Source organism: Cyanobacterium sp. HL-69 (assembly GCA_002813895.1).
Classification (GTDB): Bacteria; Cyanobacteriota; Cyanobacteriia; order Cyanobacteriales; family Cyanobacteriaceae; genus Cyanobacterium.
The window spans coordinates 922,743-1,038,085 of record CP024912.1; the positions used below are offsets into that span (position 1 = coordinate 922,743).

Annotated in this window: 112 protein-coding genes, 1 tRNA gene, 2 pseudogenes and 1 riboswitch (2 of these 116 cut by a window edge); of the genes and pseudogenes, 63 read left to right on the forward strand and 52 right to left on the reverse strand. The window is 38.1% G+C overall.

All coding sequences use genetic code 11. The features are described 5' to 3' along the window. The 5 genes from AA637_RS04130 to AA637_RS04150 form a co-directional block, all read right to left on the reverse strand. On the reverse strand, nt 1-8 hold the 5' portion of the coding sequence (locus AA637_RS04130) for a ribonuclease R family protein (RefSeq protein WP_446684016.1). It extends 2,239 nt beyond the left edge of the window; 8 of the gene's 2,247 nt are visible here — the first part of the coding sequence; the start codon lies at nt 6-8; its stop codon lies off the left edge, out of view. Nucleotides 9-693: 685 nt separating this feature from the next. After that, a complete protein-coding gene (locus AA637_RS04135; protein WP_446684017.1) occupies nt 694-1,806 on the reverse strand; it encodes a type IV pilus twitching motility protein PilT in 1,113 nt (370 codons plus the stop codon). A gap of 100 nt (nt 1,807-1,906) precedes the next feature. Next, nucleotides 1,907-2,095 (reverse strand): hypothetical protein, encoded by a 189-nt coding sequence (locus tag AA637_RS04140; protein ID WP_446684018.1) that lies wholly within the window; start codon nt 2,093-2,095, stop codon nt 1,907-1,909. A gap of 235 nt (nt 2,096-2,330) precedes the next feature. Further along, on the reverse strand, nt 2,331-3,161 hold the full coding sequence (locus AA637_RS04145) for a DNA-formamidopyrimidine glycosylase (protein WP_446684019.1): 831 nt from the start codon (nt 3,159-3,161) through the stop codon (nt 2,331-2,333). 83 nt (nt 3,162-3,244) lie between these two features. Further along, nucleotides 3,245-3,481 (reverse strand): photosystem I reaction center subunit IV, encoded by a 237-nt coding sequence (locus AA637_RS04150; protein WP_201150059.1) that lies wholly within the window; start codon nt 3,479-3,481, stop codon nt 3,245-3,247. A gap of 170 nt (nt 3,482-3,651) precedes the next feature. On the opposite strand from AA637_RS04150, the gene upp reads away from it, so the two are divergent. From upp to psaK, 13 genes are all read left to right on the forward strand, one after another. After that, on the forward strand, nt 3,652-4,305 hold the full coding sequence (gene upp, locus AA637_RS04155) for a uracil phosphoribosyltransferase (RefSeq protein WP_446684528.1): 654 nt from the start codon (nt 3,652-3,654) through the stop codon (nt 4,303-4,305). A 92-nt stretch (nt 4,306-4,397) separates the two neighbouring features. Then, nucleotides 4,398-4,685 carry a hypothetical protein gene (locus AA637_RS04160; protein WP_446684020.1) on the forward strand — a complete coding sequence of 96 codons (288 nt, stop codon included), beginning with the start codon at nt 4,398-4,400 and terminating at the stop codon, nt 4,683-4,685. Between the two features lie 371 nt (nt 4,686-5,056). Beyond that, nucleotides 5,057-7,414, forward strand: coding sequence for an EAL domain-containing protein (locus tag AA637_RS04165; RefSeq protein WP_446684021.1), 2,358 nt, complete (start codon nt 5,057-5,059; stop codon nt 7,412-7,414). Between the two features lie 59 nt (nt 7,415-7,473). Further along, nucleotides 7,474-8,943: a leucyl aminopeptidase gene (locus tag AA637_RS04170; protein ID WP_446684022.1), complete on the forward strand. Its 1,470-nt coding sequence runs from the start codon at nt 7,474-7,476 to the stop codon at nt 8,941-8,943. Nucleotides 8,944-9,080: 137 nt separating this feature from the next. Beyond that, entirely contained in the window at nt 9,081-9,293 is a 213-nt protein-coding gene (locus tag AA637_RS04175; RefSeq protein ID WP_446684023.1) for a DUF2839 domain-containing protein, read from the forward strand. 115 nt (nt 9,294-9,408) lie between these two features. Then, nucleotides 9,409-9,915, forward strand: a complete 507-nt coding sequence (locus tag AA637_RS04180; RefSeq protein WP_446684024.1) for a hypothetical protein — start codon at nt 9,409-9,411, stop codon at nt 9,913-9,915. A 154-nt stretch (nt 9,916-10,069) separates the two neighbouring features. Next, complete coding sequence (locus tag AA637_RS04185) at nt 10,070-10,849, forward strand: photosystem II S4 domain protein (RefSeq protein ID WP_446684025.1); 780 nt, start codon at nt 10,070-10,072, stop codon at nt 10,847-10,849. A gap of 169 nt (nt 10,850-11,018) precedes the next feature. Further along, complete coding sequence (gene dnaB, locus AA637_RS04190) at nt 11,019-12,362, forward strand: replicative DNA helicase (RefSeq protein WP_446684026.1); 1,344 nt, start codon at nt 11,019-11,021, stop codon at nt 12,360-12,362. Then, nucleotides 12,363-13,202: an MOSC domain-containing protein gene (locus AA637_RS04195; RefSeq protein ID WP_446684027.1), complete on the forward strand. Its 840-nt coding sequence runs from the start codon at nt 12,363-12,365 to the stop codon at nt 13,200-13,202. Between the two features lie 235 nt (nt 13,203-13,437). Next, a complete protein-coding gene (gene recF / locus AA637_RS04200) occupies nt 13,438-14,577 on the forward strand; it encodes a DNA replication/repair protein RecF (RefSeq protein WP_446684028.1) in 1,140 nt (379 codons plus the stop codon). A gap of 121 nt (nt 14,578-14,698) precedes the next feature. Continuing rightward, nucleotides 14,699-15,652, forward strand: a complete 954-nt coding sequence (locus tag AA637_RS04205; protein ID WP_069790805.1) for a diguanylate cyclase — start codon at nt 14,699-14,701, stop codon at nt 15,650-15,652. A 77-nt stretch (nt 15,653-15,729) separates the two neighbouring features. Continuing rightward, on the forward strand, nt 15,730-16,644 hold the full coding sequence (locus tag AA637_RS04210) for a S1 RNA-binding domain-containing protein (protein WP_446684029.1): 915 nt from the start codon (nt 15,730-15,732) through the stop codon (nt 16,642-16,644). A 111-nt stretch (nt 16,645-16,755) separates the two neighbouring features. Further along, on the forward strand, nt 16,756-17,022 hold the full coding sequence (gene psaK, locus AA637_RS04215) for a photosystem I reaction center subunit PsaK (RefSeq protein WP_446684030.1): 267 nt from the start codon (nt 16,756-16,758) through the stop codon (nt 17,020-17,022). 48 nt (nt 17,023-17,070) lie between these two features. Here psaK and AA637_RS04220 read toward each other — a convergent pair whose 3' ends face one another. The 3 genes from AA637_RS04220 to AA637_RS04230 all read right to left on the reverse strand — a co-directional run bounded on the left by AA637_RS04220 (nt 17,071) and on the right by AA637_RS04230 (nt 19,457). Continuing rightward, nucleotides 17,071-18,339: an ABC transporter substrate-binding protein gene (locus tag AA637_RS04220; protein ID WP_446684031.1), complete on the reverse strand. Its 1,269-nt coding sequence runs from the start codon at nt 18,337-18,339 to the stop codon at nt 17,071-17,073. Between the two features lie 317 nt (nt 18,340-18,656). Next, entirely contained in the window at nt 18,657-18,992 is a 336-nt protein-coding gene (locus AA637_RS04225; RefSeq protein ID WP_446684032.1) for a DUF760 domain-containing protein, read from the reverse strand. Between the two features lie 153 nt (nt 18,993-19,145). After that, nucleotides 19,146-19,457 (reverse strand): DUF1825 family protein, encoded by a 312-nt coding sequence (locus AA637_RS04230; RefSeq protein ID WP_069790800.1) that lies wholly within the window; start codon nt 19,455-19,457, stop codon nt 19,146-19,148. Nucleotides 19,458-19,583: 126 nt separating this feature from the next. On the opposite strand from AA637_RS04230, the gene AA637_RS04235 reads away from it, so the two are divergent. Continuing rightward, nucleotides 19,584-19,988, forward strand: a complete 405-nt coding sequence (locus tag AA637_RS04235) for an NINE protein (RefSeq protein WP_446684529.1) — start codon at nt 19,584-19,586, stop codon at nt 19,986-19,988. Between the two features lie 66 nt (nt 19,989-20,054). Here the strand turns inward: AA637_RS04235 and AA637_RS04240 are convergent, their stop codons facing one another. Beyond that, complete coding sequence (locus AA637_RS04240; protein WP_446684033.1) at nt 20,055-21,668, reverse strand: iron uptake porin; 1,614 nt, start codon at nt 21,666-21,668, stop codon at nt 20,055-20,057. Between the two features lie 318 nt (nt 21,669-21,986). On the opposite strand from AA637_RS04240, the gene AA637_RS04245 reads away from it, so the two are divergent. After that, the gene (locus tag AA637_RS04245) at nt 21,987-22,829 is read left to right on the forward strand and encodes a pentapeptide repeat-containing protein (protein ID WP_446684034.1); all 843 of its coding nucleotides are present in this window, start codon (nt 21,987-21,989) and stop codon (nt 22,827-22,829) included. A 21-nt stretch (nt 22,830-22,850) separates the two neighbouring features. After that, on the forward strand, nt 22,851-24,134 hold the full coding sequence (locus tag AA637_RS04250) for a glycosyltransferase (protein ID WP_446684035.1): 1,284 nt from the start codon (nt 22,851-22,853) through the stop codon (nt 24,132-24,134). Nucleotides 24,135-24,432: 298 nt separating this feature from the next. On the opposite strand, the gene AA637_RS04255 is transcribed toward AA637_RS04250, so the two are convergent. Then, the gene (locus AA637_RS04255; protein ID WP_446684036.1) at nt 24,433-25,629 is read right to left on the reverse strand and encodes a GNAT family N-acetyltransferase; all 1,197 of its coding nucleotides are present in this window, start codon (nt 25,627-25,629) and stop codon (nt 24,433-24,435) included. Between the two features lie 390 nt (nt 25,630-26,019). On the opposite strand from AA637_RS04255, the gene AA637_RS04260 reads away from it, so the two are divergent. Then, nucleotides 26,020-26,412, forward strand: a complete 393-nt coding sequence (locus AA637_RS04260) for a slr1601 family putative cell division protein (RefSeq protein WP_446684037.1) — start codon at nt 26,020-26,022, stop codon at nt 26,410-26,412. A gap of 40 nt (nt 26,413-26,452) precedes the next feature. Here the strand turns inward: AA637_RS04260 and AA637_RS04265 are convergent, their stop codons facing one another. After that, the gene (locus AA637_RS04265) at nt 26,453-26,593 is read right to left on the reverse strand and encodes a hypothetical protein (RefSeq protein ID WP_446684038.1); all 141 of its coding nucleotides are present in this window, start codon (nt 26,591-26,593) and stop codon (nt 26,453-26,455) included. A gap of 511 nt (nt 26,594-27,104) precedes the next feature. On the opposite strand from AA637_RS04265, the gene AA637_RS04270 reads away from it, so the two are divergent. The 9 genes from AA637_RS04270 (at nt 27,105) to rplT (ending at nt 34,530) form a co-directional block, all read left to right on the forward strand. Next, entirely contained in the window at nt 27,105-28,070 is a 966-nt protein-coding gene (locus AA637_RS04270) for an NAD(P)/FAD-dependent oxidoreductase (RefSeq protein ID WP_446684039.1), read from the forward strand. 99 nt (nt 28,071-28,169) lie between these two features. Then, on the forward strand, nt 28,170-28,838 hold the full coding sequence (gene phoU / locus AA637_RS04275) for a phosphate signaling complex protein PhoU (RefSeq protein ID WP_069790847.1): 669 nt from the start codon (nt 28,170-28,172) through the stop codon (nt 28,836-28,838). Between the two features lie 125 nt (nt 28,839-28,963). After that, nucleotides 28,964-29,338 carry a 30S ribosomal protein S12 gene (rpsL, locus tag AA637_RS04280; protein WP_015223305.1) on the forward strand — a complete coding sequence of 125 codons (375 nt, stop codon included), beginning with the start codon at nt 28,964-28,966 and terminating at the stop codon, nt 29,336-29,338. 30 nt (nt 29,339-29,368) lie between these two features. Beyond that, on the forward strand, nt 29,369-29,839 hold the full coding sequence (gene rpsG / locus AA637_RS04285; RefSeq protein WP_069790792.1) for a 30S ribosomal protein S7: 471 nt from the start codon (nt 29,369-29,371) through the stop codon (nt 29,837-29,839). A gap of 143 nt (nt 29,840-29,982) precedes the next feature. Then, nucleotides 29,983-32,058 carry an elongation factor G gene (gene fusA / locus AA637_RS04290; protein WP_446684040.1) on the forward strand — a complete coding sequence of 692 codons (2,076 nt, stop codon included), beginning with the start codon at nt 29,983-29,985 and terminating at the stop codon, nt 32,056-32,058. Between the two features lie 33 nt (nt 32,059-32,091). Further along, entirely contained in the window at nt 32,092-33,321 is a 1,230-nt protein-coding gene (gene tuf / locus AA637_RS04295; RefSeq protein ID WP_446684041.1) for an elongation factor Tu, read from the forward strand. A 179-nt stretch (nt 33,322-33,500) separates the two neighbouring features. Continuing rightward, nucleotides 33,501-33,818 carry a 30S ribosomal protein S10 gene (gene rpsJ / locus AA637_RS04300; protein WP_015223309.1) on the forward strand — a complete coding sequence of 106 codons (318 nt, stop codon included), beginning with the start codon at nt 33,501-33,503 and terminating at the stop codon, nt 33,816-33,818. Between the two features lie 100 nt (nt 33,819-33,918). Next, on the forward strand, nt 33,919-34,128 hold the full coding sequence (gene rpmI / locus AA637_RS04305) for a 50S ribosomal protein L35 (protein ID WP_069790846.1): 210 nt from the start codon (nt 33,919-33,921) through the stop codon (nt 34,126-34,128). Between the two features lie 51 nt (nt 34,129-34,179). After that, nucleotides 34,180-34,530, forward strand: a complete 351-nt coding sequence (gene rplT, locus AA637_RS04310; protein WP_069790789.1) for a 50S ribosomal protein L20 — start codon at nt 34,180-34,182, stop codon at nt 34,528-34,530. 73 nt (nt 34,531-34,603) lie between these two features. On the opposite strand, the gene AA637_RS04315 is transcribed toward rplT, so the two are convergent. From AA637_RS04315 to AA637_RS04325, 3 genes are all read right to left on the reverse strand, one after another. After that, on the reverse strand, nt 34,604-36,184 hold the full coding sequence (locus tag AA637_RS04315; protein WP_446684042.1) for a B12-binding domain-containing radical SAM protein: 1,581 nt from the start codon (nt 36,182-36,184) through the stop codon (nt 34,604-34,606). 77 nt (nt 36,185-36,261) lie between these two features. After that, on the reverse strand, nt 36,262-38,109 hold the full coding sequence (gene ftsH, locus AA637_RS04320) for an ATP-dependent zinc metalloprotease FtsH (RefSeq protein ID WP_446684043.1): 1,848 nt from the start codon (nt 38,107-38,109) through the stop codon (nt 36,262-36,264). Between the two features lie 241 nt (nt 38,110-38,350). Next, nucleotides 38,351-38,878, reverse strand: coding sequence for a YceD family protein (locus AA637_RS04325; RefSeq protein WP_446684044.1), 528 nt, complete (start codon nt 38,876-38,878; stop codon nt 38,351-38,353). 122 nt (nt 38,879-39,000) lie between these two features. Between AA637_RS04325 and AA637_RS04330 the strand changes: the two genes are divergently transcribed. Further along, nucleotides 39,001-39,192: a type II toxin-antitoxin system VapB family antitoxin gene (locus AA637_RS04330; protein WP_446684045.1), complete on the forward strand. Its 192-nt coding sequence runs from the start codon at nt 39,001-39,003 to the stop codon at nt 39,190-39,192. 2 nt (nt 39,193-39,194) lie between these two features. Then, nucleotides 39,195-39,593 (forward strand): type II toxin-antitoxin system VapC family toxin, encoded by a 399-nt coding sequence (gene vapC, locus AA637_RS04335; RefSeq protein WP_446684046.1) that lies wholly within the window; start codon nt 39,195-39,197, stop codon nt 39,591-39,593. 32 nt (nt 39,594-39,625) lie between these two features. Here vapC and AA637_RS04340 read toward each other — a convergent pair whose 3' ends face one another. The 5 genes from AA637_RS04340 to rpmH all read right to left on the reverse strand — a co-directional run bounded on the left by AA637_RS04340 (nt 39,626) and on the right by rpmH (nt 42,404). Further along, entirely contained in the window at nt 39,626-40,114 is a 489-nt protein-coding gene (locus AA637_RS04340; protein ID WP_446684047.1) for a Jag family protein, read from the reverse strand. 12 nt (nt 40,115-40,126) lie between these two features. Then, nucleotides 40,127-41,275 carry a membrane protein insertase YidC gene (yidC, locus tag AA637_RS04345; RefSeq protein WP_446684048.1) on the reverse strand — a complete coding sequence of 383 codons (1,149 nt, stop codon included), beginning with the start codon at nt 41,273-41,275 and terminating at the stop codon, nt 40,127-40,129. Between the two features lie 186 nt (nt 41,276-41,461). Continuing rightward, on the reverse strand, nt 41,462-41,854 hold the full coding sequence (locus AA637_RS04350) for a PH domain-containing protein (protein WP_446684049.1): 393 nt from the start codon (nt 41,852-41,854) through the stop codon (nt 41,462-41,464). Further along, on the reverse strand, nt 41,844-42,215 hold the full coding sequence (rnpA, locus tag AA637_RS04355; protein WP_446684050.1) for a ribonuclease P protein component: 372 nt from the start codon (nt 42,213-42,215) through the stop codon (nt 41,844-41,846). The genes AA637_RS04350 and rnpA overlap by 11 nt, the downstream gene beginning before the upstream one ends. A gap of 51 nt (nt 42,216-42,266) precedes the next feature. Next, nucleotides 42,267-42,404: a 50S ribosomal protein L34 gene (gene rpmH, locus AA637_RS04360; RefSeq protein WP_069790844.1), complete on the reverse strand. Its 138-nt coding sequence runs from the start codon at nt 42,402-42,404 to the stop codon at nt 42,267-42,269. A gap of 522 nt (nt 42,405-42,926) precedes the next feature. On the opposite strand from rpmH, the gene AA637_RS04365 reads away from it, so the two are divergent. Continuing rightward, a complete protein-coding gene (locus AA637_RS04365; protein WP_069790780.1) occupies nt 42,927-43,187 on the forward strand; it encodes a hypothetical protein in 261 nt (86 codons plus the stop codon). A gap of 45 nt (nt 43,188-43,232) precedes the next feature. Here AA637_RS04365 and rpmB read toward each other — a convergent pair whose 3' ends face one another. Next, nucleotides 43,233-43,478 (reverse strand): 50S ribosomal protein L28, encoded by a 246-nt coding sequence (gene rpmB, locus AA637_RS04370; protein ID WP_069790779.1) that lies wholly within the window; start codon nt 43,476-43,478, stop codon nt 43,233-43,235. A gap of 220 nt (nt 43,479-43,698) precedes the next feature. Here rpmB and gmk point away from each other — a divergent pair, with 220 nt between their 5' ends. The 3 genes from gmk (at nt 43,699) to lpxA (ending at nt 45,718) form a co-directional block, all read left to right on the forward strand. After that, nucleotides 43,699-44,271 carry a guanylate kinase gene (gene gmk / locus AA637_RS04375; RefSeq protein WP_446684051.1) on the forward strand — a complete coding sequence of 191 codons (573 nt, stop codon included), beginning with the start codon at nt 43,699-43,701 and terminating at the stop codon, nt 44,269-44,271. A gap of 146 nt (nt 44,272-44,417) precedes the next feature. Continuing rightward, nucleotides 44,418-44,897 carry a 3-hydroxyacyl-ACP dehydratase FabZ gene (gene fabZ, locus AA637_RS04380; protein ID WP_141712674.1) on the forward strand — a complete coding sequence of 160 codons (480 nt, stop codon included), beginning with the start codon at nt 44,418-44,420 and terminating at the stop codon, nt 44,895-44,897. A 23-nt stretch (nt 44,898-44,920) separates the two neighbouring features. Next, complete coding sequence (gene lpxA, locus AA637_RS04385) at nt 44,921-45,718, forward strand: acyl-ACP--UDP-N-acetylglucosamine O-acyltransferase (protein ID WP_446684530.1); 798 nt, start codon at nt 44,921-44,923, stop codon at nt 45,716-45,718. Between the two features lie 83 nt (nt 45,719-45,801). Here the strand turns inward: lpxA and AA637_RS04390 are convergent, their stop codons facing one another. After that, complete coding sequence (locus tag AA637_RS04390) at nt 45,802-46,113, reverse strand: hypothetical protein (RefSeq protein ID WP_446684052.1); 312 nt, start codon at nt 46,111-46,113, stop codon at nt 45,802-45,804. Nucleotides 46,114-46,330: 217 nt separating this feature from the next. Then, a complete protein-coding gene (locus AA637_RS04395) occupies nt 46,331-47,470 on the reverse strand; it encodes an AbrB family transcriptional regulator (RefSeq protein ID WP_446684053.1) in 1,140 nt (379 codons plus the stop codon). A 178-nt stretch (nt 47,471-47,648) separates the two neighbouring features. Between AA637_RS04395 and AA637_RS04400 the strand changes: the two genes are divergently transcribed. Next, complete coding sequence (locus AA637_RS04400; RefSeq protein ID WP_446684054.1) at nt 47,649-48,479, forward strand: peptidylprolyl isomerase; 831 nt, start codon at nt 47,649-47,651, stop codon at nt 48,477-48,479. Between the two features lie 72 nt (nt 48,480-48,551). Then, nucleotides 48,552-49,868: a PQQ-dependent sugar dehydrogenase gene (locus AA637_RS04405; RefSeq protein WP_446684055.1), complete on the forward strand. Its 1,317-nt coding sequence runs from the start codon at nt 48,552-48,554 to the stop codon at nt 49,866-49,868. Nucleotides 49,869-49,943: 75 nt separating this feature from the next. Here the strand turns inward: AA637_RS04405 and AA637_RS04410 are convergent, their stop codons facing one another. Beyond that, a complete protein-coding gene (locus AA637_RS04410) occupies nt 49,944-52,061 on the reverse strand; it encodes a tetratricopeptide repeat protein (RefSeq protein WP_446684056.1) in 2,118 nt (705 codons plus the stop codon). Between the two features lie 250 nt (nt 52,062-52,311). Beyond that, nucleotides 52,312-53,433 (reverse strand): histidinol-phosphate transaminase, encoded by a 1,122-nt coding sequence (locus AA637_RS04415; protein ID WP_446684057.1) that lies wholly within the window; start codon nt 53,431-53,433, stop codon nt 52,312-52,314. Nucleotides 53,434-53,667: 234 nt separating this feature from the next. On the opposite strand from AA637_RS04415, the gene AA637_RS04420 reads away from it, so the two are divergent. From AA637_RS04420 to cynS, 5 genes are all read left to right on the forward strand, one after another. Then, a complete protein-coding gene (locus AA637_RS04420; RefSeq protein WP_446684058.1) occupies nt 53,668-55,284 on the forward strand; it encodes a CmpA/NrtA family ABC transporter substrate-binding protein in 1,617 nt (538 codons plus the stop codon). A gap of 203 nt (nt 55,285-55,487) precedes the next feature. After that, on the forward strand, nt 55,488-56,303 hold the full coding sequence (gene ntrB / locus AA637_RS04425) for a nitrate ABC transporter permease (RefSeq protein ID WP_446684059.1): 816 nt from the start codon (nt 55,488-55,490) through the stop codon (nt 56,301-56,303). Between the two features lie 2 nt (nt 56,304-56,305). Next, the gene (locus AA637_RS04430) at nt 56,306-57,175 is read left to right on the forward strand and encodes an ABC transporter ATP-binding protein (protein WP_446684060.1); all 870 of its coding nucleotides are present in this window, start codon (nt 56,306-56,308) and stop codon (nt 57,173-57,175) included. A gap of 27 nt (nt 57,176-57,202) precedes the next feature. Next, nucleotides 57,203-57,634 carry a nuclear transport factor 2 family protein gene (locus tag AA637_RS04435; protein ID WP_446684061.1) on the forward strand — a complete coding sequence of 144 codons (432 nt, stop codon included), beginning with the start codon at nt 57,203-57,205 and terminating at the stop codon, nt 57,632-57,634. Between the two features lie 91 nt (nt 57,635-57,725). Continuing rightward, the gene (gene cynS, locus AA637_RS04440) at nt 57,726-58,166 is read left to right on the forward strand and encodes a cyanase (protein WP_446684062.1); all 441 of its coding nucleotides are present in this window, start codon (nt 57,726-57,728) and stop codon (nt 58,164-58,166) included. Between the two features lie 75 nt (nt 58,167-58,241). On the opposite strand, the gene AA637_RS04445 is transcribed toward cynS, so the two are convergent. Beyond that, on the reverse strand, nt 58,242-59,465 hold the full coding sequence (locus tag AA637_RS04445) for an RNA-guided endonuclease InsQ/TnpB family protein (protein WP_446684063.1): 1,224 nt from the start codon (nt 59,463-59,465) through the stop codon (nt 58,242-58,244). A 356-nt stretch (nt 59,466-59,821) separates the two neighbouring features. On the opposite strand from AA637_RS04445, the gene AA637_RS04450 reads away from it, so the two are divergent. The 3 genes from AA637_RS04450 to AA637_RS04460 all read left to right on the forward strand — a co-directional run bounded on the left by AA637_RS04450 (nt 59,822) and on the right by AA637_RS04460 (nt 62,660). Continuing rightward, a complete protein-coding gene (locus AA637_RS04450) occupies nt 59,822-60,067 on the forward strand; it encodes a FeoA family protein (RefSeq protein ID WP_446684064.1) in 246 nt (81 codons plus the stop codon). A gap of 53 nt (nt 60,068-60,120) precedes the next feature. After that, nucleotides 60,121-61,959: a ferrous iron transport protein B gene (gene feoB, locus AA637_RS04455; protein ID WP_446684065.1), complete on the forward strand. Its 1,839-nt coding sequence runs from the start codon at nt 60,121-60,123 to the stop codon at nt 61,957-61,959. 371 nt (nt 61,960-62,330) lie between these two features. Beyond that, nucleotides 62,331-62,660: a hypothetical protein gene (locus tag AA637_RS04460; RefSeq protein ID WP_446684066.1), complete on the forward strand. Its 330-nt coding sequence runs from the start codon at nt 62,331-62,333 to the stop codon at nt 62,658-62,660. Here the strand turns inward: AA637_RS04460 and AA637_RS04465 are convergent. Next, nucleotides 62,627-63,384 (reverse strand): IS5 family transposase gene (locus tag AA637_RS04465; RefSeq protein WP_446684519.1). Its coding sequence is split into 2 segments (ribosomal slippage): nt 62,627-63,045 and nt 63,045-63,384, totalling 759 coding nucleotides; the frame shifts between segments, so codons are not numbered across the junction. The genes AA637_RS04460 and AA637_RS04465 overlap by 34 nt on opposite strands. A gap of 69 nt (nt 63,385-63,453) precedes the next feature. Between AA637_RS04465 and AA637_RS04470 the strand changes: the two genes are divergently transcribed. The 3 genes from AA637_RS04470 to AA637_RS04480 all read left to right on the forward strand — a co-directional run bounded on the left by AA637_RS04470 (nt 63,454) and on the right by AA637_RS04480 (nt 64,997). Then, complete coding sequence (locus AA637_RS04470; RefSeq protein ID WP_446684067.1) at nt 63,454-63,765, forward strand: hypothetical protein; 312 nt, start codon at nt 63,454-63,456, stop codon at nt 63,763-63,765. Nucleotides 63,766-63,877: 112 nt separating this feature from the next. Continuing rightward, nucleotides 63,878-64,657, forward strand: coding sequence for a fimbrial biogenesis chaperone (locus AA637_RS04475; protein ID WP_446684068.1), 780 nt, complete (start codon nt 63,878-63,880; stop codon nt 64,655-64,657). A gap of 40 nt (nt 64,658-64,697) precedes the next feature. Beyond that, nucleotides 64,698-64,997 (forward strand): hypothetical protein, encoded by a 300-nt coding sequence (locus tag AA637_RS04480; protein ID WP_446684069.1) that lies wholly within the window; start codon nt 64,698-64,700, stop codon nt 64,995-64,997. On the opposite strand, the gene AA637_RS04485 is transcribed toward AA637_RS04480, so the two are convergent. Then, nucleotides 64,984-65,733: a tetratricopeptide repeat protein gene (locus tag AA637_RS04485; RefSeq protein WP_446684070.1), complete on the reverse strand. Its 750-nt coding sequence runs from the start codon at nt 65,731-65,733 to the stop codon at nt 64,984-64,986. The two genes, AA637_RS04480 and AA637_RS04485, sit on opposite strands and share 14 nt — an antisense overlap. A 61-nt stretch (nt 65,734-65,794) precedes the next feature. On the opposite strand from AA637_RS04485, the gene AA637_RS04490 reads away from it, so the two are divergent. The 5 genes from AA637_RS04490 (at nt 65,795) to AA637_RS04510 (ending at nt 71,397) form a co-directional block, all read left to right on the forward strand. Beyond that, nucleotides 65,795-68,194: a fimbria/pilus outer membrane usher protein gene (locus AA637_RS04490; protein WP_446684071.1), complete on the forward strand. Its 2,400-nt coding sequence runs from the start codon at nt 65,795-65,797 to the stop codon at nt 68,192-68,194. Between the two features lie 218 nt (nt 68,195-68,412). Next, nucleotides 68,413-68,538, forward strand: coding sequence for a hypothetical protein (locus AA637_RS04495; protein ID WP_446684072.1), 126 nt, complete (start codon nt 68,413-68,415; stop codon nt 68,536-68,538). 43 nt (nt 68,539-68,581) lie between these two features. Beyond that, nucleotides 68,582-70,090 (forward strand): Mu transposase C-terminal domain-containing protein, encoded by a 1,509-nt coding sequence (locus AA637_RS04500; protein ID WP_446684073.1) that lies wholly within the window; start codon nt 68,582-68,584, stop codon nt 70,088-70,090. A 9-nt stretch (nt 70,091-70,099) separates the two neighbouring features. Continuing rightward, complete coding sequence (locus AA637_RS04505; RefSeq protein ID WP_446684074.1) at nt 70,100-70,927, forward strand: TniB family NTP-binding protein; 828 nt, start codon at nt 70,100-70,102, stop codon at nt 70,925-70,927. Beyond that, a complete protein-coding gene (locus AA637_RS04510) occupies nt 70,927-71,397 on the forward strand; it encodes a TniQ family protein (RefSeq protein ID WP_446684075.1) in 471 nt (156 codons plus the stop codon). The genes AA637_RS04505 and AA637_RS04510 overlap by 1 nt, the downstream gene beginning before the upstream one ends. 6 nt (nt 71,398-71,403) lie before the next feature. On the opposite strand, the gene AA637_RS04515 is transcribed toward AA637_RS04510, so the two are convergent. From AA637_RS04515 to AA637_RS04530, 4 genes are read right to left on the reverse strand one after another with little or no spacing between them, the layout of a single operon-like run. Beyond that, a complete protein-coding gene (locus AA637_RS04515) occupies nt 71,404-72,756 on the reverse strand; it encodes a NurA domain-containing protein (RefSeq protein ID WP_446684076.1) in 1,353 nt (450 codons plus the stop codon). A gap of 22 nt (nt 72,757-72,778) precedes the next feature. After that, the gene (locus AA637_RS04520) at nt 72,779-74,815 is read right to left on the reverse strand and encodes an ATP-binding protein (RefSeq protein WP_446684077.1); all 2,037 of its coding nucleotides are present in this window, start codon (nt 74,813-74,815) and stop codon (nt 72,779-72,781) included. A 20-nt stretch (nt 74,816-74,835) separates the two neighbouring features. After that, nucleotides 74,836-75,807, reverse strand: coding sequence for a DNA-methyltransferase (locus tag AA637_RS04525; RefSeq protein WP_446684078.1), 972 nt, complete (start codon nt 75,805-75,807; stop codon nt 74,836-74,838). Between the two features lie 45 nt (nt 75,808-75,852). Next, nucleotides 75,853-76,278: a MerR family transcriptional regulator gene (locus AA637_RS04530; protein ID WP_446684079.1), complete on the reverse strand. Its 426-nt coding sequence runs from the start codon at nt 76,276-76,278 to the stop codon at nt 75,853-75,855. A gap of 65 nt (nt 76,279-76,343) precedes the next feature. Here AA637_RS04530 and cas12k point away from each other — a divergent pair, with 65 nt between their 5' ends. Next, entirely contained in the window at nt 76,344-78,227 is a 1,884-nt protein-coding gene (cas12k, locus tag AA637_RS04535; RefSeq protein WP_446684080.1) for a type V CRISPR-associated protein Cas12k, read from the forward strand. A 381-nt stretch (nt 78,228-78,608) separates the two neighbouring features. On the opposite strand, the gene AA637_RS04540 is transcribed toward cas12k, so the two are convergent. From AA637_RS04540 to AA637_RS04550, 3 genes are all read right to left on the reverse strand, one after another. Next, nucleotides 78,609-78,690: transfer RNA gene (locus AA637_RS04540), tRNA-Leu, on the reverse strand. Between the two features lie 363 nt (nt 78,691-79,053). After that, nucleotides 79,054-80,982, reverse strand: coding sequence for a heavy metal translocating P-type ATPase (locus tag AA637_RS04545; protein ID WP_446684081.1), 1,929 nt, complete (start codon nt 80,980-80,982; stop codon nt 79,054-79,056). Between the two features lie 159 nt (nt 80,983-81,141). Next, nucleotides 81,142-81,777: a peroxiredoxin gene (locus AA637_RS04550; RefSeq protein ID WP_446684082.1), complete on the reverse strand. Its 636-nt coding sequence runs from the start codon at nt 81,775-81,777 to the stop codon at nt 81,142-81,144. A 391-nt stretch (nt 81,778-82,168) separates the two neighbouring features. On the opposite strand from AA637_RS04550, the gene psbU reads away from it, so the two are divergent. After that, nucleotides 82,169-82,597, forward strand: coding sequence for a photosystem II complex extrinsic protein PsbU (psbU, locus tag AA637_RS04555; RefSeq protein WP_446684083.1), 429 nt, complete (start codon nt 82,169-82,171; stop codon nt 82,595-82,597). 80 nt (nt 82,598-82,677) lie between these two features. On the opposite strand, the gene ppk1 is transcribed toward psbU, so the two are convergent. Both ppk1 and AA637_RS04565 read right to left on the reverse strand, forming a co-directional pair. After that, the gene (gene ppk1 / locus AA637_RS04560) at nt 82,678-84,843 is read right to left on the reverse strand and encodes a polyphosphate kinase 1 (RefSeq protein WP_446684084.1); all 2,166 of its coding nucleotides are present in this window, start codon (nt 84,841-84,843) and stop codon (nt 82,678-82,680) included. 276 nt (nt 84,844-85,119) lie between these two features. Continuing rightward, nucleotides 85,120-86,064, reverse strand: coding sequence for a Sll0314/Alr1548 family TPR repeat-containing protein (locus tag AA637_RS04565; RefSeq protein WP_446684531.1), 945 nt, complete (start codon nt 86,062-86,064; stop codon nt 85,120-85,122). 93 nt (nt 86,065-86,157) lie between these two features. Between AA637_RS04565 and AA637_RS04570 the strand changes: the two genes are divergently transcribed. From AA637_RS04570 to AA637_RS04585, 4 genes are all read left to right on the forward strand, one after another. Next, nucleotides 86,158-86,835 carry an ABC transporter ATP-binding protein gene (locus AA637_RS04570; protein WP_446684085.1) on the forward strand — a complete coding sequence of 226 codons (678 nt, stop codon included), beginning with the start codon at nt 86,158-86,160 and terminating at the stop codon, nt 86,833-86,835. Nucleotides 86,836-87,194: 359 nt separating this feature from the next. Then, complete coding sequence (locus tag AA637_RS04575; protein ID WP_446684086.1) at nt 87,195-89,201, forward strand: NAD(P)H-quinone oxidoreductase subunit 5; 2,007 nt, start codon at nt 87,195-87,197, stop codon at nt 89,199-89,201. 170 nt (nt 89,202-89,371) lie between these two features. Continuing rightward, nucleotides 89,372-89,788 (forward strand): hypothetical protein, encoded by a 417-nt coding sequence (locus AA637_RS04580; protein ID WP_446684087.1) that lies wholly within the window; start codon nt 89,372-89,374, stop codon nt 89,786-89,788. A gap of 166 nt (nt 89,789-89,954) precedes the next feature. Then, complete coding sequence (locus tag AA637_RS04585; RefSeq protein ID WP_446684088.1) at nt 89,955-90,812, forward strand: carbonic anhydrase; 858 nt, start codon at nt 89,955-89,957, stop codon at nt 90,810-90,812. A 72-nt stretch (nt 90,813-90,884) separates the two neighbouring features. On the opposite strand, the gene AA637_RS04590 is transcribed toward AA637_RS04585, so the two are convergent. The 6 genes from AA637_RS04590 to AA637_RS04615 form a co-directional block, all read right to left on the reverse strand. Beyond that, nucleotides 90,885-91,637 carry a hypothetical protein gene (locus AA637_RS04590; protein WP_446684089.1) on the reverse strand — a complete coding sequence of 251 codons (753 nt, stop codon included), beginning with the start codon at nt 91,635-91,637 and terminating at the stop codon, nt 90,885-90,887. Nucleotides 91,638-91,862: 225 nt separating this feature from the next. After that, complete coding sequence (locus tag AA637_RS04595) at nt 91,863-93,878, reverse strand: ribulose bisphosphate carboxylase small subunit (protein WP_446684090.1); 2,016 nt, start codon at nt 93,876-93,878, stop codon at nt 91,863-91,865. Between the two features lie 126 nt (nt 93,879-94,004). Next, nucleotides 94,005-94,313, reverse strand: a complete 309-nt coding sequence (locus tag AA637_RS04600; RefSeq protein ID WP_446684091.1) for a EutN/CcmL family microcompartment protein — start codon at nt 94,311-94,313, stop codon at nt 94,005-94,007. Between the two features lie 15 nt (nt 94,314-94,328). Beyond that, nucleotides 94,329-94,676: a carbon dioxide-concentrating mechanism protein CcmK gene (locus AA637_RS04605; protein ID WP_069790047.1), complete on the reverse strand. Its 348-nt coding sequence runs from the start codon at nt 94,674-94,676 to the stop codon at nt 94,329-94,331. Between the two features lie 59 nt (nt 94,677-94,735). Then, on the reverse strand, nt 94,736-95,047 hold the full coding sequence (locus AA637_RS04610; protein ID WP_015221526.1) for a carbon dioxide-concentrating mechanism protein CcmK: 312 nt from the start codon (nt 95,045-95,047) through the stop codon (nt 94,736-94,738). Nucleotides 95,048-95,123: 76 nt separating this feature from the next. After that, nucleotides 95,124-95,435: a carbon dioxide-concentrating mechanism protein CcmK gene (locus AA637_RS04615; protein ID WP_069790048.1), complete on the reverse strand. Its 312-nt coding sequence runs from the start codon at nt 95,433-95,435 to the stop codon at nt 95,124-95,126. 553 nt (nt 95,436-95,988) lie between these two features. Between AA637_RS04615 and AA637_RS04620 the strand changes: the two genes are divergently transcribed. Further along, nucleotides 95,989-97,128, forward strand: a complete 1,140-nt coding sequence (locus tag AA637_RS04620) for a DegT/DnrJ/EryC1/StrS family aminotransferase (protein ID WP_446684092.1) — start codon at nt 95,989-95,991, stop codon at nt 97,126-97,128. A gap of 26 nt (nt 97,129-97,154) precedes the next feature. Here the strand turns inward: AA637_RS04620 and AA637_RS04625 are convergent, their stop codons facing one another. Both AA637_RS04625 and AA637_RS04630 read right to left on the reverse strand, forming a co-directional pair. Beyond that, nucleotides 97,155-98,738 carry an Hsp70 family protein gene (locus AA637_RS04625; RefSeq protein ID WP_446684093.1) on the reverse strand — a complete coding sequence of 528 codons (1,584 nt, stop codon included), beginning with the start codon at nt 98,736-98,738 and terminating at the stop codon, nt 97,155-97,157. A 190-nt stretch (nt 98,739-98,928) separates the two neighbouring features. Then, nucleotides 98,929-100,989, reverse strand: coding sequence for a thioredoxin domain-containing protein (locus tag AA637_RS04630; RefSeq protein WP_446684094.1), 2,061 nt, complete (start codon nt 100,987-100,989; stop codon nt 98,929-98,931). Between the two features lie 143 nt (nt 100,990-101,132). Here AA637_RS04630 and AA637_RS04635 point away from each other — a divergent pair. The 4 genes and pseudogenes from AA637_RS04635 to AA637_RS04650 form a co-directional block, all read left to right on the forward strand. Then, nucleotides 101,133-101,222 (forward strand): annotated as a pseudogene (locus AA637_RS04635) (IS982 family transposase); the annotation flags it as partial. A gap of 70 nt (nt 101,223-101,292) precedes the next feature. Beyond that, a complete protein-coding gene (locus AA637_RS04640; protein WP_446682652.1) occupies nt 101,293-101,589 on the forward strand; it encodes a transposase in 297 nt (98 codons plus the stop codon). Between the two features lie 5 nt (nt 101,590-101,594). Next, nucleotides 101,595-102,131 (forward strand): transposase, encoded by a 537-nt coding sequence (locus AA637_RS04645; RefSeq protein ID WP_446684532.1) that lies wholly within the window; start codon nt 101,595-101,597, stop codon nt 102,129-102,131. A 109-nt stretch (nt 102,132-102,240) separates the two neighbouring features. Further along, a pseudogene (locus tag AA637_RS04650) lies at nt 102,241-103,088 on the forward strand (IS630 family transposase). A 24-nt stretch (nt 103,089-103,112) separates the two neighbouring features. On the opposite strand, the gene AA637_RS04655 reads toward AA637_RS04650, so the two are convergent. The 8 genes from AA637_RS04655 to AA637_RS04690 all read right to left on the reverse strand — a co-directional run bounded on the left by AA637_RS04655 (nt 103,113) and on the right by AA637_RS04690 (nt 110,655). Beyond that, entirely contained in the window at nt 103,113-103,319 is a 207-nt protein-coding gene (locus AA637_RS04655; RefSeq protein WP_446684095.1) for a hypothetical protein, read from the reverse strand. Nucleotides 103,320-103,549: 230 nt separating this feature from the next. Further along, nucleotides 103,550-104,657 (reverse strand): peptide chain release factor 2 gene (prfB, locus tag AA637_RS04660; protein ID WP_446684096.1). Its coding sequence is split into 2 segments (ribosomal slippage): nt 103,550-104,584 and nt 104,586-104,657, totalling 1,107 coding nucleotides; the frame shifts between segments, so codons are not numbered across the junction. Between the two features lie 87 nt (nt 104,658-104,744). Beyond that, nucleotides 104,745-105,248 (reverse strand): NADPH-dependent FMN reductase, encoded by a 504-nt coding sequence (locus AA637_RS04665; protein ID WP_446684097.1) that lies wholly within the window; start codon nt 105,246-105,248, stop codon nt 104,745-104,747. 169 nt (nt 105,249-105,417) lie between these two features. Continuing rightward, complete coding sequence (gene tsaB, locus AA637_RS04670) at nt 105,418-106,044, reverse strand: tRNA (adenosine(37)-N6)-threonylcarbamoyltransferase complex dimerization subunit type 1 TsaB (RefSeq protein ID WP_446684098.1); 627 nt, start codon at nt 106,042-106,044, stop codon at nt 105,418-105,420. Continuing rightward, nucleotides 106,041-106,871 (reverse strand): hypothetical protein, encoded by an 831-nt coding sequence (locus tag AA637_RS04675; RefSeq protein ID WP_446684099.1) that lies wholly within the window; start codon nt 106,869-106,871, stop codon nt 106,041-106,043. Before AA637_RS04675 ends, tsaB begins: the two co-directional genes overlap by 4 nt. 10 nt (nt 106,872-106,881) lie before the next feature. Beyond that, nucleotides 106,882-108,051 (reverse strand): FtsW/RodA/SpoVE family cell cycle protein, encoded by a 1,170-nt coding sequence (locus tag AA637_RS04680; protein WP_446684100.1) that lies wholly within the window; start codon nt 108,049-108,051, stop codon nt 106,882-106,884. A gap of 52 nt (nt 108,052-108,103) precedes the next feature. After that, nucleotides 108,104-109,552 (reverse strand): DUF3084 domain-containing protein, encoded by a 1,449-nt coding sequence (locus tag AA637_RS04685; protein WP_446684101.1) that lies wholly within the window; start codon nt 109,550-109,552, stop codon nt 108,104-108,106. 143 nt (nt 109,553-109,695) lie between these two features. Next, entirely contained in the window at nt 109,696-110,655 is a 960-nt protein-coding gene (locus AA637_RS04690) for a pentapeptide repeat-containing protein (RefSeq protein WP_446684102.1), read from the reverse strand. Nucleotides 110,656-110,971: 316 nt separating this feature from the next. Here AA637_RS04690 and adhE point away from each other — a divergent pair, with 316 nt between their 5' ends. Then, nucleotides 110,972-113,563, forward strand: a complete 2,592-nt coding sequence (gene adhE / locus AA637_RS04695) for a bifunctional acetaldehyde-CoA/alcohol dehydrogenase (protein ID WP_446684103.1) — start codon at nt 110,972-110,974, stop codon at nt 113,561-113,563. A 181-nt stretch (nt 113,564-113,744) separates the two neighbouring features. After that, nucleotides 113,745-113,892: riboswitch (cobalamin riboswitch) on the forward strand. Nucleotides 113,893-114,476: 584 nt separating this feature from the next. Beyond that, nucleotides 114,477-115,343 carry the start of a 5-methyltetrahydropteroyltriglutamate--homocysteine S-methyltransferase gene (gene metE / locus AA637_RS04700; RefSeq protein ID WP_446684104.1) on the forward strand. 1,389 nt of this gene lie beyond the right edge of the window, so 867 of the gene's 2,256 nt are visible here — the first part of the coding sequence; its start codon is at nt 114,477-114,479; the stop codon falls past the right edge of the window.

A 115,343-nucleotide genomic window follows, 5' to 3' on the forward strand; every position in this document is an offset into this window, starting at 1 on the left:
AATTCCATTTATTATAATCCTGTCAATGTCTAAATAGTGTTCTTTTACAGTCAATTTAACTAGGTTAATAGTGTCTTTTGAAAACTATTTTTAACTCATAAGAATAGATAAAACAATTAAAAACAGTTTGACACATCCTAGAGGAATAAAAATTAGCTTAACCCTTGGAAATTAAAGGTTTTATTTAATCAAAGTAGTATATTTACTAAGATCTAAAAATCAAAGTTATATCTTTGGTGTAGCATATTCATTCAGAAAAATTTATCTTTGTTGATAATTTTATAGTTAAAAAAGTTTGAGCCATGAGGAATATTTCTTAACTAAAATACTGTTAATCAATTTAGATATAAAACATAGAAGTCGTTGGGCTTTTTTCTGAAATAAAACTCCTTCGATAAACTAACTTTGATTGACGAGACATTCACATTACATTAACCATAGTGCGAAAAGACTAAGTTATTTTTTTAAACAACGGTTTTATTAATGATTATGGTTGATGCTAATGATGTCTACAATGCTATTTTTATTCTTAAATTAATACTATAGCCTATTTTTGACCCTTAAGAAATGGTAGGTTGAAGGATTTTGTGGAATTATGAATTATTTGTTTTATGGTGGGCAAGATTTTTTATTTTGCCCCCCACATTTTCCCCCACGGGAGAACTTTACCTGTTAATTATTAACCTTGGAAACCTAGCGTTTTCTGGCGGTTTTCATGGCACCAGTGACATTAGAACCTGCTAACAAACGTTGTAATTCGTCGGGTCGGCTACTTTTCGCCAGGCCTTCTTCCATGCTGATTACCCCAGTTTTAACGAGGTTGGCAAGGGCTTGTTCCATGGTTTGCATACCTAGTTTTACCCCTGTTTGAATGGAGGAATAAATTTGAGGTGCTTTTGCTTCTCTGATTAAATTGGCGATCGCAGGGGTGACAATCATAATCTCCTGAGCCATAGCCCGTCCAAATTCCCCCGGTTTAGGATTATGTTTTTTGGCTAAACACTGGGCAAATACTGCTAACAAAGAGTTGGACAACATGGCACGAATTTGAGCTTGTTCGGCCGCAGGGAATACATCAATAATACGGTCAATGGTACCAGCCGCAGAACTGGTGTGCAATGTACCAAAGACGAGGTGTCCTGTTTCCGCTGCACTGATGGCAAGGGAGATGGTTTCTAAATCTCGCATCTCACCCACAAGGATAATATCAGGATCTTCCCGTAGGGCGGCTTTTAGGGCGTTGGCAAAACTCTTGGTATCTTCCCCTTTTTGTCTCTGGTGAAAAAGACTGTTAACGTTAGGGAAAACGTACTCGATGGGGTCTTCTACGGTTAAAATGTGTTCAGCCCTAGTACGATTAATCAAGTCTAGCATGGCCGCTAGGGTGGTGGTTTTTCCTGAACCTGTTTGCCCTGTTACTAATATTAAACCCCTGGGGCGATCGGTCATTTCCTTGACAATATCAGGAAGTCCTAATTGATCAAAGTTAGGAATTTTAGAAGATAATGCCCTTAAACAAGCAGCATAACATCCTCTTTCCTTATATACATTTACCCGAAAACGAGCTAACCCTTTTACCCCATAAGAACAATCCAATTCCCAGTTTTGTTCAAGGGTTTTACGCTGGGTATTGTTTAACATGGTAAAAATGAGCTTTTGACATTCTTGGGGGCTAAGAGGCTCATCTCCGATGGGGGTTAGTTTACCACTGATACGAAAGTAAACGGGAGCACCTGCTTGGATGTGCATATCTGAGCCACCCATTTCCACCAACTGCTCCATCAAGTCTTCTATCATCATTTCCATAGACTCTTTCTCCAACCTAGTAATCCGTTTTCTCTAATATAGCTATGGTTCCCTTAGTTTTGACTATGTGGATCATAAACATTAATATTTTTTGCCCATGTTACAAATCATAAAGGGAGATAATATTTATATTTTTACTACGATGAATGGACTTATTTGGTTTTTCGTTGGTAATAAATTCATCAACCTGAAGGAGTTTCGCCGAGGCAATGTGAAGAGAATCCATAGCCCCTGTGCCATATACACTGGCTTCTTTTAAGCCTTTTTTGATATTTGTTTCTAAGTCCATAGCCCAATAAAATACTGCTTCAAAATAAGTATTATAAAAATTTATTTCTGTCTGCTATTGATTAATTGTTTCTTTTATTTTTACTTCTTCCATTTTTATTTACCTCAAAAATATTCCATTATTGATATATTGTCTATGGTAACGTTTGCGAATAGGAGGAAAAAACTAATAATTTTTTAAAAACTGTCATTAAGGGGCAAATGATAAGATTTTTAATCATTCCCTATTTTTCATCTCAACTTTGACATTTTGGACAAAAATGGGTCGATCGCCCTCCTAACTTCATTTTATCTATAGATGTATTACAAATTCTACAGGGTTCTCCTTTTCTGCCATACACCCAAGCCTTGCCCCCATAATTACCATTAACCCCTGTGATGTGGAGAAAATCACTAAAACTTGTTCCCCCTACCTTGATAGAATCGTCTAATACCTCGATGATGGCGGTTCTTAATTTTTCAATTTGTGGTAATGTCAGGTTACAACTGATAGTATTAGGCATTATGCCACTTTTAAATAAAGCCTCATCAGCATATATGTTACCAACTCCAGCCACCACACCTTGATCTAAAAGTAGGGTTTTGATATTGCGACGGCTTTTTGATAGTTTTTCTTGAAAATATGCCACCGTAAATTGAGGAGAAAAGGGTTCAACCCCTAGCTTTTGTAAGCCCGTAATTGCTGTTTCTGGGGGTTTATTCTCTGCTAACCACCAAAGCTTACCAAAGGTGCGAGTATCCACAAAACGTAACTCTTTGCCTTCATCAAAAAATAATCTTACCCTTGTATGTTTTTGTAAGTTACTATCCTGATTTACCCATAATAACTGCCCTGTCATCCGTAGATGTACTCCTAACCATCCCTCCGACAGTTGCGCTAATAAATATTTACCTCGACGATGCCATTGAATAATCTTTTTTTTGGCAATACCCTGTTCAAAAGAAGCGACAGAATCAGGATAAGCCAAGGTGCGGGGTAATAGTACTTTAGCAGATTCAATAGTAAGTGCCGAAGTCGTTTTATTTAGACCCCGACACACTGTTTCTACTTCGGGTAATTCTGGCATGGTTTAGTTTAATAATTGATAAACAAGATAATAGCTCATTGATTATCCTTGATCAATTGTACTTTGCCGATATTCCTCAGTGTTTATTTTTTCTTGGCAGGGGCAGGGGTGACAACTTCTAATTCGCTTTCGGCGAAGTTATTGGTGTTGATACCACCAGGGCTACCACTAAAACCGCTATAGTTAACTTTGTCAAAACGGACAATTACGGGATAAATAATGCCGCTTTTATCTACCGTTGCCACAGTGCCTACGTCTCTATACCAGTAGGATTCTTTGCGTAAGATTCTTACTTTTGCTCCACGTTCAATTGCCATAATTAAATTATTTTTTCAAAAATATTATCTTTAAATAACAGATTACTACTTGTTAGCCCTAATGGCACCATTTTTCGTTTTAAGTTTTATTAAGACGGACAAACAATTGACAATGAACGATGGACGATGGACAATTAAATTTTGGTCAGTTTACAAAAGAAGGAAGTAATTTTATGGCGATGCAAATGAAAATATATGTACCTCCCCATCCTTTGGTTAAGCATTGGTTGGGAGTGGCACGGGATAAAAATACTCCTTCTACTTTGTTTAAAAGTGCCATGGTTGAGTTGGGGCGTTGGCTTACCTATGAGGCGATTCGGGATTGGTTGCCTACTATCGATACTCAGGTGGAAACCCCTGTGGGTGTGGCTGATGCTACTTTTATTAATCCCCAAAGTGCGATCGCCACTATCCCCATTCTTCGGGCTGGTTTAACCCTTGCCGAAGGCGCTCAAACTATTCTTCCCCTCGCTTCTACGTACCATTTGGGCTTAGTGAGAGATGAAAATACCCTCAAGCCTTCTTGTTATCTCAACAAATTACCCGAAAAGTTTGCCCCTGATACCCGTATCCTCATTTTAGATCCGATGTTGGCCACTGGTGGCTCCATGATGTATGCCCTCGAAGAAGTGGTTAAGCGGGGCGGAAACATTGATTTAACCCGCATTATCTGTGTGGTGGGGGCGCCCCCTGCCCTAAAGGAGTTAGGCACTGCATACCCTACTCTAACTATCTACAGCGCCATGATTGATGAGGAGGTTAATGACTCTGGTTTTATTGTACCTGGTTTGGGGGATGCGGGCGATCGCGCTTTTAATAATGCTTAATTTTTGTTAATGATGATAGTCAGCAGAGCTTGAAATATCGGATAATAGAATAAGAAAATGAGTAAGTATTACTATTAGCAGTTAATTTTATTATGGGTGAAAAAGATAATTTTGGAAGTGGTTTTCTTTTGGGTACAATTATTGGTGGTGTTGTAGGTGGTGTCATAGGTGCGATCGCATCTAAAAAAGTAAATGACATGGGAAAACATAATAATGATTCCACATTAAATTCTGAGGATAAAGGATTTTTAAATAATAGAGAAAATGTAGAAACTGCACGACTAAGTTTAGAGGAAAAAATTAATCAATTAAACCATGCTATTGATGATGTGCGGGTTACCCTTATTAAAAATTCAGAATTAGAAACTGAAAATAATTAGTTTATCTTTTTCTCAACATCTATAAAATTTTTCTTAAAATAATATTTTTAAGTAGCAAAACAGCAATTATTAATCATTTCTCAACTAGACATTCTTTATTCACTGTATTATCCAAAATATTTAGTTTTTGAAATATTTACAAAGTTATCAAAAAAAAACATAAATATTGTCTTTCATATAGGCATAATATTTATCTTAAGTTACTGAATATTATTTTGTAATAAGCTATTTAACATTATCTGTTAATAGATTATTTAGGAATCTCATCAACCTAAAAATATTATAAAAAATTTAACTATGCTAATGATAATGGTTTTATTTTAGTTGCTAAAAAGTCTATTAATCATTAGATAAATAACCATTGTAAAAATATGTCCCCTTCTGTGTCCTTAAATTATGAGGAAATAAAGAAATATCTGGCTATTATTGAATATAATAGCGATGCAATCATATTATTTGAGCCTATTGCTCAGAAAATAAATGTTAACTCCATAGGGAAAAAGTTATTCTTTTCAAATTATCAAGAAGACGATTGTTTTGAAGATAGCTATAATTTTAAATCATTAAAAATTGAATGGTTAAAGGAATCCTTAAATCAATTTATTGAGCAAGATAAAAAAGAATTTCAGTATAAAAAACAAGCCCATACTAATGTTGGGTTAATTTGGCTAAATATTAAATTAATAAAAATTGCTAATTTTCCTAAATCATCGTTCTTTATTTTAGTTATCTGTAGAGATATAACTAAGTTAATTTACACTGAAAAAAAGCTAAAGGCGATCGCCTATCATCATACTAACGGATTAATGGTGACAGATCAAGAAGGAAAAGTATTATTTATCAATGACATTTGCAAAGAAATGTTTGAAGGAAAAGCCAATAAAATATTTGGCGAATTATTCGGCATTCCCCTTACCTCCCAAAAATCCACAGAAATTATCATTCCCCGTAAACAAGGGCAAATGTTGATGGTAAATATGGACGTAAAACCTATTCAGTGGGAAGACAAAAAAGCCTATTTAATCACCTTTGTGGATGTTACCCACACAAAAAAAATAGAAGAACAATTAACCTTTTTACATCAAGCATCAGAACAAAGTCCAGCATCCATCATTATTACCGATAACACAGGCGAAATTCAATATGTCAACTCAAAATTTGAAAGAGTAACAGGCTATTCCCGAGAAGAAGTCATCGGCAAAAATCCTCGTATCCTTAAATCAGGGGAAACCAGTAAACAGGAATATCAAAAAATATGGCAAACCATCTCCAGCGGTAAAGAATGGCATGGAGAATTTCATAATCGAAAAAAAAATGGCGAACTTTTTTGGGAAATAGCTTCTATTTCACCCATCAAAGATGAATACGGTATCATCACACACTATGTAGCCGTCAAAGAAGACATCACCGAAAAAAAACACCAAGAAGAATTACTATCCCATCAAGCCAACTATGACTATCTCACCGAATTACCCAATCGTCTTTTGGGTATGGAAAGACTAAAGCAAGAAATAAGTAAAGCCTACCGTGATAAATTATCCGTTGCCCTTATCTTCCTAGATTTAGATAACTTTAAAAATATAAATGACACCCTAGGGCATCAATATGGAGATGAATTATTAGTAGTAGTAGCCCAAAGGCTTCGTGGCTGTCTGAGGGAAAGTGATACCGTTGCCAGACTTGGGGGGGATGAGTTTTTGATTATAGTTTCTTCCCTTTCTTCTCCTGCCCAAGGGGAAATTATCGCCTCGAAACTACTCTATGCCATGAGAAAACCTTTTACCATCGCAGGTGAAAAAAGATTTGTTTCCGCCAGTATTGGTGTTACTTTCTATCCTCAAGATGGTGATACTATCCAAAATTTAATCAAAAATGCTGACTTAGCCATGTATGCTGCCAAGAAAAAAGGTAGAAATAACTTTAAGTTTTTTGATGCCCACATGAATAATGTAGCCCAAAAGAAAATGCTACAGGAAACCTATTTACGTAAAGCACTAAAAAATAATGAGCTATCTTTAGTTTATCAACCTATTTTTGAGATAAAAACAAATAGAATTATTGGGGTTGAGTCTTTAACTCGTTGGCACAATAATATTTTAGGGGATGTTTCTCCTGTAGAATTTATCCATATTGCCGAGGAAACTGGGTTAATTATTGATTTAGGAAAATGGTTATTGGAAACAGTATGTAAACAGTTATCTATATGGCAAAAACAAGGCATTTATATCTATGCGTCTATTAATTTATCTCCTCGACAATTTAGGGATACTCACCTTTTAGAAGTCATTTTAGAAACCACTACAAAATATCAAATACAACCAAAATATCTAAAACTAGAAATAACAGAGCAAGTATTATTAGAGGATATTCCCACCATAAAAGAGTTATTGTTTCACTTCAATTCCCTTGGTTTTGAGCTTTATTTAGATGATTTTGGTACAGGTTATTCATCCCTTAGCTATTTACGGAAATATCCCTTTCAATTAATAAAAATTGACCGTAGTTTTGTTTCAGATATAGAAAAAAGTGAAAAAAATAAAGCCCTGATTAAAACTATAATTTCTATGGCTTATAATCTCAATCTTTCGGTAATCGCTGAGGGGATTGAAACTTTCAATCAACTTAGGTTTTTAGAGTCAGAAAATTGTATCGCTGGGCAAGGTTATTTATTCAGTCGCCCCCTAGAAGCAGAAAAACTATTAGATTTTATTTCTGGCGTTGAAAGGTGAGAAAGGGGATAATACAATGGAAAGTGTTATTTTGTGATTAATTCTTATATTGTTAAACAATGGATTTTAAAGTTAATTCTAGTTCGTTTTTAGATTGGAGTGGGGATATTCTCGCCCTCGGGTTTTTTGAGGAGAAAACTGAGTTAACGGGAGATTTAGCTAGTTTAAATGACAAGTTAGATGGAGTTATTACTGAGTTAATCGAGGAAAATGATTTTAAAGGTAAGGATAACTCCAATGTAACCGCAAGGGTTGGTGCTAAAAGCCCTATTCGTAAAGTGATGTTGGTGGGTTTAGGCAAACAGGAAGATTGTACTTCTAATGGTATCAGATTAGCAGCAGGGGCGATCGCCCGTAGCGCCGCAAAAGAAAACGGTAAAACCCTAGGCATTGCTTTAGGCATCGAAGATTATGAAGGGGATACCGTTGCCCAAATGACAACCGAAGGGGTAATTCTTGCTTTACACAAAGATAACCGTTTCAAGTCTGATGCTAAGGATGAATTAAAACTAACTAATATTGATTTACTGGGTTTACAGGCTTCTGATAACGCCATCACCAAAGCCAAACAGATTACCGATGGCGTAATTTTAGCTAGGGAATTGGTAAACTCTCCCCCCAACGACATCAACCCCATTACCTTAACCAAAGTAGCCCAAGATTTAGCCAAGGATTACAACCTAGAATTAAAAATTTTAGAAAAAGAAGAATGCGAAAGTCTAGGCATGGGAGCATTTTTAGGAGTTGCCCAAGCCTCCGATATTCCTCCCAAATTTGTCCATCTCACCTACAAACCTCAAGGCACAGCAAAACGTAAGCTAGCTATCATCGGTAAGGGTTTAACCTTCGATTCTGGTGGTTTAAACCTCAAGGTATCGGGTAGTGGCATCGAAACCATGAAAATGGATATGGGAGGCGCAGCGGCTACTTTTGGGGCAGCCAAGGCAATTGCCCAATTAAAGCCCGATGTGGAAGTGCATTTTATCAGTGCCATCACCGAAAACATGATTAGTGGCAAGGCAATGCACCCTGGAGACATCCTCACCGCTTCCAATGGCAAAACCATCGAGGTTAACAATACTGACGCAGAAGGGCGTTTAACCCTCGCTGATGCCCTTGTGTATGCCGATAAGTTGGGGGTAGATGCCATGGTGGATTTAGCTACCCTCACGGGTGCTTGTATTGTGGCTTTGGGTAATGATATTGCAGGATTATGGACTAGGGATGATAAACTAGCCCAAGATTTACGGGTGGCTTCTGAGGGCGCTGGGGAAAAATTCTGGCAGATGCCCATGGAAACCGATTATTTTGATATTATGAAAAGTGCGATCGCAGATATGAAAAACACGGGAAGCCGTGCTGGAGGCTCTATTACAGCCGCCCTTTTCCTTGAGCAGTTTGTGGAAAATACCCCCTGGGTGCATCTGGATGTAGCCGGGCCAGTTTGGGCAGAAAAACCTAATTCTATCAACAATGAAGGGGGTACAGGTTTTGCGGTGCGCACCCTTGTTAATTGGGTATTGGGTTAATGGTTTGTGGCACAATGCAAAGATAAGTAACTGTTTTGTTACAAGTTTTTAAAGCTATAGTAGGGGCGTACCATGCTACGCCCATAAGGGTGTTAGGTTTAATATAGTAAAGTTTTATTTTTTAGGAGAGTTTTATTATGGGAGAGGCTAAACGCAGACAAAAATCTTTAGGGGAAGAGTATGGCAAGGAAGAAAGGGTAGTTTCTTGGTTTCCTCTTACCAAAACTCAAGCCTCTGATGCTTACAAGTTAACGACGAGAGGGGCATGGGTAGGCATTATCTCCCTCGGCATTACTTGGGTTATTATTCGTTTTGTAGGGCCTGGTTTTGGATGGTGGGAAGTAAACTAGGCTTTGGTAAAAAGTGGGGTAATTAAGAAAGGCAATGGGCAACGGTAGGCAATGGGCTTAAGCCCATTGTTAGAAAGGGTTGATATTTTTTTCAGATAATTTTTAATATATACAAATGAATTATTTAATCGCAGTATTATCCGATAGAATCAAGGCGGAGGAGGCTTACACGGCTTTGGAAAAGGCTGATATTCCCCTCAAGCAAGTGTCGATTTTAGGAAAGGGTTACAAAACCGCCGATGAGTTTGGCTTTCTTGATCCTAATAAACAAGGGCGCGAGAATGCTATTAGGATGGCATATTGGTTGATTCCCTTCGGTTTTTTTGGCGGTTATACTTTTGATGCGATTACTGGCTTAGATACTTTTGCATGGGCTGGTACTCCTCTTAACCACATTATAGGTGGTTTTTTAGGGGCGATCGGTGGCGCCATGGGTAGTTTTTTTGTTGGTGGTAGTGGTACTTTATTACAAGGGGCAAGTGATGATTTACCCTATCGTAATCGCTTAAATGCTGGAAAATATTTAGTCGTGGTGCAGGGGAATGATTTTATCAAAAATAAAGCCACCCTTGTTTTACAACCCCTTAAACCTGAAAATTTACAGGGCTATGTAGAGAATTGACAATTATCTGATTTATTCTACATAAATATTATTCTGTTAAATTATTATTGGAATTAACAGAAATATTTAGAATTAAAAGCAATTAATTTTACTGTTATAAATTCAAGTTTTACCTAAGTTTAATCATTATCAATTATCCATTATTAATTATTAGATGTTACCGAGAGAAGATATTTTAAATAAAGTTGAAAATAGAGCCGAAATTGCTAAAGTTTTAGATAAGGCTGAACAAGCATTAAAAACATGGGAATTGGTAGTAACAGATTTTTTGTCTCCCCCTGTATTAGCAGAAGTTAATCAAATTTTTGGTCAATTAACAGAGGTGCAAATTATTCCTTGGGGTGGCTTCCCCCAAGCTGAGAGAAAAAGAGTGGGTATTCATCGGGAGGAAATTCCTTGTGATGTTTCCCAAATGCCTGTGGTGGCTTTAGACATTGCTGGTAATTTTTTGTTTGATACTGCCACCCACCGAGATTTTTTGGGGGCAATTTTAGGTGCGGGAGTAGTTAGGGAAAAGGTTGGTGATATTATCGTTTTGGGGGAAAGGGGGGCGCAGGTGGTTGTGACTCCTGAAATGGTTGATTTTTTTGAGTCTTCTTTGGTACAGGTGCGCTCTGTGCCTGTAAAAACCAAGAGAATTGAGCTTTCAGATTTGAGAGTAAGGGAACCCAAAAAGAAAGAAATGACTACCGTAGAGGCTTCTTTACGCCTAGATGCGATCGCCTCTTACGGCTTTGGTTTATCCCGCTCAAAAATGGCAGACGCTATCAATAACGGTGATGTGAGAGTAAATTGGAAGGAAGTTACCCAATCTAGTCACAATCTTAAAAGTGGTGATTTAGTCTCTTTTCGGGGTAAAGGAAGATTAGAAATAGGAGATATTAGTATTACAAAAAAAGAACGTTATCGCATCGCCTTAACTCGATTTGTGTAACTTATAGAGGTAATGGTTAATGGGGTGTTCCTTATTTTGGGGATGAAATATTGTTGAATTACACTCAGTATTTAATATTAAAACTATTATTACCATTGCCTATTGCCCATTGCCCATTGCCGACTTTGTTATCCAACCCCAATTAAACTTTTTCAAGAATATAGATATAATGGACGATTTTACCCCAGATTTAGCAGGATCATCATTACCCCCTCAAAATATAGAAGCAGAAGAAATAATTTTAGGAGGCATATTATTTGATCCCAATGCTATGGGTAAAGTAGTTGATATATTGCAACCAGAAGCCTTTTATGTAAAAGCCCATCGTCATATTTACGAAGCATCAAGACATCTCTATTTTCAAGGACAACCCGTTGATTTGATGACCGTTGCCACTTGGTTAAGTGATCAAGGTTTACTAGAAAAAGTGGGCGGAAATACAAAGATAATTAGCTTATTAGATCGTACAGTTTCCGCCGCAAATATTGCACGATATGTACCTTTAATTACTGAAAAATATATCAGACGTTTATTAATTTCTACTGCCAAAGAAATCGGCGAATTAGGGTTTGATACTACCAAAGATTTAGATAACGTTTTAGATGAATCTGAGCAAAAAATATTCAGTTTAACCCAAGCAAGAGTTCAAGAAGGTTTAGTACCTATTTCTAGCACTTTAATTAACACTTTTACTGAGATTCAAGCCTTCCAAGAAAAAACCGCCTTACCCGGTATTAGTTCAGAATTTTATGACTTAGATGGCATGACAGGGGGCTTTCAGCGCTCCGACTTAGTCATTATTGCTGCCAGGCCTTCGATGGGCAAGACCAGCTTTGCTCTCAATATAGCTTCTAATATCGCAAAACATTCTAATTTGGCGGTGGCGATTTTCAGTTTGGAGATGTCGAGGGAACAATTGGCGATGCGTTTACTGTCTTCGGAGGCACGGGTGGAAAGTAATCGCTTGAAGTCTGGACGGATTACGGAGCAAGAAATGGAGCCGTTGATGAGTGCCATGGGTACTTTGTCAGAGTTACCCCTTTATATTGATGATACTGCTAATTTAACGGTGATGCAAATGCGATCGCAAGTTAGACGTTTACAAGCAGAAAGTAAGGGTAAATTAGGACTGGTATTATTAGACTATCTTCAATTGATGCAGGGAGGCGGTGACAACCGTGTACAGGAATTGTCAAAAATGACAAGGGCGCTAAAAGGTTTAGCAAGGGAAATAAATGCCCCTGTAATTGCTCTATCTCAGTTGAGTCGGGCGGTGGAGCAACGAACGAACAAACGCCCCATGTTGTCGGATTTGAGAGAATCGGGATCCATAGAACAAGATGCGGATTTAGTGTTAATGTTATATCGTGATGAATATTATCACCCTGACAGTGTTGATCAAGGAGTGGCTGAGATAATTGTGGCAAAACATCGTAATGGGCCCACCGGCTTAATAAAACTGCTATTTCGTCCCGAATTAACCCAGTTTTTAAATATGAAAAGAGGAGGGTAAATGAAGATAAAAGAACTTATTTTTTATCCTATCAAATCTTGCCGAGGGATTCATCTTTCCCATGCAAAAGTGGGTGACAAGGGGTTATCAGATTATAACAATAATTTATACTACGATCGCACTTTCATGATCGTTGACGAATCAGGCAAATTTATCACCCAAAGACAATATCCCCAACTAGCCAGAGTTATCGTCACCATCGAAGGGAAAAAAATTACCCTCAGTTTTGATGACTCCTCCATGGATTCTATTACCTTTATTCCCCAAAATCAGGGTAATACAATTGAAGTACAAGTATGGGGTGATCGCACTTCAGCCATCAATCAAGGAAAAGAAGTAGCCCAATGGTTTCAAGAAATCCTCTCAGTCAAAAATTGTCGCCTAGTCAAACAAGACGACTACAACATTCGAGCCATTAACCCCCAATATAGTACCCAATCAAATCAACCCGTCAGCTTTGCCGATGGCTTCCCCTATCTCCTCACCAACACCGCCTCATTAGACTATCTCAATCAAAAATTAAAGGAAAAATATCCCCACCAACAGCAACAAATATCCATGGATAGATTTCGCCCTAATATTGTCATCGAAACCGATACCCCATTCATCGAAGACACATGGGAAAATATTACCCTTGATGAGATAAAATTTAAGATAGCCAAACCATGTAGTCGTTGTAATATAACTACCACAGATCAAATAACAGGAAAAATCAACCCTCAAAATGAACCTTTAAAAACTCTTAGTAGTTTCCGTAACGTACCTCAACAGGGAATTATGTTTGGACAAAATATGATTGCCCTTAACCGTGGACAATTGACAATAAATCATGGAAAATAGATAGTCTAATTTATTCCTAACAGATTTTGTCTTTATCTCCTCATCCCTTTGTTTCATATTATATTTTTTAAAATTAAGTTTTCACGATATATTACTGCTGTCTTGCTGATAGAGGCTAGAGGGATCACACTAAAAGATTTAGGAAACATTTTGTTCAAAGGTACAATGATTAATTATTGTCAGAATTATTTGTGGAAAATATTCGTAAAAATAATTTAATAAAAATATACTTTTCATGTTTTTAGAGCAGTTATATCTCCAACATTTTAGAAACTATATTCAAGAAGAAATAAAATTTACTAATAATAAAATAATACTCTTAGGAGATAATGCCCAAGGAAAATCTAATATTCTTGAATCAGTTGAACTACTGTCCACCCTCAAAAGTCATCGTAGTACCAAAGACCTAGAATTAGTTTATCATGATCGTCTTTATGGACAAATAAAAGCAACCCTCAAAAATAAATACGCAGACTATGATTTAAGCATTACTATCCCCGCTAAAGGCAAAAAAGAACTAAAAATAAATCAAGAAAAAGTTAGTCGTAATTTTGAATTTCTAGGCTTATTAAATACCGTTCTTTTTTCTAGCTTAGACATAGATTTAGTCAGAGGAAGCCCTGAATATAGACGTAATTGGGTAGATAGTTTATTAATTCAGTTAGAGCCAATTTATTATCAATTAATCAAAAGTTATTACCATGTTTTAAAACAAAGAAATGCTCTCCTAAAACAGATCAAAAAAATGGGCATTAATTCCCTAGAAACGTTAAAACAAGACGTAAAGGCGATCGAATTGAGTTTATGGGATGATAAATTAGCCGAAGCAGGTTCAAGAGTTAGTAGAAGAAGAGCAAGAGTCTTGCAAAAAATAGAACCTCTTGCCAAATTTTGGCATAACGAAATTAGTAATAAAACAGAAAAATTATTAATTAATTATACTCCTAATGTCTCTTGGGAAAAAGATACTCCAGAAAGTGTACAAAACGCCATAAAACTCGAAATAGAACAAAAAAAAATAGCAGAAATAAACTTAGGAAATACCCTCGTAGGACCTCATCGGGACGAAATAGAGTTTATAATAAATGATAGCGTAGCAAGAAATTATGGATCTCAAGGACAACAGAGGACTCTAGTTTTAGCCCTTAAGTTAGCTGAATTACAGCTAATAGAGCAAGTGGTAGGAGAGCCACCATTACTATTGTTAGACGATGTAATGGCAGAATTGGATTTAAAAAGACAGCAGCAGTTATTGGATTCTCTAGGCGATCGCTTTCAAACTATAATAACAACAACACACTTAAACTATTTTGAAACTAATTTATTAAATCAGGCTCAGATTATTAAAGTTCAAGGGGGAAAATTATATTTTTAGGTCAACATGAAGATAAAAATGTAACTTTTTTCTGAATCCTGTACTCACCAAAATAATCAGATAAGATAAAAGACGGTAATTAAAATAAAAAATAATAATAGTTTAGCTCTAATTATCTTTAATGGCTGAATATAATCCACAAAATTTTCTAATTCTGGCAGTGGATGATAACTCAATTAATCGTATCATGCTAGAAAAAATACTCACTAAGGCGGGGTATCAAATCAAGGTGCTTGGAGATAGTGAAGAATTTTTGAATTTGATTAATAACATTAAGCCAGATTTGATGTTGCTAGACTTAATGATGCCAAAAATTGATGGCTTAGAACTATGTCGGTTAATTAAAGCGAAAAATCATTATAAAGAGATTCCCATCATATTTTTAACCGCTAATGACGCAAAAGAGAATGTGATAGAGGCTTTTCGCTCAGGGGCGGTAGATTATGTAACTAAACCCTTTAATAATGAAGAACTATTAGCACGAATTCAAACCCATATAGAATTAAAGTTTACTAGAGATCAACTAAAAAAAGCCCTCGTTGATTTAGAAAAATTAGCTACTACCGATGAGTTAACCCAAATAGCTAACCGTCGTCATTTCCTTAATTTAGCCAATCGAGAATTTAATCGTGCCAAAAGGCAAAAAACGTTTTTTTCCATGATTATCCTTGATATAGATTATTTTAAACGCATTAATGATAACTATGGGCATCCTGTGGGAGATATAGCTATTAAATTGGTGGCTCAAAAATGTCAGCAATCCATTAGAGGAGAAGACTTGTGTGCAAGATGGGGGGGGGAAGAATTTATTGTGGTGGTTTATGATGCCCTGATTGATAAAGCTAAACACGTGGCAAATCGCATTCGGGAAAAAATAGCGGAAATTTCTTTACCTGTTGATAATGATAAGTTTCAAATTACCGTTAGTGTTGGTATTGCACAATATCAAGATACAGACCAAAATTTAGATCAAATTGTATCAAGGGCAGATAAGGCTTTGTATCGAGCAAAAAATAATGGCAGAAATAGAATTGTTTTAGAAGATGAGTTACTAGATGTATCTAAAGATACTTAAAAAAAAGGTACTTCACTCAGGGGCAGAAACCTTTATAATTAAAGGTATTTGTTTGATAACTGAATTAATTTTTGATTATGACCGCTAATTCTAATCCCTCTCAAGGGCAAAACACCACTGATTTCTCTATGGATGACTTCGCTAAAGCCTTAGAGCAAGAACAATACGACTATCATTTTAATAAGGGAGAAGTGGTAAAGGGAAAAGTATTTCAACATGATTCTAGTGGTGTTTATGTAGATATTGGCGGTAAATCTCCTGGTTTTGTGCCTCTTAGTGAAGCTGCATGGCAATCTTTTAGTGATGTAAGTGAAGTTTTACCCCTAGATCAAGAGTTTGAGTTTTTAATTATAAAGGAACAGGATTCGGAAGGACAAGTAAAGTTGTCTCGTCGTCAATTATATATTGATCAGGCTTGGGATAATTTAACGGAAATTCAAGAAAAAGGAAAATTAGTCCAAGTATTAGTTACTGGGGTAAATCGTGGGGGAGTAACGGGGCAAATTGACGGTTTACGGGCTTTTATCCCTAAATCTCATTTAATCGAGAAGGAAAATTTTGATGATTTGATGGATCAAACTCTTCCTGCTAATGTTTTACAGTTGGATAGGGCGCAAAATAAGATTGTTTTGAGTCAAAGAAATATCGCAAAATCTTCGGCCATGGCTCAGTTACAGGAAAATGAAGTGGTACAGGGTAAGGTTGTTAAACTTCAGCCCTATGGTGTATTTGTCGATTTTGGTGGTGTGGCAGGATTGTTACACGTCAAACAAATTAGTGGCGGACACATTGACTCGGTTAGTCATATTTTTAAGGTGGGAGATGAGGTTAAGGTAGTGGTAATGGAAATTGATACTGTGAAAAATCGTATTTCTCTTTCTACGAAGGTTTTGGAAACTTATCCAGGGGAATTTTTAGAAAAGCGTGAGTTGGTGATGGAAAATGCTGAGGAAAGATGGACAAATCATCAGGCTAAAAAAGAGGAATCATAAATAATTGTTAGTTAATTGCAAAGTATTGCAACAAAAAAGATCGTTTTTTTCTTCTGGCATTTAAAATAAAGACTTTGAAAACTGTTTTACATATTTTAGGGAAAGTATTAAATGTTTCAATTTACTTCTATCATTGCCACTGCAATTCCTAGCACCATTGAGTGGAATTCTAATGTTGCTCTTACCATGATTGTTTGCAATATTGTTGCGATCGCCATTGGTAAATTCACCATCAAATATCCTAGTGCAGGCCCTCAGTTACCTTCTCCTGCCCTTTTTGGTGGCATGGGTTTCCCCGCTCTACTAGCTACCACTAGCCTCGGTCATCTTATTGGTGTAGGGGTAATCTTAGGATTAGCAAACCTCGGTGCATTATAATTTTGCCATGAGAAAAGGGACTTTATATCAAAAGTCCCTCTCAACTTTTTAATTTCCTACCGATAAATTAATTCGTTTCTGAGACTCCCCGAGGGCATCCTCCGCAGACTTTTGCCCCAAAAGAGTAGATTCGATCGCCCTTCCCAAATTTTCTGAAATGGTAGGATAATCAGAGAGAATAGGACGAGTATAAGCATTGTCCATCTGCTCCAAAAACACCTCCAACACAGGATTTTCCGCCACAAACTGCTGATATTCGGCACTGTCCTTCACTAACCGATTAATAGGCAAATAACCCGTTTTTAAAGCCCATTGTTGCTGAAACTCCTTCCCCAAAATATACTCCAAAAATCGTAAAGAAGCCTCCTCCCTCTCAGGATTAGTCTTAAACACAAACAAACTTTCTCCCCCTAATACCGTCGCAGGTTTATCAACCACAGGCAAAGGAAAAACACCATAATCAATGCCACTTTGTTTCAACTGTGCCAGAGTCCAAGGCCCAGTAATTTGCATCGCTACCCTACCACTAATAAAATCATCTAACTCATAACCGCGATCGGGCGCTGATAATATTGCATAATTACTATTAACCAACTCCGCCCCCAAACTTAACGCCTTTTGTGTCCCCTCATTAATCAAATTAGGCTGATCATTTTCCACAATAAAGCCATCAGCCCCATAAATAAAAGGCAACCACACAAACACCGTAAACTCCCCCTTCCCCGAAGAGAGTAACACCCCATGTTGCTCATTACCCTTCGTCAATTGTCCTGCAACTGTCACAAACTCATCCCAAGTAGAAGGCAACTCAGTAATTCCAGCCTCCTCAAACAAACTAGGACGATAAAACATCGCCGTGTTATTAGTAGCAAAAGGTACGGACCAAATTTCATTCCCTAGCCTCATGGTAGAAAGCATCGCAGGTTCAATTTCCTCCTTTAAGGTAGAACCATCAAACCATTCTGTCAAAGGCTTAATAGCCCCTAAATCTACCAATTTTCCCGTCAACTGGGGAACATACCACAGCACATCAGGGGGCTGATTTCCCACCACTGAAGCAATAATTTTTGGCAACTGTTCATCAGGTTGCCCCACATACAATCCCTGCACTTCTATATTAGGATTATTTTCATTAAATTGGGCTAATAATTCATTAAAAATTTCTCTATTTTCAGGGGGGTTAATACCATGCCAAAAAGTAATTCTAGTAACACCATCAGCAGAAGTTCCCTCCATAGAATTTTGACAACCTGTCAACAAAGGAACTAGTAAAATTAAAACTGTTATAAAAGTAATAAAATTATTTTTAATTTTCACAAATATTATTTCAGTAAATACATTAAACCAATTGTAACTCTAAGAATACAATCAAAGTATAGTTTTAAACTAGATTCTAATTTATGTAGTTACTATAGTAAATTTTGAGACAATTTACCTAGCTAAAAACTCAATTCTATAAATCTTTTAGCACTTGGCAGCATCTCATTTATATTTTAAGTTACCATAATATTAAGTAAAAGTAATTTGTACTTTTATCAATAACAAAAAACCCTTTATTCACAACTTTAATATATTATTTTACAAAAAATAGTAGTTAGTAAAAAAGAAATATTTAAAGTTTTATCGAACAGATACTAATTATTCTGAGCATCATTTGAACCAGCCAAAGCCTTTTCAAAGTCCATTCTTTGCTCCGCATTACGCAACAAATAACCACTCATCATTGCTGATGCCAATAATTTACCAAGGTTTTCTCGACTCGTACTCACCATCACCCCAAAACCTTCTGCGGGTAGATTTCCTAATAAACCACCAATGTTTCTTTCCATCACTTGGAAAACTTCAGAAGTCTTGGGCTGAGATAAATTAGCAATGGTTTCTGGGCTTAAAGACTGAAGATATTTTAATAAATTATTATCCTCATCATTGTTATTGAAATAGTTTGATTGGCGATGGAATGATTGATTCATTTTTTCTCCTCAATTACTATAAAAAACCCTGCTTTTGATCAGAATTATGTTCCTTTCAGAAAAAGTGTTTACTATAATTAATTTATCTTTAAATAACTATTTTTAGATTGAGTAGAACCGAACTAAAAGAGTATAAATATTACCCTATCAAAATTAAATCTCTTTTTTCATCCTTTCGAGGGTTTGATTCATCTGCATGAACATTTGTTCAGGAGTGGTGCCAAATTGACTTAGTTGAGTTTTTAATTGCTCTATGGTCATTTTTGCCATAAAGTCTTCTGATAGTTCAAATCTTTTCATAAAAATACGATAACGATCCATCATATTTTCCATTCTTTCAATAAAGATTTTTTTTCCTTCTCGGTCAAATTTACCGAATTCGCTCCCCAATTGACTAAGGGATTGATAATCTTCAAATAGTTGCTTGGCTTCTTGTTGTACTACTTCTGAATCAAAAAAACTCATCTTTCTTCCTCTCAAGTGCAATACTGTATCAGTTATAGTGAATAAAGTTCTGCGGTCTGCTAAGTTTAATTATATGATTAGATACATAAGTTTTTGAATACGGATTTCCGTATTATCCTTGTCATTATGCAATTTTCCACCGATTCTAAGAATAGTTTTTCTAAGAAAAAGGTCATTAGTATTATTTTTGCTTTCCTTGGTACGATCGCCCCTTTTGGTGGTTTACACAAATTTTATTTAGGACAACCCATTTGGGGGGTACTATATCTTGCCTTGGGCTGGAATAACCCTTCTTTGATAAAAATCGCCTGTGCGGTGGATGTAGTGTTGTACTTGTTGCCGTCTCAGGATATACTCTCCTTCAATTCTAACAACGGTGACGTGCAGATGGCAAATTTACAGCAAAAATCTTTGGTGGCACAAAACACCGTCGATGTAGTATCAGCCATCAGAGAGTTGGAAACCTTGCGCCAAGAGGGGTTAATCTCGGAATACGAATTTGAGCAAAAACGCCGTGCTTTAATTGATTAATAAAAAAGCAAGGGATTTAAACCCCTTGCCAAAGATAAAAAATTGTGAGCCTAAAAACTTATTTACTTAGAAAGTAAAAGTAGTTCTCAAAGTGCCGATATAAACTGGATCATTTGCACCACTATCCTGATTAGGTGCTGTTAATACGATCAATCCAGGGGTGAGACTAATACGATTGTTAATAGGATACTTGTAAGATACTTCGATGTGCCAAGGAGTATCGTTAGAAAAAGTTTGATTAACTCCACCTAAAGTTAACCCCGTTAAATGGGGTTCCGCACCCACGATAATAGCGCCGAGACTACCTTCTTTTCCTAAGTCAGGGAACGCCAGAGCTACGGCATAATTCCAAATTTCTGCACTACCAGTGCTTTGAAGTTGAGCATCCGTATAACCGCCCCAAGCACGAAGGCTAAATTTAGGGCTAATATCTAATTGACCTTGAATACCATAGGAGTCGCTAGAAACAGGGATTCCATTTAGTCCCAATCCTTGTAAATTACCAAATCTGGTACCTGTGCCACCAAAGTTAAAAGCTGAACCTGCACCGTTTGGATCATAACCTTTAATGTAAGTAAAGCCAAGTTTAAATCGGTTACTAGGTTTAAAGACTAATTGCCCCATGGCAGAATAGTTACCATCGAATAAGCCTCTGCCGTCAGCAGGATTATTGCCACCCCTTGCCAAATAACCAGCAGAAAGCTCAAATTTATCCCCCAATTGCTGTCTTAATCCGATACCTTGTCCCCCCAAACCTAGACGGTATATAGGATTTCTTTCTCCAAATCGAGATAATGCACCTCCTGCACCTCCTCCTGCTTCTAGTCCAGAGTTGAATGTATCAGCATAGAAATGGTGTCCTCCTAAACTGGCCATGGTAAATACCCTTGTTTTGGGAGTCAGGGAGAAGTAGTAGTGAAGACGGTCTAAGGTTACATTATTGTCTGCTTGTCCATCATAGGCAAATCGCCCTTCATCGGTAAAGGTTTGAGAGCCAAAGGAGTTACCCAGATTACCTGCAGTTAGACGAGTGAATAAAACATCGTTACCAGTAAAACTGGTGGACATTTGTAGCCTTACTCTGGAGGTGAGGGTGGCTTGGGCGTTAAAGTCTTCCCTGACTCCTGTGAGGGGGTTCGTAACATCTCCTCCAAAGGCATCAGCGAGGGTGAAGGCAACTTCTCCAGCTAATTTTGTTGTGGTGGAAAATTGATTATCTTCTAAGAAGGCTACCCTACCCTCTAGGTTATCAACTCTGGCACCGAGGGTGGCGAGTTCGGTTTCAAATTCGGCAATTAGTCTTCTGAGGGCTGCAATATCTTCTTCTCCTACTCCTCCTGTGCCGATTAAGCGTTCGATGGATTGCATACAGGCATTTAAACCCGCCGCAAATTCATAACGGCTTAACGCTCTATTTCCCCTGAATGTGCGATCGGGATAACCGACAATACAACCGTAACGCTCTACGAGACTTCTTAGGGCTTCGTAAGCCCAGTCGGTGGGAGATACGTCGCTCAGTTGGTTTACTGAGGTAACTTGCCCCATGGATTCTTGATTGTCAATATCCATGACATTAATTTGTGCATGGGCAGGGTTAGTGCTTATTAGGGTGGTAAGGGCAATTATTACTTTATAATTTGCTACACTCTTTAATGAAAAACAACCCGATTTTTTGGACATTAAAACCTCACAACAGTTATTAAGAATTGGTTAAGAAAGACGATTAAAGTTTAGCTATTCTTTTGAGGAGGGTTTTGTATTGGTTAATACCAATAATGAATTTGTATGCAATATAAGCATGGTTAAAATGATAAAATAGACTTAAGATGTTTTATGAAAAAAAAATAAATTTTTGTGATGAACAGGTTAATTTATTTTTTATTATTCTTATTCAATATTTTGAGGGTGTTATCGGTTTTGTTTGGTTCGGTTTGTTTGTTATTATCTGAATAGCTAAAAATATTAATAAATTGCTCTTTTTATTTTTGATATTTATTCATGTCAAATTCTGATAAAAAATCTTCAGTTTTTCCCAAAATTTTTAAACGTTTTCAAAAAACTTTATCTTCATTTGTAAATGCGATCGCCGAGGCCATTACTACTTCTGTTCACATTCCTGAAATAGCTATTGGACCCATTATTGGTTCTTTAATTACTTCGGCAACTACTTTAGTTATCGGCTTTTTAACTATTTCTAATATATTCAGTGAACAATTTTTATATCGCCCTTTGCAAATTCAAGATAGTAATGCCAATTTAAATTTACAATTGGAAAGTTATCGTCAAAATATTCTTAATAATTACCTTACTCAGACCACGGAATTAACCCTCAACTATCCTTTGTGGAAATTACAACAAAACTATAATCTTCTTCGGGCAAATACTCAGGCGGCTCTCAAGGAACTTGATGGGGAAAGAAAACGTTATATCATAATGTTCTTAGAGGATAATCATTTGCTCACTTTCAATAACCATACAAGGGCAAGTAATATTTTAGAAAACTCTAACTTAGAGGAAGCACAATTAAGTAATTTAAATTTATCTTTTACTAATTTTAAAAATAGTAATTTAACCAAGGCAAATTTAAACTATGGCAATTTTCATAAAGTTAATTTTACCAAAGCTAACTTAACAGAAAGTAGTTTGATAAATGCTGATTTATCAGGAGCATTTTTAGAAAAAGCTAATCTAACAAATGCTGATTTCACAAATAGCTGTTATGATATTTTTACGACATTACCAGATAATTTTGATCCCGTTAAAGCAAAAATGAATTTAATTCAACCTTTTCATAACTGCCCAGTAATACTAATGGAAAAAGATCCAAAAAAAGCAAAATAATTTATGATTTATTGATTAATAATGATGAATAATCCTTTGCCCCATGAGCAAAACTTGTTAAGAGATAATAGTAAATTATTACCTGTGCCATCAGGTTTGTTAAAAGTTGATTCTTTAGAATCAGCGCCCCAGGATTATTTATGTTTGCGAGAAAAACTTTATAACATTGCTTCGACTTCTACTTATAGAGTTTGGTTTTCCCTTATATTACCCACCTACCAAGAAGGGGAAAACATTGAGGGAATTGTTAGTAAAATTTGTCATGTCCTTGATGGGGTTATTCCTTCCCATTATGAATTGATTATAGTGGATGATGACAGCCCCGATCGCACTTGGGAAAAAGCATTAAAATTAACCAAGGATTATCCTCCATTGCGGGTAATGCGTCGTCAAAATGAGCGCTCGTTATCTACGGCAGTAATCAGAGGATGGCAAGGGGCAAGGGGAGAAATTTTGGGAGTAATAGATGCAGATTTACAACACCCTCCCGATATTTTATTAGAACTTTTGGGGCGTATCTGTGATGGGGCTGATTTAGCCGTGGCAAGTCGTCACACTAAAAATGGTGGGGTGAGTGATTGGAGTTTTTTCCGTCGTTGTTTGTCTAGGGGCGCTCAAATTATGGGCTTATTGATTTTACCCAATACCATCGGCAGAATATCTGATCCCATGAGTGGTTATTTTGTACTACAAAGAAAGGCGATCGCCCATTGTACCTTAGCTCCTGTGGGCTATAAAATTTTAATAGAAGTAGTAGCCAGAGGTTATTTTCGTAATATTGCCGAAGTGGGCTATGTTTTCCAAGAAAGAGTCGAAGGGCAAAGCAAAGTTACTTGGAAACAATATCGAGACTATATCCATCACCTATTGCGATTGAGACTCGCTTTATGGCCATTTAGTCGTTTTATTCGCTTTGGTATGGTTGGCTTTACGGGGGTATTTGTAGATATGACCATATTATATCTTCTCAGTGGCCCCAGCACCATGCAATGGAATTTAACCCTCAGTAAAATTATTGCGGCTGAATTTGCCATCATTAATAATTTTATCTGGAATGACCGTTGGACATTCAAAGATTTTTCTCAATTTGGGCAAGGGAAACTTCACACCCTTAAAAGATTGCTTAAATTTAATCTTATCTGTTTAGCTGGGTTATTTATTAACGTTGTTATTCTTAATCTTATTGTTAACTTTATCTTTCCTAACCCCTACATTGCCAATTTAAGTGCGATCGCCCTTACCACCTTTTGGAATTTTTGGCTAAACTACAAACTAAACTGGGGAAATAGCACTAAAACTAATTAGAGGTTGCTGAAAAACTCGAATCATGGAGTTAATGGATAATGAAGAATTGATAATGGTGATTATTGACCATTTTTTTATGTTTTTAATATCCTTATACCAAATCCTATTTAGATAGTATATTTATTTACTTGAAATCATTGAGATTGATGATAGTTATTAGTCTACTTTTAATGTAGGATTTGGTATTAAACCCCTTATTAAGCTAAATCCGTAAATCAAAATAAAAATTCAATTTATCGATAAATTATTTAGTCATGTAACTTATTACACGGTAAGCGATGATAACCTATCGTTACCCTTACTTTTCCCGCTTTTTTTGTTCATCATTTTGATGATGTAAAGGAGAAGAAGGATAAATAGGATTTTCAATGGGGGAAGGTTGCCAATGGGTAGGAATAGCAGGGCGAGAAGGCTTCAATCCTTGTAAAACTTCCTGTAAATTTAACGATTCCAAAGGCTTTGCCTCCCTTAACTTGTGCCAAACCGAGCGAGACATGAGCAAATTTTGCTCCATTCTTTGCGCCCCAATTTTTTCCAAATACTCCTCCCTTTCTGGTTGATAATCCCCAGAAGAAAGCAACAAAGACTGAGGAGGAAACTTCTGGATAACCGCCGCCATCTGAGTTAAAAGTTTCGGATACAACCATGTATAAGCAGGATGCACCGTTAAATCTGCTTCATGGGGTTTAGCACCATTTTGAGACACAATGAGCTTAAAATAGCCAATGGCAGCCTTTCTCTGAGGCTCAAATACATAAGCCCTGATGGTTTCTTCCTGACTCCAAAAAGACTTAATCGTTTTCGATACATAGGTAAAAAAGCCCGTTTTAAAATCCTCTAAATGCAAATCAAAAACCTGCCGAATAGTAGGAGGCAAAGAAACACAATCTAACTGATATAGTAAACGAGAATCCGCATTACTCACAGGTAAAAGATTAGGTAAACTAGGCTCTTTTTCTGCTAATTTTGCTAAAATTTCGGCATTACATTCCCAATTAGTAATTTGGGCTAGGGGTTGAAAACCATTTTCTCGATACAATCCGAGGGTACTTTTTTCATTTATATTTACTTCTAGTATCCATGTTCTGGCTTCCCAAATTTTCTCAAAACAGTAACGCAATAATTGAGAGCCAATGCTACAATTACCGATTAGTAAATGGCTCAATGAAGTGTTGTAATTAATTATTACTAGCTCAACTTTCCATGTACTGCGATTTTGGTTAAAAGGGGCAACTTGAATTAACCCTTGAATCTGTCCATCTTTTTCCGCTACATACACATAAAAATCTCGATTCCAACTAGAGGGCAACATTTTTGCCATCTGCAATAAACCGTAACAGCTTTGGTACTTTTGTACCTGTTTCAAAAGAGAAGCAAAACGATAGTTATTTTCTAATGATAATCTTTCTTGGAGCAAAGAGGCGATCGCCCCTAAATCTCGATATTGTACCCCTCGAATCTTTAAACTAGATTTTGGTAATGTAGATGTATTCATAGTATTATCTTTTTAAATTAAATATATTGAGAACAAAAAAACTTCAAAGTAAGAGACAAAAAGCAACTCTCAAAAATTACAACATTCTCACCAACCTCGAATAAAGTAGTTAATTTAACAATAGTGATGGTCATTAGATATTAGCTTAACAGTTAACCATAAAAATCCTAAACCCTCAAAATCATCATAACTATTAAGACAAATACAACCTAAAACCTTTCTGCCATTTCTCTTTAAAAAAATTAGACCAACAAAATTACCAATCACCTCATCGATAATTACTTTTTGTCTAATCCCATCTTATCTCAAATTTTTTTCATTAATCAACGACCATTTTTAAAAATCAACACTAAAATTAAAAATTAAAACATCATTTAAAGTATTATCCCTATGAACAACATTAAACCATTTAAAAAAAGTAAATATCTTCACAACAACATCGATACCGTCTTCTTAGAAAGACAAAAAAAAGAAGAAAAAAAAAGACTCAAACAATATTGTCTTCACCGTAGCCTAGAAAATATATTAAAAATAGGTTTTAATTTAGGTATTGTCGCTTTCTCCGTTACTAGCGTCAAAAATCTTTTACCCTACAACGACATTCAGCAATCTCAAATTAACCAAATCCAAGAAGAAATTAATAAAGTATCCCCCAGAGTTCAAAGACTAGAAGAAAATTTTTCCACAACCTTTGACCCTAAATCTTCCAGAAGAGTTATGAAAGATAATACCTACAAAGTTGATCCTAATTTGCGCCCCATCTTTTTTGTCGAAAAAAAATAAAAAAATTAGGGGTTTTAACCCCTTTCAATTAAACCGATATTTACTTCTGCTGTGCATAAGGCATACATTCAAAAGGCTGGACTCCTATCTCTGGTAGTTCATCTTTTTCAGCACTAAAAATCATCGCAAAACCTTCTGTTAAGTAGTTGCTAATTGCTTCTAGTATTTGAAGAATATTCATAGGACGATTCCTCCTAAGTTCAAAATCAGGATTAAGAGTCAAGTTTTAATTTTTCTCTCATTCCTGTATCTTTATTATCATTTACAAAGCCCAAATTCTGAGATATTTGTAATATTTATTTGACTTTATTCACATTACTTCACATAGTACTTTCTTTCGCTCTTATCAGTACCACAATTACTAAGTAACTTATCTCTCTTCTTTTCTATTTTCTGCTAATTATCTTCTATTTTTTTTCTATTAACAATTGTTAAAACAACTGTCTTTTTCTTGACTTTTGGCTATTAACAGGGGATGATGACGAGTATCTTTAATATAATAGAAATCTGACTGTTTGTTAAAAAAAATCCAATGTCTCCCATTATTTAAATAATAACATAAATATCCATAAACAACCATAGAAAAAAGCAAAAATCAGAACAAAAATTAGGTACGCAAAAGGTTTATTAGAACCAATGGAGAATGTAGAATTAAGTAACAGACATAAATTGTTTACTCCTAACTTAAAACTATGACCAACAAAATAGCCATCATCGGTGCGGGAATATCAGGTTTAACCCTAGCCACAAAACTTCAAGAAAAAGGGGTAGATGTTCAAGTATTTGATAAAGGACGTGGTGTGGGTGGTAGAATGTCGAGCCGTCGTACCGACTGGGGTTATATTGACCATGGTACGCAATATTTTGGTCTTAGTAACAATGAATTTCAAGATTTTATAAGTATCTATGGGGAGGTAATGCAACCGTGGCAGGGGAAATTTGCTTCTTGGGAAAATGGCATATTCCATGAAGATAAGTCCTCAAAAATTAGATATGTGCCTAATGAAGCAATGAATCGACTTTGTAAATATTTGAGCGGCGATACCACCGTTAAGCTAGAAACTAAAATAGTTTCTCTCACAAAAAATAATGATTCTTGGACATTGTTAGATGACCATAATCACCGTTACGGAGATTATGATGCGGTGGTTATTACTGCCCCTCCTAGTCAAACGGCGAATTTGTTACCTGATGATTGTACTTTTAAGCCAGACATTGCCAAGATAAAGATGCTTCCTTGTTTTACTTTGATGGTTATTCCTGAAAAGAAAGTCAATTTACCTTTTGAGGGGGTAAAGTTTAGCCATCCGGTGTTGGGTTGGGTAAGTGCCAATGATACGAAGCCTAATCGAGGGGATGGTGGTGCGATAGTTATCCAGTCCAATTTTACCTATGCCATGGATCATGTGAATGATGACCGAGAAAAAATTAGTCAAGATTTGTTGACACAAACGGAGAAGGTTTTTGATTTCAAATTTTCTCCCTTCCATTATTTTTCTTTGCATCTGTGGCGTTATGCTTTACCTCAACAGCCTAATCAACAGGGTTATTATTACGATGCCAAAACGGGATTAGGGATTTGTGGTGATTGGTGTTTATCTGGTAAGGTCGAAGGTGCTTTTTTGAGTGCCAGTGCGATCGCCCTTAAAATAAAATAAACATACAACCTTAATATCACTTTAACTTTTTCCTGTTATTAATGGTAATAGGGCTTGAAATATTGGAGCATAGAGAAAGTGGTATCATTACAACAACAAATAGCATTATCAGAACAAATCAAAGTAGGAGACAACATCAGGCTACAAAAAAAAACCAGTCAAGTAGCCCAAGATGTCCTCAGAATGGGAGCATTGGTAGAAGAATCATTTCGCTATAGCCATCGAGCCTTATTTGAACAAGACTTAGAAGCCGTTCAAAAAATTATCATCCAAGACCAAGAAATAGATAAATATTATCGCCAAATCGAACTAGACTGCTCCAATATTCTAACCAGCCAAAGCCCCTCCCCCAAAAATTTGCGCATCCTTAGTGCCTTCATGCAATTAGTAAGAGACTTAGAGCGCATCGGTGACTATGCCCAAGACTTAGGAGAAATATCCCAAAAACTCATTCTCTATTCTCCCCACCCCTGCATGAAAGAAATCGCCACCATGTCTCAACACGCTCAACTAATGTTAGCCAAAAGCATAGTTGCTCTTACTGAATTAGACGCTGAAGCTGGAGAAAAGATTAAATTTCTCGATGATACCATTGACGACGCTTACGATAACCTTTACGCCAAATTAGCCTACCAAGAAAACGTCCCCGGCATAGTTGAACCAATAGTGCTTCTAATCCTTGTCATTCGCTACCTAGAGAGAATGGCGGATCATTCCACTAATATAGCCCAAAGAGTCTCATTTATCGTTAATGGCTACCGTAATTAATCAGAAATTGACCAGAATTGACAAAAGAAGAAAAAGTGGGGTATGATCAGAGATTGTCACTAGAAATTATCCTAGGGCGAACTATATTTATATATACATAAAATAGTGTATAAAAAGCATACCTCATGCCAACTATTCAACAATTAATCCGGAGTGAAAGATCCTCCATCCAGAAAAAGACAAAATCTCCAGCATTAAAAGAATGTCCTCAGCGTCGTGGTGTTTGTACAAGGGTATATACCACCACCCCCAAAAAACCTAACTCTGCCCTCAGAAAGGTAGCAAGGGTTCGTTTAACTTCTGGGTTTGAAGTTACCGCTTATATTCCAGGTATTGGTCATAACCTTCAAGAACACTCTGTAGTATTGATCAGAGGCGGAAGAGTAAAAGATTTACCTGGTGTAAGATACCACATCGTTAGAGGAACACTAGATGCTACTGGTGTAAAGGACAGAAAACAAGGACGCTCTAAATATGGAGCAAAACGTCCTAAAGCATAAATGAAGTAAATAAATTTTAGGATATAGAAAATGTCTCGTAGAAGTAAAGCTAAAGTGGTGGAAGTTCCACCAGATGCAGTATATAACAGTCGTTTAGTCAGCATGACTATTCGTCGCATCATGAAAGATGGCAAAAAATCCTTAGCTGCCAGCATCTTATATGATGCCATGGCAATCATCGGTGAAAGAACTGGTGCTGAACCCATGGAAACTTTTGAACAAGCCATCAAAAACCTAACTCCCCTCGTGGAAGTTAAGGCCAGAAGGGTTGGTGGTGCAACCTATCAAGTCCCCATGGAAGTAAGACCTTCCCGTGGTAGTAGTCTTGCCCTCCGTTGGTTGATTCAATTCTCCCGCAAAAGAAGCGGTAGAACTATGTCCATGAAACTTGCTAACGAGATCATGGATGCTGCCAACGAAACTGGGGGAGCTATCAAGAAAAGAGAAGAAACCCACAAAATGGCAGAAGCAAACAAAGCATTTGCTCACTACAGATACTAAGCACAATTTATTCACAATTTTTAACCTCATAACTAGCTTTATTGTCAAAAAATAAAAAGTTATGTTAAGAAAAGTGTAAGATTGTAAATAGTTTTTATTTAAGCTCAAAATTCTAGTACAGATTTCGACAGCAGGAGGTAACTGTGACCCGTTCCATTCCCCTAGAAAAAATTCGCAATATAGGCATTGCAGCCCATATTGATGCGGGAAAGACTACCACAACAGAGAGGATTTTATTCTACTCTGGTATCGTTCATAAAATAGGAGAAGTCCACGATGGCAATGCTGTCACCGACTGGATGGAACAAGAACGGGAAAGAGGAATCACCATCACCGCAGCGGCCATTAGTACCGATTGGCAAGGACATCATATTAATATCATTGATACTCCTGGTCACGTAGATTTCACCATCGAAGTAGAGCGCTCCATGCGAGTCTTAGATGGAGTAATTGCAGTATTTTGTTCTGTGGGTGGGGTTCAACCTCAGTCGGAAACCGTTTGGCGTCAAGCAAATCGTTATCATGTACCTCGTGTTGCTTTTGTGAACAAAATGGATCGCACCGGGGCTAACTTTTTCCGTGTTTGCGAACAGGTAAAAGATAGACTTCAAGCTCCTGCTATTCCTATTCAAATTCCCCTTGGCAGTGAAGATCAGTTTTCTGGCATTGTAGATTTGGTCAGAATGAAAGCCACAATTTATGAAGATGATTTGGGTAAACAAATCAAGGAAATTGATATTCCTCATGAGGTAAGAGAGTTAGCTGAGGAATATCGAGGTTATCTCATAGAGGCGATCGCCGAGTCAAACGAAGCCTTACTAGAAAAATATTTAGCAGAAGAAGAGATCAGCGAAGCCGAGATAAAACAAGCAATTCGCCAAGGTACTATCAAAGGTACTTTAATGCCTATGCTCTGCGGTTCTGCCTTCAAAAATAAAGGAGTCCAACTACTCCTAGACGCAGTGGTAGATTACCTTCCTGCCCCCAACGAAGTCCCTGCCATTAAAGGGATTTTGCCCAGTGGGGAAGAAGGAGAACGTCACGCAGGAGATGAGGAACCTTTCTCCGCCCTTGCTTTTAAAGTAGCCTCCGATCCTTTTGGTCGATTAACCTTCCTCAGAATATACTCTGGGGTTTTGACAAAAGGTAGCTATATTTACAACTCTACCAAAGATACCAAAGAGCGTATCTCTAGGTTAATTATTCTCAAATCCAACGACAGAATAGAGGTAGAAGAACTAAGGGCAGGAGATCTAGGCGCGGCGATCGGCTTGAAAAATACCACCACAGGTGATACACTATGTGATGATAGTGAGTCGATTATTCTCGAATCTCTCTATGTGCCTGAGCCTGTAATCTCAGTGGCGGTAGAACCAAAAACTCAGCAAGACATGGATAAATTGTCTAAGGCCTTGCAGTCTCTTTCTGACGAAGATCCTACCTTCAAAGTTAGTATCAATCCCGAAACTAACCAAACGGTAATCGCAGGAATGGGTGAGTTGCATTTAGAAATTCTGGTGGATCGGATGTTACGGGAATTTAAAGTGGGAGCTAACGTGGGACAACCTCAAGTAGCCTACCGAGAAACAATCCGTAAAGCCGTGCAAACAGAGGGTAAATTTATTCGTCAGAGTGGTGGTAAAGGGCAATATGGTCATGTGGTGATCGAAATTGAGCCAGGAGAGGAAGGAAGTGGTTTTGAATTTGTCTCCAAGATTACTGGGGGTGCGATTCCTAAAGAGTACATTCCTTCTGTGCAACAGGGTATCAAAGAAGCCTGTGAATCTGGTATCATAGCTGGTTATCCCCTCATCGATGTAAAAGTCGCTTTGATTGATGGTTCTTACCATGACGTGGATTCTTCCGAAATGGCGTTTAAAATTGCTGGGTCCATCGCAATTAGAGATGCAGTGAAGAAAGCACAACCAGTCTTACTAGAGCCCACGATGAAGGTTGAGGTGGAAGTACCCGACAATTATGTTGGTGACATTATCGGAGATCTCAATTCTCGTCGAGGCATTATCGAAGGAATGGAAACAGAAAGCTCCCTTGCTAAGGTGTCAGCAAAAGTTCCCCTAGAAACTATGTTCGGTTATGCCACAGATATTCGTTCTAAGACCCAAGGACGTGGTATATTTAGCATGGAATTCAGTAAATACTCTGAAGTTCCCGAAAATGTAGCTAAAGGTATTATTACCAAAAATACAGGATACGTATAAATTTATTAATTAAATTAGGAAAAGACAAAGAAAATGGCACGGGAAAAATTTGAAAGAACGAAACCTCACGTTAATATTGGTACCATCGGTCACGTTGACCATGGTAAAACTACCCTCACTGCAGCTATTACCTTAACTCTATCTGCTGCTGGTCAGGCAAAAGCTCGTAAATATGATGAAATCGATGCTGCTCCTGAAGAAAAAGCACGGGGTATCACCATCAACACCGCTCACGTTGAATATGAAACTCCTGGTCGTCACTACGCCCACGTTGACTGTCCTGGACACGCTGACTATGTTAAAAACATGATCACTGGTGCTGCTCAAATGGACGGAGCTATCTTGGTTGTATCTGCAGCTGATGGCCCTATGCCCCAAACTCGTGAGCATATCCTCTTGGCTAGACAGGTTGGTGTACCTAACCTTGCTGTGTTCTTAAACAAACAAGACCAAGTAGATGATGAAGAGTTATTGGAATTGGTTGAGTTAGAAGTTCGTGAACTTTTAAGCGAATACGGTTTTGATGGTGACAATATTCCCATCGTTTCTGGTTCTGCTCTAAAAGCTGTAGAACAAATGACCGCCAATGCTAAAACCCAGAAGGGTGAAAATGAGTGGACCGATAAAATCTGGACTCTCATGGATGAAGTAGATAACTACATCCCCACCCCTGAGCGTGACGTTGACAAGCCTTTCTTGATGGCTGTAGAAGACGTATTCTCCATCACTGGTCGTGGTACCGTTGCAACCGGTCGTATCGAACGTGGTAGAGTTAAAGTTGGCGAAACCGTAGAATTAGTAGGCATTCGTGACACTCGTAACACCACTGTAACTGGTGTGGAAATGTTCCAAAAAACTTTGGACGAAGGTATGGCTGGAGACAACGTAGGTTTATTACTTCGTGGTGTTCAAAAAGAAGATATTGAGCGTGGTATGGTATTGGCTAAACCCTCTTCTATCACTCCTCACACCACTTTTGAAGCTGAGGTTTATGTACTCAAGAAAGAAGAAGGTGGTCGTCATACTCCTTTCTTCCCTGGATACCGTCCTCAGTTCTACGTTCGTACTACCGACGTAACCGGAACCATCAGTGACTTCACCGCCGATGATGGTAGTGCTGCTGAAATGGTAATGCCTGGCGATCGCATCAAAATGACCGTTGATTTAATCAACCCCATTGCGATCGAACAAGGAATGCGTTTTGCTATTCGTGAAGGTGGTCGTACCATCGGTGCGGGTGCTGTAGCCAAAATTTTAAAGTAGGAAGAATTAAATAATGATTGGGGCGTTACTCAGATTAATTTCTCTGTACGCCCTAATTTTGTCCCTACTAACAAGATAATTCGGACTGATAAAAACTTTTGTACATTATCAACTCTTAATTATCAATCCTCAATTAATTAGTACCTTGAAAAATTAATCCCAGTAAAACAATAAAAATCATGGCAACCTTACAACAACAAAAAATTCGTATTCGCTTAAAAGCATTTGACCGTCGCTTACTTGATACTTCTTGTACAAAAATTGTTGAGACTGCTAATCGTACCAATGCTCAACCAGTAGGTCCTATTCCTCTCCCCACAAAACGTAAAATCTACTGTGTACTCAGATCTCCCCACGTTGACAAAGATTCCAGAGAACACTTTGAAACTCGTACTCACCGTCGTGTTATCGATATTTATCAACCCTCCTCAAAAACCATTGATGCTTTGATGAAATTAGACTTGCCTGCTGGGGTTGACATCGAAGTAAAACTATAATTTTGGAAAAAATAACTTTTTTCTGTTAATTAGGGTTCATCTTTTCAGGATGACCACAAAAAATCGTATAATAGTAAATTGTGCTAATTTAGAAAAAACTATGCCTAAAGTAAAAACTAAAAAATCCGCTGCTAAACGTTTTCGCATTACTGGAAGCGGAAAAAAAATCATGCGCCGTAAAGCAAACAAAAATCACTTACTAGAACATAAAAGTGCAGAGCAAAAACGTCGTCGTCTTAGCAACATGGCTTTAGTTCATGAAAGTGATGAGAAAGAAGTACGTTTAATGCTTCCTTACGGTACTAAGTAGGAACAAATTTCTCCCCATTAAACTTTGTAATATTAATTTAATTGTAAAAAAATGAGTAGAGTAAAAAGAGGTAACGTCGCCCGTAAAAGACGTAATAAAATTTTAAAACTAGCAAAAGGTTATAGAGGTTCTCACTCTAAGCTATTCCGTATTGCTAATCAACAGGTTATGAAAGCGTTACGTAATGCTTATCGTGACCGTCGTAAGAAAAAAAGAGATTTTCGTCGTCTATGGATTACCCGTGTAAATGCAGCGGCTAGAATGAACGGTATTAGCTACAGTCAATTAATTTATAAATTAGATAAAGCTAATATCTCTCTTAACCGTAAAATGTTAGCTCTTTTAGCGGTTCAAGATATGGACGCATTTAAAAAGGTAGTAGAATTAGCGCTTCAAGCCTAGATTTGTTTTATGGTAATGGAATAAAGTGTTCTTTAGCTCTAATAAGGCTTCGGAACACTTTTTTTATGTTTGATTAGGCTACCAATTGTTGTTCATCATTGACAACATCATCAGAGGAAGGATAATTACCTAAATATTCTTCTAACTGGACATTAATATCATTTTTCACGATTTCTCTATATTCCAAGAAATGCTCATTGTGGGCGCACAGAGTCAGATAATGCTCCCATACTCCCGGATTATTTTTGATAATACTAAAGAGGTGGTGCCAAAACTTCCAACGGGTATCTCTTTTTATTCCTTGGCGCCATATAACGATCGCCAAGGCCTTTAGATCGACGAGGGTAGGTAGTTTTGCAGGGGGATGAGCCTTGGGGGCGCCTAACTTCAGAAAACAACGATAAGTCCTATCTAGGTAAGCATGGGGATCATAAAGTCGCCAAAAAGCATCTACATATTCATTGGCAATGTCCTCCACGGGGCGAGTGGGTACAAAATTCATGAGGGTAGTCTGGTTAATGTTGCCATACTTTCCTGCCCCTAAGCGTCCTTCTTTCTCCAAACGATGCCATAAAGCGGTGTTGGGTAATGCTTGTAACATGGCGAAGGTGGTAGTGGGAATGCCTACTTGTTCGGCAAAGCGCACAATGCGATCGCCCGCACCCTTTTCTTCCCCATCAAAACCAATAATAAAACCAGCCATAGGACGTAATCCAGTGCGAATAATTTTATCTACCGCATCAGTCAACGAACTACGGGTATTTTGAAACTTCTTAGTCATGGCTAAACTATCCTCGTCTGGGGTTTCTATGCCCAAGAATACCGCATCAAAATAACAGTCCACCATCAACTCCATCAATTCAGGATCATCCGCCAAATCCACCGAAGCCTCCGTATTGAAGCGGAAAGGATATTGATGCTCCTGTTGCCATTCCTTGAGAGCTTTTAACAACAACTTCACATTACGCTTATTGCCGATGAAATTATCATCCACCATAAACACACTACGGCGCCAGCCCAACTCATAGAGATAGTCCAACTCTTTTAATAACTGCTCAGGGGTTTTTGTCCGTGGCTTACGACCATAAAGAACGATAATATCGCAAAATTCACACTGGAAAGGACAACCCCTCGAAAATTGCACCGACATGGAATCATAGGCATCCAATTCCAACAAATCGAAACGAGGAATCGGGGTATAAGACACATCAGGTTTTTCTGTGGTACGAAATACTCCAGAAGTTTCACCTTTCTCGATCGCCTCTACAAACATCGGTAAAGTGATTTCCCCTTCATCCAAAACAAAAAAGTCTGCTCCCGCTTCCTCTAACTCATGGGGCACGGAGGTAGGATAAGGTCCCCCTACCGCCACTAATTTACCCCGACTTTTTGCTTCCTTAATTTGGTCAATTAAATCCTCTTTTTGAACAATCATCGCTGACATGATGACCACATCAGCCCATGCCCATTCTTCTTCTCTAACCGCTCTAATATTGCGATCTACCAGCTTAAATTCCCATTCTTGAGGTAGTATGCCTGCCACGGTCACTAAGCCCAAAGGAGGCAATAAAACCTTGCGATTAACTAATTCTAAGATTTTCTCGTAAGACCAAAAAGTCGGCGGAAAAATTGGATAAACTAAAAGAGCTTTCATTTTATATGGGGTTAGATATTATTTATATTTATTATTGATCTCAAATCTAACTCATATTGTCAGGATTGGAAAGTTAATTATTTCCCGTGAACCCCTAAAGCCTTTTCAAAGGTTTGACGGTCAAGGGTTTCATTCTCAATTAAAAGATCTACTAAATAATCAATGGCGGGGCGATATTCATTAATAATATTTTTAGCATTTTCATGACACTGATTCACAATCGCTCTAATTTGTAAGTCAATTTTTTGGGCTATGTCCTGAGAATATTCCGTACGACTCATAGAGTCATTGCCGAGGAAAACGGGTTGTTCATCCCCCTCAAGGGCAATGGGTCCTAAATCAGACATCCCAAATTTAGTGACAATTTGACGAGCTAAACTGGTGACACGCTCAATATCATTACTCGCTCCTGTGGTTACTTCATCTTCCCCAAAGATCATTTCTTCGGCAGCTCTACCCCCCAATAAACCCGTAATACGAGCAAATAATTGACTACGGGATACCAAGCCCTGCTCTTCATCGGGGGTAAACCAAGTTAAGCCTCTGGCTTGTCCTCGGGGAATGAGGGTAATTTTTTCTACGGGATCATGGCCAGGGGTGAGGGTGGCGACTACGGCGTGTCCGACTTCATGGTAAGCGATTAATCGTTTACTTTTGCTATCCACAAGGGGGGTCCCTTCCATCCCTGCAATCACTCGGTCGATGGCTTGATCTATTTCTGCCATGGTAATGGAGTCTTTGCGTTTACGGGCGGTAAGGATGGCCGCTTCATTGAGTAGGTTGGCAAGATCTGCCCCAGAAAATCCAGGGGTGCGCTGGGCGATCGCCTTTAAATCTACTTCTTCATTAACTTTCTTATCAGCGGCGTGGACATCTAAAATACCTAAACGTCCTTCTAAATCAGGATAATCCACAATCACCTGACGATCAAAACGTCCTGGACGTAACAAAGCACTATCCAGAACATCAGGGCGATTAGTAGCAGCGATAACGATAATCCCTGAATTGCCCTCAAAACCATCCATTTCTGTCAACAATTGATTAAGGGTTTGCTCTCGCTCATCATTACCCCCACCAATGCCACTGCCACGCTGTCTGCCCACCGCATCAATTTCATCGATGAACACCAAACAAGGGGCGTTTTCCTTGGCTTTACGGAACAAATCTCTTACCCTTGAAGCTCCAACTCCCACAAACATCTCCACAAATTCTGAGCCAGAAATACTAAAAAACGGTACTTCAGCCTCCCCTGCGATCGCCTTTGCCAACAAAGTTTTACCTGTGCCAGGGGGCCCTACCAACAATAAACCCCTCGGAATCCTTGCCCCAATAGCTGTAAATTTATCGGGGGTTTTAAGGAAAGTTACCACCTCTTGTAATTCTTCCTTGGCTTCCTCAACCCCTGCTACATCCCTAAACTCAACCCCCGTCTGAGATTCCATCTGAAATTTGGCCTTGGACTTACCAAAACTCATGGCTCCCGCCGCCGAATTGGCTGATTTACGAATTAAGACGAATAGACCAATGATTAAAAATAACAATAATGCCAACTGTACACTACTTATAACCGCCGAAGCAGAAGCCCCTGAAGACTGCACCGCAAAATCAATGTCTTTGTCTCTGATGAGACTAATTAACTCACGATTATCATTAAATAAATAAACAATTTCAGGGTTATCTTCCTCTCCCCCTGCTAAAAAAACCCTTGCCACATTGGTTTCTGGATCTATTTGGATTCTCTCAACCTCCCCTGCATCAATTCTTGTGAGTAGTTCACTATAACTAAACTGTTGATTTTCCTCTCGATTTTGTGCCACAGCAACTCCTGCCCCTGTGACGAGGGTTTGCCCCCACAAAAGACTACTAATGATTAGGGTAAGGACTCGATTAGATTTTTTTCTTTTACGGGAATTATTATTTAACATTTCTATTTTTTATATATAAGGCTCAGTGCGCTGGTAAATTAAAATGACTACTTTCATTATAAGATGTTGCCAAAAAGTCTTATGACAAGAAGGAAAATAGGGAATAGGTAAGCCTATTTTGAAAATTAAATGCTGATGGTGGTTGAACAATGTTTCGTATCATCACTAAAACAACCTCTAACTACAATTTTGATTAATGGTGGATTTTAGATCTCAACCTAACCTACTCCCATAGACTATTTCATTGACCTAATGACTTGAGAGCGGTAAGGGCTGCCCAACGACTGTCGGTAATGGTGGCACTCTCATGAATGGTTGGGGGTTCACAATCTTCGTTGTTACAGACTTGTCTTAGGGGTAAAGCTAAGGATAGTTGCTCATAAACCCATTCTTGCACCTCAAAATACCCATCTGGAGGCAGACTTTCACATAAATCATCTCCTGATATTTCCCTTTCTAGGGGTAAGTTATCGGGATCTTCAAATCGATCACTGAGCCAGATAATTTCTGATGTATCTACTTCGAGGCGATGGTTAAAGGTTTTTAGGCAGCGATCGCACTTTAGGGTCAAAATAGTATCAGCGGTTAACTCTACCTCTAAAAAACCACCCCGATGATAAACGGCCAAACTACCTTTGATAGGGGTTAAGGTCTTAAAACCCTTAATATTTTCCTTAAAGGTAAACTTATCCATTTGCTGGGGCATCTTTAGCAATTGGGGAATATATATTCTTTCCATCCTTTTAACCGTCATTGATTCATCAATCATTAATTTAGCAGATTTGGGTTAATTCTTTACAGTTAAAGAGCTATTGTCACTTTATTTTATGGTTTTTTAGTGCAATAAACAGTGTATAACACACATATAATTACACATAATCTATTAAAACCATGAGAACAAACATTGATCTCGATGATAAATTGGTTGAAGAAGCGTTTAGTTTGACCAATGTTAGAACAAAAAAAGAGTTAGTGAATTTGGCTTTAAAAGAATTAATTCGGAATAAAAAAAAGTTAAATTTATTAGATCTTAGTGGAAAAATTGATTTTGTGGAGGACTATAACTATAAAGAATTTAGATAAAAATGTATTTAATTGATACTTCTACATTAGTAAATATTTTTAGAGATAAAAGTAATATATTAAAGACGAAATTAGAAAATCATATCCAAGATGAGGCGATTTTTTTAACCCATTTTACGCAAATGGAATTATTACAGGGGGCAAAAAACGAACAAGAATGGCAACTATTAAAACTTTATCTTTGTCAACAAGACTATATTTTGGAAAATCCTGATAACTTTGTTCATTCCGCTCGAATTTTTTATGAATTAAGACGTAAAGGACTCACCGTAAGAAGTATTGTTGACTGTTATATTGCTCAATTAGCTCTTCGTCATGACCTAATTTTAATCCACAATGATAAGGATTTTGAAACTATCAAAAAAATTTGCCCTCTAAAAACTTTTGTTTTTGATCAATAAAAAAACGGGCAAAAAGCCCGTCTTAAAACAATCTAACGTAATTTGACAATTAATCGCCGTTCAGGTTCATTACCCTGACTTTCGGTGGTTAAATCATCAGAAGATTCGAGAATACTGTGGATTTGTCGCCTTTCTACGGAGGATAAATATTTAATTTCCTCTGGGGTGCCGGTGTCTCTGACTCTAGCAGCAGCACTTTGGGCGATCGCCACTAATTCCGCTTGACGACGAATGCGATAGCCATTCAACTCCACAGTAAAAAAACAAGGAGCAGTATCACCCAAACCAATATTTAATAAAGAATTAGCCAAATATTGAACCGCATCGATAGTATCCCCTTTCTTACCCACCAAAGCGTTAATCTGACCTTGATCAAGATTAGCCTCATCAATGGTTAACCAACAGGAAACCCCCTGTTTGTCATTTTCCTCCACCCTACCCAGTTGCACATCCGCAGGAATATTCATCAACTTAAGTAGAATTTCCAACCACTGTTTGCCCCGTTGGACTTGTTCATCCATAATCTGTATTATTTAACCTGAAGTTTTCTCTTTCTTTTTACTCTTTTTCTCAAAAGGAATTGCTTCCCTGCCTTTGGTTGCCTTAATTTGATCATCGAGAATTTTTTGGATATTCTCTGGCAAAGGTTCACGCATCAAAATCAGAGTTTGGATAGTTTGAAAAACGTTAGCCAAAACAATATACATCAACACCCCCGCAGGAAGAGGGAAAAATAGAAACATCCCCGAAAAAATAACGGGAGTAATCTTGTTAATATTTTTTTGTTGATCATTTCCAGTGTTAGGCTGCGCTGCGCCAGACAATTCTTGGTTGAGATAAATACTCACCCCAAAAAAGATAATCATCCCCAAAATATCCCAGTGGATTTTACCGTTTTCTCCAGTAACTCCAATGCGTCCCAAGGCTTCAATGAACAAAAAGCCCTTGTCTGCAGCGATACCGGGTAAACTTGCCTGAATGGTGGCATCTCCTGTGGCTAGGGCTGTAATATTTCCATTTTCATCAATGGAAACTCTTTCTTGTCCTTTGGTAACTTCCCAACGGGGTGAAATGTCTTCACCATTAGGATATTGAGTTAATAATTCTTGGAGAGATTTACCTTCGGGGGTTTGAAATTCTACTTTCTCGGTTTCACCCACTACCAATTTATTACCCGCGGGAATGATAGCGGCAATTTTGTTATGTACTCCATCACTGACAAAGACATTCTGAGCTTTGGTGCTATAGGACTGGGGTACAATGCGCTCCACTTGCTCTTGGGGGAAAATCTGCACATCAACGTTGTAGTTGATATTGGCAAAAGGTGATCCTCTGAGGGTAGCAAAAAGGGCAAATAGGATGGGCATTTGTAACAAAAGGGGTAAACATCCAGCGAGGGGATTACCAAACTCTTGCATAATTTTCCCCATTTCTTCCTGTTGTTTTTGGGGATTATCTTTATATTTTTTCCTAACTTCGTCTTGTTTCTGCTTCATCAGGGGTTGGGTGATGCGCATTTTTCTCATGTTGCGAATTTGCCCTGCACTGAGGGGGTACACCCCTAGACGTACCACGAGGGTAAGAGCGATAATTCCAAAACCATAGCTTGGCACAATCCCGTAGAAAAAATCTAGGATTGGCAACATGATGTTTGTTGATATAAAACCTATACCAAAATCCATTTTTATTTTATTTCCTTACTATATGCTAATAATTTACAGTGTACGATGAACAATTGACAAATTAATGGATAATTGATAGTTAATAATTGATTATTGAAATTGATCTAAACTTTTTCGTCGCATCGGTAAGTCATCCCATAGATAAAGAATAATATTATCCATTCTCAATTATCCATTTTCAATTATCTAAGGTGCGATCGCCTCTAAGGATCTACCAGTTTTATCGGCCGCTTTTTGAGCGATATAATCAGAAACGTTTCTGAAATCAGGCATAGCGCGTAATTCTAAACGACTTCCATCTTTAATAGTTACGACAATATCACCCCAAAGACCTAAACCTCTAGGGATTTTTACTACTTTGATTACTTCAGAATAAATAATATCGGTGCGATCGCGCCCTTGCCATCCCCCAGTAACAGAAATACGACGGTCAGTAATACGATAACGTAACCATATAGCCCGGGCGATCGCTCCCACAGTCAAAGGTAAACAAATAACCGTAAAAGCCAATAACACATTAAAAATCAGATCTCCCACGTGGGGACCGCCTTCATAATAAACTTCTTCTTTAATTCCCATAGATAATTTCTGTTTTAATTAGTAACTCTTTCAATTCTCTCAAAAAATGCTCATAATTGCATTCCCTGGCATCAGATTTAACTGTAATTACGATTAGCCAGTTAGAAGAAATTTCAGGAAGTAAAGATCTGAAGGCAGATTTTATCTGTCTTTTGATGCGGTTGCGCACTACGGCTTTTTTACTAACTTTACGACTAATGGAAATCCCTAGCTTTGTAGAAATAGGACATACCAATGAGTCTGAAACCATGATGGGCAATGCCCGAATAATTAGATGACGACTATAGCGGCGAATACCATGCTGATAAACAGTTTGAAAATCCGACCGCTTTTTAAGTCGATGTCGTGACGATAATCCCACTTGAATTTAGAGGATAAATAAATTGGACGGGTAAAAAAAGAATCAATTGTCTTATACAGCTAATCTCTGTCTTCCTTTACTACGACGTGCTTGAATCACTTTACGTCCATCTTTGGTTCTCATACGGGCGCGAAAACCTGAAGTTCTTTTTTGTTTACGTCTAGTTCCGTTTAAAGTATGCTTACTCAATTTTTCCTCCTTGTAATCTTTTGTAAAAAAAACAGCATCTTTCATTATAAGACACAATGCTATTTCCCGTCCATAGACAATCTAATTATGGCTGGAAAAGGGAACGGGGAACAGTGATGATATTTTGATGTCTTAATTTCTATATTTCATATCATGATTAACCAATGTTTATTTCAACTTAACGAATTAAGTATCATATTTAACTGATGTTACGCAAAAATATAATTAGTTTAAGATGGTAAAAACGTAGGATGTTCATATTGTGTTTATACACGTGCTGGGTAAGGGGCTAGGAGTTGGGTAAGGAGCCTCGCGCCCCTTGTTAAAATTTACAGATAAAACTTAACTTATAAATGAGTACATAACGTCAGATATTTAAAATTCAGCCATGGTTATTACCTTTTACCCTAACAAGATAAAAACTAATTGACAATTACTGCCTAAGCCTTGAAAATGAGGGATGGAAAGAAAATATTATTATCAGGTGTCGTTCACCTCAAATTTATTCAGGAAGGCTAGATTATGGCAAGAAAACCCGACGAATATAGTGTTCATCTATTGCTCAGTAGCGGACACAGGGAAGAAGTAAAGTTTAACACCATACAAGATTTTCAGAAGTGGTACAGTGGAGAGTTAGTACCTAAATCAGCTTCACAGGATTTTATTAACGTACCCATCAAAAACATTCAGGGAGAATATATGGTGATTCGTCCTTCTGAAGTGGTAGGAATAAGAGTTGAACCAGTATTTTTTGGCAGTGTCGATCGCAATTTTGCCGAATAAAACAACACTTACCAACCATAGTTCAACTCTTAGGAACAAGAAGAACTAGGAACATTTATACTTATTAAGATCGATTCCTGCTTCCCTAGCCATTTGACCAACACTTTTGGTGTCTAAGGTTTTGATTGCCTTGGTAGAAAGACGTAGTTTTACAAAGCTCTCGCCTTCTGCCCACCAAATTCTTTTGTCTTGTAAGTTAACGTGTTGTAATCTTTTGGTACGACGGTGGGAGTGGGAAATTGAGAAGCCGTTGTTTGCTCTTCTTCCTGTCAATTGACATACACGAGCCATAAGTTTATCTCCTATATATAATTATTCTAAAATTTAGTCAGCAACCTTTAATTGTACTAGGATGTTGATTAAATCTGCAAGTTTATTTCCTCAGGGCAGGTTATTCATATAAAATGAATTTTTGTTTTAAATCGGGTGACAAAGAACAAAAAAATTCTCATAGTCAATCAAAAATCAGTAAAACAAATTCTAAATTCTACATTCTTAGCTATTTTTATTTATGTCAAAAAATCAGGGAAAATTATTTGTAATTACAGGGCCTAGCGGGGTAGGTAAGGGAACCTTGGTGCGATCGCTCCTAAGCGCCCATACACAGCTATTTGTGTCTATTTCAGCCACCACTCGCCAACCTCGTACGGGGGAAGTAGATGGCAAAGATTACTATTTTTTGACCACCGCTCAATTTGAATCCATGATTGAGGAGGAAAACTTACTCGAATGGGCGCAGTATGCAGGAAATTATTATGGTACTCCCAAACAAGCCGTAGTAGAGCAAATTAACCAAGGTAAAACCGTTATCCTTGAAATCGAGCTATTAGGGGCAAGACAGGTAAAAGAAAATTTTGAGCAGTCCCAATTGATCTTTATTTTACCCCCCTCAGAAGAAGAACTAGAAAGGAGATTGCGGGGTAGGGGTAACGATGCCGAGGAAGCCATTAAAAAGCGTTTGGCACGGGCAAAAGAAGAAATTGCTGCCCAAGATGAATTTGATTATAAAATTGTTAATGATCAGTTAGAAAGTGCGATCGCCCAGTTAGAAAATATTATCTTTGGTAAACAAGAAGTAAGTTAACCGAAAAACCATCCTAATCCAAAATCTTTCCCCATAGAACACAACACCTGTTAATTAAAGACAAAATCGTGATATTCTTATGTGGGTTTATTAGGATACATCCCTAATAAAAAAGTATTGTTGATGAAAATAGACAAAAAAAGTTGATGGAAAATACCGCTACCCCAGAAACCAATCCAGCACAAGAAATACAAACAACCTTCACCGTTGAAGAAATCCAAGAGCTATTACCCCACCGTTATCCCTTTGCGCTAGTCGATCGCATCATAGACTATGTACCGGGTGAAAAAGCCGTAGGTCTAAAAAATGTGACCATCAATGAACCCTACTTTCCCGGACATATACCCAGTAAACCCCTAATGCCAGGAGTATTACAAATAGAAGCCATGGCTCAGGTGGGGGGAGTCATTCTTACCCTGTTACCCGGGATGAAAGGCAAATTTTTCGCCTTTGGGGGCATTGATAAAGTGCGTTTTCGTCGCCCCGTAGTACCAGGAGATCAATTAATTATGACCGTGGAACTATTATCTTTCAAACGTAATCGTATTGCTAAAATGCAAGGGCAAGGTTTGGTTGATGGACAACTAGCCGTGAGGGCTGAAATGTTATTTTCTTTGCTCGACTAATTTAATCGTTAATACAATTTTAAATAACCGTGATACATCCTACAGCGATTATTGATAAAAAGGCAGAATTAGATTCTACCGTCACCGTTGAACCTAATGCCGTGATTGGGGCGGGGGTAAAAATTGGAGCAAATACCATTATCGGTGCCAATGTCGTTATCTATGGCGACACGGAAATTGGTGCTGATAATAAAATTTATCCAGGAGCCGCCATTGGTTTAGATCCCCAAGATTTGAAGTATAAAGGAGCTAAGACAGGGTTAAAAATAGGCGATCGCAACTTAATCCGTGAATTTGTTACCCTAAACCGAGCCACCGCCGAAGGAGAATACACCATCATCGGTAACGATAACTTATTGATGGCTTACGTTCATGTTGCCCATAATTGCATCATCAAAGATAGGGTTGTCATTGCCAACTCCGTCAGTTTAGCTGGTCATGTACAGGTTGATTCTAAAGCCGTAATTGGTGGTATGTTAGGAGTCCATCAGTTCGTCCACATCGGCACCATGGCAATGTTGGGGGGTATGAGTCGCATTGAAAGGGACGTACCACCATTTATGTTAGTAGAAGGAAACCCCTCAAGGGTGAGAGCCTTAAATAGTGTCGCCCTCAAGAGAAATAACTTCACTCCAGAAGAAATTAAAGAACTAAAAGAGGCTTATCGCATCCTCTATCGCTCAGGATTAACCCTTACCCATGCCCTAGAAAAATTATCCTCTATGGCAGTCAACGACAAAATCAAAACCCTCTATGATTTTATGGTTACTTCTAGTACCGATTCATCCCGCAGAGGCCCTATTCCTGGTAACAAAAAATAAATGATAATTGAGAATGGATAATCAAAACAATAATTGTCCATTCCCCATTCCTAACCTTTACGAAACAAGTTTCTCAGCGCACCCTAACTATTTTCATTGACGACTTTTTTGGCACCCACAAGGGCATCAATTACCTGAGTAGAATCAATTAATCTTTTTAACACCACCTGACCAACACTACTATTTTTTTTAGCGGTAGGAGTAGAAGGTTTTACTTCAATCATCAAAACAGCATCCTCCACTTCATAAAGCCATAAAACCTCTTCATTTTCTTCGATACCAATTCTTAGACAGCTAATATGAGGAGGGCGACGCCAAGTGATAGCATCCCATAAACCTCCCCTTTGCCACACTCGATCATAACGCCAACCCTCAGTTAAAAAAAAGTATTTCATCGATTCTTTTAGTATTAAATTTCCTTTGATACTCAAAATTTAACTTAAGTTCATCTCCGTTCAACCAAAATTAACAAAGGTTGTATTCTACCAAATCCGATTATTAGTAAAGTTTACTATTGTTCACCGTGTAACAATTGACAATAAACAATTACTATCTGTTGCCTATTCCCCGTTCCCCATCCTAATTATTATATTATTGAAACAAGATTTAGTATCAATTACCTTCATGGTGGGGGTAATCCATTTGTAAAATAGTTCCCGCAAAGAAAGGGGAAAGAGTAAGAATAAAAAACATCCGAATCATTTGCATAGTCAAAACCATCCCCGAATCTCCTCCTAACTCTAGGGCGGTGGCTGTCATGGTATTTAAACCCCCTGGGGTAGTGCCTAATAAGCAACTCATCAAGTCTAGTCCTGTGATTTGATGGAATTCGTAACCAATAATAAAGCAGATTATAATTAATAAAATTACTAACACTGTCTCAACTAACACTGCTTTTAGTAGTTTGTTGATTATTTTTAGGTCAAACTTTACCCCCGTAGATAAGCCAAGGAAAAATAAGCCGATACTAAATATTGTGGGGGGAATGGTGGTGGGGATAAACCAAAATAGGAGGAGACAACTGAAAAAGGGAGCAAGAAAAAGGTTGGATGGCAGTTTGATAAGTTTGCCGACTTGAATGGCGATGGTGACGGTGCCAATAATTAGTAGGGTTTTGAGAATAGCGGTTAGAAGGGAGGTTGGTAAGTCGGCGGTAATAAGTAAATTATTGGTAGGGGTAAAACAAAGTTCGGGGTTGCATGATTCTACGATGGGGGTAGCTAAAATCGGGGTAGAGAAGTAGAGGGCGACAATGTTGGGTACTATCAACGATACTAATAAAATTCTGACATATTGTAATACGGTAACGGCGATCGCATCTGCTCCCATTTCTTCACTCATGGCTACCAAACTTGAACCTGCCCCCGGAATTGAACCCAAAAAGCTAGAGCAAGGATCTATTTTGGCGATTTTGCACAGTAAAAAGCCGTTTAATAAACTAAATATTCCTGTGATAAAAATTGCTCCTAAGAGCGGAAATAAATAGTTTTGGGCGTTGATTAAACTATCTAAGGAAAAATGACTCGCCGTTACTACCGCAATCATTCCTTGCCCTACTACTCCCACAGAATGGGGAAACGATTCTATTTTGCCTTTGACAATGGAAAAAATAATAGCTACTAATAAGGGTACTAAAAACCAAGCTACGGGAAAATGGAGATAGTCAAAGATAAAAGAAAATATTAACGCCAATAAAAATAAACTGCAAAGAGCGAAAATTTCCCCATTATCAATGGTGAGAGTTTTTGTCATTTCGTGGTGTGGATAATCGAACCTATATTAATTTTAGGTTAAGAAATTACAAATATTAACTTTAGGTTAAGAAAATTTGCCCATTTTTTTACCCTAAAATTTTGCGATAATAACCCATCAAGAGAAAAGGTCAAGTTATTGTAGTATTGATAAGGGTAAATTAGTTTTAAAAATGGTTATGGGTTCTTATATCGAAATTGGTGATTACAAAGTAACTGAAGAAAATGTATTTTCTATTTTGGCTCAGAAGCAAATTATTATTCCTTTAGCCACGGAGATTATTTTAGACAGTGCGATCGCCGATATTGAATGTACCCCAGAGGAAAAAAATATAGCTTATCAACAGTTTTTCAATCAAATGAAAATTCCTCCTAACGATAAGCAACAATTAAAAGTATGGCTAGAAAGAAACTATCTAACTTTTGAACAATTAGAAAAAAGAATTTTAAGGGGTATCAAGTTAGATAAGTTCAAAGAAAAAACTTTTGCACCTCAATTAGAATCCTATTATCTAAGAAGAAAAAGAGAGTTAGATAAGGTTATTTATTCCCTCATTAGAACTAAAAATGTAGGACAAGCCCAAGAGTTATTTTTCAGAATCCAAGATGACGGACAAGATTTTGCAGTGCTTGCCAAGGAGTTTTCCCAAGGGAGTGAAGCAGAGACTGGAGGGATAGTTGGCCCAGTAGAATTAACGACACCCCATCCGCAAATTGCCCAACTTTTGATGACAGCACAACAAGGGAAAGTTTTAGCCCCCGTCAGAATTGGTGAATGGGTAGTAATTTTGAGATTAGAAAGATATATCCCCGCCCAATTGGATATGAATGTGGCAAGGAGGTTAATGGAGGAGTTATTTAATAATTGGCTCAATAAAGAAATTCAAAATCAGGTTAAATTTCATTTAGAAAATTTTTCTGTTTCTCTACCAGATGATGAGCCATCACCATCGATGAATGGTAATAATCAAAATGGTCAAGTAATTCAACCAAACCCTTCCCAACCTTAGCAGGGCTGATTTATTAATGTTGAAAATGGAGATAAGTTATCGTGGATAAAAGTTGATCTATTTTTATTCATCATGAAACTAAAATACTTATTACCTGTAGTTTTACTCACTCTGGGAGCTTGTAACCTTGAAGAAGTAGAACAGGTTGCCTTACAGTCTGAGAATAATAGCAATAGCAATAATAATATTGCCGTGCTTTCTACTAATATTCTTAATCCAGAACCCATAATTATTGATATAGAAGAATTACCAGAACCTTTTGAAACTGAAAGTGCATCAGCACCACCCGAAATTTTACCCATTCCCTCGGAGCGTGTTTTTAATGTGCCAGAAGGTTTTGAGGTGAACGTTTATGCGGAAGGCCTAAATAATCCTCGTTGGTTGCATTTAACCCCAGAAGGAGATGTTTTGGTAACAGAAACAAGGGATAATCGCATTACTCGCTTACAGGATACTAATAATGATAGGGTGGCGGATCAAAAATCGGTATTTGCTGATTCGGGTAATGGTTTAGATATTCCTTTTGGTATGGCTTTTACTGATGATTATTTTTTCCTTGGAAACCATAATGGAGTTAGACGTTATGACTATGATAATGGACAAAATCAGCTAGAAGGGCAAGGAAAATTAATTGCCACCTTGCCGGGGGGTGGTTATAACCAACATTGGACAAGGAATGTGATGGTATCTCCTATGGAAGATAAATTATATGTTTCCATTGGCTCTCGTTCTAATAATGATGTGGAGGAGTTGCCGAGGGCTTCTATTCAAACGATGGATTTTGATGGTAATAATCAAGAAACCTTTGCTTCTGGTTTACGAAATCCTGTGGGCTTAGATTTTCACCCTTTGACTAATCGTTTATATACTACGGTTAATGAGAGGGATGGCTTAGGAGATGACTTGGTGCCTGATTATTTTACCAGTGTGCAGGAGGGGGGTTTTTATGGTTGGCCTTACAGTTATTTTACTCCTGAATTATTAGATCCTCGTCAAACTAATAATAATGGAGAAAGCATTAATCCAGACTTGGTGAGTCGTACGATTATGCCAGAGGTGTTAATTCAATCTCATTCTGCGGCATTGGGAATGGCGTTTTATGATGGAGATACTTTTCCTGAGAAATATCAAAATGGGGCTTTTGTGGCTTTTCGGGGTTCTTGGAATCGCGGGGAGGCAACGGGGTATAAATTGGCATTTATTCCTTTTGATGAGAATAATGAGCCTAGGGGCTACTATGAAGATTTCTTGACGGGATTTTTAACGGATTCCTCAAATCCTTCGACGTGGGGGCGCCCTGTGGGAGTTTTGGTTTTGGATGATGGTAGTTTGTTATTTACGGAGGAGGCAAATGATGTTATTTATCGTGTGCAGTATGTGGGTAAGTAGCAGTCTGAATCTCTCTGAAATTTTGTGCTGATGGACATCTCCCCTCATCAAGGGGATAAACAAGGGCTCAGAATTTTAAGGGTTGTTGTTTTGTAGGCGGTTGAGATTGTCTATGGCTAGTTGATAGTTGGGGTTAATGGCGATCGCCTTTTGATACTCTTCTATTGCTCTATCAATATTACCCATTTTTTCGTAGGACAAAGCCATATTATTATAGGAGTCGAGATGATTAGGATTTAATTCGATAGATTTTTGATAGTCTTGGATAGCTAAATCATAGTTTTCTAAGACTCGATAAACGTTACCTCGGTTATAGTAGGCAATTTGATAATCTGGTTTCAATTCTATGGCTCTGTTGTAGTCTGCCATGGCTTGGGGATAATGGCCGAGGGTAAAGTGGGAGTTACCTCGATTAATCAGAGCGTTGGTATCGGTGTTATCAATGCGTAAAGTTTCGGTATTATCTTTTATGGCTTGTTCATGATTCTCTAAGCTATAGTTAACAATACCCCGATTGTAGTAAGCATTTTTGTAGTTAGGATCAATTTCAATGACTTTATCGTATTGGGCGATCGCCTTTTGTGCTTCTCCTATCTCTCGGTAAATATTGCCTAAATTGTAATAGGCATTGGTATGGGTAGGATCTAACTCTATGGCTTGAAGATAGTCGGCGATCGCTTTTTGATCTTCTCCTAGGGATTTATAAGCATTACCACGATTGTAGTAAGCTCTGGTGTAACTAGGATCTAATTCCATAATACGTTCATAATCGGCGATCGCCTCTTGATATTCTCCCAAGGCATGATGGGAAATACCACGGTTATTATAAGCATCCACATAGGTAGGATCTTGACGCAAAGCCAGATTATAATGAATGATAGCTACATCATAACGTCCTCGATCATAAGCACTATTGCCCCATTCATAATATTTTGAAGCTTCTTCTAAACCCACCGAGGAATTAGAGGAAGGAACTTCCACAGACTCAACTTCCATGGGATTGATATAATCAACCACCCCCCCAGAAGTTGGTAAAAAAGCATAAAAGGCGATCGCCCCAGAAACCACCAAAGGAGATAACTGCAACATTTTTTGTACCCTCAAAGATAAATTATTTTTACGACTTATTTTCGCCAACTGCATCGAAGCAAAATCCCTTCTTTGATAAGCGAAACCATAACTAGGATCAATGCGTATCACATTCTCAAAACAATCTAGCGCATTTTTATAATCCTGCAACTTCAAATAATGATTACCCCGTTCAAAATATAAATTAGCCGATGACTTAGCCTCCAGAGAAATTAAAGTTTCAGCCTCTTTTTGTTTCAAAGCCTCCAATACCTCATCCACCCATTGATAACGTTTATTACTAGCTCCTTCTACTAACTTATCCAACACCCTCGCCAAACTATTCTGAATTGGGTTATTGAGTAAATAATCTCGCCATATCCACTCCCCTTCCCTCGTATCAAACAAATCAAAAGGCTTAACCCCAGTCATCAGATGAAGACAAGTCACTCCCAAACTGTACAAATCACTATAGTAATTTGTCTTACCAAAGGTTTGTTCTGGTGCCGAATATTGAGCAGAACCAATTACCGTACTTGTTATTGCCAAATCAACATTTTGCACCACCTTTGACGCTCCAAAATCCACCAAAAATAACTGATTATCACTGCGACGACGGATAATATTTTCTGGTTTTATATCTCGGTGAATAACTTTATTTTCATGGACAAACTTTAATACAGGTAAAAGATTAAGTAATAAATCTCGGATTTTTCCCTCATCAAAAACCCCCTCCGAAGCCAACTCCTGAGCTAGATTATCCCCATCAACAAACTCTTGTAATAGATATTGACGACCATTTTGGGTAAAGTAATCAAAAAACTTCGGTATCTGTGGATGAGTGCCTAATTTTTCCAATTGCCTTGCTTCTTGGGCAAAAAGAGCCTTTGCCTTTTTCTTATTACTTGTACCTTGAGCTTGGGGCAAAAACTGCTTAATTATACACCTAGATTCCGCTGTTTTCTGGTCATCAATACCATAGAAAGTTCTACCAAATCCCCCCTCTCCAATAATTCTGACGGCACGGTAACGATTTTTGAGTAATAATTTCGATCCACAATTTTTACAAGTATTATCCCTAGGATAATTTTCCGTTAGGCAGTCAGAATTAAAGCACTTACTCATCGCTCAACCATGGGGCTAAAATTCGATTTTAGCATTTCGGCATAATTATAGTTACTCTAAATGAAAATGAAACACTACCAGATTATAAAAGATTTATAGAATAGGGATTTTAGCTGGTGAAACTGTCTCAAAACTCACTTAAATAACTATATATACAATCCATTTAGAATCTCAATTAATAGAGACTTTTGCACCTGATAAAACAGTTACCTACCCCTAGAGACTTAATGATAGGGAGAGTAAATTATTTCTATATACTTATTGCGTTTATTGCAGACAATAATTGATCGTTTTCTTCTTTCGTACCAATGGAAATTCTTAATCCCCCGCCCGTATGTCTAATTAAAATATTTTTTGCTTTTAACTGGCTCATAATAGTATTATTATTTTCTGGGGAGGGGTTAAAATTTGATTTTAAATAGATAAAATTAGAGTCACTTTGCCATACTTTTAATTTTTCATTGGTTTTTAATTGGTTATAAACCCTTTCTTTTTCTTCCATTATTTGTTTAACAGAAGGTAAAATTAAATCTCTATTTTCGATCGCAACTTCGGCGGCTAGTTGAGTAAAGGTAGGTAAATTGTAGGGTAATCTAATTTTTTCTAATATATCAATAATAGGGCTAGGGGCGATCGCATATCCCACCCGATGAGCCGCTAACCTAAAAGCCTTAGAAAAAGTGCGAGTAACCATCCAATTAGGATGAGTGAGAATTTCTGACACTAAAGTTTGTCCACTAAACTCATAATAAGCCTCATCTACCACCACCAAAATATCATCAGGTAACTGTTTTAACCAATCAATCTCACCTTGAGTCAGACCATTAGCGGTAGGAGAGTTAGGATGTACCACAAAAACCACCTTGACAGGGGCAGACGTTGGATTATTAATCGCCTCATCAGCTTCCGTTAAATTAATACTAAAATCTGATTCATGACGGTTAACCGTTACCACAGGAATCCCCAAAGTTTCCGCCAAAATACCATACATCGAAAAAGTAGGATTCGCCACCAAAATAGAACCCTGCCCATTCAAACAAGTAGCGATTAAAATAGAGCGGATAATTTCATCAGAGCCATTTCCCACCGATACATGACTGGTTTTAATCTCCCCTGCCAAATTTGCTGACTCATTCACATATTCAGCGATCAAATTTTTAAGTTTAAAATGTCCCCCATCAGGGTAACGATTGGTAGTTACTTTTTGATCATAAATAGAAGCTAACTTTGCCTTAATTTCTGGAGGTAAATTTAAAGGGCTTTCATTGGCATCTAAACGAACTAAATTTTGGCTCTCATCGATAGGTGTAGGGTGATAAGCCTTAAGACTCAATAAATCTGGGCGAATAAAAGATAAGTTTTTGGTGGTCATTGAACTATAAAAAACAGACACATAGACATACATTATAACAAGGGAATGTTGACCCCTTGCCCAAGATTTAGTAGGGAATAAATATATTTGTTTATTTTAATATTGCGTATAAATTATCCTTCAATTGCAATTAATTGTGTAAAAAAAGGGGATAAAGGTATCAAAGAATACAGTGGTGCCAAATAAAAAACCGTTTAATGCACATATTCAGTTCATATATTCATACAAAAAGACATGGGATTAACAAAGACGGTTTTATCTCAGCGAGACGAATGGAGAGGAGTAGAAAATCTTTGTATCAAATGTGGTAAATTCCATGCCAGTCAAGATCATTGGCAATTTATGGAAAGTATGCCCAGTGACCCTTTGGACATGATTAGTGACTTGACGAAGATGGGGGTATATAAACCCCAAACCTTTGATATTGCAGATGCTCTTAGTTCAGCAGAATTAAGAAAAGAGTTATTTTTGAAAATGGCGGGGAAAGGTAGTCCCAAGCGTGAAAAATTGATTTTGGAATTGGCAAAACAAGCTGGGGGTTTAGATAATGCCTTTTCAGCGGCTTTTGGACCAAAAGCCGGACAGTTTTTTGGGGATGCCATTCGTAATGGTGAAGTAAGTCGTCGTAAATTTTTACAAAATGTAGCTATTGGTGCCGCCCTTGTCACCCTTGTAAATGCTTGTGGGAATGGTGGTGGTGATACGGTGGTTGATCCCGATGCCCCCCCTGCAGACGTGTCCGACTTAGAAAAAACTGATTTACGGGTGGGCTTTATTCCCATTACCTGTGCGACCCCCATTATTATGTCTGAGCCTTTAGGCTTCTATGAAAAATACGGTCTAAATACTCAGGTTGTGAAAATGCCTAGTTGGGGTGCTGTACGGGACTCTGCGATCGCAGGGGAACTAGACGCTTATCATATGTTAGCTCCTATGCCCATTGCCATGACTTTAGGATTAGGTTCAGCTACCTTTGGGGTAAAACTAGCTAGTATAGAAAATATCAATGGTCAGGCTATCACTATCGCCGAAAAACATAGAGGTAACGTCAACGGGCCAGCAGACTTTAGGGGCTTTGTGTTGGGTGTCCCTTTCCCCTACTCCATGCACAACCTATTGCTTAGATATTACCTAGCCACTGGGGGCATTAACCCTGATACCGATGTTACCATTCGCCCTGTGCCACCCCCAGACAGTATTGCTCAGTTAGTAGCAGGGGATATTGATGGTTTCTTGATGCCTGATCCCTTTAACCAAAGAGCCGTCTTTGAAGGGGCTGGGTTTATCTATAAACTTACCAAGGATATTTGGGATGGTCATCCCTGTTGTGCCTTTGCGGCTAGTGACACTTGGATCAGCGATAATCCTAATACCTTCCGAGCTTTGAATAAAGCCATTATTGAGGCAACAGATTACGCTAGGGTACAGGAAAATAGGGTACAAATTGCCGAGGCAATCTCTGGTAGAGCTTTTCTCAATCAACCCGTAGAAGTGGTGCAAGCGGTGTTAACAGGTAATTTTGAAGATGGTTTAGGCAATACCTTTAATATCCCCGATCGCATCGACTTCGATCCTTATCCTTGGCAGAGTTTCGCTAATTGGATCACCTCTCAGTTAGTCCGTTGGGATATTTCTGGGGATGGTTTAGCCGCTGAATTGGTAGCTGACGGTAACTATGACCAAATTGGGCAGGATGTCTTTTTAACCGATTTGGCGAGGGAATTGGCGGAAGAATTGGGACAAACTCCCCCTGATGATATTTACCGCAATGAAACCCTTGCCTTTGATGAATTTGATCCTCAAAATCCAGAGGAATACATACAGGCTCAAATTGATGAGTATGGATTTTAAAACTGGCAATGGGCAATGGTTTAAGAGTAAAGTTTATCCTTTCTGCCTTAATAAGGAGGGAATGATTGACAATGAACAATTCATCTTTTGCCTTTTACCTTTTACCTTTTGCCTGTTACTCAGTCACATTTATTATCCTCCATTGAAGTTAGTTATTTTTTCCTCTAGTTTTAGCAATAAATAGAACACTAATTGCAGTAAATATGAATATTACTCAAGAAAATAAATTTAAACAATTATTAGAAAGTGAGAATATAAGGGCCTTGGGGATATTTCTGATTTCTCTCGGAATTTTCCTCTCATTGTGGGAAATTGGAGCAAATATGGAGCTTTTTTCCCAAGGAATGCCCACCGCTTCTTTAACCCTAAAAGAGTTATGGTGGTGGATTACCAATCCTTTTTTTAACAATGGCCCTAATGATATGGGTATTGGTTGGAACTTATTGACCAGTTTACGACGAGTTGCGATCGGTTATACCATGGCTTCTATTATTGCTGTACCTTTGGGCATTTTAATCGGTATTTCTAAAATTGCCGCTAAGGCATTCAATCCTTATGTACAGTTACTAAAACCTGTATCTCCTTTGGCTTGGTTGCCTTTGGGTTTATATCTATTCCGAGATTCCGAAAAAACAGGTATCTTTATTATCTTAATTAGTAGTATTTGGCCCACCCTTGTAAATACAGCTTTTGGGGTAACTAACGTTAACTCCGATTATCTTGATGTAGCCAGAACTTTGGGGGCTTCCCGTTGGCGAACTATTTTTAAAGTGATTATTCCTGCTGCTTTACCTAACATTATTTCGGGATTAAGAATTAGTATGGGTATTTCTTGGCTAGTAATCGTAGCAGCGGAAATGCTCTTAGGTACTGGCTTAGGTTACTTTATCTGGAGTGAATGGAATAACCTCTATTTACCCAACATTATCGTTGCCATTATCATTATCGGCTTCGTGGGTTTAATCCTTGACCAAATTTTTATTTTCCTTGAAAAACTCGTTTCTTTCGGTAAACAATAATAATGACTGTATCAACTCAACCAGAATATTTAACTTGTCTTGAAGCACCAGAAAGCGTCCAATTATGTTTAAGGGGAGTATCCAAAGTATTCTCTACCAAAACAGGACTATTTGGCACCAAGAAAAAAACCTTTGTCGCCCTAGAAAATATCAATCTCGACATTGAATATAATACTTTTGTTAGTATTATTGGCCCTTCGGGCTGTGGTAAGTCAACCCTTTTGAGTATTATCGCTGGTTTGACTTCCGCCACCACTGGCTCGGTAATGATGAATAAAGAACCCATCGAGGGGCCAGGGCCTGACCGTGGTATGGTATTCCAAAATTATGCTCTCATGCCTTGGATGACGGTGGAGCAAAATATTCGTTTTGCCCTAGAAACAGTTTACCCAAAGATGTCTGCGACCAATTTAAAGAGAATTGTTAAGGAGCATTTGCAGTTGGTAAGCCTTGAGGGCGCCGCGAAAAAACATCCCCATGAGCTATCGGGAGGTATGAGGCAAAGGGTTGGGATTGCTAGAGCTTTGGCCATTAATCCTGAGATTTTGTTGATGGATGAACCTTTTGGAGCATTAGATGCCCTTACTCGTGGTTTTTTGCAGGAAGAAATTGAGAGAATTTGGGAAGAACATCGTAAAACGGTAATAATGATTACTCACAGCATTGATGAGGCTTTGTTACTATCAGACAAAATTATTATGATGACCAAAGGGCCTGCGGCGGAAATTGCTCAAGTGTTGGATGTTCCTTTTCCCCGTCCTCGTAATCGTTTTGAGGTGGAAGATCATCCTGCCTACCATGATTTGAAGGTGGCCATGGAGGAACATTTATACAGAGAAACCCGTGCGGTGGAAGAGGCTAGAGTTGCTTAATCAAGTTGTTAAATATCATAAATAATCATGGTGACTGAATCTAAACCCCCTTTTCCTCCTTTTACCCTAGAAACAGCAACTCAAAAGGTCAAAATGGCTGAGGATGCTTGGAATACAAGGGATCCTGAAAAGGTTGTTTTGGCTTACACTGTTGATTCTCAATGGCGTAATCGTGATGAGTTTGTGTCTGGTAGGGAGGACATTAAGGCTTTTTTGTACCGTAAATGGGCGAAGGAGTTGGATTATCGTTTACGCAAGGAGTTATGGGCTTTTACGGGCGATCGCATTGCGGTGCGGTTTGAGTATGAATGGCATGATCAATCTAACCAGTGGTATCGTGCCTATGGTAATGAGATGTGGGAATTTGCGGAAAATGGCTTAATGCAATATCGATTTGCTAGTATCAATGATCTTGTTATTAGTGAATCGGATCGTAAGTTCCTTTGGGAAAGGGGTTAGATTTCCCTCACCCCCAACCCCTCTCCCAGAGGGCGAGGGGAGTATCAATGAAACAATTTATTTACAAATCAACAAATAAGGAGAAAATTAAATGACTGCACCTATTACTGAAAAATTATTGGCGGCTAAGAAGGCAAAAGGCGTTAGTTTTACTGAGTTAGAAAAACTTATCGGACGGGATGAGGTTTGGATTGCGTCGGTGATTTATCGTCAGGCGAGTGCCGATGAGACTGAGGCTAAAAAGTTGGTGGAGGCTTTGGGTTTACCTGCAGAATTGGCTGATGAGTTGACTGTTCCCCCTCTCAAGGGTTCTTTAGATCCTGTTATTCCTTCTGATCCTCTGATTTATCGTTTTTATGAAATCATGCAGGTGTATGGGATGCCTATGAAGGAAGTAATCCATGAAAAGTTTGGGGATGGTATCATGAGTGCGATCGATTTTACTCTGGATGTGGAGAAGGTTGAAGATCCTAAGGGCGATCGCGTCCAGGTGGTTATGTGTGGTAAGTTCCTGCCTTACAAGAAATGGTAAACCAAGTTTAATTAATTTGTAGAATAATTTGACACTCCCCCGCTAACCTTACAGGTGTAACGGGGGATTCTAGCTTCACAGATTCGTGACTAGACGAGTAAACTCGCCCCCGTTGCGACCATCTCTACTAGCTTTTTTTGGGACGGGCTGTCCGACCGCCACTAAGTCTAAACCACGATTTCTAACCACTAGGGCAGAAGCATGATCTCGTCCTGTGATATAACCACACTCAGGACATTCGTGTACTCGTTCCCTTAAGTCTTTTTTCCCTGTTCTAGCACCACATTCAGGACACTCTTGGCTTGTGAAACGATGATCTACTTTGGAAAAGTAAGTATCTGTTCGGAAAGCTACCCATTCCAAGATATTAACAAACTGTCCAAAACCAAAATCAGCACTAGACCTTGACAAGAATGACCTTTGCCACATTCGGAAATTTATATCCTCGACAAATATCATCCCTGCATCCTTCACTAAGTGGTGAGAAAGTTTAAAATGGTAATCTTTGCGATGGCAAGTAGTCTGAAAATGTAAACGAGCGATACGTTTTTGTAACTTTTTCCATCCACAAGACCCTTTTTGTTTCTTTTTGAGCATTCGTTGTAGTCTTTTCAACTCCCGTGAATACTTATTTAAGAATCTAGGTCTAGGGATGGATTCATTATCTGATGTCACCACCGCTGAGATAAAACCTATATCAATACCTTTAGGATGACCATGGGGTAATGGTTGAGGAATATCCACATCTGATTGCAATGACAATACTACAAAATATCCTGTAGCTTTTCTAACTATACGAGCTTGTTTTACCACGAAACCATTAGGAATTGGGCGAGATTGTCGAAACTTAACCCAACCTAATTGGGGTAATTTAATTCTATTCCCGTCAATGCAATTTTTAAGCATTTGAGGAAAAACAAATGACCTCATCCGACTATGCTTTTTGAAACGTGGATACCCTAATCCTTTGCGTTCACGATCTAAAAAAGCTCTCTCCAGGGTTCTTAAAACCTGCTGTTCTACCTGTGCATTGACAGAAGCTAATGTAGGGTTTTCCTTTCTCGCTTTAGTTAGAGCCTTGGCTTGAACATGATAATTAGGGTAGGGTGTATCCGCAGGTATTATGTACTCTCGTTGGATTGAACAAGAATTTATCCTTGACTTTCTCGAATTTGACCAATCCATTCTCTCCCTCAGTGCAAAATTCCAGATTGAACGACACACCCCAAGGGTATGTTCTATTTGCTCGATTTGGATTTTTGTTGTACTGAGTTTGTATTCGTAGGAAAGGTTTAGCATTCTTTGAAATCAATTACCTTATCATCAACTTTAAACTATCTACAAGTTTTTGGCAAGAGTGTAGATGTCACGTTTGTTCCTTTTTCTTTGTTGGTTGTCATCCATCTCCCGTGACCCTTCCTACGTCAGGACTAAAGATTTCTGTGGGCTTTTCTTTTGTTGAGAAATTTAACGGGAGTCCTGTGACAACACTTAAGATAGAATGTTAATGGCTCAAGGGGAATTAGAAGGTATTCCTATTATTACTCATGATAAAGCCTTTCATACTGGATTAATAGAGGTTATTCCTAATCAAGCAAAAAGTCTTTAAAATTGATAATAATCAGTAATCAACTATTTATCCCTATTCCTTCTCTATGAATCTTGTTCCTTTATCCTCACTAAATTACCAGCAAAGGGCGATCGTTGATCATATCGTTACAGGAAACCACGGTAAATTGCTCGTAAATAGACTTCAAGCCATGGGTTTGGTAGCGGGTACCTCCGTTAAAATACTGCGTAAATTTTGGCTCAAAGGCCCATTACAGGTACAAGTGGGAATCACTACAGTTATTGCTATCCGTAGAATAGAAGCAGATCTGATCATGGTTAAAATAACATGATTCGCCCCAAGTCCTTTTTTATATTCATATTCAAAACTTCGAGCAAAAAACCTATGCAAACTTGTCACTCGGCGATTAAAACTGTTTCTGGTAACGCCCAAAAAAGAATTATCCTCATCGGGCAACCCAACACGGGTAAATCTACTTTTTTTAACACTCTCACGGGGATGAATGCCTATGTAGGAAACTGGCCTGGTATTACCGTTGATTTGTTACAAGCAGAGATAGATATTCAAGGGCAAACCGTGGAAATTGTTGATTTACCTGGTATTTATGATTTAGAGGGTTTTTCTGAGGATGAATCCATTGTGCAAAGGTTTTTAGCGGATTTTCCCATTGATTTAGTGTTGTTGATTGTCAATGCGTCCCAGATAGATCGACAGTTAAACCTTATTTTACAATTAAAAGCCCTTGGGTTGCCTTGTATGGTGATGTTAAATATGGCAGATGAGGCAAAGCGTTATGGTATCGAAATAAATCAAGAAAAGTTAGAACAGAAATTAGGGCTTCCTATATTCTTAATTAGTGCGAAATATAACAAAGGAATTACTCCTGTTTTAAACAAGATAAATAGTGTAATTTCTGAAAAAAAAGAGTCTTTTCAATTAGAGAATATTAATAATTTTTTCCAAGATAATCCTATTAATAATCAAGAAAGAATGGATATTTTTTTAGAGGCTGTCAAGATGCCCTCGGAGGAAGTTAGAACCTTTACTGAAAAACTAGATAATATTTTACTCCATCCTGTTTTTGGTATTCCTATCTTTTTTGCTTCTATGTTGGGGGTATTCTTTCTTATCTGGTATTTAGGTTTACCATCCCAAGATGTCATCGACATGGCTACTACTTGGATGAGTGAACAAATTATCAAGCCTATTATCTTCCCATTCCCCGATATTATTCAAAGTTTTTTACTCAATGGAGTATGGCTTGGGGTGGCAACGGTGGCATCTTTTGTGCCTTTAATTGTAATTTTCTTTTTTGTGATGGCAGCGGTGGAGGATAGCGGTTATTTATCTCGCTCGGCTTATCTGATGGATGCTTTCATGGCAAAAATGGGGCTTGACGGTAGGGCATTTGTAATGCAAATGATGGGGTTTGGCTGTAACGTTCCTGCTTTGATGGGTACGAGAATTATTCGCTCTCGCCCTATGCGGATGTTATCCATGTTAATTATTCCTTTTGCTTTATGTTCGGCAAGGTTAGCGGTTTTTGTTTTTATAATTGGGGCTATTTTTCCGATAAATTTAGGTCCTTTTGTCTTATTTTTTCTCTATATTCTTAGTTTTGTGGCTAGTTTTTTGGTGGCTTTTGTATTTAGCAAAACGGAACAATTTAAAAGTAAAGAGCCTTTTGTCATTGAGTTACCCCCCTACAGATTACCCACTGCAAAACAAGTTTTATTGAGAGGATGGGGAGAGGTAAAAGAGTTTTTGCGTCGTGCGACAAATTTTATTATTATCGGTTGTGTGGCGGTATGGTTTTTAACTTATTTCCCTGAAAATGCAACGGGTTTGGATACTTGGGGCGGACAGTTGGGGGTATTTTTAGCACCAATAATGGAACCCATCGGCATCAATCCTTTTTTGACTTTATCTTTGATTTTTGGTTTTATTGCAAAGGAGATTGTGGTGGGTTCTTTTGCTACTATTTACGGTATGGGTACATCGGCGTTAACGGCTCAGTTTGCTTTAACTATTGCCCCTAGTAGCGCCATTAGTTTTTGTGTTTTTTGTTTACTTTATACTCCTTGTTTAACTACGGTTGCCACGGTAAAGGCTGAGTCGAAGTCGTGGGGGTTTACTATATTTTCCCTTATTTTTTCTCTTGCTTATGCTTGGGGGATGGCATTTATTTTTTATAGAGGAGCTTTGTTTTTGGGGTTTAAGTAGATCTCTCCTTTTGACGTGGCTCTCAATGCTGAGGGACTCTAATTAATCAACATTATTTTGAAAAAAATGTAACAAACTGTTAATACTTAACAATGTAAATCATTATTACGTTTGCTATGAGTAAAAGTATATATATTTACTTAGTTTATTATGTAAAAATATGATGAAGTGAGTCTTAATGCTGACATTATACCCAGAAGATACATAAGAAAGAACATATTTGTTTTTGAGGAAAAATGAGTAGTCAAACGGATGTTATTGATTAGTGGAATAGGTACTATAGAAGTATAAATAAAAAGTAAATAACTCTAGTGACCGACAAGCGATGCCCTACAAACATACTTAACAAGTCATTGGACGGAGGTAGAATTATGAGTATTAAAAACTTTGGTCGTTTAGCTTTGATTTCTGGTTTACTATTTGGTGTAAGTGCGATCGCTCCCCTTGCTGTTTTGGCAGAACCACTTGCTCCTCCAGAAACAGAGCAACTACAGGATAATGATAATATAAATGTTACTGTAGATCCACTTACATTTATAGAATGGACAGCTGGTGGAAGCAACTCATTTAATATTGACTATGGTGATGTATCGGTAAATGATCAATCCATAGGATCTGTCCGATATGTTAGAAACGTTCTGGGAGATTGGAATATTAGGGCGTGTCATCAATTAAGCCATATAACGACTGCGGCTAGATAAATAGCACCAAGAAAATTTATTTTTCGTTTATCATACCTAGTGGCTATGGCTCTATATTGTTTTAATCGGGCAAAAAAGTTCTCAATCAAATGTCTTGCTTGATATAAATACTTATCATATTCTCGTTGTTCTTTTCTATTTCTTTTTGGTGGAATAACCGCTATTTTATCCTGCTTCTTTAGCTTTTCCAGAACTCTTTCATCCGCATCATAACCTTTGTCCCCTAACAAAATATCTGCCTTTATTTCTTTTAGTAAAACATCTGCACCGTCCAAATCACATTTTTGTCCTCCGGTGAGGAAAAAACCTGTAGGATTACCTAATGCGTCAACCGTAGTATGAATTTTTGTACTTAAACCTCCTTTACTTCGACCTATTGCTTCCTCGTTTTTATCCCCCCTTTTGCACCAGCACTATGCTGGTGTGCTCTTACTATGGTTGAATCAATCATGGCATATTCATCGTCACTATCTCCTGCCAAAATTTGAAAAACCTTTTCCCAGACACCTTTTTTATTCCAACGACTAAAACGAGTATGAACCACTCGAAAATCACCAAATCGACTAGGTAAATCTCGCCAAGGAATACCAGCTCGATACCTGTACAATACCGCTTCGACAAAAAGTCGATTATCTTTGGCGGTGACTCCCACTGTACCAAATCGACCCGGTAATAAATCTTTAATTTTTTCCCATTGATCGTCTCTCAAACCATACCTGCGCATCTCTACCATATCCTCACTTTTGTCACAATTACTATCATCCTTATTTTATCTGTTATTCTCTTCTATTTGATGACACGCCCTAAAGCTCAAGGAACTGGAGTCTTAACAGCTAATGTTGGAGGAGCAAATATTCCTTATCAAGTAAAATTAGTTACTCCCAGTGCCGATACAACGAATTTAACCCCTGGAACTACTGCTGGTTATCAAATAACTTCAGAAGCTGGAGTTGTTCTCGCAACAGGAGAAGTTGTAGATACTAATGATGGAGTTACTGATGCAACAGGAGATCTTCAAATAAAAATAAGTGAAGGAACAAGAGTTCCTAATCAAACCTATATTGATACTGTTACTCTTGTATTTAGTGCAGGTCTTGGCAATTAACAACAAAGGTTCAATTGATCGATTTTGAATAAAATCTTCAGTCTTTAGGTAGAAAGTGAAATAAATCAACAAAATACTTTCTACCTCAGAAGATATACAGGGAGGCAAGTAAATGCTAAAAATAAAAAATAAATGGGCTATCTTATTAGCCTGTATGGTGGGTGCAAACCTAGTTAATATTCCCCGCGTGTGGGCTGGATCTAACTTTCAACTAACCCCCAACTCAGTAGAATTACGCCCTTCTGGTCGGGGCATTATGAGAAATTTCTATGTTACCAGCACTGGCACCGAGCCTGTGGCGGTACAAGTAAGAATGATGAAATGGGGTGTTGCGCTTGATGGTACAGAGACTCAAAACGAAGAAGAAGAAGACTTCTTGGTTTATCCCCCTCAAATGATTATCAACCCCGGACAACGGCAGGTAGTGAGGGTAACATGGTTAGGAGATCCTGAACCTGACCACGAATTGATTTATAAGGCGGTTTTTGAGCAGTTACCTATCAACTTACGGCAGGTAGAAAACCCTAATCCTACAGGTATTGTGGTCAATTTAAATGTTACTGTTACTTATATTCCTCTGATTTATGTGACTCCTGATGGAGCTAGCGCCAATATTGTGGTGGATAGCATTACCCGTCAAACAGGGGCAGATGGTAAAGAGCAATTGGCGGTTACTTTTGAAAATCAGGGTAACAGACGAGGGTTGTTTAATAATTTAAGTCTGGCTATTTCTTCACCCACGAACCCTGAAAATAGTATCACTGTTGCAGGTACTGACATTAAAGACGATAAGGGTGCTTTTGTGTTGGCTGGTAGTAAACGTCAATTCATTTTGCCTTTACCTGATGGTGTCCCTGCGGGGGATTTGGTGGCTACTTTGGAAGCTAATTAGGTAGGGTGAATAATTGCTCAGGAAATAATGGGAGAGGGCAATGATGAATTTATTAATCAAGTGGGTGTTTATATTTGGGTTTACGGTGTTCAATTGTGCTGGGGTGATGGCTGGGGAAAGTTCAGTGTCATCGGTGCCACGGAACATAGTGCTTAAACCCAATGCCACCGAAGGTTATGCGCAAACCATGCGTACACCTCCCGTGGTAGAGGTAAATACTGATACCATGATTATAATTTTGCCTCCCTTGGAAATTTTTCGGGAGATGGAGATATTTTTAGATCCTCTCTCGAATTTATTTTTTGATGATGATGATGTGGTATTTGTTAATAGTTTGTAAGAGTTTGATCCCCCCTAGCCCCCCTTAATAAGGGGGGAATGTAGCTTGTGGTAGTGTTGGTGGATAGCTCTAGTTCTTGGATTCTTTCTAGGGCTTCTAGGTAGCTGTCTTTGTCGTTACGGTGGAGGTATGCTCTGGCGGCTTGGAAGAGATCTTTTTGGGCGGAGTCTAGGTTGCCCATTTGATAGTGGGTTAATCCTCGATTGTAGATAGCGTCGTAGTAATGGGGATTGAGGATGAGAGTTTGGTTATAATCAGCGATCGCCTTTTGGTATTCACCCAGATAAAAATAACTATTGGCACGATTATAATAAGCACGATAATAATTAGGATCTAGGTTAATGGCTTGGTTAAAGTCATCGATTGCCCGTTGGTGATCGTCGTCAAGACTGAAAAGGTTGCCTCGGTTGAGATAGGCTGGGATATAATCGGGAGCTAATTGTAGGGTTTGATTGTAATCGGCGATCGCCCTTTGGAATTGATTAAGACGCTCAAAGGATAGACCACGATTATAATAAGGCTCTGGCACAAAAGGAGAAAGAATGATAACTTGGGAAAAAACCTCGATGGCAGATTGATAGTTTCCCGATTCTCCTAGATTAACTCCCTGCTCAAATAAAACCTCTGGCTGAATTTCAAGCTCCGCCCCTAAAGGCTTAATAGAAGTTAGTAGAATAAGCAAAGAAACCGATAAAGAACCAATGGAAAAAGTAATATACTTAAACAGTAATTTCATGACCAAACTATCACCAACGGAATAGCTCAATTCTAGCCCGAAAACAAGTCTTTGAAGATTGATGTTTGTGAATCACCTACCCTATAATATTGCCACTACTCCCGTAGATATTTTTTTAGTTCAAGAAACAGAAATTAATGGCGATCGCCCCAACGACCTTAACCAAAATACCGACGAACTATTTGAGAGAATATTTAATAGACCTAGACCCACAGGACTACAAAGAATTATCGTACCACTATTCATCAACGATCAACCCCAAGGAGAAATAGTTGTTTTTGTTGCCCTAGGAAATGGAGATAATCTGGAAATAGTTGCCACCACCCTACTCAGTCGCATCAGAGAATATGTACGCCCCGATGTCCAAGAAGCCCTAGAACAATTGGTGGGCGATAGTGATAACCTTACCATCAACGGCATCCAGTCCACAGGCATTGATGGATTTTTTGATGGGCAACAATTACAACTAAGACTACAAATTCCCCCAAATTTACGTAGAACCATCGTTTACGGCTCAGGAAACCAAAATTTGCCCCCAGGGGCAGAAAATGCCATTAGACCAGCTTCTCTGAGCGGTTTTGTGAATCTCAGGGGCAGACAATCCTACCTTTGGAGTGGTAGTGGTAACCTCGGACGAGAAACCTTTGGGCTGGGCGTAGATGGAGCAATCAATTATCGAGGCTGGGTATTGGAAGGCAGTGGCACCTATAGCGAAGGGGCAACCCCCTCCTTTGTCAGGTCTGATATTCGCTTGGTGAGGGATGACCCCAACAACGGTATCCGCTATGTCATGGGGGATTTATTCAGCTTCACAAGGGGTTATCAAAGTTTTGTTCCCATGGGAGGCATCGCCATGGTGCGCAATTTTTCTTTGCAACCATACCTTGTCACTGTACCCACAGGACAATTTGAATTTTTCCTCGAGCGCCCCTCCACGGTGGGAATATTTGTCAACGGCTTATTGCGACAAACCCTACAACTTCCTGCGGGAACTCAGGATATTCGTAATTTTGCCCTCAGTACAGGACAGAATAATATTACCCTACAAATTACCGATGATGTGGGACAAGTGCGCAACCTCTCCTTTTCTGCACCCCTCGCCTCGGACTTATTGGCGGTGGGTTTAAGTCAATTTGGGGTAGGAGTGGGTGTACCCTCTTTTAGTGAAGAAGGCACCCGAAATTATGATACGTCTCGCCCCATTGCCACGGGCTTTTATCGCCAAGGTATTGCCCCTAACCTTACCCTAGGAGCTTATTTTCAGGGGGCGAATGTGCAACAGTTATTTGGCTCGGAGGGCGTTTTAGCAACCAATTTGGGAAATTTTGGTTGGGATATGGCACTGAGTAACAATCCTGTGGGGGTTGACCATAGTTTTCGTCTCAGGTATCAATATTTACCCCTCACCACGGCAGGGCGTAGGGCGCCTAATTTTGGTTTTAATGTGGAATATCAGGGGCCTTTTTTTCAGCGGTTTGGTAACTTGAGCATTGGTAATCCTGACAATGTTTTTAGTGATTCTGTTAATACGGTGGCGTGGAATTTAGGTGTTAATTATGGACAAAGATTAACCGATAATTTAGGGGTTAATTTTAATGTCGGTTATCAAATAGGAAGTTTAGATAATCCTGATGGTTATCGAGGGGCGATCGCCCTTAACACCAGATTAAGTAGTAATATGTCCTTAAACGTTAACCTTAGCCATCGTTGTCAACAGTCGGGGGAAGATGATACTCAGTTGAGGGTAAACCTATTACAAAGCGGTAGAAACCAGTCTATCAGTGCTAGAAATACCCTAACCACCGAAGGAGAAGGCACCACGGAAGTAAGGTGGAATCGCCGTAATCCCAACACCTTCAACAGTATTAATAGTAATCTCACCCTTAATCTTAATCCCCAGCCCCGCAGTTTTGGCTCTCGTTTAGGCTTGGATTATCGTACCTTTTTTGGTAGTCTCAATTTTGCCCATAACTATGATCAAAGCCAACAAAGAAGTAATCTTAACTTTGATACCGCTTTTGTTTTTGCAGGGGGGCGTCTTGGTTGGACTCGTCCTGTGACGGATAGTTTTGTGATTATTGCCCGTAATGATAATTTTTCAAATCAATCTATTGTGGTTAATCCTAGCACAAGGGGACACATTGCCGAAGCAGGAATTTTTGGACCCGCTGTGGTGCCAACTTTAAGCTCCTACTCTCTGAGCAATATTCGCATTGATGCCCCTGATTTACCCCTCGGTTTTGATTTGGGAGAATCGGCTTTTACCCTTTACCCTACCTACAGAAGTGGTAGCGTTATTGTGGTGGGTACTGATGCTACTGTGTTTGTCAGGGGTACTTTACAAGATGGGGAAGGAAATCCCATTGCCCTTCAAGCAGGGGAAGTGATTTCCCTTTCTAATCCTGATTTTGAACCTTTAACCTTATTTACCAATCAGGTGGGGTGTACAGTAACAAATTAAATGACGTGATAACAAATTATTGTCGCTGAAAGTAAATACTTCTAAAATCTTTGTGCATAAAGCATCACTACTTATACTTCCCTAAATCAGGTTTGATCGTTTTTCAAATTAAATTAACAAATTAAGTGTCGTTTTTCTGAAATATAACAAATTATATGTCATATAATAAATATTAATCTACTATGTATTAATAAAACATTTATGTAGGAGTTATGGGGATGGATGACCAATTTTCCGATGCACCAGAATTAATAACTCAACTCTCTCCCGAAGAACAGAAAATAGCTGATGTCATTGAAGACTTACTGGAGCCGTGCGATCAGGCGAAGCCTGCCACTTCGTGACCGCAAAACTTATGGGGAAAAGTTAAAACGAGCATCAATCCAATTGAATAAGTCAGTTCGCACTATCCAAAGATATGTCAAACAATGGGAAAAAGATGGTTTGCATGGCATCGCCCAAAATAATCGAGCAGATAAGGGATCTTATAGAATTGATAGACGATTGCAGGATTTTATTGTTAAGACTTATCGGGAAGGCAATAAAGGTAGTCGAAGAATTACTCCCAAGCAAGTTTATTTACGGGCATTCGCTCAAGCCGAGAATTGGGGTATCAACCCTCCCTCTCACATGACGGTGTATCGTATCCTCAATCCAATTATTGCTGAAAAAGAAAATAAGAAAAGGGTTAGAAGTCCGGGGTGGAGAGGTACAAGGTTAGCTGTATCCACCAGAGCAGGGACAGATATTAATGTGGAGTATAGTAATCATGTGTGGCAATGTGACCATACTCGAGCTGATATTCTTCTCGTAGATAAATTTGGTGAATTATTAGGCAGACCTTGGCTAACCACAGTAATAGATACTTATTCTCGCTGTATTATGGGTATACATCTTGGTTTTGATGCCCCTAGTTCTCAAGTGGTTGCTTTGGCTCTACGTCACGCTATTTTACCCAAAAGTTATAGTTCTGACTATGGACTACACGAGGATTGGGGAACTTATGGTAAACCTGAGTATTTTTACACTGACGGCGGTAAAGATTTTCGTTCTAATCATCTTCAACAAATCAGCTTACAGTTAGGTTTTACTTGTCATTTACGCAGTCGCCCTAGTGAGGGTGGTGTGGTAGAACGTCCTTTTAAAACCTTGAACACGGAGGTATTTTCTACTTTACCAGGATATACAGGTGGTAATGTTCAAGAACGTCCAGAGGATGCGGAAAAGGAAGCCTGTTTAACGTTGAAAGATTTGGAGAAACTAATTGTCCGCTACATTGTGGATAACTACAATCAACGTCTTGATGCTCGTATGGGAGAACAAACTCGTTTTGTGCGTTGGGAAGCTGGATTACTTTCTGTGCCACATATTCTTTCTGAACGAGAGTTAGATATTTGCTTAATGAAACAGTCACGGAGAAGAGTGCAAAAGGGTGGTCATCTCCAATTTGAAAATCTGATTTATAAGGGAGAATATCTCGCAGGTTATGAAGGAGAAACTATCATCATTCGCTATGACCCTAGGGATATTACAAGCATTTTAGTATATCGTCGTGAGAATAATAAAGAGGTTTTCCTGACTCGTGCCTATGCGGTGGATTTAGAGTGTGAGTCTTTATCCTTGATCGATGCGAAAGCTAGTGCTAAAAGAGTAAGAAATGCTGGAAGAAGTTTGAGTAATCGTAGCATTTTGATGGAGGTAGAGGAACGCTCGAACTTTACAGTGAAGAAAACGAAAAAACAACGACAGAAAGAGGAACAAGAACGAGTCAAGCCTTCCATACCTTCCCCTGTCTTGAAAACAACGGAACTAGAAGATGAGCCTTCTGGTTTTTCTGATGATCATTGGGTGGAGGTTGTTGACTATGAAGAACTACAAGAAGATTTCGATTTTTAGGGGTTAGCCATGAAAGCGGAAAATGTAGCAGAACAATTGGGTAAGATTGATGTCCCTGAAGCAAATCTACAGGAGGAGATCAAAAGATTAGAGGGTAAAACGGTGGTAAGTTTAGAGCAAGTTGCGATACTTCATGAATGGTTGGAAAGTAAGCGTCAATCGAAACAGTCTTGTCGAGTGGTGGGGGAATCTCGTACGGGGAAAACTATTGCGTGTAATTCTTATCGTTTGAGACATAAGCCAATTCAAGAGAAGGGTAAACCTCCTCAAGTTCCAGTAATTTATTTACAAGTACCCCAAGAATGTGGAGCAAAAGATTTATTTCAAGGAATTATTGAACACCTCAAGTATCAGATGACTAAGGGTACGGTAGCTGAAATCAGAAAAAGGGCGATGACAGTATTGCAAGGATGTGGTGTAGAGATGATCATTTTTGATGAGGCAGATCGCTGTAAACCAAAGACTTTTGCCGAAATTCGGGATATTTTTGATCATCTCAATATTGCGATTGTTCTTGTGGGTACAGATCGTTTGGATGCGGTAGTAAAGAAGGATGAGCAAGTTTATAATCGTTTTCGGGCTTGTTATCGGTTTGGTAAGTTAGGGGGAGAAGAATTTAGTCGTACTGTCAACATTTGGGAGAAACAGGTGTTGAAGCTACCTGTGGCTTCTAATTTAACGAATAAAAGGATGTTGAAATTGATTGGGGAGGCGACTCAGGGTTACATCGGGATTATGGATATGGTTTTGCGTGATGCTGCAATTCGTTCTCTGAAGAAGGGACTTAACAAGATTGATTATGACACTTTAAAGGAAGTTGTACAGGAGTATAAATAATGGAAATTGAGCCTTGGTGGTTTACCGTAACACCTTACGAGGGTGAAAGCATCAGTCATTTTTTAGGTCGTTTTCGACGGGAGAATGTGCTTACTGTTTCTGGTTTGGGCAAGATAACTGGACTCTACGGGGCGATCGCCCGTTGGGAGAAGTTTCGTTTTAATCCTCCTCCTTCCCTTGAACAATTGGAGAAGTTAAGTGCGATCGTACAAGTGGAGGTAGCAACCTTACAAACGATGTTTCCTTCTGCCCCTATGAAAATGACTCCTATTCGTCTTTGTTCGGTTTGTTATGGTGAAAAGCCTTATCATCGCATGAAATGGCAGTATAAGGAGATTTATAAGTGCGAAAGGCATCAAGTAAAACTGTTATCGGAATGCCCTAATTGTGGGGCAAGATTCAAGTTTCCTGCTTTATGGGTTGATGCTTGGTGTCATCGGTGTTTTACCCCTTTTGCTGACTACACATAAAAATAACTATCCTGAAAAGTTTCTAGCAAATTTTGTTAAAATTCTTTGGCTAGGATGTGCAGAAAGACTCACTAATTTATTAACTAAAGCTACAGGGAATAAAGCAGAATCATACATATCACAATGTAACTTCTCGACATTATCAAGTATTATTTGTAAATTAGGTAAATTATTAATGGTTGGATTTTTCTTAAGTTCTCTAACAGGTACTGCAACAACATACATTTGTCCATTTCTCGTTTTAAAAATAACTTTATGTCCATAATTGCTAGTAGAAGCATAAGGACGATTAGGATCACCTGTTCCTGATAAAATACAGCGATAAATATAATCATCGCTCAAAATGAGTGCTTTTCCAAGTTCTAATTTGTTTTGTATATCTTGAGCGTGATCAACAAAAGCACCACTTTTTTCTAATCCAGCTAATAAAATATTTTGTTTATCAAAAAGCCAGTTTACTAAATCCTGCATTGCAACATGAAGTTGTGCAGTTTGTCCAAAAAAGCCAGTTGAACCATCTTTAATAAATAAAACTTTTTTAAGCATTTGTGGTTGTTTATTATATAATAATCGAATCAAATGAATAATAATTAAATGTTCAATTACATTAAGTAAATAACCTAAAATACCTGCTGCTCCTGTTTCTTCGTCAATAACTTCATGAAGACGAAAAATATCAGTTAAATAAATTTTCCCGCCAGTTTCAGGACAATTAAAAGTATAATCTCTATTCATTTTATCTTCTGACAAAAGAATTGGATTACCTTCTAAAGTTAATGGATTTGTTGCCAGGTTATAAGATTTGTCGTTTTCTGTTCTTTGTCCTTGCTTATATTTACGAAACACAAACCATGCTAAGGTATCTATTAAACTTTTATCTTCATCTAAATTATTGTTAAGGAAAAATTCATAAATTGCTTTTAATACAGTACCTTTTAAGGTCTGACTATCTTTAAAGCATAAATTACGAGTAGGTAAAGCTAATTTTAAACGTTGTATATTTTTTAATTTAGCCATATCTTTAGGATCAATAAAAGCTGATGCGTCAATTTCTGCTAAATCATCTAATTTAAAAAATAATGCTCCAAACTGCAAAAAATGAATAGTTCGTGAAGGAAAGTCTTTATTTAAAACTACTTCTGTATAACCTCCATCTACAGCAATAATAGCTTCTACAGGATTATTTTCAGGAGGTTCAAAATCTTTTATCAATTCTTCAATAGAAACTCCATCAACTTGAAGTGGTTTTTCCATTCTTTCCATAACTGCTTTAACTTCAGGATCATTGATAATGTGATGATGTGAAGCTTTACTAGCACTTTCAAAAGGACGGCGGTTATTTTTACTTGTATATCCCATAATATTTGACCTTAATAAAATTTTATTTTTCTGGAGGAAAGCGATCTATTTGAACAGGAATAACAAAAGGGTTGCTGTAAGTTTTCATACGTACAAAACCTTTATCTGTATCTTGACTAAAGCGAATTAAGCTTTCGGTAAAGTCACTAAAATCATAATATTTTCTCAATTCTCTAATTTCATCTTCATTGTTCAAATGAGATATAAACCAGTTTTGAGTAGATTTTAAAATGTTGCTACTAATAGAGCTTACTTCTTGAGTTGCATAGATTAAACCGAGATTTAATTTAGCTCCTTCTTTAGCCAATCTATTGTAAATCTGAGATAAATCTTTATCATCTTTTTTAGGGAAAAGATTATGTGCTTCTTCAAAATAAAATTGAATAAAATTGTTAGGACGAGTGCTAGTAAAACGACTGATCGCATCGGTAAAAATTCTTTGACATATTCTTTCACTAAACATTGATTGTATTTCTGCATTGCCAAGCGAAAGATCAACAATAACAATTTTACCTTGTCTTAAATTGTTTAAAATATCTTGATCAAATGGTTCTTGTTTAGTGCTAGTATGTTGTTCTTTAACTGGATTAAAGATACGAAATCCTGCACAAAGAGAACTTTTACCAGAATTTGTTTTACGAGTTAACATAACCAACAAAGCTTTTAAATCTTCATCTGCCCATTCTTTTCCATCATGACTTTGCCTATACTTAGAAAACGTATTATTGGGATCTTCAGCATAAATGTCCCATAAAATTTCCCACCAGTTAGCCGCTTCTTCTAAAGTTAATCCTGAAGAAGGATTAATATTTGGATTTACGTCATTACGAACATCTTGATTGGCTGAAAATTTCACTCTAAAGTTACTGTTGTTATTTGTAACTTTAAAACCAGCTTTATAGAGACAGCATAAATACACAGCAACTTTTCTATCATAACGAGCTTGTGCTGAATGATTTGTTTGATAATCTTCAGGTTTACTTAAATCTACTGATTTAAAATTCATTGCAAATCTTGTTGTATCTTCCGCAATCGTAGGATAGCTTTTAATTAATTCAAAACCATTTTCAATTTCTTCATAGAAATTAACTTTCATTTCCCTAAAACCTTCTTTGGGAACTGTGGAATACCTAACAGTTTGTTCTTGGTATAAATCAAAAATTGCTGTACCTTGATCTTGAAGATTAGGGTTAGCATACTCTCCATTAATATCAAAAATAATTTGCCCAATTGGATATTTAGGATTATTATCTTCTGTTAAAGGTTTAAGCACTTCTTCTGGTGTTTCTTCACTTTTATCTAACTCAAGAGGTGCATTATTGCTCATCTCCACACAAGCTTGAATTATCTTTTTAACTGTGTTGGATTTACCTGTTCTTGTCATACCAAAAAGAGCCGTTCTTTTTCCAGCAAAATCAGGTGCTTGGACATAAACAATAACATCTTTTTCTAGTTGCTGAAAACGGCGACTAGAACTATAACGAACTTTCCCAATTTTTATATCTCCAGAACCTCCTGGTGTTCCATTTTCTCTGTAATTAACAATACCTTTTAAAATATCCGCTGAAGGTTTGATAACGGAGTAATTATGAGAGCTATAAAAATTTTCTAAATCAGCACCAAAACGAGTTTTTCCATTCTCATCAATATAAAAAGAACCTAATATTGAACACTCTAACCCACTAAAAGAAAACTCATAACGAGTAAAAGTATCTAGCTGACTTTTTTTGGTTTCTCCAGTTTGAATATCATCTTTGTAATATTCAACCATACTACTAATAACCTCTTGATCTGTTGGTAATCTTGTTGGTTGAATAACTCTGAGTAATATTGCTTCACAATCATTTTTTTGATCAAGTTCATTATCGTAATAAGCTAATAAAAAACACCCTTGAGGAATACCTTTAGCTTGTTGTTTCCAAGCATCAGCTACTAAAATTTCTGCTTTGGTATAACTCAGTCGAAAAGGACGACCAACAAATGTACCTGTTTCCCAGTCGCTAGTAGATTTATTACGTTTAAAAAGATCAATCTTAATTAAATCATTAGTAATTCCCATTTTTGCAAATCTCCAAAATGCTATTTAGATGTTTTTGTTGTTTTTAAGGCAGGATCTTCAAACCTAATTTTTGACTGTTCTACATATTTTTCCTCAGCATCTATAGCTAACCATTTACGATCTAATCTCGCAGCGGCGTATCCAGTTGTATTGCTTCCTGCAAAAGGATCTAATACCCAGTCCCCTGGCTCTGTTAAAAATTCGATAAAAAAAGCAGGTAATCCCATTGGCATTCGTGCTGGATGAGGAATAATATTTCTTTCTTTACAAGTTTTTGCAAAGAAATCTCTGGAATTACTATTTGAAAAAGAAAAAGCATTTGGTAAACGTACTTTGCGATTAGAATCCATTGCTTCTAATTCTAATAAATTATGGGCAATCGATCCGCCACAATCTTTTAGAAAGCTAGTTTCTCCTATTTTATGTTCAGAAGGTCTTTTCCCTGAATTATAGTTTCCTGTTTTCAGAAGATATTTCATACGATCACTATAAGGACGTAGAACTCTAGAATTATCAGCTTTCGGATTATCTGTTTTAGAGATCCACCATAAACGGGTATAGCTATCAACTGTTCTAATACGTTCAACCGTTACCCAATTGGCTGGAGAAGGTAAGCGAGAAGGATTGTAACAGACAAACTCCTGAATCAGACGCAAATCAGCATCAGGATGAGAAACAAAACCCATAAAAGATTGCAATGGTAATAAAGATTGAACTGGGCGTTGTGATTCCCAACTATTACCTAATTCAATAACGATAGAACCATTTTCTGTCAACATTTCCGAAAAAAGTGGGGCTAAAGCACTAAACCATTTTAAATATTCATCACCAAGCATATTCCCATAGCTTTTTTTACTATTTAATGGAAAAGGAGGAGATGTAAAAATTAATTGTATTTTTCCTTTTAATCTGCGAAAAGACCTACTATTAAGGATGGTTTCCGCTTTTCCAACATAATAACGTCCAGTTTTTTTCTTTTGAACAATTGTCACAAAGTTTAAATTTAAAAATATTTAACATATCCTATACATTTTATTCTAATAAAGGGAGTATTCTTGAATATTTTGATGAATAGTTTGAATCCATAAGGGAATAATTCCCCTTCCCCGCTCCAGAAGGGCGATCGCCCCTTCCTGTTCATAAGGCAATAAATCAACAGTACCATCACCAGCTACTACCATAAAACGCTTTTTACAACCACTATCAGTAAAATCAGGCTCTTTTGCCCTCAAATCATTGAGGATTTTTTGCACCATCTCCAGATTTAGCCCCACAGAAAGGAGATATACCATTACTGATACCTCCACCAACTCCACAGAAGAATAGTAGATTGTTTTTCCCGTACCCGAAGCACCAATAAAAGGTACAACAACTTCCTTATCCCTCCAATACTGTAATTGTCGGAGCGAACACCCTGTAATCTTTGATATATCTTTGCTACTAAAAAATACTTCCTGTTTCATAGCAACAATTATAAAATGATTTGTTATTATACAAATATGTTTTATTAAACATTATTGTCGATGCTATGAGTCTAATCACTATTCAATGTCGTTTGGTTGCTTCTGCTGATACCCGTCAATTTCTTTGGATGTTGATGAGTCAGAAAAATACTCCTTTGATCAATGAAATCTTCATGAGAATAGCAGAACATCCCGATTTTTCTGTGTGGAAAGAAAAGGGAAAACTGCCCAAAAATTTTCTTGCTCAACAAATTGCTGAACTAAAGGAAGATAAACGTTTTCAAGGACAACCATCTCGTTTTTACGCTTCTGTCCATAAGATGATTGACTATGTTTATGAGTCTTGGTTTACGATACAAGATAAAAATAAATTCAGACTTCAAGGACATACTCGCTGGTTAGAAATGTTGAAACCTGATACCGAAATTCTCCAGTGTTTTGATGGTTCTTGGGAAAAGTTACAAAATCAAGCCAAAAAGATTCTCGATGAGATTGATAGCACTCTTTCTCACACGCGTATTGTTGATAAGTTATTTAAGGAGTATGAAGCAACTAACGATCCTCGGATTCAAGGGGCGATCGTTTATCTAATCAAAAATGGTGCTAGTATCCCAGACAATAAAGTAGAAACTGAAAAAAAATACAAGAAACTCAAACGGAAAGTAGAGATTCAGGTTCATAAACTAAAAAAACAAATAGAAATTTCTGCTCCCACTGGCAGAGACTTAAATCAGCAAAAGTGGTTAGATACTCTCATTCTTGCTTCTCTTGCTTCTACTACGATGCCCCTCAATCAAGCTCAGTGCGATCGTTGGTTTTCCGCTCTGAAAAAAAATTCCCCTTCTATTCCTTATCCTGTCATTTATGAAACCAATGAAGATTTGAAATGGAGTCTAAGTGATCAAAACCGCCTCCATGTTCGATTTAATGGTTTAAGTGACCATACTTTTAAAATTTATTGTGATTCTCGTCAACTTCCTTATTTTCAGCGCTTCTACGAAGATCAAGAATTGAAAAAGGCGAACAAAAATCAATTTTCTAGTGCTTTATTCACTCTGCGTTCAGCGATGATTATTTGGAAAGAAGATGACGGAAAAGGGGAGTTATGGGATAAACATAAACTTTATTTACACTGTACTTTAGACACCGACTATTGGACTGTTGAAGGTACACAAGTAGTTGCTCAAAGAAAGCAAAAGGAAGTTTTAAATATTATTGACGGGATGAAAGAAAAAGATGATTTAAGGGATACTCAAAAAAAATTTATCCAACGCAAAGAAACAACTCTTGCCCGACTTAATAATATTTTCCCTCGCCCCGGTAAACCTATTTATCAGGGTAATCCGAATCTTTTTCTTGGAGTCGCTATGGGGTTACAAGAATCTGTTACCCTTGCTCTTGTTAACGTTGGTGAAGGGAAAGCAATTTTATACCGTAACATTAAACAATTGTTGGGAGATAACTATCATCTACTAAGAAGAAGAAGAAATGAAAAGCAAAAATTGAATCACCAGAACCATAAAGCAAGGAAAAGAGCTAGTTTTCAACAGAAAGGGGAATCTAATTTGGGGGAATACGTTGATCGTCTCATTGCTAAATCTATTCTCAAAATAGCTCAAGAATATAAAGTTTCAACAATCATCATTCCTCTATTAAGCCAGATGCGATCAATTACTGAAGCAGAAGTACAAGCTAGGGCTGAGGAGCGAATACCTGAGTATAAAGAAGGGCAAAAAAAATATGCCAAAGATTACCGTGTACAAGTCCATCAGTGGAGCTATGGTCGATTAATTGATAATATTAAGGCTAATTCCGCCAAGGTAGGTATTGTCGTAAGAGAGGGCAAACAGCCTAAACAGGGAACATTTACTGATAAAGCACTACAGTTAGCTTTGAGTATCCAACAGAATATTACTGAGGGTAAAATTCCCCGAAACACAAAATTTTGAGCTAGAATAAATCAAATCGTGCCGTAAATCAAGTTTTTATCGACCTCTGTTTTGCGAAAATTTGGAGTAGTTTACTTTTAGTTAAAAGTTTGCTTTCTGCTCCTGCTAACTGATTGTCCCGATGCTGTCTATCTTCGGATAGAGAAAATAAGAGCACTCTCAGCAACAAGGATGCAGGTATCCTGTTCCAGCGGTTAGCAAATCACTTCCGAGCAAGGATGAGTTCTTTTAGAGAATTGAAAGCGAGTCTCGCCATCTGCTTAAGTGACATTAATCTGTTGTCACGTCATTTATTTTGTTAAGACGACACTAATGTGTTACCGATGACAAATAATTTGTTAATGTACAACCAGATTATAAAAACCATTGGTAGTTTATTTATGCGGATGGCGAGACTCGAACTCGCAAGGCCGAAGCCACACGCCCCTCAAGCGTGCGCGTATACCAATTCCGCCACATCCGCAGGATACAATAACATATTATAGCATATCTGCTTTAAAAAATCCAGACAAATCTCTCATAACAAAAATATATCCCTCTTTTGTCAGTCTCCGATAATCTTGGAAATTGCTAAACTCTAAAAGTCTTTCTCTATATGCGATCGCCCGATTATTTGTTACTTTAAAATAAAAGATGACTCAAAATTAAGAAAAGTAAATTGTAGTATATGTAATCTTTCGATTATAAGAAGTTATGAAATTAATTAATAGTAAGAAAAAATGGAAAGTGACAAAAGAGGGCTATTCTCCGGCTAAACGAAAAACCATATTTAAAATTAGCAATGCCCTAAAGGGTTTATGTTTTATTCAGCGCACCTTAACCTCCACTAAGTCTTAAATTTAATAATTCTTCCTGCGTTAAAGATAGCAATTAAGGCCACTCCTACATCAGCAAAAATAGCTTCCCAAAGACTTGCTAATCCTACGGCTCCCAAAATGATAAATAATCCTTTAATACTTAGGGCGAAGCCAATATTTTGCCAGACGATTTGACGAGTTTTTTTGGCAATGGCGATCGCCTGAGAAACTTTAGAAGGCATATCTGCCATAATTACCACATCAGCAGTTTCAATGGCGGCATCGGAACCTAATGCACCCATAGCCATACCCACATCTGCCAAAGCGATGACGGGGGCATCATTAATACCATCCCCGACAAATGCTACTTTGGTTTTTTGTTTACTGGCTTGGTGTAAAATCCCCTCTAAAGCACTGACTTTATCTTCTGGTAATAATTGAGCTTGATAGTTAATTATCCCCAACCTTTGAGCGATGGAGTTTGCCACTAATTGATTATCCCCTGTTAGCATCACCACTTCAATGCCTTGGGATTGTAAATGTTGCACCGCCATAACGGCATCGTCTTTTAACTGATCTGCTACGGTTATATAACCGACATATTCGTTATCAATGGCTGTATGTACCGTCGTACCTTGTAGGGTACAGACTTCTGGAGGATGGAAAATATTTTCTCGGTGGAGAAGGCGATCGCTTCCTACCAATATTGTTTTATTATCTATCTGGGCGATGACACCATGACCCACAATTTCTTGATAGTTGCTAACGGAAATATTATTAACAATCTGATCATATTCTTCTACAATGGACTTAGCCACGGGATGATTAGACTGAGATTCAGCCATAGCAGTTAGTGCCAGTAATTGGTATTTTGATAACCCATTATGAGTAACTATATCCGTCACTCGAAAATTTCCCTTCGTCAAAGTACCTGTTTTATCAAAAACAACGGTTTTCACTTGGGTTAAGGCATCTAGGAAAGTCGAGCCTTTTACCAAAATACCGTTTTTTGCCGCACTACCCACACCCCCGAAATATCCCAAGGGAATACTAATAACTAAACCACAGGGACAGGAAATAATCAATAAAATTAAAGCTCGATAAATCCATAGTGGCTGGGTTTGACTGCCAAAAATCAGGGGGGGAATAATTGCCACTCCAAGGGATAAAAACACCACTACAGGGGTATAGTATCGAGCAAACGTACTAATAAATTTTTCGGTTTCTGCTTTCTTTCCTTGAGCATTTTCGACTAAATCCAATATCTTAGCAATGGAAGATTCGGCGAAGGGTTTTGTGGCTTTGGCCGTTAATGTGCCTGATTGATTAATGGAACCTGCTAGAATAAAGTCTCCTTCTTTAACTATTTGAGGAATGGATTCCCCCGTTAAGGCGGAGGTATCAATTTGAGAGCTACCATTAATGATTTTTCCATCAAGGGGTATTTTCTCCCCTGCTTTGATGATGATAATATCTCCTATATTTACATTTTCTGGGGAGACTATTTCAATACCTGTATTTGTTTTTAGGGTAGCTTGATCGGGGCGAATTTCTAATAAAGATTTGATGGAGTTGCGCGATTTTCCTACGGCGTAGTCTTGAAATGTTTCACCGATTTGATAAAATAACATTACTGCCACTGCTTCTGGTATTTTGTGAAGGGCGATCGCACTGAGACTCGCTACCGTCATGAGGAAATTTTCATCAAAGATTCTTCCCTTTAATATATTTTTTCCTGCACGAGTGATAACACCCCAGCCACTGAGAAGATAAGCTGTAAGTAAAACCACATATTCCCCCACAAAGTAAGGGGTGTCGTGAAGTTCATCATAAAATACTAAACCGATAGAAAATAAAACTCCAGAAATGACCATTGGTATGGAGTCTTTTTTCCAATCAAATTCTTTGCCTTGATTTTGATTTTTATTATCCTGTGAGCAACCGCAATTTGTTCCCATAATATTTTAATCTGAATACATGAGCATTAATTCAATAATATATAAAAATTGGTGGAAAAAATAAAAGATAAAAGCGAAGTTACCAAGAAATAGTGAGAAAAAAAATAGGGACGTAATATATAATTACATCCCTTCCCTCGTCGTGAAAATACCCAGTAATTATTTGTTAGGCTGGGGAGTCATGCGTAAATAGGGTTTGATTTCGGTAACACCTTTAGGAAACTTCTGTTTAGCTTCTTCGGTGGGGATAGAGGGTACAACTACACAATCATCACCATCTTGCCAGTTGGCAGGGGTTGCCACTTGGTGATAGTCGGTTAATTGTAGAGAGTCGATAACTCTTAAAATTTCGTCAAAGTTACGTCCTGTACTAGCAGGGTAAGTGATGGTTACTCTTAACTTTTTGTTAGGGTCGATGATAAATACACTTCTAACGGTTAAGTTATTTAAAGATTTAGGGTGAATCATGCCGTATAAATCGGCTACAGTGCGATCGCCATCAGCCAAGATAGGATAATTAACGGTGGTATTTTGAGTTTCGTTAATATCACCAATCCATCCCTTATGGGATTCCACATCGTCCACACTAAGGGCGATCGTTTTTACGTTGCGTTTTTGGAACTCAGATTGTAAACTAGCCACAGTACCTAGTTCAGTGGTACATACAGGAGTATAATCGGCGGGATGAGAAAAAAGAATTATCCAACTATCTCCAGCCCAATCATAAAAATTAATTTCTCCCTCGCTAGAGGCTTGAGTAAAGTTAGGAACGGTATCCCCTAATTGTAATGTCATATAAAATTTTTCCTACAAACTAAAACAAAGATAAATTAATACATCCCCATACTAGAGGCAATAATCGAAACTGTTTCATATTTTACAATTATTCATGAAAGTACCGAAAGATTATTTAATTCATCTTTACAAATCTTTACCAAACCTTTAAGTATGAGGGGTATTTCACTGATAAAATCAAAATTAACTCATAGCAATCTTACCCAAAATATAGCATTATTATTCAATGCTAGGGATTAGAGATTAAAAATAAAAATGAGCAAAAAAAGCCACCATAAGATGGCAGAATTGTTCATTGGTAACTGGTCAAGGTAGTAATCCTAGACGAGGGAAAATCACAAAATCTCAAGTACATATTAAAAAATTATCTTAAATTTGGAGGTTCATTTTCATGAAACTATGGCAAAGTATTACCGCATATTTTAGTGTTCTTGTGGTTGGTTGTGCCTTATTATTTGCTCAACCCGCCCAAGCATTGGATTTTAATGCGATTAGTCAACTAAGCCCCCGTATCGTAGCTGTAGAAGGCGATCGCCGTAACGCCGCCGATGAATTATTAACCACTGAATTTGGTCAAAAAATTGATGTTAATAATAGTGACATCCGAGACTTTCGTGAACTAAGAGGATTTTATCCTAAATTAGCCAGTATGATCATTCAAAATGCCCCTTACGAAGAAGTAGGAGATGTTTTAGACATTCCAGGCCTAAGTGAGAGACAAAAAGAAAGATTACAAGCTAACATCGATAAATTCAGCGCCACCCCCCCTGCTTCAGTATTCAACGAAGGTGACGAACGCTATAACGCAGGTGTTTATTAAATAGGCTTTTTATTTCAAATGAATAGGTGGGCAATGCCCACCTTTTTTGTGTTTACAACCATTGCAAACTGATAACTAAGTTATCCATTTTGTGCCATATCCATCAAAATTTGATGGGTACTATGTTCAATTTCTCCTTCTTTGGGGCGACGTTGAATATAACTGCCATCGGTTTGTAATTCCCAACTTTGGCGATTATCCGAAAGCATAAGCCCTAATAATTCCTCCAATTGTTTCATCAATTTTGGTTCCTCAACAGGAGTAATAGCCTCTACTCTCCGAGATAAATTTCTGGTCATCCAATCGGCACTACCGATATAGATTTCCTCCTCACCGTTGTTATGGAAATAAAAGATACGAGAGTGTTCTAAAAATCGACCGATAATACTAATAACCTTAATATTTTCGCTCACCCCTTCCATACCTGGCCGTAAACAACAAATGCCCCGAATAATCAAATCTATTTTTACCCCCGCTTGGGAAGCCCGATAAAGCGCCTCGATAACAGCTACATCCACTAAAGAATTCATCTTTGCCACAATTCTACCAGTGCCACCATCACGACAATGATTTGCTTCCCTTTCAATCATGGCAATCATGCGATCGCGCATAGTCACAGGAGCAACTAGCAACTTACGGAAAGCCTTTTGCTTAGAATAACCTGTCAAATAGTTAAACAAATCAGTCAAATCAGCACCCAAATCTTCTCGACAGGTAAACAAACCAATGTCAGTATAGAGTTTTGCCGTTTTTGGATTATAATTGCCCGTGCCAATGTGAACATAACGACGAATTTTATCCTCATCTTTGCGCACCACCAGCACAATCTTAGTATGGGTTTTTAAACCTACTAACCCATAAACCACATGGACACCAGCCTTCTCCAACTTCCTTGCCCAGAGAATATTATTTTCCTCATCAAAACGAGCCTTTAACTCCACCAAAGCCACTACCTGTTTACCATTTTCCGCCGCCTCAATGAGAGCCTTAATGATAGGAGAATCCCCCGAAGTACGATAAAGAGTCATCTTAATGGCCATCACATCTGGATCATGGGCTGACTGGGTAATAAACTCCTGCACTGTGGAAGAAAAAGAATGATAAGGGTGATGTACCATCAAATCGGACTTGCGAATCATGGCAAAAAATTCAGGGCTGATATGCTCATCTCTATCATCGTCTTGATCTAAAAGTAACTCTTGGAAATGATCAAACGGAGGGGGTACTACAGCACTCCAGCGATTATCTTTTAATTCTGGTAAAGGAAACCCCGTGAGGGCAAACAAATCATTTAAACCCAATAAACCTTCAATTTCATACACATCAATGGGCTGTAAATTTAGCCCCTGCATCAGCATTTTTTTGATGTTACTAGGCATGGAAGCATGAACTTCTAACCTAACGGGAGAACCTGCAAAACGTCTTTTTCTCAACTCCTGTTGAATGGCCAACAATAAATCATCGGCTTCATCTTCCTGTACTCCCAAGTCCGCATCACGGGTAAGACGGAAATTATGGTACTCTTGCACATCCATCCCCGGGAAAAGGGATTCTAAATTATGGGCAATTACCTGTTCTAGGGGTACACCTACCCAAAGTAAGTCCTGATGATTTTCTTCTCCCACTTGTCTCAGGTGTTCAGGGAAAGCAACAAAACGGGGTAAGGATTTAGGTACTTTTACCCTAGCAAACAATTGTGCCCCTGTGTCAGGATTTCTAACTAATACGGCCAAGTTTAAACTCAGGTTAGAAATATGGGGAAAAGGGTGACTAGGATCAACGGCGAGTGGGGTAAGAACGGGAAATATGTTACTTTCGTAGTAGTCGTGTAAGTATTTTCTTTGTTCTTGGTTGAGATCGACGAAATTTATTAGGTGAATGCCATGGTGGACTAATTCTTTTTTTAAATTGTATTCAAAATTGGCTACCTGTTCTTGTACTACGGGACGCAAATATTTTTGGATATTCTCCATTTGTTCGATGGGAGTGGAGCCGTCAAAGGTTTTTTTGGTTACTTCCGCTTCTATTTGTCGTTTGATAGCTGCAACCCTAACCATGAAAAATTCATCTAAGTTGGAACTGAAAATGGCGGTGAATTTTAGTCTTTCTAGTAATAAAGTTCTTTCGTCTAGGGCTTCGTGTAGCACTCTGCGGTTAAATTCTAGCCAACTTAGTTCTCTATTGAAATAGTATTTACTATCTCTAAGATCGATTTTTGTCTCTCTCATGGTTTCTGTTTCTGTCATGGTAGTTTCTATATACTTTGTTATTGGTTACTGCGGAGTAACTTTATATACTGATTGTTATAGTCTCTACTCATCATATCTTGATCAATAATTCTTCAGGTTATGATCTGATTAAGGGAAAATTGATTCCAAAGAAAAACCTCCGGGCGTCTTTCCATGTTTCGACTCCGAAGGCTTCTCATATTTAACTCCTCACCTAATCACTATTAAAATCCATTTAGGAACAACGGGAGATAACCTTGTGACACTTTCTTAACTGTCACAGGGTCTGGAGGATTATTGGCTGATTCCTTTGAGTTGGGCGAGGGCTTCAATGGTACTGGTGCGATCGCGCCTTAAGGGTTCTTGGGTAGCACCCACGGGCATTTGATCGATCTTGGCCATGGCAATGTCGAAACTTTTGAGGGCTTCTTCGAGGGCTTCCACGTTATTATCTCGCATACCTTTTTCCCGTAAAATTTGACCACGGAGGTAATGAATTTCGGGATTATTGGGGGTACTTTCCACCGCTTTATTAGCGAAAGTAAGAGCTTGATCAAAGTCTTTTAAGTCTCTATAGGCGATGGCAATACCCCTGTCCACTAAATATTGAGGACTGCCAAACTGTTGTAACTGACTAATGGCTTGGGAGGGGCTAGAAAAAGGGAGATTTACTGCCAAAATTAAATTAAAATAACCCTTAATCAAATTTAACTCAGGGTCATTACTATCAATTCTTTCCGCCTGTTCAAAATAGCGAAACACCGACTGTAACTGACCGATAGCCGCCATGGGTCCACTAACCTCGAACTTGTGAGCCCCTTGAAGAAAATTACCCACTGCGAGATAAATATTACTTCTGAGAGGATCTCCAAAGGCGATCCCCCGTGCCACTCTTACGGTTTCATCGGCATAGGATTTCATCGTAGCCCAGTCCTCCTCGGTATAGGCTAAAGAAGCCCGTAAAGCAGGAACTAAAGGATCATTGGTTTCCGATTGTTTCGCCTCATCCAATAATCTTTTGGCACGGGGATAATTACCTTCCTCGAAAAGAGCCTTAAAAGCCTGTTCTGTTTTATCTCCTATTTCACGGGGATTAGTTCTTCTAAAAGGATCTGCGGCCAAACTAGCACCCACAGAAAATCCCCAAGATAACATCGAAAGGGCGATCGTAGAGAAAATAAAAGCCCCTTGACGACGAACCCCAAAAAGAGAAAAAAACTTATTACTCTTATTTTGCATGATCAAAATACTGCCTCTTGAAGGAAAAATGTTAACAATACCTTTAGCAATTATCATAAAAGGTAAATATTGCTTATGATTGTAGCCTAAACTATGCTTTCCTTAAAAAATGTCGGTTATCACCCCGCCGCCACCCCTAGTCCTATCATTGAAAATATTAACTTTAACCTCGAACCCCAAAAACTAGGATTAATAGTTGGCAAAAGTGGCTCAGGCAAAACCACCCTTCTCGAAATCTTAGCTGGATTAGCCGAAAACACCAGCGGAAAAATTTTTTGGGAAAAAGAAGAAATCACCTCCGTCGAACTACAACAACTAAGCGGATTAGTATTTCAATTCCCCGAAAGACATTTTTGTGGCTCTAACGTATTAGAAGAATTACGCCTCGGACATCCCGAATTAAGCGCCATCAGGGTAAAAGAAGCCCTCACAGAAGTAGGTTTAGGACATCTAAGCTATGAAACCCCACCCCATGCCCTCAGTGGTGGACAACAAAGACGGTTATCCCTTGCCGTGCAACTGATTCGCCAACCCAGTATCCTATTACTAGATGAACCCACAGCGGGATTAGATTGGTTAATGCGCGATCAATTAGTAAATCTTTTGAGTAAATTAAAACAACATTGGACACTTTTGATCGTTACCCATGATGCTAGTGATTTACTCTCCATTGCCGACTACTGTTGGCGCATCGAAGCAGGAAACATTGAAGCGGTTTCGCCCTCTGATTTTACCGTTAAACCACAACTCCAAATGGATTTCCATAGATAATCCATACACTATCTCGATGAGCATATTCTATGAGTAGTGTCTTTACCTTTGCGATCGCCCTTACCTGAATATTACAGTAATCAATTTACCAATACCGTTTCGAATTTGATCAGCATTAACAGCATTACGATAAACTTTTAACAAGCAGGTGGTTTGTGCCAACTTACCTAATAATCCTAGTGTATCTGGTGGGGTTGGCACGGGTTTCGTGGGAGTGAATAGTACATCAATCTCCCTTTTTTCACTCATCATGGGGAAATTGAGACATCGTTTAGAACGAAATAAAATCTTAGTTGATCATTGACAGTAATGATATGTCACAATGATAGCGTTATGGATAAATCAAATAAATAATCCACATGGACAGTTTAAAATTATATGAATATGCTTGGTTAGTGCCAACTTTACCCCTACTCTCTGCAATGATAGTGGGTATTGGCTTAATCTCTTTTAACCAAGCCACTAATAAATTAAGGCAGGTTAATTCAATCTTTATTATCTCCACATTGGGAGCTTGTCTAACCCTTTCTGTGGCTCTGTTCTGGAGTCAGTGGCAAGGAGCAGAACCCTACACAAAAATGATTGAATGGGCATCAGCGGGAGATTTTTCCCTGAGTATGGGTTACACCATCGATCACCTTAGCTCATTGATGCTGGTTATCGTTACCACCGTGGCACTATTGGTGATGATTTACACCGATGGTTACATGGCTCACGATGAAGGTTATGTGCGTTTTTATGCCTATCTGAGCATCTTTAGTGCTTCGATGTTGGGTTTAGTAGTTAGCCCTAACCTTGTGCAAGTGTATATCTTTTGGGAATTGGTGGGGATGTGTTCTTATCTACTCATCGGTTTCTGGTACGATCGCAAAGCGGCCGCTGATGCTTGTCAAAAGGCTTTTGTTACCAATCGTGTGGGTGACTTTGGCTTATTACTGGGAATGCTCGGTTTATATTGGGCAACGGGTAGCTTCGACTTTGGCGAAATGGGCATTAGGCTTCATGAATTGGTTGTTTCAGGAGAACTTGCTGGATGGTTAGCAGCATTATTTGCGGTTTTGGTCTTTTTAGGTCCGGTTGCAAAATCAGCCCAGTTCCCTCTCCATGTATGGCTTCCTGATGCTATGGAAGGTCCTACCCCTATCTCCGCTCTTATTCATGCTGCTACCATGGTGGCCGCTGGGGTATTTTTGATCGCTAGGATGTACCCTGTATTTGAGCCTATTCCTGTGGCTATGGATTTAGTATCTTGGGTGGGTTGTTTTACTGCCCTATTGGGTGCAACTATTGCTTTGACTCAAAATGACATTAAAAAGGGTTTGGCATATTCCACTATTTCTCAGTTAGGATATATGGTAATGGCTATGGGTATCGGTGCTTATAGTGCTGGTTTATTTCACCTTATGACCCATGCTTATTTTAAAGCGATGCTTTTCCTCTGTTCTGGTTCTGTAATCCATGGTATGGAAGAAGTGGTCGGACATGAGCCTGTATTGGCACAGGATATGCGTTTGATGGGTAATTTACGCAAATATATGCCCATTACTTCTAGTTGTTTTTTGATTGGTACTTTGGCCATTTGTGGTATTCCTCCTTTTGCTGGATTTTGGTCGAAGGATGAAATTTTAGGCTTGGCTTTTGAGGCAAATCCTGCTCTATGGTTAATCGGCTGGTTAACTGCTGGTTTGACCGCTTTTTATATGTTCCGTATGTATTTCATGACCTTTGAGGGTGACTTTAGAGGTAAGGATCATCAAATTCAAGAGGAGTTGTTGGCAGCGGCGAATATTATTCCCACTGATGAAGGACATCACGGAGAAAAACCCCACGAATCTCCTTTAACTATGACTTTTCCCTTGATGATGTTGGCTATTCCTTCTATGTTGGTTGGTTTCTTGGGAATGCCTTGGAATAACCGTTTCGAGGAATTTATTGCTTCTCCTAATGAGGCGGTGACGGAAGTTGCTCACCATTTTGATTTGACTGAGTTTCTCATCATGGCTGGTAATTCTGTGGGCATTGCTTTAATTGGTATTACTTTGGCCTCTTTGATGTATAGCAGTAAGAAAATTGACCCCAGTGCGATCGCCTCTAAGTTCCCCACTTTATACCAATTTTCCCTTAATAAATGGTACTTTGACGAATTTTATGACAGTGTTTTTGTCAAAGGATGTCGCCGTATCGCTCGGGGCATCATGGAGGTTGATTACAAAGTGGTAGATGGTGCAGTTAACCTAACGGGTTTATTTACCATCGTCAGTGGTGAAGGTTTGAAGTATCTGGAAAATGGACGAGCGCAATTTTATGCCCTCATTGTTTTTGGTGCTGTATTGAGCTTTGTTATTGCTTTTAGTGTCATTGGTTAAACACTACGACAATTCAAATTAATATTAGGGGTGCAACATAGTTGCACCTTTTTTTGTGGCATTTTGTTCTGTTACATTTAGAGAATTTAATTTGAAGACAAGGATAGATATAGGCAAAACGAGAAAAACATCTAAAATAGTCTCATTAATTACTAATATGTACTTTGATTATGATGAATGCAATCAAGAAAATATTAATTGGTTTTTTTCTAATCATCGGTTTACCCATAACTTCCTTAGCTCTTTTTCAAATAATTGATAGTAATACCGCTCAAGATGACAGAGAAGGGGCGATCGCAGCTTTATTTATTCTCGGTTTACCTCCCACAGGTATCGCTACTTACTTAATCTTGGATTTAAAACATAATCAAAGAAACAATGTTGACAAAAATAAAATTGATAAAGAACAAATATTCTTGCAGATATTAGCAGAAAATGAAGGAGAAATAACGGTACTAAAATTTGCTTTACAAGCTCAATTACCCGTAGAAAAAGCCAAAGAATATTTAGATAATAAAGCTCAAGAGTTGGACGGTAATTTTTCAGTAAATGATCAGGCAGGAATAGTTTATAAATTCTATATTTAAAACATTTTTTTATTAAATAACCTTATTTATTGACTTCCCCTAAAATAAGTAATATTTATTACTATCCCAAGGAGATGTAAATTGTTCATGTACCCTTGGTAAGGTATAATCAGACACGGTCATTACAACGAGATAAAAGACACGAGAGCATAGCTAAAGAGAAACCATGAAAAAGCTGATCGAAGGACTACACCGCTTCCATGCTGGTTATTTTGAAAGCCACAAAGAATTATTTGAAAAACTTTCCCAAGGACAACATCCCCGTATTCTCTTCATTACTTGTTCTGATTCTCGTATTGACCCCAATCTTATCACCCAAGCCAATGTAGGTGATTTGTTTGTAATTCGTAACGCAGGAAATATAGTGCCGCCCTACGGTGCTACCAATGGAGGAGAAGGGGCATCCATTGAATATGCCATCACCGCCCTTGGTATTGAGCATATAATCGTCTGTGGTCATTCCCATTGTGGAGCGATGAAGGGTTTGTTAAAAATGTCTAAGCTAGAAGACCAAATGCCTTTGGTTTATGAATGGTTAAAACAGGCAGAAGCTACCCGTCGTCTTCTAAGAGATAATTATGGAGATCTTTCCGATGAAGAAGTTTTACCCATTGCGATCGCCGAAAATGTCCTCACTCAACTAGAAAATTTAGCCACTTATCCCGTCATCAGAAGTAAACTATATCAAGGTAAATTAGCACTTCATGCTTGGGTGTATAACATTGAATCTGGAGATGTCCTCGCTTATGATCCCCTTAGCCATGATTTTGTTGATTTAGAAACTAGAAACGCTCCCCCTGAATTTATATATGATCTAAAACCCACTAATTATTATCGTAAGGTATCTGGCAATCTTGCGGATAAAACTGATAATTCCCATGGCAGTCAAAATACTCCCAAATCCTCACCAATGAGCAAACAATTACAAGAAACCAATAAGATTAACACTGTCGCAGAAAACTATCCTCGCTCTAATCGTCTTTCTGCCGAACAAGCCGAGCGTATTTATAAAGGCTCTTATTAGTAATTGATAATGGGATATAGGTAAAAATTGGGGCATTTAAGTAAGAGTGAAAAACGCTCTGGCCCTTTGTTTTTAAGTGTGTTGAGGGGGTATATTTTTTTCAGGGAATAGGGTGACGAATAGTCTGTTAATATAAAACTTTCCTGCGACTTCTTGGGAGTCTGATTTCACTATACCCCAAGGATCTTCATCGGTTCTGGTTGGCTCTTGATTTTCTTCTTTATTTAGAATATCTTCTGGGCTTTCTTGGTTATCTTGACTATCTGGGGAAGTGTTATTATCTATTTGATTTTGGGGCGTTGGAATAGATGGAATTTTGTTTCTATACTTGTTAAGATGCTCTTGTTGTTTCTTGGCATCAGTTTTGGCTTTGTCGGATTCTGGGGCGGTGGTAATTTCTTGATTTTCCTCTAATATATCTTCTGAAGGGGTAGAGGATTCGGGAATAGTCTCACTTTCTATGGTAACAGTTCTGGAGCGATCGCCCTTTACCGTACCAGAAGGAATCACGTTCAAAGGCTCAATATCTGTATTATAAATCGTTACCGCCGAACCGATAGACACTTGATTACCGATGATACATTGCCCAAAAATAAGACAACCAGCCCCCAAAATGGCATTGGCTTTAATTTCTATGGTAGCGTCAGGAAAAGCAGTAATAATAGAACCCATGCCCAAGCACACACCCCCATGGATGATGATTTTTGACCCCTCGGGAGCATTTATGATCACACCATCAGCAATTACCGCACTATCATCAATGGTGACATCGCCTCTGATTTGAATATTTTTAATGGTGCTTGGTTGCAGAATGGGTAATGACATTCGAGCTAAATTATGTTTTTGAACTTTAAAAAAATGAAATATAAAAGGTATTAATTAATAATTAATATATATTGAAATAGATTAGAAAACTAATATTTTTGATAGAAACTAAATTTAAATTTACTTTATTTATTGCCTAGAAATAGCTTTTAAAAATTAAAAATTGATTTTATCCCCCTCATTATTATCAACTAATGAGCAATAATTGAGAGGGGGAAATAAAAACTACGGGCGCTGGATAATAGCTTCCGCTACACGTTTTCTGGCATCGGTATCAATACCAATCATACGGACATATTCGCCGTCATGGTCTTGAAGACAACCTTCTAAGGCTCTGATAACCTCAGATTCGTTGGTGCTATCGATGGGAGAACAACTCTGCCAAGATTTAGCCTTGAAACGGCGCACGGTGGCGTGTTCAGTACCAATTTTATAACCTTGGGATAAGAGCGATCGCAACTGCTTAAGTACATCATCCCCTAAACGGCTACTAACGGTATGACCATTACGACCATTAGAAGAAGCCACCGCAGCAGCGGGACGACTAGCACCATTGGCACTAGGAGAAGTTCTTACAGTGTGAGCTTCAGGGGTGTCTCCAGGCCGCTGGATCATCATTTCCAATACACGACGTTTAGCTTCGGCGTCAATGCCAATCATGCGCACATATTCTCCTGCATGATCTTTCATACAACCCTCTAGGGCCGTTAAAACATCCCGTTCATTGGTTGCCTTGATAGGAGAACAACTCTTCCAAGACTTGGCTTTAAAGTGGCGTAGATCAGCGTGTTCAGTACCAATGTGATAACCCTGACTCAACAAAGAACGCACCTGTTGCACCGCATCAGCACTTAAGCTAGTGGCCACCGAGCCACCATTACCATTACTACGAGGGGCATGGCTCGCGCCATTACTACCCCCAGAAGCGGACTCCCCCGGGCGCTGGATGATGGTTTGGGATACCCGTTTTTTCGCTTGAGGATCTACCCCAATAATACGCACGTATTCCCCATCAAACTCTTTGAGATAACCCTGTAAGGTTTTGACTGCCTCATTCACAGAATTGGTGGTAATACTAGGAGCAGTGATCCAAGATTTTGCCTTGAAGCGACGTAGATCTGCGTGTTCTACCCCAATGTTAAAACCGCCCTGTATGAGCGATCGCACTTCTCCACTAATATCAGTACCATTGGCCGCCACCACAGAAGCACCACCGCCATTACTACTAGCCTGAGCCACCGCAGGAGCGACGGAAGTAGTATTTAAACGGGAAGGTTGCCCGGGGGTATCATCGGGGCGCTGGATAATAATTTCTGCCACCCTTGCCTTTGCCTGGGTATCCACCCCAATCAAACGAACATATTCCCCTTGATGTTCATTTAAAAAACTTTCTAAGTGCGCTAAAACTTGGGCTTCTTGGGTGCTATTGTCGATGGAACCAGTCAACCAAGACTTAGTTTTGAAACGACGTACACTCGCATACTCCACCCCAATTTTATAACCCTGTCTGAGCAGAGAACGAACTTGATTTACTATATCTGTATTTAAACTCATATTAGTTACTGATTGATAACTATTACTATCTTGATTATTATTATGATTAGACGAAACAGAGACACCCTCAGTGCGGAAACTTGCCATACAAGCATCATTTTCAGCACAAAGATAACCCTGTGCCAAAGCCTCATTGACATGAACTACATGGGCCGCAAACTCCTTGTCTTCAGGTTGAATATCAGGAAGACGATCAGCTTGTTGTTGATTAGTAATAATTGACCCCGAAGGAATGTACTTTCCTGGGGGAATCTCCACATCCTGAATCAGTACGTGCATCATTACGATACAACCATCACCCACTCTGGCATTAAAAATTGTGGAACGAAACCCGATAAAACAATTATTACCCACATAGGCAGGTCCATGAATTAAACATAAATGAGTAATACAAGTTTCCTTACCAATCCAAACTGAATAGTCTTTGCCATCCTCACCCCTGACTCGACCTTTTTCCAAACCATGAATTACCACCCCATCTTGAATATTGCTATCATCACCAATATAAAAGGGAGTACCTTCATCCGCACGAATAGAAGTACCGGGGGCTACCATCACATGGGAACCCACCGTCACATCACCGATTAGATTAGAAAAAGAGTGAACATAGGCAGTTTCATCTACCCTCGGCTCGGTCAAATTCTTTGACCAAGGAGTAGGGGGCGCTGCCATTCTAGGGACGCGCATGAAAACCTCCATTTTTTTATACTACGATCTGTTATGAAAGGACAAAAGAGGTTAACAAGTTCCCTGTTATTCTTCGTTAGTCTCCTTGTCCTCGTGGTGTTGAGAAAGGAAAAAGGCAGTAGATTATTAATACATTCTCTCCTCATCTTTCTTGCTATAGAGCGTTCCTGATGCGACTGTAACTGTATCAATAATGCCCACCACCATGGCATCTACAGGACGATTTTCTTGCCCTGCTTCCTTTCTTGCCGCACTGCCCCTAGTCAGTAAAACCCACTCATGAATCCCCGCACCAACAGTATCCCCGGCCACCTCATAGGTAGGAAGAAGATTACCCTCAGCGTCTATTAACTGAACCAAGAGAAGTTTTACCCCAGTCAAATTCCTTGACTTAAGATTACTAACGACCGTACCGCATACTTGAGCTATTTGCACTTGATTAACCTAAAATTATGGTCTTCTGTTGCCGCCTAAAGGACGGGGATTGATGCTTTCTCTGAACTGCTCAACTTCTTCGGTATAACGAATAGGTAATACATATTCGAGGTTTTCGTGGGGACGAGCAATGATGTGGTGAGATAATACCTGACCACCATTTACTCTTTTTACATTGTCAATACCCGCAGAGATTGACGCTTGTACTTCGGAGACATCTCCTCTGACGATAACAGTCACACGACCACTACCGATTTTTTCATAACCCACAAGGGTTACACGGGCGGCTTTCACCATGGCATCGGCGGCTTCTACCACTGCTGGAAACCCTAGGGTTTCAATCATTCCTACTGCAATTGACATAATCGTTACTTTTTGTTGTTTTGACTGACACTATGATGTTTGTAGGTAGCTATTAAAAATTAATAACTACGGAATTGTTCTACTTCTTCGGTGTAACGGATAGGTAAAACGTATTCGAGGTTTTCGTGGGGACGCGCAATGATATGAGTAGAAAGCACTTGACCACCGTTTACTCTGTTAGCACCTTCGATACCTGCAGCGATGGAGGCTTGTACTTCTGATACGTCTCCCCTAACGATAACAGTTACACGACCACTACCGATTTTTTCATAACCCACAAGGGTTACACGGGCGGCTTTCACCATGGAGTCAGCGGCTTCTACTACTGCGGGAAACCCTAGGGTTTCAATCATTCCTACTGCAATTGACATAATTAATAGTTCCTATTTTTGTATTAATTTAAGTTAAAACTACTTATTGTTTTGGTAGTTGAATTAAGGTTTTTCTTTAATAGCTACGGAATTGCTCTACTTCTTCGGTATAGCGAATGGGTAAAACGTATTCGAGGTTTTCGTGGGGACGAGCGATGATGTGGGTAGAAAGTACTTCTCCACCGTTGACACCATTGGCTCTTTCAATCCCGGCGGCAATAGATGCCTGTACTTCTGATACGTCTCCTCTGATAATGACGGTTACACGACCACTACCGATTTTTTCATAACCTACAAGGGTTACACGAGCGGCTTTCACCATGGCATCAGCGGCTTCTACCACTGCTGGAAACCCTAGGGTTTCAATCATTCCTACTGCAATTGACATTTTTGGTTTTTGTTATCTCCTAATTCTGTATGTTGTTAAAATTACCATTAAAATAGGACTTTTGTACTACTTTGTTTGACAGCTTATCCCTTTGTATGGGAAAACACTCTAGTTGAGCAAAAAAAACTAAGGATGTTTAATTTTTTTTGTTTGATAATTCTACTTTGATGTCAGAATTTTAATTTTTATCTAACATAAGCATAAACAAGGGTGGTACGTTTGACAAGATAAAGGATGATGATATTTATTAATCTTTTCCTTAATGATTTTTAATGACTCTTAATTTTTCTGATTAAATCTTAACTTTTTCCTCTGCAGGATAATCTAGGGTTACAATTTAACAAAAGTCTCGGAAAAGTTTGACTTTATTTTGCTACATTTAAATAAATTTTTGTAACGATATTGTTATTTTTTAGATAATATGTGGTATTTACTTGTCCTGATTTTATGTCAATGTTTATGGGGCAAGAATAAATGTTAATTTATCGGTTTCTCCGCAAGTAATATCTTTTACTATTAGGGATCAATTAATGAAAATATTTTAATGGGCTTCATGAATAATCTAAATATTCCCTTTGTGGATTTGTCTTGGCAAAATGAGCCTTTGATGGGGCAAATTGATGTAAGTATTCGGGATGTGATGGGACGAGGGGATTTTATTTTGGGTAAGGAGGTAAGGGAGTTTGAGGCTAGTTTTGCGCAGGCTTGTGGTGTGGGTTATGGCATTGGGGTTGGTAGTGGTACAGATGCGATCGCCCTTGGACTCAGAGCTTGTGGTATTGTGGAGGGGGATGAGATACTTGTTCCAGCTAATACCTTCATCGCTACGGTTATCGGGGTAATCTTGGCAGGGGCAAAACCTGTATTAGTGGATTGTGATATTAACACCGCCCTCATTGATTTAGAATCGGCACAAAAAGCCGTTACCAAGAAGACAAAAGCTATATTGCCAGTGCATTTGTATGGGCAGATGGTATCACCCCAAAAATTACAAGACTTTGCCCAGAGTAATAATTTAATCATCTTTGAAGATAGCGCCCAAGCCCACCTTGCCCAACGGGAAGGAAAAACAGCAGGAAGTATTGGTTTAGCTAGTGCTTTTAGTTTTTATCCGAGTAAAAATTTAGGGGCTTTTGGTAATGGGGGCATGGTGGTTACAAATAACGAAGAAATCGCCCAAAAAGTACGCAGTCTCAGAAATTACGGTGCGCCTAAAAAATATTATCACACGGAATTTGGAATCAATAGCCGTTTAAATACTGTGCAGGGGGCGGTATTAAAAATTAAATTACCCCATTTACAAAAATGGAATGATTGGCGCAATCAAGCGGGGGCAAAATATGACCAACTTTTACAACCCTTGGCGCAATATGGCATCACTCCCATTAAAAATGTGGTGGGTAAGGGGCATATTTATCATCTGTATGTTATTAATATAAAACCTTCTGAGGTTTATGATCGCAATGTAATTCAGAATAAGTTAAATAAAATAGGTATTGAAACGGGTATCCATTACCCTATTCCTTGTCATTTACAACCTGCCTATGGTTATTTGGGTTATCAAGAAGGGGATTTTCCTAATGCCGAAAGTCTTTGTGATAATATTCTTTCTTTGCCTATGTATCCTGGTATTAAGGATGAACAGTTGCAGATGGTATCAGATAAAATTAAAGAGATAATTATAAGTGGTTAGTAGGTAATGGTTTGGGGGCAAGAAGTTTAACTAAGTTGCGCAACGGCACAGTTATCAAGTAAGGTTTCGTTCGTTAACAAGTCTTCCACGGTGATTTTGAGGGTACATTGTTCATCTACGATAAATAATACCTTAATTCGATCGCTCCCAGGGGTACCCACAGGATTTAAAGGGGCGATGTTTCTTCCCCCTTCTTTATCATTAAGGGGTTGCACGGTTGTATTACCATTGCTTACTTGTTTTGTTACAATGCGATCGCCATCAAAATAAACTTCGGTGCTAGTGGTTTCCTGCCCCAATTCCCCGATAATTAATTCAATACTAGGTTGGTTTTCCACCGATGCCCCAAGGTATAGGGGGATAGGATTGCCCATGGGGTAGGGTTGCCCACTGGGGATAATGGTATGCCAGTCATGGCGACTTTTACGGCGATTCCAGTAACGGATACCGTAGCTATGGTAAAGAAAGTCTTTTACTTGTAAGCCTTGTTCGATTTTTAATGCACCCATGGCAATGGCGGAAAAGGGGCGATCGCACTTTATCTTTTCTGGGTTAAAATATTGTTGTAACCAAGTTTGTAGGGCTGGAATTTGACTACCACCCCCCACCAATAGCACTTTATCGATATTTTCTCTAACTACTCCATTTCGTTGGGCTTGTTGTAAAAGGTTATTAATGAGATTATCTAATTGCTCAAAAAATTGATTTTCGTTTAATATTTGCTCAAAACTTTTCCTATCTAAAGATAACTCATAGGTTTCTAAAGTGCGATCATTAAAATAAACTTCTTCAGCAGTTTCTTCCTCAGATAATTTAATTTTTATCCTCTCAGCCAATCGACTAATTAAACTTGATTTAGGTATATCTTTTTCCTTGTGGAAATAATCCATCAACCAGTTATCTAAATCAGCACCCCCTAAATTCATTCCAGCCTTAGCAATTACTTTGGCAACTTTATTTTTTTGAGCCGAGCTTTTACCTAATACCTTTTCGCCCCATTTCAAAATAAATCCTTGGGCTTGGTTACTTTTTCCTAACTCTAATTGTACTAAAGAAAAATCAATAGTTCCTCCCCCAAAATCTACCACTAAAATAAAATCATCATCTTGGGTTTCATAGCCCAAAGCTGCTGCGGTAGGTTCATCAATAATTCTTACCTGCTCAATTTCCCACTTCTGACATACCTCTGTCAACCAATTACGATAACTTTCAAAACTATCTACAGGCACAGTAATAATTAATGAATCTGGCTTTTCTGACAACTCTTTTAATATCCCCGATAAGAACCATTCTCCTACTTGTTCAAAGGTAATATTCTGTTCGTCTAATTGGGGTAAAAAACCTTGAATATTGGAACCAATACCCCTTTTGAAATTTTTAAAAAATCGTTGATTATTACCAATATCTAAACCATTATCTCTTACTTTTTGCCCTATTAATAAATCTTTATTTTGGGCATCTTTAACATATACTAAACTAGGAATTAATTCTGGATTAATAGCAGTTTGTTGAGCAATTTTTGGTAGTTTAATTACTTCTGTTGTTTGGGTATCAGGATCAAATTTTGCGATAACCGTATTACTTGTACCAAAATCAATTGCGATCGCCATTATGCTATATTCCGACAGGGTAAATTTTGTTTGTTTTATAAATATTTTAAATCATGATTACTTCAATTTATTAAAAATAACCCCTTAGCCTTATGATTCAAGGCACACTCAGATAAAATTACGAATTTATTTATTAAGTGATAAGGGGATAAAACCCCTGAGTGAAGACATAAAAATAAAAATAAATTTTTTATATACCCCCTGTAATACTTACTTGCTCGATAATTTGTTCCTTCGTCACAGCTGGTTCTAAACATGATAAACCACGACATACCAAACCAACACTATTATCAGGAATATCTTTACTAATACAAGGAACATAATTAGGTAGATATAATTTATTTAAATCTTCTAAAAGTTGCACATTACTTTTGACACTACTACCATCTAAAAACCATTTTAAACCCATAAATAAACTAGGACAACTAACGGGAGAATCAGTCATTTTTTCGGAGAATATCTTTAGGGTTTTTTCTGCCTTATCAAAATATTTTAAATTATCAGTCATTAATCCTAATCTAACGAGATTAGCTACAGCTACACCGTTAGGAGAAGGGGTTGCATTATCGATATAACCCTTTTCTTTGATCAGTAAATCGTTACTATTATCATGGGCATTGTTATAATATCCACCATCCTCTTGATCATAACAATAATGGTCAAATTCTTCTTGTACTTTGATAGCTTTTTCTAACCAATAATTTCCTGCATTGAGAGAATTTTGTTGTAAATCTAGGAGGGCTTTAATCAAAAAAGCATAGTCTTCTGATTGAGCCAATGTACTAACTTTATTACCATAATTTAAACGGTGTAATCTTTGATTTTCCCATTGATTTTTGAGGATAAATTTAACAGCAGTTTCCGCTAAATCTAAATACTTACTATCTCCAAAAACTCCATAAGCCCTTGCTAATCCTGAAATCATCAAACTATTCCATGCTACAATCATTTTTGTATCGGTGACAGGGGGAATACGCCCCAACCATTCTAGGGATTTGGCTTCGTCATTGTTACGGGCAGGGGCAAAGGTGGTTAATTTATCTGGTTTTTGCCCATAGCGCATGGTGAAAAGTTTATCGAGGGCGGTTTTAACTAGGGGGGTGATGGGTTTGTCAGGATGTTTTTGTAAGACGTTTTTCCCTTCAAAGTTGCCCTCATTGCTGATGGTGAATACTTCCTGAAAGGCAATTAATTCTTCATGACTAAGAATTTGTTGCAAATCGAGGTAATGCCAAACATAGAAATCTCCTTCTTCGGGCTCTTCATCTTGAATATTGGGGAAGTTATCGGCATCTTGGGCGCTGTAAAAGTAGCCTTCGGGAGCGCTCATTTCCCTTTCTAGCCAAGCCAGTGTGCCTTCACAGGCAACCCGATATTGGGTTTTTTCTGTGCCACTACTCCAAAGGTTGGCAAGGAATTCCATGATTAAACCATTATCATAGAGCATTTTTTCAAAGTGGGGAACTGTCCATGTAGAGTCCACGGTATAACGATGAAATCCTCCGCCCACATGGTCATAAATTCCGCCATTTACTAAGTCTATACCCCTTTGGATGCACAGTTCATGGGCTTTGTTGGCATTTTCGGGGGAAAGGGTATGGATACCTACTAGGGTGGTGTTGCTATAGGGCATCATGGGAAAACGAGGGCTACCGTATTCGTTACGGGCTAAAATTTTGCTATTTTTTTCTAGTCCTTGGCTGAGGAGTTTGGGGTTAAGGTGATTGCCTGGATTGGGTTTGAGGTTACTATTCTTTTCAAGAATGCCGACTATTTCTTGTTTAAGGGCGTTGAGTTTTTCGGTTTGTTGATGATAAAAGTTGTGGATGGATTCGAGGATTTGGAGGAAGCCGGGGCGCCCGTAACGGGGTTCGAGGGGGAAATATGTGCCACCATAAAAGGGTACTAAGTCATCGGGGGTAAGGAAGATATTGAGGGGCCATCCTCCTTGCCCTGTCATCATTTGTAGGGCTTGCATATAAATGCTGTCGATGTCGGGGCGCTCTTCTCTATCTACTTTGATGGCGATAAAATTATTGTTTAGGTAAAGTGCGATCGCACTGTCAGAAAAAGCCTCACCCTCCATCACCGTACACCAATGACAACTAGAATAACCAATGGAAAGAAAAATAGGTTTTTGCTCCTGTTTTGCCCTACTCAGGGCTTCTTCTCCCCAAGAATACCAGTCAATGGGGTTATGAGCGTGTTTGCGCAAGTAAAGGCTTTGGGCATGGAGAAGATGATTCGGCATGGGTATCACAGGCGTTATCGTTAATACTCTGATCCTATCAAAAATAAAACTAGGCGTACATGTAGTTAACCTGAGTTCGGGATAAGAGAAAGGACAAATAGTAAGCTAAAAGTAACCACAAATTTAAATTACTATATTGTCCTATGTCTAGTTTAGATGAATTATTCTGCCATGTCGATGATTGGGCTCAAACATTTGAGCCTTTATTTCAAAAACAACTTTTATCGAGTGGAGTTGGGAAACGTATAGAACCCATTTGGTATCTAGTAGAATATTGAGATGAAAACATAGAGAAATAGAAGGATGGCATATTCTAGCAGTCTAAGTGATGAAGAATGGGAAGTAATCAAACCTCTGTTACCAAAAAAGAAACGAACTTGTCCACCAAAGTGGTCTAAAAGACAAATTTGGGATGGTATTTTTTATCAACTCAAAAATGGCTGTAATTGGTCTGATTTACCCAAGGATTTACCGCCTTATTCTACAGTTTACTGGCATTATAAAAACTGGAAAAAAGAGGGTATCTTTGAAATGGTGATGTGTGAGCTTCATAAGCAACTAAGGGAAAAAGTAAAAAAAAATCCACTTGGACTCGATTAATAATCATTGATTCTCAAGCAGTACAAAATACTTGTAGTGCAGGAGTAGAGAGTAAAGGATTTTGTAGGTATAAACTCACCAATGGTATTAAAAGACATTTAGCAGTGGATAGTCTGGGATTTCCTTTTTTCACTTGTTGCACAAAGGCAAGTGTTTCCGATGATCGAGGATTAATCATGATGTTGAGTGAGAACATAGATTATTTTCGTGCCAAACCCATGAATGTTCATAAAATTACGATCCTCGTGGATTCGGGTTATCATCCTGATTTTATCATGAGGGAATTAGAAAAAGTTTATCCACAAATTGGAAAGAAAATTCGTATGGAAAAATCAGGCAAAATCTCTTCTGAACAAAAAAAATCAGAAGGAAAAAAAGGATTTGTGGTAGTCAAAGCAAGATGGATCATTGAAAGATCTAATGCTTGGATGGAAAGATGTAAAAATTTGGTCAAAAACTTTGAAAGAACCTTATTCAACTCCACCCAAAAAGTTAACTTATGTTTTATTCGATTACTTTTAAAAAGACTCACTGCTTCCTGAGATACCAAATGGGTTCTATACAGAATTACAGTTATAGTCACTTTACTTAAGTATGAACCAATCAAGGGTAAAATAATGGATGAAGTAATTATTTTTATATTTAAGTATAATGCCCCATGATATAGAATTAAGACAAAAAGTAATTGACTATGTAGAAAATAGAGGTAACGTAACAAAAGCATCGAGAATATTTGGAATATCAAGAGCATCAATATATAGATGGTTGAATAGAAAAGATTTAAGACCAACAGTGGTCAAAACTCGTCAAAGAAAATTAGATAAATCAGCACTATATGAAGATGTAGTGAAAAATCCAGATGATAAATTAATAGATAGAGCGAAAAAATTTGGAGTAACAATGTCAGCAATATCTCATGCATTCAAAAAAATGAACATAACAAGAAAAAAAAACAGTTACGTTATAGAGAAAGAAATAGAAAACAAAGAATAGAATACTTACAAAAATTAAGAGAATTAGTCAAAAAATACGGAAGTAAGAGTATGGTATTTATTGATGAGTCAGGATTTGAGGAAATAAGTACTTGCATTTATGGGTGGTCAAAAAAAGGAAAAAAAATTTATGATGAGAAACAAGGAAAACGAGGAAAAAGAGAAAATTTAGTAGCAGGAAGAAGAAAGAAAGAAAAAGATTTTATTGCTCCAATGATCTTTACAGGAAGTTTAAATGCAGAAAGTGTTGAATCATGGCTAAAAATGTATTTATTACCATCACTAAAACAATTTTCAATACTAATAATGGATAATGCACCAATCCACCGAAAAAATATGATAAAAGAATTAGTAGAAGAAGCAGGTCATCTAGTAATGTTTTTACCAACTTATTCACCAGATTTAAATGATATTGAACACGATTTTAGTGCTTTAAAAAGAGCAAAAATGTATAGCGATAGTACAATAACTTTAGATGAAATAATTTACAGTTATTGTACTAGCTAAATGTCTCAGTCTTATTTTGATTGACTATAATAATGAACCCAATGCCACTCTAAATGATTTGGCTGGTGCTCCTATTTTTTCCTCAAAAATACTTGCATATTCTTCTTCGTATTCTAACCATGGAATTATTTCACTCATTATTACCCAACGATTATTTTCATCTAGATGAAAATCTTCTTGGATTTTAAAATCTGATACTGAACAAAGTATTTGATTTGTTCTAATGTACATGGTCAAGCCGAAAAAACTTACTTTTTTCCTGATTTTAGCTCATTTTTTCACTTTTTTCTTCTCACATAATCCTTCTAACTATTGCTCTATCTTGATTCTGTTATTATTCAGCAGACTCTAATTAAATCGATTTAGGCAAAGGGTTTAAACCCCTTGTTCATAAGAGTCTTAATAAAATAAGAGCTATAATTAATTTCGCCAACTTACTTAATCCCTAACCCCTCTAATACCTAATTATTCTCTGGATTTTTTAGATATGCTTCAATAAAACTATCTAAATCACCATCCATAACGTTATCAATGGCAGTGGTTTCTACGTTGGTGCGTAAGTCTTTTACCATTTGATAGGGGTGGAATACATAGTTACGAATTTGCATCCCCCAAGCTGCTTCTACAATATCCCCTCGAATTTCGGCAATTTCTTTGATTTTTTGCTCTTGGGCAATTACCAACAATTTTGCCTTTAGTATAGTAAGGGCTTTCTCTTTATTTTGTAATTGCGATCGCTCCTGTGTACATCTTACCGCAATTCCTGTGGGTAAATGCACCACCCGCACCGCCGTTTCCACCTTATTTACATTTTGTCCACCCTTACCCCCTGCACGAGAGGTAGTAATTTCTAAATCTTTATCGGGAATATCTACATTAATGGCTTCATCTTCCAATAAAGGCATCACATCTACCCCCGCAAAACTGGTTTGTCTCTTACCATTGGCATTAAAAGGAGAAATGCGCACCAAACGATGGGTACCCTTTTCACCCCTGAGATAACCAAAAGCATAACGCCCCTCAATCTCTAGGGTAACGGACTTAATTCCCGCTTCGTCTCCCTCAGACATATCCGTTAAAGTGACTTTATAATCTTGGTTTTCAGCCCAGCGGGTGTACATCCTCAAGAGCATTTGCGCCCAATCTTGGGCATCTGTACCCCCAGCGCCTGCATTGATAGTCAACACAACCCCTTTTTGATCATATACCCCACTGAGTAGCTTACGCAACTCCCAACGGTCTAATTCTTGGGCTAGGTGAGTTAAAGTGTTTTCTGCTTCGGTAAATAATTCTACATCTTCTTCTAATTCTAATAACTCTAAAATGGCTTGGGTATCCTCTAAAGATTTTTGCCACTGGGTTATCTGGGCGAGGGAAGACTTTACCTCGTTTAAATCTTGGAGAGTTTTTTGCGCTTTGTCCGCATCATCCCAAAAATCAGGCTGACTGGCTACTTGCTCTAAATCATGGATATTAGCTTTAAGATTGGGTATGTCAAAGATAGTCCTGAGTTGTACTCAGGCGCTCTGTTATCACACTTATTTCTCTTTTTATATCTGCTAATTCCATTCTTTTTTTTGTGGATATTTTTTTTACTAGCTTAAGCTAAGAAGTTAGTATAACTCAGATTTTAATTAGAGTCTAGCAGTACAAAAATTAATTTCCCCAGCGTACTAATTGCTTGATTACCTCTTGGGCAGATTCGGGATTAAAGGCTTTATTTCCATTGGTTAAAATTGATCTTCCCACTACATTCATGCCAATGTATGATAACTGAGTCCTCATGGCGAGTAGTACATATTGCCCTCCTCCTCCGCTATGGGTGGCAATGGCCGCTGGTTTACCATTAAAGCATCCTCGCCAATCATCTGAACTAACGCTCAACCATGCGATCGCACTTGTTAAACTAGGAGGAATACCCCCATTATATTCAGGCGCCACAAATATCATTCCTTCAGTATTTGTAATGGTTTGATTGAGTTGTTTTATTTTCTCTGGAATACCCAATTTTTCTTGATTAGCGGGGGTATAGAGGGGCAAATCTTCCTGTACTAAATCAATAATCTGGGTTTTATTACCCATATCCACAGCAATTTTTTCGATTTGTTTTGCTAAGGCTAAATTTTTATTATTACTAGCTATAATAATGGAAATTTTCATGATTTAGATAATACTATATAACTTTTAATAATTATACCATTTATTACTCTCAATAAACAGATAATACTACTTTTAATCTTAATTCAAAAAAAATATTGTGTCTAACAATAATAGATAAAATTTTAGAAAATATTACCTTGAATATGATAAATTATTTATTCAAATAAAACTACTGATAAAAAGGTATTAAAGTTTCCCAAGAAGAAAAAACACCATTCAACATCTCCTGCTCATATTCAATATTAGCTAAACTCAAAACATTGTCACTATTTTGTCCTAAATTTTGCTCACCGACCACTAAAGAACAACTTTTGTTATATTGTTTCTGATAATCTTTCACCATGGTTTCCCATTCAGCATTTTTATATAATTTATCATCTACTACACTGCACAAATTTAAATTATTTTTGACCTTATAAATGCCACCAAAAACCTCATCATTATTAGCTCTCATTTGCACTAAAACTATTTCAGACTTTTTAATTTGTGCCTCTTGCCATGCTAAGGATTTGAGAGTAGAAACTCCATAAACAGGAATATTTAACTGTTGAGCGATAGTTTTTGCTGTAACAACTCCTATTCTGGTACTTGTAAAACTTCCTGGCCCTTTTGCCACTGCAATAAATTTAAAATCTTGCCATGTTAAAGGAGTGATAAAGTCAGCTAATATTAGATGTAATTGCCTTCCTAAATCTCTGCCTAAATTCCATGTTTGAGACTTTTTTTTACCTTGATTATCCACAAGGCTAATACCTAATTCTGGGCTAGTGGTGTGTAGAGCAAGTGTTGCTTTCATTCTGATAATTTTTCTGAGCTTAGATTTTGTTCTTGTAACTGTTGTTCAATAATTTCTAGTCTTTTATTTAAGTTATCATTATTTTGTAACAATACTTGATTATCGTTTTGTAGTGTCTGATTTTTTTGTTCTAATTCTCTTATTCGACTATAAAAACCATTGATAGTATTTTCTTTATTTCTCATTTGTTGAGATAATTGTTCTGTACGATTAATATTAGTAGAATTTAGTTGTCGAATTTCGTTGCGTAAACTTTGTTCTACATTTTCGATTTGCTCATCGGGGTTATGAAATAAGTTTAGGGAGATATTATTAAGGGTAAATAGTCCGATAATTGTGCCGATGGATAAGATACCAAATAGCCCTGCACTTAGATGTATTAGTTGTCTATTTTTGACGGACTGAGTTAATTTGCCGAGTAGTTGTAAACTCTCTTCGTCGTCAGGTTTGATTTCTAAACATTGTCTGATTCTCTTTCTAATTTTTTGCTCGTCTTCGGGATTATGGCTTTCTCGCCAACGTCCGAGGTATGATGAAATCAGAAAATGGATCATTTGTATGTTATAAGGATCAAAGGCTAATCCTTCTTCTAATTCATTAATGGCATCATCCCAGTGGCGTAAACCGAAATATCCTTTTGCCCGGGAAAAATTTGCTTGGGATTGGGTTTGGGCGAGGCAAATTTCTTCGGGGCTAATACCAACCTCGGATACTATCTTTTGCAATTCTTCGGGGGAAGGGATTTTGCGCCCTGATTGACATAATTCGGTAACTCGTTGGATATAGTCTTCGATGGTGTTATCCGAGGCGTTTTTTATATCTTCCATGGTGGTTAAGCTATTTTTCTGGGCTTAATTCTTGATTGTAGGTAGAAATTATGGCTTCTTCTGGTTCGACTTCTATGGCTACTCGAACTAAAAGGGATGCGAGTAAGATACTACTTAATACTGAGCTTCCTCCATAACTTAGCATAGGGAAGGGTACCCCTGTGGTGGGTAATACACCGACGGCTACTCCCATGTTTATCAGGGATTGACCAATGAGCATTACTATAGAGCCTAGGGCTATTAGTTTATTAATGGGGTGGCTAGATTTTAGTACCACAATCAAGCCCATGGTAGCATAAGTCCCTAAAAAGAGGAGAAGGGCGATCGCACCGATAAAACCAAATTCTTCTCCAAAAACAGCAAAAATAAAATCAGTATCCTGAAAAGGAAGATAAAATAACTTTTGTTGAGACATTCCAAATCCTAACCCGGAAAGCCTTCCAGAGCCAATGGCAATAATACTTTGCACTAATTGATAACCATCTCCCCTAGCATCGGCCCAAGGGTCACGAAAAGATGTTATCCTCTTCATTTGATACTCATTATTATTTACACTAATAAAAGCCATCACCAGCCCCAAAATAGCTACTCCAAATAATTGAGCTAAAGGCACTCCTGCCGCCAACGCAATTAACCAAAAAGTCATACCACATAGGGCAGTGGTACTTAAATTTGGTTGAACCAAAATCGCCACTAAACTAACGCCAAATATTAACAACCAAAACCCTTTAAACCACCATGTTTTGCGATCCCATGTACCAAAAACATAGGCACTTTGTATTACGATTAAGGGTTTTAAAAGCTCTGAGGGTTGGATTTGAATAGGGCCTAAACTTAACCATCTTTCCGCACCATTAACATTTACCCCCAAGCCAAAAATGGTTGCCAATACAAGTATTAAGACAAAACCATAACCATAGGGTGCAAATTTTAAAATTTGTTTGATGGGCATTCTATAAACGATTTTGCCCATTATCAAACCCAGATAAATCCATATAGCCTGTCGAGAAAAAATGTACCATCCATTACCATTATTGGTAAGAGAAACAGGATAAGAAGCGGAAAACAAAATCACTAATCCCAAGGACAACCAGATAAAAGTTAGCCATCGTATCAGTCTTGCCTCAAAGCACCACTTTTCAACTTCGTTATCATAAAAGGGAATCAAATGATGGAACATATACCCACAGTTTTGAAAAAATAGTAGTACCAGTATATCTTACTGGAAAATCCTAAAGTCTCATAATTTCTTGCCCTTGATACATAACCAATAGATTAACTTGTAAAGGGCCAGAACTATAGGTAGTATTACTAGCAACCGCCCTAATTTCATCCACTCCTTGATTAGAGCCTTCTAACTCCTGAATAAAGTTTACGAGGGAAATCAGTTGTCCATCACCGATGACAATGCGCCCCAATACTCCCTGCTGTCTTGCTCTAAATTGAGTTACTGAGAGAAGAAAGTCTAGTTTTTCCTGGACATTATTATTAGATATATCATCGGATTCTATGGCGGATAGTGCTATTATTTCATTCTTTTGATAGACTGTTTCATTAGGTGAAACATCGGTAAAAATTCTGACGGCTTCTTCTCCTTGAACATAGTTACCTGCAGCTAAAATTTGTATTAAATACTCTCCTTTTTTAGTTAGTTGACTTCGCATTTGTTCCACCTGAGCCGTGCTTATTTGTACAAATCTTCTACTGGATGATTCTTCTCCATAACCTAAAATTCTCATGGCTCCCCTATTGGCTTCATTGAGGACACCATCGATTAATTCTTCTAGGTTCGTGTTATCTTCAACCTTAACTAGAGTAATAGTTATTAGCTGTCCTCTCACTAGGGCGATCGGTCTTTCTCTTAGGTCTTGATAGGTGCGATAATATTGTTCTAATACTTGTATTTCTCTTTCAAAAAATTTACGATCTCTTTCTAGTTGAGATAATAATTCTTCTTTTTCTGTTAATGTTTGATCTCTCTGGGCGATCGCACTGTCTAAACTGCTAATTTGCCTATCTCGAAACTGAATTTCTGCCCGTAAATCTTGCTGTTGTTTTTGTAATTCTTGTAGGGTTGTTGACTGCAACGCCAACACTTTTTCCTGCTCACTAATTTCATCCAATCTTAAACTAAGTTCTTGATCTTTCTCTCTAATTTGTGTCTGTAAAGCAACACTTTCTTCTTGAATATTATTTTTTTCTTCTAATAGAGTTGCCCTTTCCTGCTCAATGGCTTGTACCTCCGCCGCTAAACTTTGGGTTTGCTCATATATTTCGTCCAATAACTCCTGAGTATCTGTTAATTCTTGCTCTGTGCTGAGTAAAATATTTCTGGCTTCCTCTTGACGCTGTTGGGCTTCCTCCAAATCCTTTGCTACCCTGCTTTTTTCTTCCGTCACCTGGGCCAACTCCTCTTCCACTTCCCGACGACGGTTAAGAATTTCATCTAACTGAAATATCCCTTGACGCAAAGAAGCACTAAGGGCGAATAGTATTCCCAAGGTAGAAGCGGAAATCGATATACCTGTAACAATAGATACTACAATCGCCGTTTGTTTGGGTCGTAGATTAAATAATCTTAACCGAGCTTTACCTACTTTCGTACCAATGCGATCGCCCAGGGCCGCAATTAACCCTCCCAATATTAACACCGCAAAAATTAGTACATAAGCACTGGTCATTATAATCCTCTATGATCAAAATCCGAAAACCGTTGAAACTTCTAAATCTTATAAATATTATACTCTAGGGGATCTCACAGAAAGACATATTTCGCAACAGTATGATGTTTGAAAGTAACAGTTAACTAAATGTAGCCCAAAAATTAAGGATGAGTAGAACCATCGGGCATAATAGTTTCCTTCAAATTAGCACCTCCCAAGGTACTATTTCTCAAATCCGCCCCCCTCAAATCCGCCCCTTCCAAATCCGCTTCCATAAAATTTGCCCCCTGTAAATTGGCACTTTCAAAAGTAGCCCCCTGTAAATAACCATGACTGACATAGGCATTTTCCAGATTAGCCCCCGACAGATTAGCCCCCCTCAAGGTAGCATGAACAAAAATAATTTGCCCCTTGCCTCCCGTCTTCTTTCTCAGGGGTGATAAAGTAAACCTTTTACCTCCCAAGCCGTGCAACACCGCCCCCGAAAAATTTGCCCCCCTCAAATTTGCCTTAGATAAATTCGCCTGATGAAGAAATAAACCCTCCAAAATGGAATTTTTCAAGTTAGCCTTTCTCAAATCCCCACGGCTAAAATTAGCCTCACTTAAATTACATCCTTCCAAATTAGAAACCGACAAATCTGCCCAATTAAAATCTGCTTCCATCAAATTTAAACCGCTCAAATCAGCTTCCGTTAAGTTTGCCCTAGTAAAATTTCCCCCCGTTAGAGTCGCCCCCGTCAGATTCGCCCCTGTCAAATTCGCCCCCATAAAATTGGCATTGGAAAGAAAAGTATTCGATAAATTGGCATAACTTAAATCTGCGTAGCTTAAATCAGCACTGTTGAGATTACTCCAACTCAGGTCACTGTAACTAAAATCCGTATGTTGTAAATTAGCGCCTATAAAACGAGAGCTAATAATTCTTGCGTTTACCAAGTCAGCATGGCTGAGATTAGCACCACTCAAATCCGTTGAGCTTAAATTACTCCAACTCAAATCACTATGATTTAATTCAATTTGAGTTAAATTGACCTGAATTATTTCACTGGCCGAAAGACTGAGACGACTAAATTCTCTTTGTCCCTGAGAATATAATCTTAGTAATTCATCAACGTTCATTATCAAAAGTAGTTTTACAAAAAAAATTTGTCAGTGCGATCGGCAATAAAAAGCAAAATTAGTTTAACATCAAATTATTATCTTAGCCCATAAACCATAAACCATAGATACCATTAATTACTCTTTGGCAATGCCATAAAAAGGAAAATAAAAAGTAATTGTGAAGGAAAGTTTATATTTCACAACAACACCCATGATTCAGATCTAAGATCAAAGTAGAGACAAGTAAAAAACACTTATTTAAAAATCTCTAATCAATTTTATTTAGGTGCTACTTGATAAATCTCTTTTTATCTACTTTATCAAGGAGTAAATTATGAATGATAATAAAAACCAATTAGCTCAACTAGAAGAATTAATTGCTAAAGTAAAAAAAGCACAAAAAATTTACGCAACATTTAGCCAAGAACAAGTAGATCGTATTTTTAAAAGAGCCGCCCTCGCTGCGAATGATGCCCGCATTCCTTTAGCAAAAATAGCTTGTGAAGAAACAGGGATGGGTATAGTAGAAGATAAAGTAATAAAAAATCATTTTGCCTCAGAAATTATCTATAACAAATATCGTGACGAAAAAACCTGCGGAGTTATCGAAAAAGATGATTTTTATGGCATAGAAAAAGTCGCCGAACCCATAGGATTAATTGCAGGAATTATTCCCACCACCAACCCCACTTCCACAGCTGTTTTTAAAACCCTTTTAGCCCTCAAAACTCGTAATGGAATCATTTTATCTCCCCATCCTCGGGCGAAAAAATGTACCGTAGAAGCCACCAAGGTTATTTTAGAAGCGGCTGTAGCTGCGGGCGCCCCTGCTGACATTATCGGTTGTATAGAAGAGCCTACCCTAGAAGTGTCTCAGGGGTTGATGCAACACCCCGAAATTAAGTTAATCCTCGCCACGGGGGGGCCTGGCATGGTGAAAGCGGCTTACTCCTCTGGACATCCTTCCCTTGGGGTGGGGGCTGGTAATACTCCCGCTTTTGTAGCCCGTAGTGCGGATATAAAAATGGCTGTTTCTTCCATTATGCTCAGTAAAACCTTTGATAATGGCATGATTTGTGCCTCTGAGCAGTCCGTAATTGTGGAAAATGATATTTATGACGAGTTTAGGAAAGAATTTGAGTTTAGGGGGGCTTATTTTACTACCCCGGAGGAAACGGAAAATTTACGGCAAGTGATCTTAAAGGATGGTCGTCTCAATGCAGAAATTGTGGGGCAGTCGGTGATTCAAATTGCGGAGTTGGCAAATATTGTTATTCCTCCGGAGAGTAAGGTATTGATTGCCGAGGTGGAGGACATTGGTATTAGTGAGCCTTTATCTTATGAAAAGTTATCCCCCATCCTAGCCATGTATCGAGCTAGAGATTTGGAAGATGGTACGGCTAAGGCGGCGAAGTTGGTGGAATTTGGCGGTAGGGGACATACTTCGGTAATTTATATTGCCCAAGATGATCATGACCATATAGAATATTTTGAAGCGAGGATGGAAACCAGTAGGGTATTAGTTAATACTCCTGCGTCTATGGGTGCGATCGGGGATTTATATAACTTCCGTCTCGATCCTTCCCTTACCCTTGGTTGTGGTAGTTGGGGGGGTAACTCCATCAGTGGTAATGTGGGGGTATCTCACCTTTTAAACGTGAAAACCATTACCGAACGTCGAGAAAATATGCTCTGGTTTAGGGTACCGCCGAAGGTATATTTTAAATATGGTTGTTTGCCCGTGGCGTTGGGAGATTTGGCAGGAAAACATCGAGCTTTCATTGTAACCGATCGCCCCTTATACGATCTTGGTATTACTAGCAAAATAGAAAACGTATTGGAACAGTTGGGCATCAGATTTGATGTGTTTTCTGATGTGGAACCAGATCCGAGTTTAAGTACCGTTAACCGTGGTTTGGAGCGGATGAATAGTTTTAATCCTGATGTGATTATCGCCGTGGGGGGAGGTTCACCCATGGATGCCGCCAAGATAATGTGGTTGTTGTACGAACATCCAGATATTGAATTTGAAGGCATTGCCACCCGTTTTATGGACATTCGTAAACGGGTATATGATCTCCCTCCTTTGGGGGAAAAAGCCATCATGGTAGCCATTCCTACCACCTCTGGGACAGGTTCTGAAGTTACTCCCTTTGCCGTGGTAACAGACGATCGCACAGGGGCAAAATATCCTTTAGCAGACTATGCCCTAACTCCGAATATCGCCATCGTTGATCCTGAATTGGTACTAAATATGCCTAAGAGTTTAACGGCTTTTGGGGGGATAGATGCCCTCACCCACGCCCTAGAAGCCTATGTCTCTGCCTATTCTACGGAATTTACCAGTGGTTTGGCACTCAAAGCCATCGGTTTAATTTTTGACTATCTCCCCCGCTCCTATAATGAAGGGGCAAAGGACGTTAAGGCAAGGGAAAAAGTTCACTATGCCGCCACCATTGCGGGGATGGCTTTCGCTAACGCTTTCCTTGGTATCTGCCATTCTTTGGCTCACAAATTGGGTTCTCGCTTCCATATTGCCCATGGTTTGGCTAATGCGCTGATGATTTCCCATGTGATTCGTTACAACGCCACCGATGCCCCTTTTAAACAAGCGATTTTTTCTCAGTACAAATATCCTAACGCTAAATATCGTTATGCTCAAATTGCCGATTACCTTCATTTGGGGGGTGAAACGGACGAAGAAAAAGTTGAGTTACTTATTGAGGCGGTGGAAAACCTGAAACGGGCGGTAAATATTCCAGCCTCCATTAAGGAAGTTTATTCAGGCACTGAGGAAGAATTTTTAGGGGCGATCGCCACTTTAGCAGAAGAAGCCTTCGATGATCAATGTACAGGTAGTAATCCTCGCTATCCCCTAATCAAAGACATGAAGGATTTATATATCACTGCTTACCATGGTCGTTAGTTTATTTCTCCCCAAGGTAAAAATTAAAGTAGGGTGGGCATTGCTCACCCATAGTCAATTATTATGATGAAGAAAAAATCATCAAAACAAAATCAATTACAGTTCAATTGTTCATGGTTAACTGTCAATTAATCATCAAAAAAAGCAGACAAGTGTAATTGCAAAAAAAGAATTAAGTATGCTATTATCTTAGTTATTCGGTTTTAATAATTGTAAAAAAATTATTGAACGTAAGGGGGAAAGACTGGCGAAAATCCAGCACTGTCCCGCAACTGTAATTGGTAAAACTTACCATAAGTCAGAATGCCCACCGATTATTAACCATGTTATTAAATTTATCTGCGAGGCACAGATGATGGTACTAAAACAGCACGTTTTCTTGTTCTATAATCATAATCACTGGTTAAATTATCAGTAGTAAACTGAAAAATATTAAAAATAAGATCATTCTTTGTCCCAAAAATATGACCCTCAGTACTTTTTAGGATATAAGAACCTTCATACTAATCATTGCTAATCTTAGTAAAATAGCCACAAACCTTGTCATTAATGCTTAGTTGTGCCAGATATTAAGTTAGTTGAGTAATTGTCCTTAGCCTTTTTGTCCCTTGGTAGAAAATTATAGGCGACTCAAGGCATATCGCTACCCCAAACCCCGATAGAGGATGACGGTAAATTAACTTTGCACAAAGTTTTTGACTATACCCCATTTTTAAGATAGCCAATGGATTGCACATTTGCCTATGACCCATAGGAATAAAAAGGTAGTGGAAAAATTACTGTACTTTTCTCCTGCTGATGAATATTTCCTATCTTGGCGTAACTTCGTGGTGCAAAAAAATCAAACACCGCCGTATATCTTCATACGGTTAAATTCACCTATCCATTATTTCAATAATTAATCTTAACATCCATGACAAATACATCACATCAATTGACTACCGTAACCTTAGGATATCCTCGCATCGGCGAAAAAAGAGAAGTAAAAAAAGCCTTAGAATCCTATTGGGCAAAGAAAAGTAGTTCCGATGAACTTCTTAACACTATCGAAGAGATAGAAAAACTAAACTGGCAAAAACAAATAGATGCAGGGATTGATTTAATTGCCGTGGGGGATACGAGTTTATACGATCATATCTTAGACTGGACTGTTTATCTGGGTTTAATTCCCTCTCGTTTTCAGTCTTTTAATGGCTTACAACAATATTTTGCCATGGCCCGGGGCGCTGATGGTATTCCAGCCTTAGAAATGACAAAATGGTTTGATACCAACTATCATTATCTTGTCCCTGAAATTGAAGCTAGTTGTCAACCCCAAGCTAATTTTGACGGCTTTTTGCATCAGGTAAAACGAGGACAAAATATTTTAGGTAAACGTACTAACCCAATTATCCTTAGCCCTGTAACTTTGGTTGGCCTGAGTCGATATGAGGGAAGTTTACTAGAAAATGTGGAAAAATTATTACCTCTATATCAATCTTTGTTGGAGGAGTTAAAGGGTTATGGCATAACAGAAGTACAAATTCATGAGCCGATTTTAGTTACCAACGAAACCCTAGAAATAAAAGAAGCCACTATCAAAACCTATGATATTCTTAGTCAAGGGGGTTTACCTATCAATTTAGTTACCTACTTTGAGGATTTGGGTAATAACTATAATTGGGTTGTCAATTTACCTGTAAAAGCCATTAGTCTCGATTTTACGAGAGGTAATAACCTAGAGTTACTCAAACAGCATGGATTTCCTACCGATAAACGTTTAGGCGTAGGCATTGTGGAT

Excerpts from the sequence above, each read along its gene's own strand:
- dnaB (WP_446684026.1), top strand. The coding sequence starts at position 11,019 with ATGGACGATTTTACCCCAGATTTAGCAGGATCATCATTACCCCCTCAA.
- AA637_RS04595 (WP_446684090.1), bottom strand. The coding sequence starts at position 93,878 with ATGCGCGTCCCTAGAATGGCAGCGCCCCCTACTCCTTGGTCAAAGAAT.
- AA637_RS04390 (WP_446684052.1), bottom strand. The coding sequence starts at position 46,113 with ATGAAATACTTTTTTTTAACTGAGGGTTGGCGTTATGATCGAGTGTGG.
- ppk1 (WP_446684084.1), bottom strand. The coding sequence starts at position 84,843 with ATGACAGAAACAGAAACCATGAGAGAGACAAAAATCGATCTTAGAGAT.
- AA637_RS04395 (WP_446684053.1), bottom strand. The coding sequence starts at position 47,470 with ATGACAAAAACTCTCACCATTGATAATGGGGAAATTTTCGCTCTTTGC.
- AA637_RS04255 (WP_446684036.1), bottom strand. The coding sequence starts at position 25,629 with ATGAATACATCTACATTACCAAAATCTAGTTTAAAGATTCGAGGGGTA.
- AA637_RS04415 (WP_446684057.1), bottom strand. The coding sequence starts at position 53,433 with ATGACCACCAAAAACTTATCTTTTATTCGCCCAGATTTATTGAGTCTT.
- AA637_RS04470 (WP_446684067.1), top strand. The coding sequence starts at position 63,454 with ATGACACGCCCTAAAGCTCAAGGAACTGGAGTCTTAACAGCTAATGTT.
- AA637_RS04250 (WP_446684035.1), top strand. The coding sequence starts at position 22,851 with ATGATGAATAATCCTTTGCCCCATGAGCAAAACTTGTTAAGAGATAAT.
- AA637_RS04175 (WP_446684023.1), top strand. The coding sequence starts at position 9,081 with ATGGGAGAGGCTAAACGCAGACAAAAATCTTTAGGGGAAGAGTATGGC.
- AA637_RS04615 (WP_069790048.1), bottom strand. The coding sequence starts at position 95,435 with ATGTCAATTGCAGTAGGAATGATTGAAACCCTAGGGTTTCCAGCAGTG.
- AA637_RS04460 (WP_446684066.1), top strand. The coding sequence starts at position 62,331 with ATGAGTATTAAAAACTTTGGTCGTTTAGCTTTGATTTCTGGTTTACTA.
- AA637_RS04260 (WP_446684037.1), top strand. The coding sequence starts at position 26,020 with ATGAACAACATTAAACCATTTAAAAAAAGTAAATATCTTCACAACAAC.
- AA637_RS04510 (WP_446684075.1), top strand. The coding sequence starts at position 70,927 with ATGGAAATTGAGCCTTGGTGGTTTACCGTAACACCTTACGAGGGTGAA.
- rpmB (WP_069790779.1), bottom strand. The coding sequence starts at position 43,478 with ATGGCTCGTGTATGTCAATTGACAGGAAGAAGAGCAAACAACGGCTTC.
- AA637_RS04590 (WP_446684089.1), bottom strand. The coding sequence starts at position 91,637 with ATGTCATTACCCATTCTGCAACCAAGCACCATTAAAAATATTCAAATC.
- AA637_RS04450 (WP_446684064.1), top strand. The coding sequence starts at position 59,822 with ATGAATCTTGTTCCTTTATCCTCACTAAATTACCAGCAAAGGGCGATC.
- AA637_RS04410 (WP_446684056.1), bottom strand. The coding sequence starts at position 52,061 with ATGAGTAAGTGCTTTAATTCTGACTGCCTAACGGAAAATTATCCTAGG.
- yidC (WP_446684048.1), bottom strand. The coding sequence starts at position 41,275 with ATGGATTTTGGTATAGGTTTTATATCAACAAACATCATGTTGCCAATC.
- AA637_RS04340 (WP_446684047.1), bottom strand. The coding sequence starts at position 40,114 with ATGGATGAACAAGTCCAACGGGGCAAACAGTGGTTGGAAATTCTACTT.
- AA637_RS04550 (WP_446684082.1), bottom strand. The coding sequence starts at position 81,777 with ATGACATTACAATTAGGGGATACCGTTCCTAACTTTACTCAAGCCTCT.
- rpsG (WP_069790792.1), top strand. The coding sequence starts at position 29,369 with ATGTCTCGTAGAAGTAAAGCTAAAGTGGTGGAAGTTCCACCAGATGCA.
- AA637_RS04515 (WP_446684076.1), bottom strand. The coding sequence starts at position 72,756 with ATGGGATATACAAGTAAAAATAACCGCCGTCCTTTTGAAAGTGCTAGT.
- AA637_RS04565 (WP_446684531.1), bottom strand. The coding sequence starts at position 86,064 with ATGCAAAATAAGAGTAATAAGTTTTTTTCTCTTTTTGGGGTTCGTCGT.
- AA637_RS04420 (WP_446684058.1), top strand. The coding sequence starts at position 53,668 with ATGGGATTAACAAAGACGGTTTTATCTCAGCGAGACGAATGGAGAGGA.
- recF (WP_446684028.1), top strand. The coding sequence starts at position 13,438 with ATGTTTTTAGAGCAGTTATATCTCCAACATTTTAGAAACTATATTCAA.
- AA637_RS04675 (WP_446684099.1), bottom strand. The coding sequence starts at position 106,871 with ATGGAAGATATAAAAAACGCCTCGGATAACACCATCGAAGACTATATC.
- gmk (WP_446684051.1), top strand. The coding sequence starts at position 43,699 with ATGTCAAAAAATCAGGGAAAATTATTTGTAATTACAGGGCCTAGCGGG.
- AA637_RS04505 (WP_446684074.1), top strand. The coding sequence starts at position 70,100 with ATGAAAGCGGAAAATGTAGCAGAACAATTGGGTAAGATTGATGTCCCT.
- AA637_RS04315 (WP_446684042.1), bottom strand. The coding sequence starts at position 36,184 with ATGAAAGCTCTTTTAGTTTATCCAATTTTTCCGCCGACTTTTTGGTCT.
- AA637_RS04545 (WP_446684081.1), bottom strand. The coding sequence starts at position 80,982 with ATGGGAACAAATTGCGGTTGCTCACAGGATAATAAAAATCAAAATCAA.
- AA637_RS04210 (WP_446684029.1), top strand. The coding sequence starts at position 15,730 with ATGACCGCTAATTCTAATCCCTCTCAAGGGCAAAACACCACTGATTTC.
- feoB (WP_446684065.1), top strand. The coding sequence starts at position 60,121 with ATGCAAACTTGTCACTCGGCGATTAAAACTGTTTCTGGTAACGCCCAA.
- rpmI (WP_069790846.1), top strand. The coding sequence starts at position 33,919 with ATGCCTAAAGTAAAAACTAAAAAATCCGCTGCTAAACGTTTTCGCATT.
- AA637_RS04195 (WP_446684027.1), top strand. The coding sequence starts at position 12,363 with ATGAAGATAAAAGAACTTATTTTTTATCCTATCAAATCTTGCCGAGGG.
- AA637_RS04235 (WP_446684529.1), top strand. The coding sequence starts at position 19,584 with ATGCAATTTTCCACCGATTCTAAGAATAGTTTTTCTAAGAAAAAGGTC.
- ntrB (WP_446684059.1), top strand. The coding sequence starts at position 55,488 with ATGAATATTACTCAAGAAAATAAATTTAAACAATTATTAGAAAGTGAG.
- AA637_RS04435 (WP_446684061.1), top strand. The coding sequence starts at position 57,203 with ATGGTGACTGAATCTAAACCCCCTTTTCCTCCTTTTACCCTAGAAACA.
- AA637_RS04530 (WP_446684079.1), bottom strand. The coding sequence starts at position 76,278 with ATGAAACAGGAAGTATTTTTTAGTAGCAAAGATATATCAAAGATTACA.
- AA637_RS04270 (WP_446684039.1), top strand. The coding sequence starts at position 27,105 with ATGACCAACAAAATAGCCATCATCGGTGCGGGAATATCAGGTTTAACC.
- AA637_RS04665 (WP_446684097.1), bottom strand. The coding sequence starts at position 105,248 with ATGAAAATTTCCATTATTATAGCTAGTAATAATAAAAATTTAGCCTTA.
- AA637_RS04585 (WP_446684088.1), top strand. The coding sequence starts at position 89,955 with ATGAAAAAGCTGATCGAAGGACTACACCGCTTCCATGCTGGTTATTTT.
- AA637_RS04185 (WP_446684025.1), top strand. The coding sequence starts at position 10,070 with ATGTTACCGAGAGAAGATATTTTAAATAAAGTTGAAAATAGAGCCGAA.
- AA637_RS04140 (WP_446684018.1), bottom strand. The coding sequence starts at position 2,095 with ATGGACTTAGAAACAAATATCAAAAAAGGCTTAAAAGAAGCCAGTGTA.
- ftsH (WP_446684043.1), bottom strand. The coding sequence starts at position 38,109 with ATGTTAAATAATAATTCCCGTAAAAGAAAAAAATCTAATCGAGTCCTT.
- AA637_RS04325 (WP_446684044.1), bottom strand. The coding sequence starts at position 38,878 with ATGATTGATGAATCAATGACGGTTAAAAGGATGGAAAGAATATATATT.
- cas12k (WP_446684080.1), top strand. The coding sequence starts at position 76,344 with ATGAGTCTAATCACTATTCAATGTCGTTTGGTTGCTTCTGCTGATACC.
- AA637_RS04165 (WP_446684021.1), top strand. The coding sequence starts at position 5,057 with ATGTCCCCTTCTGTGTCCTTAAATTATGAGGAAATAAAGAAATATCTG.
- AA637_RS04265 (WP_446684038.1), bottom strand. The coding sequence starts at position 26,593 with ATGAATATTCTTCAAATACTAGAAGCAATTAGCAACTACTTAACAGAA.
- AA637_RS04240 (WP_446684033.1), bottom strand. The coding sequence starts at position 21,668 with ATGTCCAAAAAATCGGGTTGTTTTTCATTAAAGAGTGTAGCAAATTAT.
- AA637_RS04575 (WP_446684086.1), top strand. The coding sequence starts at position 87,195 with ATGGACAGTTTAAAATTATATGAATATGCTTGGTTAGTGCCAACTTTA.
- AA637_RS04640 (WP_446682652.1), top strand. The coding sequence starts at position 101,293 with ATGGCATATTCTAGCAGTCTAAGTGATGAAGAATGGGAAGTAATCAAA.
- AA637_RS04570 (WP_446684085.1), top strand. The coding sequence starts at position 86,158 with ATGCTTTCCTTAAAAAATGTCGGTTATCACCCCGCCGCCACCCCTAGT.
- AA637_RS04230 (WP_069790800.1), bottom strand. The coding sequence starts at position 19,457 with ATGAGTTTTTTTGATTCAGAAGTAGTACAACAAGAAGCCAAGCAACTA.
- AA637_RS04160 (WP_446684020.1), top strand. The coding sequence starts at position 4,398 with ATGGGTGAAAAAGATAATTTTGGAAGTGGTTTTCTTTTGGGTACAATT.
- AA637_RS04680 (WP_446684100.1), bottom strand. The coding sequence starts at position 108,051 with ATGTTCCATCATTTGATTCCCTTTTATGATAACGAAGTTGAAAAGTGG.
- AA637_RS04495 (WP_446684072.1), top strand. The coding sequence starts at position 68,413 with ATGGATGACCAATTTTCCGATGCACCAGAATTAATAACTCAACTCTCT.
- AA637_RS04685 (WP_446684101.1), bottom strand. The coding sequence starts at position 109,552 with ATGACCAGTGCTTATGTACTAATTTTTGCGGTGTTAATATTGGGAGGG.
- adhE (WP_446684103.1), top strand. The coding sequence starts at position 110,972 with ATGAATGATAATAAAAACCAATTAGCTCAACTAGAAGAATTAATTGCT.
- AA637_RS04630 (WP_446684094.1), bottom strand. The coding sequence starts at position 100,989 with ATGCCGAATCATCTTCTCCATGCCCAAAGCCTTTACTTGCGCAAACAC.
- psaK (WP_446684030.1), top strand. The coding sequence starts at position 16,756 with ATGTTTCAATTTACTTCTATCATTGCCACTGCAATTCCTAGCACCATT.
- AA637_RS04475 (WP_446684068.1), top strand. The coding sequence starts at position 63,878 with ATGCTAAAAATAAAAAATAAATGGGCTATCTTATTAGCCTGTATGGTG.
- AA637_RS04405 (WP_446684055.1), top strand. The coding sequence starts at position 48,552 with ATGAAACTAAAATACTTATTACCTGTAGTTTTACTCACTCTGGGAGCT.
- AA637_RS04225 (WP_446684032.1), bottom strand. The coding sequence starts at position 18,992 with ATGAATCAATCATTCCATCGCCAATCAAACTATTTCAATAACAATGAT.
- AA637_RS04445 (WP_446684063.1), bottom strand. The coding sequence starts at position 59,465 with ATGCTAAACCTTTCCTACGAATACAAACTCAGTACAACAAAAATCCAA.
- AA637_RS04605 (WP_069790047.1), bottom strand. The coding sequence starts at position 94,676 with ATGTCAATTGCAGTAGGAATGATTGAAACCCTAGGGTTTCCAGCAGTG.
- AA637_RS04580 (WP_446684087.1), top strand. The coding sequence starts at position 89,372 with ATGATGAATGCAATCAAGAAAATATTAATTGGTTTTTTTCTAATCATC.
- AA637_RS04135 (WP_446684017.1), bottom strand. The coding sequence starts at position 1,806 with ATGGAAATGATGATAGAAGACTTGATGGAGCAGTTGGTGGAAATGGGT.
- rpsJ (WP_015223309.1), top strand. The coding sequence starts at position 33,501 with ATGGCAACCTTACAACAACAAAAAATTCGTATTCGCTTAAAAGCATTT.
- AA637_RS04350 (WP_446684049.1), bottom strand. The coding sequence starts at position 41,854 with ATGGGAATTAAAGAAGAAGTTTATTATGAAGGCGGTCCCCACGTGGGA.
- AA637_RS04620 (WP_446684092.1), top strand. The coding sequence starts at position 95,989 with ATGAATAATCTAAATATTCCCTTTGTGGATTTGTCTTGGCAAAATGAG.
- AA637_RS04690 (WP_446684102.1), bottom strand. The coding sequence starts at position 110,655 with ATGAACGTTGATGAATTACTAAGATTATATTCTCAGGGACAAAGAGAA.
- fabZ (WP_141712674.1), top strand. The coding sequence starts at position 44,418 with ATGGAAAATACCGCTACCCCAGAAACCAATCCAGCACAAGAAATACAA.
- tsaB (WP_446684098.1), bottom strand. The coding sequence starts at position 106,044 with ATGAAAGCAACACTTGCTCTACACACCACTAGCCCAGAATTAGGTATT.
- AA637_RS04430 (WP_446684060.1), top strand. The coding sequence starts at position 56,306 with ATGACTGTATCAACTCAACCAGAATATTTAACTTGTCTTGAAGCACCA.
- AA637_RS04245 (WP_446684034.1), top strand. The coding sequence starts at position 21,987 with ATGTCAAATTCTGATAAAAAATCTTCAGTTTTTCCCAAAATTTTTAAA.
- AA637_RS04330 (WP_446684045.1), top strand. The coding sequence starts at position 39,001 with ATGAGAACAAACATTGATCTCGATGATAAATTGGTTGAAGAAGCGTTT.
- AA637_RS04490 (WP_446684071.1), top strand. The coding sequence starts at position 65,795 with ATGTTTGTGAATCACCTACCCTATAATATTGCCACTACTCCCGTAGAT.
- cynS (WP_446684062.1), top strand. The coding sequence starts at position 57,726 with ATGACTGCACCTATTACTGAAAAATTATTGGCGGCTAAGAAGGCAAAA.
- AA637_RS04205 (WP_069790805.1), top strand. The coding sequence starts at position 14,699 with ATGGCTGAATATAATCCACAAAATTTTCTAATTCTGGCAGTGGATGAT.
- vapC (WP_446684046.1), top strand. The coding sequence starts at position 39,195 with ATGTATTTAATTGATACTTCTACATTAGTAAATATTTTTAGAGATAAA.
- AA637_RS04485 (WP_446684070.1), bottom strand. The coding sequence starts at position 65,733 with ATGAAATTACTGTTTAAGTATATTACTTTTTCCATTGGTTCTTTATCG.
- AA637_RS04145 (WP_446684019.1), bottom strand. The coding sequence starts at position 3,161 with ATGCCAGAATTACCCGAAGTAGAAACAGTGTGTCGGGGTCTAAATAAA.
- AA637_RS04400 (WP_446684054.1), top strand. The coding sequence starts at position 47,649 with ATGGGTTCTTATATCGAAATTGGTGATTACAAAGTAACTGAAGAAAAT.
- upp (WP_446684528.1), top strand. The coding sequence starts at position 3,652 with ATGGCGATGCAAATGAAAATATATGTACCTCCCCATCCTTTGGTTAAG.
- AA637_RS04480 (WP_446684069.1), top strand. The coding sequence starts at position 64,698 with ATGATGAATTTATTAATCAAGTGGGTGTTTATATTTGGGTTTACGGTG.
- AA637_RS04170 (WP_446684022.1), top strand. The coding sequence starts at position 7,474 with ATGGATTTTAAAGTTAATTCTAGTTCGTTTTTAGATTGGAGTGGGGAT.
- AA637_RS04365 (WP_069790780.1), top strand. The coding sequence starts at position 42,927 with ATGGCAAGAAAACCCGACGAATATAGTGTTCATCTATTGCTCAGTAGC.
- psbU (WP_446684083.1), top strand. The coding sequence starts at position 82,169 with ATGAAACTATGGCAAAGTATTACCGCATATTTTAGTGTTCTTGTGGTT.
- AA637_RS04180 (WP_446684024.1), top strand. The coding sequence starts at position 9,409 with ATGAATTATTTAATCGCAGTATTATCCGATAGAATCAAGGCGGAGGAG.
- rplT (WP_069790789.1), top strand. The coding sequence starts at position 34,180 with ATGAGTAGAGTAAAAAGAGGTAACGTCGCCCGTAAAAGACGTAATAAA.
- AA637_RS04610 (WP_015221526.1), bottom strand. The coding sequence starts at position 95,047 with ATGTCAATTGCAGTAGGAATGATTGAAACCCTAGGGTTTCCCGCAGTA.
- AA637_RS04520 (WP_446684077.1), bottom strand. The coding sequence starts at position 74,815 with ATGGGAATTACTAATGATTTAATTAAGATTGATCTTTTTAAACGTAAT.
- AA637_RS04625 (WP_446684093.1), bottom strand. The coding sequence starts at position 98,738 with ATGGCGATCGCAATTGATTTTGGTACAAGTAATACGGTTATCGCAAAA.
- rpsL (WP_015223305.1), top strand. The coding sequence starts at position 28,964 with ATGCCAACTATTCAACAATTAATCCGGAGTGAAAGATCCTCCATCCAG.
- tuf (WP_446684041.1), top strand. The coding sequence starts at position 32,092 with ATGGCACGGGAAAAATTTGAAAGAACGAAACCTCACGTTAATATTGGT.
- AA637_RS04655 (WP_446684095.1), bottom strand. The coding sequence starts at position 103,319 with ATGTACATTAGAACAAATCAAATACTTTGTTCAGTATCAGATTTTAAA.